Annotated in this window: 83 protein-coding genes and 5 tRNA genes (1 of these 88 only partly in view); 47 read left to right on the top strand and 41 right to left on the bottom strand. The window is 54.6% G+C overall.

Annotated elements, in window-relative coordinates; all coding sequences use genetic code 11:
• Window positions 1-826 carry the 5' portion of a 6-phospho-beta-glucosidase gene (locus tag FN082_RS27865; RefSeq protein ID WP_139539496.1) on the bottom strand. 599 nt of this gene lie to the left of the window's left edge, so the window shows 826 of its 1,425 coding nt (coding positions 1-826); it begins with the start codon at window positions 824-826; its stop codon lies off the left edge, out of view.
• Window positions 827-852: 26 nt separating this feature from the next.
• Window positions 853-2,295 (bottom strand): PTS cellobiose/arbutin/salicin transporter subunit IIBC, encoded by a 1,443-nt coding sequence (gene ascF, locus FN082_RS27870; RefSeq protein ID WP_142466557.1) that lies wholly within the window; start codon window positions 2,293-2,295, stop codon window positions 853-855.
• 254 nt (window positions 2,296-2,549) lie between these two features.
• Between ascF and FN082_RS27875 the strand changes: the two genes are divergently transcribed.
• The 4 genes from FN082_RS27875 to FN082_RS27890 all read left to right on the top strand — a co-directional run bounded on the left by FN082_RS27875 (window position 2,550) and on the right by FN082_RS27890 (window position 7,482).
• A complete protein-coding gene (locus FN082_RS27875) occupies window positions 2,550-3,563 on the top strand; it encodes a LacI family DNA-binding transcriptional regulator (protein WP_139539494.1) in 1,014 nt (337 codons plus the stop codon).
• Between the two features lie 134 nt (window positions 3,564-3,697).
• Window positions 3,698-4,225: an electron transport protein HydN gene (hydN, locus tag FN082_RS27880; protein WP_139539493.1), complete on the top strand. Its 528-nt coding sequence runs from the start codon at window positions 3,698-3,700 to the stop codon at window positions 4,223-4,225.
• 12 nt (window positions 4,226-4,237) lie between these two features.
• A complete protein-coding gene (gene hypF, locus FN082_RS27885; RefSeq protein WP_142982752.1) occupies window positions 4,238-6,457 on the top strand; it encodes a carbamoyltransferase HypF in 2,220 nt (739 codons plus the stop codon).
• Between the two features lie 11 nt (window positions 6,458-6,468).
• Window positions 6,469-7,482 carry a HoxN/HupN/NixA family nickel/cobalt transporter gene (locus tag FN082_RS27890; RefSeq protein WP_142982753.1) on the top strand — a complete coding sequence of 338 codons (1,014 nt, stop codon included), beginning with the start codon at window positions 6,469-6,471 and terminating at the stop codon, window positions 7,480-7,482.
• 121 nt (window positions 7,483-7,603) lie between these two features.
• Here FN082_RS27890 and norW read toward each other — a convergent pair whose 3' ends face one another.
• The gene (gene norW, locus FN082_RS27895) at window positions 7,604-8,737 is read right to left on the bottom strand and encodes an NADH:flavorubredoxin reductase NorW (RefSeq protein WP_142982754.1); all 1,134 of its coding nucleotides are present in this window, start codon (window positions 8,735-8,737) and stop codon (window positions 7,604-7,606) included.
• The gene (gene norV / locus FN082_RS27900) at window positions 8,734-10,182 is read right to left on the bottom strand and encodes an anaerobic nitric oxide reductase flavorubredoxin (RefSeq protein WP_142982755.1); all 1,449 of its coding nucleotides are present in this window, start codon (window positions 10,180-10,182) and stop codon (window positions 8,734-8,736) included. The genes norW and norV overlap by 4 nt, the downstream gene beginning before the upstream one ends.
• A gap of 187 nt (window positions 10,183-10,369) precedes the next feature.
• Here norV and norR point away from each other — a divergent pair, with 187 nt between their 5' ends.
• A complete protein-coding gene (gene norR / locus FN082_RS27910) occupies window positions 10,370-11,914 on the top strand; it encodes a nitric oxide reductase transcriptional regulator NorR (RefSeq protein ID WP_142982756.1) in 1,545 nt (514 codons plus the stop codon).
• On the opposite strand, the gene gutQ is transcribed toward norR, so the two are convergent.
• The 7 genes from gutQ to srlA form a co-directional block, all read right to left on the bottom strand.
• On the bottom strand, window positions 11,877-12,842 hold the full coding sequence (gene gutQ / locus FN082_RS27915) for an arabinose-5-phosphate isomerase GutQ (RefSeq protein ID WP_139539486.1): 966 nt from the start codon (window positions 12,840-12,842) through the stop codon (window positions 11,877-11,879). The genes norR and gutQ overlap by 38 nt on opposite strands.
• On the bottom strand, window positions 12,835-13,608 hold the full coding sequence (gene srlR / locus FN082_RS27920; RefSeq protein ID WP_139539485.1) for a glucitol operon DNA-binding transcriptional repressor SrlR: 774 nt from the start codon (window positions 13,606-13,608) through the stop codon (window positions 12,835-12,837). The genes gutQ and srlR overlap by 8 nt, the downstream gene beginning before the upstream one ends.
• Before the next feature lie 68 nt (window positions 13,609-13,676).
• Window positions 13,677-14,036, bottom strand: coding sequence for a transcriptional regulator GutM (gutM, locus tag FN082_RS27925; RefSeq protein WP_112213767.1), 360 nt, complete (start codon window positions 14,034-14,036; stop codon window positions 13,677-13,679).
• 134 nt (window positions 14,037-14,170) lie between these two features.
• The gene (srlD, locus tag FN082_RS27930) at window positions 14,171-14,950 is read right to left on the bottom strand and encodes a sorbitol-6-phosphate dehydrogenase (RefSeq protein WP_139539484.1); all 780 of its coding nucleotides are present in this window, start codon (window positions 14,948-14,950) and stop codon (window positions 14,171-14,173) included.
• 17 nt (window positions 14,951-14,967) lie between these two features.
• Window positions 14,968-15,330, bottom strand: a complete 363-nt coding sequence (gene srlB, locus FN082_RS27935) for a PTS glucitol/sorbitol transporter subunit IIA (RefSeq protein ID WP_139539483.1) — start codon at window positions 15,328-15,330, stop codon at window positions 14,968-14,970.
• Between the two features lie 13 nt (window positions 15,331-15,343).
• Entirely contained in the window at window positions 15,344-16,321 is a 978-nt protein-coding gene (gene srlE, locus FN082_RS27940; RefSeq protein WP_139539482.1) for a PTS glucitol/sorbitol transporter subunit IIB, read from the bottom strand.
• Window positions 16,318-16,881: a PTS glucitol/sorbitol transporter subunit IIC gene (srlA, locus tag FN082_RS27945; protein ID WP_004104818.1), complete on the bottom strand. Its 564-nt coding sequence runs from the start codon at window positions 16,879-16,881 to the stop codon at window positions 16,318-16,320. The genes srlE and srlA overlap by 4 nt, the downstream gene beginning before the upstream one ends.
• A gap of 263 nt (window positions 16,882-17,144) precedes the next feature.
• On the opposite strand from srlA, the gene mltB reads away from it, so the two are divergent.
• The 19 genes from mltB to luxS all read left to right on the top strand — a co-directional run bounded on the left by mltB (window position 17,145) and on the right by luxS (window position 31,527).
• Window positions 17,145-18,221, top strand: a complete 1,077-nt coding sequence (gene mltB, locus FN082_RS27950; RefSeq protein WP_139539481.1) for a lytic murein transglycosylase B — start codon at window positions 17,145-17,147, stop codon at window positions 18,219-18,221.
• A gap of 203 nt (window positions 18,222-18,424) precedes the next feature.
• Window positions 18,425-19,135: a metal ABC transporter ATP-binding protein gene (locus FN082_RS27955; protein ID WP_180349599.1), complete on the top strand. Its 711-nt coding sequence runs from the start codon at window positions 18,425-18,427 to the stop codon at window positions 19,133-19,135.
• Complete coding sequence (locus FN082_RS27960; RefSeq protein ID WP_142982757.1) at window positions 19,132-19,995, top strand: metal ABC transporter permease; 864 nt, start codon at window positions 19,132-19,134, stop codon at window positions 19,993-19,995. The genes FN082_RS27955 and FN082_RS27960 overlap by 4 nt, the downstream gene beginning before the upstream one ends.
• Window positions 19,996-20,003: 8 nt before the next feature.
• Window positions 20,004-20,882: a metal ABC transporter substrate-binding protein gene (locus FN082_RS27965; protein ID WP_142463484.1), complete on the top strand. Its 879-nt coding sequence runs from the start codon at window positions 20,004-20,006 to the stop codon at window positions 20,880-20,882.
• Between the two features lie 332 nt (window positions 20,883-21,214).
• Entirely contained in the window at window positions 21,215-21,712 is a 498-nt protein-coding gene (gene pncC, locus FN082_RS27970) for a nicotinamide-nucleotide amidase (protein ID WP_142982758.1), read from the top strand.
• 80 nt (window positions 21,713-21,792) lie between these two features.
• A complete protein-coding gene (gene recA, locus FN082_RS27975; protein WP_004104808.1) occupies window positions 21,793-22,851 on the top strand; it encodes a recombinase RecA in 1,059 nt (352 codons plus the stop codon).
• 71 nt (window positions 22,852-22,922) lie between these two features.
• The gene (recX, locus tag FN082_RS27980) at window positions 22,923-23,423 is read left to right on the top strand and encodes a recombination regulator RecX (protein WP_139539477.1); all 501 of its coding nucleotides are present in this window, start codon (window positions 22,923-22,925) and stop codon (window positions 23,421-23,423) included.
• Between the two features lie 130 nt (window positions 23,424-23,553).
• On the top strand, window positions 23,554-26,181 hold the full coding sequence (gene alaS / locus FN082_RS27985; protein ID WP_142463424.1) for an alanine--tRNA ligase: 2,628 nt from the start codon (window positions 23,554-23,556) through the stop codon (window positions 26,179-26,181).
• 238 nt (window positions 26,182-26,419) lie between these two features.
• Window positions 26,420-26,605, top strand: coding sequence for a carbon storage regulator CsrA (gene csrA / locus FN082_RS27990; RefSeq protein WP_000906486.1), 186 nt, complete (start codon window positions 26,420-26,422; stop codon window positions 26,603-26,605).
• 324 nt (window positions 26,606-26,929) lie between these two features.
• Window positions 26,930-27,022: transfer RNA gene (locus tag FN082_RS27995), tRNA-Ser, on the top strand.
• Window positions 27,023-27,026: 4 nt separating this feature from the next.
• Window positions 27,027-27,103, top strand: a tRNA-Arg gene (locus FN082_RS28000).
• Window positions 27,104-27,165: 62 nt separating this feature from the next.
• Window positions 27,166-27,242: transfer RNA gene (locus FN082_RS28005), tRNA-Arg, on the top strand.
• A 60-nt stretch (window positions 27,243-27,302) separates the two neighbouring features.
• A tRNA-Arg gene (locus tag FN082_RS28010) sits at window positions 27,303-27,379 on the top strand.
• 192 nt (window positions 27,380-27,571) lie between these two features.
• Window positions 27,572-27,648: transfer RNA gene (locus FN082_RS28015), tRNA-Arg, on the top strand.
• Window positions 27,649-27,789: 141 nt separating this feature from the next.
• The gene (locus FN082_RS28020; protein WP_139539475.1) at window positions 27,790-28,104 is read left to right on the top strand and encodes a BON domain-containing protein; all 315 of its coding nucleotides are present in this window, start codon (window positions 27,790-27,792) and stop codon (window positions 28,102-28,104) included.
• Window positions 28,105-28,231: 127 nt separating this feature from the next.
• Window positions 28,232-28,798, top strand: a complete 567-nt coding sequence (yqaB, locus tag FN082_RS28025) for a fructose-1-phosphate/6-phosphogluconate phosphatase (protein WP_139539474.1) — start codon at window positions 28,232-28,234, stop codon at window positions 28,796-28,798.
• Window positions 28,795-29,223, top strand: a complete 429-nt coding sequence (locus FN082_RS28030; RefSeq protein WP_139539473.1) for a YqaA family protein — start codon at window positions 28,795-28,797, stop codon at window positions 29,221-29,223. Before yqaB ends, FN082_RS28030 begins: the two co-directional genes overlap by 4 nt.
• 66 nt (window positions 29,224-29,289) lie before the next feature.
• Window positions 29,290-30,846 carry a glutamate--cysteine ligase gene (gshA, locus tag FN082_RS28035; RefSeq protein ID WP_142982759.1) on the top strand — a complete coding sequence of 519 codons (1,557 nt, stop codon included), beginning with the start codon at window positions 29,290-29,292 and terminating at the stop codon, window positions 30,844-30,846.
• A 165-nt stretch (window positions 30,847-31,011) separates the two neighbouring features.
• Window positions 31,012-31,527, top strand: coding sequence for an S-ribosylhomocysteine lyase (gene luxS / locus FN082_RS28040; RefSeq protein WP_139539471.1), 516 nt, complete (start codon window positions 31,012-31,014; stop codon window positions 31,525-31,527).
• Window positions 31,528-31,568: 41 nt separating this feature from the next.
• On the opposite strand, the gene FN082_RS28045 is transcribed toward luxS, so the two are convergent.
• The 15 genes from FN082_RS28045 to FN082_RS28115 all read right to left on the bottom strand — a co-directional run bounded on the left by FN082_RS28045 (window position 31,569) and on the right by FN082_RS28115 (window position 46,524).
• On the bottom strand, window positions 31,569-32,684 hold the full coding sequence (locus tag FN082_RS28045) for an AAA family ATPase (protein ID WP_142982760.1): 1,116 nt from the start codon (window positions 32,682-32,684) through the stop codon (window positions 31,569-31,571).
• Window positions 32,681-33,388: an RNA ligase family protein gene (locus FN082_RS28050; protein WP_139539469.1), complete on the bottom strand. Its 708-nt coding sequence runs from the start codon at window positions 33,386-33,388 to the stop codon at window positions 32,681-32,683. Before FN082_RS28050 ends, FN082_RS28045 begins: the two co-directional genes overlap by 4 nt.
• Window positions 33,389-33,657: 269 nt before the next feature.
• The gene (gene emrB / locus FN082_RS28055) at window positions 33,658-35,196 is read right to left on the bottom strand and encodes a multidrug efflux MFS transporter permease subunit EmrB (protein ID WP_142463428.1); all 1,539 of its coding nucleotides are present in this window, start codon (window positions 35,194-35,196) and stop codon (window positions 33,658-33,660) included.
• A gap of 15 nt (window positions 35,197-35,211) precedes the next feature.
• Window positions 35,212-36,384, bottom strand: coding sequence for a multidrug efflux MFS transporter periplasmic adaptor subunit EmrA (emrA, locus tag FN082_RS28060; protein ID WP_142982761.1), 1,173 nt, complete (start codon window positions 36,382-36,384; stop codon window positions 35,212-35,214).
• Window positions 36,385-36,516: 132 nt separating this feature from the next.
• Entirely contained in the window at window positions 36,517-37,047 is a 531-nt protein-coding gene (gene mprA / locus FN082_RS28065; protein ID WP_041146855.1) for a transcriptional repressor MprA, read from the bottom strand.
• A gap of 91 nt (window positions 37,048-37,138) precedes the next feature.
• On the bottom strand, window positions 37,139-37,474 hold the full coding sequence (ygaH, locus tag FN082_RS28070; protein ID WP_139539466.1) for an L-valine transporter subunit YgaH: 336 nt from the start codon (window positions 37,472-37,474) through the stop codon (window positions 37,139-37,141).
• Window positions 37,464-38,210, bottom strand: a complete 747-nt coding sequence (locus FN082_RS28075; protein WP_139539465.1) for an AzlC family ABC transporter permease — start codon at window positions 38,208-38,210, stop codon at window positions 37,464-37,466. Before FN082_RS28075 ends, ygaH begins: the two co-directional genes overlap by 11 nt.
• A gap of 287 nt (window positions 38,211-38,497) precedes the next feature.
• Window positions 38,498-39,493, bottom strand: a complete 996-nt coding sequence (gene proX / locus FN082_RS28080; RefSeq protein WP_139539464.1) for a glycine betaine/L-proline ABC transporter substrate-binding protein ProX — start codon at window positions 39,491-39,493, stop codon at window positions 38,498-38,500.
• A gap of 69 nt (window positions 39,494-39,562) precedes the next feature.
• Window positions 39,563-40,627: a glycine betaine/L-proline ABC transporter permease ProW gene (gene proW, locus FN082_RS28085; RefSeq protein WP_142982762.1), complete on the bottom strand. Its 1,065-nt coding sequence runs from the start codon at window positions 40,625-40,627 to the stop codon at window positions 39,563-39,565.
• Window positions 40,620-41,822 carry a glycine betaine/L-proline ABC transporter ATP-binding protein ProV gene (proV, locus tag FN082_RS28090; RefSeq protein ID WP_139539462.1) on the bottom strand — a complete coding sequence of 401 codons (1,203 nt, stop codon included), beginning with the start codon at window positions 41,820-41,822 and terminating at the stop codon, window positions 40,620-40,622. The genes proW and proV overlap by 8 nt, the downstream gene beginning before the upstream one ends.
• A gap of 345 nt (window positions 41,823-42,167) precedes the next feature.
• Window positions 42,168-43,130, bottom strand: coding sequence for a class 1b ribonucleoside-diphosphate reductase subunit beta (nrdF, locus tag FN082_RS28095; protein WP_139539461.1), 963 nt, complete (start codon window positions 43,128-43,130; stop codon window positions 42,168-42,170).
• Window positions 43,131-43,140: 10 nt separating this feature from the next.
• Window positions 43,141-45,285: a class 1b ribonucleoside-diphosphate reductase subunit alpha gene (gene nrdE / locus FN082_RS28100; protein ID WP_142982763.1), complete on the bottom strand. Its 2,145-nt coding sequence runs from the start codon at window positions 45,283-45,285 to the stop codon at window positions 43,141-43,143.
• Window positions 45,258-45,668, bottom strand: a complete 411-nt coding sequence (gene nrdI, locus FN082_RS28105) for a class Ib ribonucleoside-diphosphate reductase assembly flavoprotein NrdI (protein WP_112216439.1) — start codon at window positions 45,666-45,668, stop codon at window positions 45,258-45,260. Before nrdI ends, nrdE begins: the two co-directional genes overlap by 28 nt.
• Window positions 45,665-45,910: a glutaredoxin-like protein NrdH gene (nrdH, locus tag FN082_RS28110; RefSeq protein WP_110277042.1), complete on the bottom strand. Its 246-nt coding sequence runs from the start codon at window positions 45,908-45,910 to the stop codon at window positions 45,665-45,667. Before nrdH ends, nrdI begins: the two co-directional genes overlap by 4 nt.
• Window positions 45,911-46,092: 182 nt before the next feature.
• Window positions 46,093-46,524, bottom strand: a complete 432-nt coding sequence (locus FN082_RS28115) for a carboxymuconolactone decarboxylase family protein (protein ID WP_142982764.1) — start codon at window positions 46,522-46,524, stop codon at window positions 46,093-46,095.
• Window positions 46,525-46,611: 87 nt separating this feature from the next.
• Between FN082_RS28115 and pdxR the strand changes: the two genes are divergently transcribed.
• Both pdxR and FN082_RS28125 read left to right on the top strand, forming a co-directional pair.
• Entirely contained in the window at window positions 46,612-47,964 is a 1,353-nt protein-coding gene (gene pdxR, locus FN082_RS28120; RefSeq protein ID WP_142982765.1) for a MocR-like pyridoxine biosynthesis transcription factor PdxR, read from the top strand.
• A 110-nt stretch (window positions 47,965-48,074) separates the two neighbouring features.
• On the top strand, window positions 48,075-49,205 hold the full coding sequence (locus FN082_RS28125) for an RNA-guided endonuclease InsQ/TnpB family protein (protein WP_139539457.1): 1,131 nt from the start codon (window positions 48,075-48,077) through the stop codon (window positions 49,203-49,205).
• A 138-nt stretch (window positions 49,206-49,343) separates the two neighbouring features.
• On the opposite strand, the gene FN082_RS28130 is transcribed toward FN082_RS28125, so the two are convergent.
• A complete protein-coding gene (locus tag FN082_RS28130) occupies window positions 49,344-49,691 on the bottom strand; it encodes a DUF883 family protein (protein ID WP_110277045.1) in 348 nt (115 codons plus the stop codon).
• A 209-nt stretch (window positions 49,692-49,900) separates the two neighbouring features.
• Between FN082_RS28130 and FN082_RS28135 the strand changes: the two genes are divergently transcribed.
• Window positions 49,901-50,251, top strand: a complete 351-nt coding sequence (locus tag FN082_RS28135; protein WP_139539638.1) for a DUF2002 family protein — start codon at window positions 49,901-49,903, stop codon at window positions 50,249-50,251.
• A gap of 39 nt (window positions 50,252-50,290) precedes the next feature.
• Here FN082_RS28135 and alaE read toward each other — a convergent pair whose 3' ends face one another.
• Window positions 50,291-50,740 carry an L-alanine exporter AlaE gene (gene alaE, locus FN082_RS28140; RefSeq protein WP_004853442.1) on the bottom strand — a complete coding sequence of 150 codons (450 nt, stop codon included), beginning with the start codon at window positions 50,738-50,740 and terminating at the stop codon, window positions 50,291-50,293.
• 4 nt (window positions 50,741-50,744) lie between these two features.
• On the opposite strand from alaE, the gene FN082_RS30045 reads away from it, so the two are divergent.
• Both FN082_RS30045 and stpA read left to right on the top strand, forming a co-directional pair.
• The gene (locus tag FN082_RS30045) at window positions 50,745-50,972 is read left to right on the top strand and encodes a hypothetical protein (RefSeq protein ID WP_185932170.1); all 228 of its coding nucleotides are present in this window, start codon (window positions 50,745-50,747) and stop codon (window positions 50,970-50,972) included.
• Between the two features lie 473 nt (window positions 50,973-51,445).
• Window positions 51,446-51,847, top strand: coding sequence for a DNA-binding protein StpA (gene stpA, locus FN082_RS28145; RefSeq protein ID WP_142465667.1), 402 nt, complete (start codon window positions 51,446-51,448; stop codon window positions 51,845-51,847).
• A 107-nt stretch (window positions 51,848-51,954) separates the two neighbouring features.
• Here stpA and FN082_RS28150 read toward each other — a convergent pair whose 3' ends face one another.
• The 4 genes from FN082_RS28150 to FN082_RS28165 form a co-directional block, all read right to left on the bottom strand.
• Complete coding sequence (locus FN082_RS28150; RefSeq protein ID WP_139539454.1) at window positions 51,955-52,134, bottom strand: hypothetical protein; 180 nt, start codon at window positions 52,132-52,134, stop codon at window positions 51,955-51,957.
• Window positions 52,135-52,225: 91 nt separating this feature from the next.
• A complete protein-coding gene (locus FN082_RS28155) occupies window positions 52,226-52,747 on the bottom strand; it encodes a rhodanese family protein (RefSeq protein ID WP_139539453.1) in 522 nt (173 codons plus the stop codon).
• 9 nt (window positions 52,748-52,756) lie between these two features.
• Window positions 52,757-53,056, bottom strand: a complete 300-nt coding sequence (locus FN082_RS28160) for an ArsR/SmtB family transcription factor (RefSeq protein ID WP_142465668.1) — start codon at window positions 53,054-53,056, stop codon at window positions 52,757-52,759.
• An 85-nt stretch (window positions 53,057-53,141) separates the two neighbouring features.
• The gene (locus FN082_RS28165; RefSeq protein WP_139539451.1) at window positions 53,142-54,920 is read right to left on the bottom strand and encodes a sigma-54-dependent Fis family transcriptional regulator; all 1,779 of its coding nucleotides are present in this window, start codon (window positions 54,918-54,920) and stop codon (window positions 53,142-53,144) included.
• 250 nt (window positions 54,921-55,170) lie between these two features.
• Here FN082_RS28165 and exaC point away from each other — a divergent pair, with 250 nt between their 5' ends.
• The 6 genes from exaC (at window position 55,171) to FN082_RS28200 (ending at window position 63,446) form a co-directional block, all read left to right on the top strand.
• Window positions 55,171-56,691, top strand: a complete 1,521-nt coding sequence (gene exaC, locus FN082_RS28170; RefSeq protein WP_139539450.1) for an acetaldehyde dehydrogenase ExaC — start codon at window positions 55,171-55,173, stop codon at window positions 56,689-56,691.
• Window positions 56,692-57,367: 676 nt separating this feature from the next.
• Complete coding sequence (locus FN082_RS28180) at window positions 57,368-57,964, top strand: fimbrial protein (protein ID WP_142982766.1); 597 nt, start codon at window positions 57,368-57,370, stop codon at window positions 57,962-57,964.
• 257 nt (window positions 57,965-58,221) lie between these two features.
• On the top strand, window positions 58,222-58,881 hold the full coding sequence (locus FN082_RS28185) for a fimbrial biogenesis chaperone (protein ID WP_142982767.1): 660 nt from the start codon (window positions 58,222-58,224) through the stop codon (window positions 58,879-58,881).
• Between the two features lie 27 nt (window positions 58,882-58,908).
• Window positions 58,909-61,452, top strand: coding sequence for a fimbria/pilus outer membrane usher protein (locus FN082_RS28190; protein WP_142982768.1), 2,544 nt, complete (start codon window positions 58,909-58,911; stop codon window positions 61,450-61,452).
• An 18-nt stretch (window positions 61,453-61,470) separates the two neighbouring features.
• The gene (locus tag FN082_RS28195) at window positions 61,471-62,565 is read left to right on the top strand and encodes a fimbrial protein (protein ID WP_142982769.1); all 1,095 of its coding nucleotides are present in this window, start codon (window positions 61,471-61,473) and stop codon (window positions 62,563-62,565) included.
• A 107-nt stretch (window positions 62,566-62,672) separates the two neighbouring features.
• Window positions 62,673-63,446 (top strand): transporter substrate-binding domain-containing protein, encoded by a 774-nt coding sequence (locus tag FN082_RS28200; RefSeq protein WP_139539446.1) that lies wholly within the window; start codon window positions 62,673-62,675, stop codon window positions 63,444-63,446.
• 39 nt (window positions 63,447-63,485) lie between these two features.
• Here the strand turns inward: FN082_RS28200 and FN082_RS28205 are convergent, their stop codons facing one another.
• Window positions 63,486-64,406 carry a LysR substrate-binding domain-containing protein gene (locus FN082_RS28205; RefSeq protein WP_139539445.1) on the bottom strand — a complete coding sequence of 307 codons (921 nt, stop codon included), beginning with the start codon at window positions 64,404-64,406 and terminating at the stop codon, window positions 63,486-63,488.
• A gap of 144 nt (window positions 64,407-64,550) precedes the next feature.
• Here FN082_RS28205 and FN082_RS28210 point away from each other — a divergent pair, with 144 nt between their 5' ends.
• On the top strand, window positions 64,551-65,327 hold the full coding sequence (locus FN082_RS28210) for an SDR family NAD(P)-dependent oxidoreductase (RefSeq protein WP_142982776.1): 777 nt from the start codon (window positions 64,551-64,553) through the stop codon (window positions 65,325-65,327).
• Between the two features lie 65 nt (window positions 65,328-65,392).
• The gene (locus tag FN082_RS28215; RefSeq protein WP_142982770.1) at window positions 65,393-66,586 is read left to right on the top strand and encodes an MFS transporter; all 1,194 of its coding nucleotides are present in this window, start codon (window positions 65,393-65,395) and stop codon (window positions 66,584-66,586) included.
• Here the strand turns inward: FN082_RS28215 and FN082_RS28220 are convergent.
• Entirely contained in the window at window positions 66,583-67,485 is a 903-nt protein-coding gene (locus tag FN082_RS28220) for a LysR family transcriptional regulator (RefSeq protein WP_142982771.1), read from the bottom strand. The genes FN082_RS28215 and FN082_RS28220 overlap by 4 nt on opposite strands.
• Before the next feature lie 134 nt (window positions 67,486-67,619).
• On the opposite strand from FN082_RS28220, the gene speB (FN082_RS28225) reads away from it, so the two are divergent.
• From speB (FN082_RS28225) to FN082_RS28250, 6 genes are all read left to right on the top strand, one after another.
• Window positions 67,620-68,591, top strand: a complete 972-nt coding sequence (gene speB, locus FN082_RS28225; protein WP_142463444.1) for an agmatinase — start codon at window positions 67,620-67,622, stop codon at window positions 68,589-68,591.
• Window positions 68,592-68,606: 15 nt separating this feature from the next.
• Complete coding sequence (locus FN082_RS28230; protein WP_142982777.1) at window positions 68,607-69,422, top strand: ABC transporter substrate-binding protein; 816 nt, start codon at window positions 68,607-68,609, stop codon at window positions 69,420-69,422.
• A 226-nt stretch (window positions 69,423-69,648) separates the two neighbouring features.
• Window positions 69,649-69,930, top strand: coding sequence for a PTS sugar transporter subunit IIB (locus FN082_RS28235; RefSeq protein WP_009652557.1), 282 nt, complete (start codon window positions 69,649-69,651; stop codon window positions 69,928-69,930).
• Between the two features lie 3 nt (window positions 69,931-69,933).
• Complete coding sequence (locus tag FN082_RS28240; protein WP_110277064.1) at window positions 69,934-71,301, top strand: PTS galactitol transporter subunit IIC; 1,368 nt, start codon at window positions 69,934-69,936, stop codon at window positions 71,299-71,301.
• Window positions 71,298-71,753: a PTS sugar transporter subunit IIA gene (locus FN082_RS28245; RefSeq protein WP_142982772.1), complete on the top strand. Its 456-nt coding sequence runs from the start codon at window positions 71,298-71,300 to the stop codon at window positions 71,751-71,753. The genes FN082_RS28240 and FN082_RS28245 overlap by 4 nt, the downstream gene beginning before the upstream one ends.
• A 50-nt stretch (window positions 71,754-71,803) precedes the next feature.
• The gene (locus FN082_RS28250) at window positions 71,804-72,130 is read left to right on the top strand and encodes a MerR family transcriptional regulator (RefSeq protein WP_110277066.1); all 327 of its coding nucleotides are present in this window, start codon (window positions 71,804-71,806) and stop codon (window positions 72,128-72,130) included.
• A gap of 86 nt (window positions 72,131-72,216) precedes the next feature.
• Here FN082_RS28250 and FN082_RS28255 read toward each other — a convergent pair whose 3' ends face one another.
• The 7 genes from FN082_RS28255 to speB (FN082_RS28285) are packed head-to-tail and all read right to left on the bottom strand — an operon-like array spanning window position 72,217 to window position 79,139.
• Window positions 72,217-73,149 (bottom strand): 2-hydroxyacid dehydrogenase, encoded by a 933-nt coding sequence (locus tag FN082_RS28255; protein ID WP_142465678.1) that lies wholly within the window; start codon window positions 73,147-73,149, stop codon window positions 72,217-72,219.
• Between the two features lie 5 nt (window positions 73,150-73,154).
• Window positions 73,155-73,883, bottom strand: a complete 729-nt coding sequence (locus FN082_RS28260; protein ID WP_139539438.1) for a class II aldolase/adducin family protein — start codon at window positions 73,881-73,883, stop codon at window positions 73,155-73,157.
• Window positions 73,884-75,404, bottom strand: a complete 1,521-nt coding sequence (locus FN082_RS28265; RefSeq protein ID WP_142982773.1) for an amino acid ABC transporter permease/ATP-binding protein — start codon at window positions 75,402-75,404, stop codon at window positions 73,884-73,886.
• A 24-nt stretch (window positions 75,405-75,428) separates the two neighbouring features.
• A complete protein-coding gene (locus FN082_RS28270) occupies window positions 75,429-76,232 on the bottom strand; it encodes an ABC transporter substrate-binding protein (RefSeq protein WP_139539437.1) in 804 nt (267 codons plus the stop codon).
• Between the two features lie 9 nt (window positions 76,233-76,241).
• Window positions 76,242-77,318, bottom strand: coding sequence for an isopenicillin N synthase family dioxygenase (locus tag FN082_RS28275; protein ID WP_142463449.1), 1,077 nt, complete (start codon window positions 77,316-77,318; stop codon window positions 76,242-76,244).
• 2 nt (window positions 77,319-77,320) lie between these two features.
• Window positions 77,321-78,178: a sugar phosphate isomerase/epimerase family protein gene (locus FN082_RS28280; RefSeq protein ID WP_142463450.1), complete on the bottom strand. Its 858-nt coding sequence runs from the start codon at window positions 78,176-78,178 to the stop codon at window positions 77,321-77,323.
• A gap of 10 nt (window positions 78,179-78,188) precedes the next feature.
• A complete protein-coding gene (gene speB, locus FN082_RS28285; protein WP_112216463.1) occupies window positions 78,189-79,139 on the bottom strand; it encodes an agmatinase in 951 nt (316 codons plus the stop codon).
• A 115-nt stretch (window positions 79,140-79,254) separates the two neighbouring features.
• Here speB (FN082_RS28285) and FN082_RS28290 point away from each other — a divergent pair, with 115 nt between their 5' ends.
• From FN082_RS28290 to FN082_RS28305, 4 genes are all read left to right on the top strand, one after another.
• Entirely contained in the window at window positions 79,255-80,166 is a 912-nt protein-coding gene (locus FN082_RS28290) for a LysR family transcriptional regulator (protein WP_139539634.1), read from the top strand.
• Between the two features lie 298 nt (window positions 80,167-80,464).
• Window positions 80,465-80,869: a hypothetical protein gene (locus FN082_RS28295; RefSeq protein ID WP_139539433.1), complete on the top strand. Its 405-nt coding sequence runs from the start codon at window positions 80,465-80,467 to the stop codon at window positions 80,867-80,869.
• A complete protein-coding gene (locus tag FN082_RS28300) occupies window positions 80,866-82,524 on the top strand; it encodes a coiled-coil domain-containing protein (protein WP_142982774.1) in 1,659 nt (552 codons plus the stop codon). Before FN082_RS28295 ends, FN082_RS28300 begins: the two co-directional genes overlap by 4 nt.
• 211 nt (window positions 82,525-82,735) lie before the next feature.
• Window positions 82,736-82,857 (top strand): transposase (locus FN082_RS28305; RefSeq protein ID WP_142981504.1); only part of this gene is annotated, 122 nt, incomplete at its 3' end.

Genomic DNA, 82,857 nt, shown 5'->3' on the forward strand with positions numbered 1-82,857 from the left:
CCGGGTATGCGCCGCGCGCCTGGACGTCGATAAAGAACAGATTTTCGCGATCTTTCTCCAGCGCCATCCACACGTCTTCTGGCTTACAGGAATAAGGGTAGAAATTGCCGCCCGCCAGCATACAGCCGACCTGATTTTGCGGGTTTACCTCATGGGCGATTTTGGTGGCTAAGGCGCTGGCTATCAGTTCATGATGCGCGGCCTGGTATTTCACCTGATCCTGATTCTCTCCCTCTTCAAACACCAGCCCGGCTCCGGAGAACGGGCTATGCAGCATAATGTTGATTTCATTAAAGGTGAGCCAGTACTTCACTAAACCATCAAAAGCTTCAAAGCAGGTGCGGGCGTAGCGGGTGAAAAATTCCACCATTTTACGATTGCGCCAGGAGCCGTATTCCGTCACCAGATGCATCGGCACGTCGAAATGGCACAGCGTGACCAGCGGCTCGATATGGTGCTTTTTGCACTCTTCAAACAGCGAACGGTAGAAGGCGATCCCTTCCTGATTGGGTTCCAGCTCATCCCCATTCGGAAACAGGCGGCTCCAGGCGATAGAGGTGCGAAACACGCTAAAACCCATCTCCGCCATCAGAGCGATATCTTCTTTATAACGATGATAAAAATCGATGGCCTCGTGGCTCGGGTAGAACTCATCGTCGCGCAGTTCGAAGCGCTTCTCCAGCCCCAGCTTGACCGGCAGGCGGTGAGCGCCGTGGGGAATGGTATCGACGGTGGTCAGCCCTTTGCCGCCCTCCAGATATGCTCCTTCAGACTGGTTGGCGGCCAGTGCGCCGCCCCATAAAAATCCCTGTGGAAAAGTCGCCATGCGTTACCTCGTTAGCAAAATTGTGTTCAGGCGTGTGAAGCCTGCGCGCTGGCCTGGCGCTGTCTGGCGTCAGCAGCGGCCTCTTCAACCGGAATATCTTCAAAGCCGAGCAACAGCGTCAGGATAAACGACAGTACGACCGCCAGCGCCATGACGCCAAAGACCCAGACGATAGTCATCGGATTGGCCGGGTCGAAAAACTGCACGCTGGTAAAGAGTCCCGGCGCCGCCATCGAGTGGCTGGCGAGCCCGGCAATTCCGGCCACCGCGCCGCAGATAAAGCCGCTGATCAGGCTGGCGATTAACGGGCGCTTCAGGCGCACCGCCACGCCGTACAGCGCGGGTTCGGAAATCCCCGCCAGAATGGCGGAAGCCGCGGCCGCCAGCGCCGTCTGGCGCAATTCCGGGTTTTTGGTTTTCCACGCTACAGCCAGCGATGATCCGCCCAGCGACAGGTTGGCGCCGATTTCAGACGGCATGACCATGCCCTCTTTGCCGGTTTCGGCAATGGTCTGAATGATCGTTGGGGTAAAGACGCGGTGCATCCCGGTCATCACCAGTAGCGGCCACAGGGCGCCCATAATCGCCACCGACAGCCAGCCCAGATAGCTATGAATGGTATAAACCAGCGCGGAAATGGCGCTACCGATCCAGATACCGAGCGGGCCAATCAGCAGAATCGACAGCGGGGCGGCAATCAGCACGATCAGCATGGGTTTAAGGAAGTTTTTGGTGACCGCCGGGGTAATACGGTCGACCCAGCGTTCGATATAAGAGAGGCACCAGGTCATCACCAGCGCCGGGATCACGGTGTAGGTGTATTTCACCGCCGTCACCGGAATAAAGGCGAACTCAACGTGCTCGCCCTGGGCGGCTTTCGCCATCAGCTCGATAAAGCTCGGATGCACCAGCACCCCGGCAATGGCAATCGCCAGCGACATATTGGTTTTGAATTTCACCGCCGCGGAAGCTGCTACCATCAGCGGCAGGAAGAAGAACGCGCCATCGCCGATCACCGTCAGAATGGTCAGCGTTGGCGCGCCTTTGGGCAGCACGCCTGTCATCTCCAGGATCATCGCCAGCAGCTTAACCATCGATCCGCCGATAATCGCCGGGATCAGCGGCGACATGGTGCCGATCAGCGCATCAAGGATCCCGGCACCGATGCGTTTTAAGGTGACAGGCGGTTTCCCCTGCGGTTCGGCAGGGCGCAGATCCCCCGGCAGCAGGGCGACGACTTCGCGATACGCCTGGGAGACGGTATTACCGATGATCACCTGACACTGGTTGTCGCTACGCACCACGCCGAGTACGCCTTTCAGCCCTTTCAAGATGGTGCTATCAACCTGCTCGCTGTCTTTGACCACGAAACGCAGGCGCGTCATACAGTGAGTAACGGCGGCGACGTTATCTACGCCACCTATCGCTGTGATGATCTGCTGCGCCAGGGCTGCATAATTTTTAGACATCGGATTTTATCCTGTTTATCAATGGGGTACTGGCTTGTCATCGCGCCGTAAACGGAGCGGTATCATGCATGCATAGGAAACCGGTTCCACATAATCATCAATAGTTTCACTTATAGTTACAAGGATTAAAAAATTAATATCCAAATTTTGTGATTTTGATCGCTTTGTAAGCGAGGGGCGGGATGCGCGCAAATGCTGAAAAACCGTCGCGCGTGCAGTACACTGCGGGCAACATTGGCAACAGGAATAACCACATGGCAACAATGCTGGAGGTCGCGAAGCGCGCGGGGGTATCGAAAGCCACCGTTTCGCGGGTGCTGTCGGGGAACGGCTATGTCAGTCAGGAGACCAAAGACCGCGTGTTCCAGGCGGTGGCTGAAAGCGGCTATCGGCCGAATCTGCTGGCGCGCAACCTGGCGACCAAAAAGACGCAGACCCTCGGGCTGGTGGTGACCAACACCCTTTATCACGGCGTCTACTTCAGCGAGTTGCTCTATCACGTGGCGCGGATGACCGAAGATAAAGGGCGGCAACTGATCCTCGCCGACGGCAAGCACAGCGCGGAGGAAGAGCGCGAGGCGATTCAGTATCTGCTCGACCTGCGTTGCGACGCGATTATCATCTATCCGCGCTTCCTTAGCGTTGATGAGATGGATGAGATTATCGAGAGCCATGAGCAGCCGATTATGGTGCTTAACCGTCGCCTGCGCCGCAACGCCAGCCACTGCGTCTGGTCCGATCAAAAGGCCTCGGCGATGATGGCTGTGGAAAAGCTCATCGCGCTGGGCCATCGCGATATCGCCTTTATTACCGGCTCGCTGGATTCGCCAACCGGCGTTGAGCGTCTCTCTGGCTATAAAGATGCGTTGTCTCGCCACGGCATCGGCCTGAATAACGATTTGATTGTTGAAGGAAGGTGGACACCGGAAACCGGTGCCGCCGGGGTGGAGACGCTGCGCCAGCGTAACGCCCGCTACAGCGCGCTGGTGGCGAGTAACGACGATATGGCGATCGGTGCGATGAAGCAGCTGCATCAGCTTGGCGTAAAAGTGCCAGAGCAGGTATCGGTAGTCGGTTTTGACGATATCGTGCTGGCGCCCTATATGGTTCCGGCGCTCTCCAGCGTCAAAGTGCCGGTCACGGAGATGATTAAAGAGAGTATCAACCGGCTGATTTTTATGCTCGACGGCGGTGATTTAAAATATCAGCAAACCTTCCCCGGCGAGCTGATTGAACGCGACTCAATGGTTCCCGGTCCGCATGCCTGACGTCGTCATCTGTCATCGTCAGTTGTGACGATGACAGTGTTCCGGTTATTTATTCCCTTTATTATCAATGTAATAAAAATTGGAACGTATTATGCATACTCCGGCGCATCACCTTCTTACAGCTGGAGAAATGGATGAACCGTTTCATTATCGCCGACGCGAGCAAATGCATCGGCTGCCGCACCTGTGAAGTGGCCTGCGTGGTCTCTCATCAGGAGAATCAGGACTGCGCCGCGCTGACGCCAAAAAACTTTTTACCGCGCATTCACGTGATTAAAGGCGTCAATGTGTCGACGGCCACGGCCTGTCGTCAGTGTGAAGACGCGCCGTGCGCCAACGTCTGCCCGAACGGCGCCATCAGCCGTGACAAAGGTTTTGTTCACGTGATGCAGGAGCGCTGCATCGGCTGCAAAACCTGCGTAGTGGCCTGCCCATATGGCGCGATGGAAGTGGTGGTGCGCCCGGTTATCCGCCACAGCGGAGCGGGCCTGAACGTGATGGCGGAAAAAGCGGAAGCCAACAAGTGCGACCTCTGCCACCATCGCGAAGCGGGGCCGGCCTGTATGGATGCCTGCCCGACCCACGCGCTGGTGTGCGTCGATCGTAACAAGCTCGAACAGATGAATATCGAAAAACGCCGCCGTACGGCGCTGGCCTGGTAATCTGGTCACGCAATGAACGGGGTGCAAATTCGCATTCGCGGTAAAGTGCAGGGGGTGGGATTCCGCCCCTTTGTCTGGCAGCTGGCGCAGGAGCTTGGGTTGCGCGGCGACGTATGCAACGACGGCGATGGCGTACTGGTGCGGCTTGGTGGCGGTGATGCGGTATTCCTCGCCGCTTTAACCCAGCGTTGCCCGCCGCTGGCGCGGGTCGACAGCACGCAAGCTCAGCCGTTTGCCTGGGCCATCGCGCCGTCGGGTTTCACCATCCGACAAAGCGGAGCCGGGAGTATGCGTACGCAGATTGTGCCTGATGCCGCCACCTGTCCGGCATGTCTTGCGGAGATGAATGACCCGCAGGAGCGCCGCTATCGCTACCCGTTTATCAATTGCACCCACTGCGGGCCGCGTTTTACCATTATTCGCGCCATGCCTTATGACCGCCCGCTGACTTCCATGTCTCCGTTTCCTCTTTGTCCGTCCTGTGCGGCGGAGTATCGCAATCCTGCCGATCGCCGCTTTCATGCTCAGCCGGTGGCCTGCGCTGAGTGCGGGCCGCAGCTGGAATGGCGTGGGGAGGCGACTAATCTGTTTGGCGAAGCGGCGTTACAGGCGGCGATTGCCCGGCTGCTGGCGGGTGATATTGTGGCGGTGAAGGGGCTGGGCGGTTTCCATCTGGTATGCGATGCCGGGAACCGCGAGGCCGTGGCGACGCTACGGGAGCGCAAGCATCGCCCGGCAAAACCGCTGGCGGTAATGCTGCCGACGGCAACAGGACTGCCCGAACAGGCGCTTAAGCTTCTGACCTCTCCCGCCGCGCCGATCGTGCTGCTGGACAAAACGCTGGTTGCTGGCCTGTGCGACCAAATTGCGCCAGGGCTTGCGGAAGTAGGGGGGATGCTGCCGTCTAATCCATTGCAGCATTTACTTGCGCAGGCGCTGGCGCGCCCCTTAGTGATGACCTCCGGCAATCTTAGCGGCCGCCCGCCTGCGCTTACTAACGATCAGGCGCTGGCAGATCTTGCCGGGATTGCCGACGGTTTTCTGCTGCATAACCGCGAGATTGTGCAGCGGATGGATGATTCCGTGGTGCGGCAAAGCGGCGAGATGCTGCGCCGTGCTCGCGGCTATGTGCCGGACGCGCTGCCGCTGCCGCCGGGATTCCACGACGTACCGCCGCTGCTGGCCCTCGGCGCGGATATGAAAAATACCTTCTGCCTGCTGCGCGGCGATGAAGCGGTGCTCAGTCAGCATTTTGGCGACCTCGGTGAGGAAGGCGTAGAAGGGCAGTGGCGACAGGCGCTGCATTTGATGCAGGAAATCTACGCTTTTATGCCGCAGCAGGTGGTGGTTGATGCCCATCCCGGCTATCGCGCCTCGCAGTGGGCGGCGTCGCTGGCGCTACCGGTGGCGCGCGTTTTGCACCATCATGCCCACGCAGCCGCCTGCCTGGCTGAACATCGCTGGCCGCTGGACGGCGGCGACGTCATCGCCCTGACGCTCGACGGCATTGGAATGGGGGAAAATGGCGAGCTATGGGGCGGCGAATGCCTGCGGGTCAACTATCGCGAATGTGAACGGCTTGGCGGCTTGCCCGCGGTGGCGCTGCCCGGCGGTGACCTCGCCGCCCGTCAGCCGTGGCGCAATCTGCTCGCTCAGTGCCTGGCGTTTGTGCCTGACTGGCAGAGCTATGCCGAAACCGCCGCGCTGCGTCAGCAAAACTGGCCGCTGCTGGCGCGGGCCATTGATCGCGGTATTAACGCGCCTAAAGCGTCGTCGTGCGGACGTCTGTTTGACGCCGTCGCCTGCGCATTAGGCTGTGCGCCGCGGACCCTGAGCTATGAGGGTGAGGCGGCCTGTCGACTGGAGGCGCTGGCGGCAACCTGCGAAAGCGTTGATCATCCGGTGACGTTACCGTGGCGCGATGGCGAGCTGGACCTGGCGACGTTCTGGCGACTGTGGCTCGGCTGGCAGGCCAATCCGGCGCAAAAATCTTGGGCTTTTCACGATGCGCTGGCCTGCGGGCTGGCGGCGATGATGCGTGATTGCGCGAGCGCGCGGGATATTCATACCCTGACTTTTGGCGGCGGGGTGCTGCATAACCGGCTGCTGGCGGCGCGATTGACCTTTTATCTGGCCGATTTTACTCTGCTCTTTCCGCAGCAACTGCCCGCTGGCGATGGCGCGATAGCCCTCGGCCAGGCGGTTATCGCTGCGGCCCGCCTTCAGGCTTAAAGGACACCAACATGATAATGATGATTTTGCGCCAGCAGCCGCGCGCAGCGGCGCTGGTGGTGGCATTAATTGCGGCCAATTTGCTGGCCTGGGGCTGGGCGTTTGCTGCATTCGGCGGCAGCGGCGCGCTAATGGCCGCCAGCCTGCTGGCCTGGGGCTACGGCCTGCGCCATGCGGTGGATGCCGATCATATTGCAGCAATTGATAACGTGACCCGCAAAATGATGCAGCAGGGGCGGCGGCCTTTCGGCGTTGGCGCGTGGTTTTCGCTGGGCCACTCGTCAATTGTGGTGCTGGCTTCGGCGGCGATTGCCGCGACCGCCACCGCGTTTGGTCAACAGATGAGCTGGTTTCACGATACCGGCAGCGTGATCGGCACCGCCGTGTCGGCGTTATTTTTGCTGGCGATGGCGTTTATCAACCTGGTGATTTTGCGCAGCGTCTGGCGCAGCTTTCAGGCGTGGAAGCAGGGCGAAAAGGTGAGTGATGAGATAATGAGCGGCGGCGGCATGATGAGCTGGCTGTTTGGTAAGACCTTCCGCCTGATTAGCCGTAGCTGGCAGATGTATCTGGTGGGCTTTCTGTTTGGCCTCGGCTTTGATACGGCAACGGAAATCGGCGTGCTGGGCATTTCCGCCGCCAGCGCCTCGAGCGGGATGTCAATCTGGTCGATTATGGTTTTCCCGGCGCTGTTCGCCAGCGGCATGGCGCTGGTGGATACGCTTGATAATGTGCTGATGGTGGGTGCTTACGGTTGGGCGTTCAGCAAGCCGCAGCGCAAGCTCTATTACAATATGACCATTACCGGGACGTCGGTGGTGGTGGCGCTGTTCATTGGCGGGCTGGAAGCACTGGGGCTGTTGATGGATAAGTTTTCCCTGAGCGGCGGGGTCTGGCGCTGGGTTGGCGCATTGAACGACAATCTTGGCAACGCTGGTTTTGTGGTGGTAGGGCTGTTTGTTGCCTGCTGGGTGCTGTCGGTGCTTAACTACCGCTGGCGCGGATACGATAATCTGGCGCGGTAAGTTGGGGAGATCATCCCGGAGGCGATGCTGCGCATCTGTCCGGGCTACAGATTATGTGGCTGTCTGGTAGCCCGGACAGGCGCAACGCGCCGCCTCCGGGGATAACGTCAGTCCATACAGGCTAACTCACCAACTGCTTGAGCAGCGCAAAGGCGTCTTTCATTCGATCCTCGCTAACCACAAAGGCGCGCAGCTGGTTTTCGGCATCCACGCCTTTCGCCACCAGGCCGTCTTTGGCGGCAACGATATTCCACGTCAGATCCTCGCGTCGGGTATCGCCCGCCAGATGCAGCGGTAAATCCGGTGTTTTGACCTTCACCAGCATCGGCGGCAGCTTCAGCTCGCCCTGCTGGGTCAGCAGATTTTTACCCAGGCACATGGCGCTCAGCAGAATCGGTTGCAGGAACGGCAATACTATGCCGTTGATTTCTGCGCAGTCGCCGAGGGCGTAAATCGCCGGATGGCTGGTTTGCAGCTGGCTGTTTACCACCACGCCGCGATTAATCTCCAGACCCGCATGCCGCGCCAGCGCCGTTTCCGGGCGCAGGCCGGCGGCAGCGACCACCGCATCAACGGTCACCGTGCGCTGACGGTCAAGGGTGACGCGAATGCCGTCGGCGCTTTGCTCCAGGCTTTCCAGTTGAGATTTCAGCATCAGGTGCACGCCCATATCGGTCAGACGATGCTGCAGGCGGCTGCTGGCCTCCGGCGGCATCAGCGCCGACAGCACGCTGGCGGAGTTATCCACCACCGTCACCGCTTTCCCGGCGCGGCAGAAATCCATTGCCAGCTCGCAGCCAATCAGCCCGCCGCCAACGATCAGTACGCGTCTGGCGTCGTGCAGCTGACTCTGCGCTGCGCCGTACTCACGCTGGCTGTTGAGGGTTAGCATCAGCTCGCGTCCCGGCACCGGCGGAATAAACGGCGTCGCGCCGGTAGCCAGCACCAGTTTGTCATAGCGCCATTCGCGGTCCTGGCTTTTCACTACCTGATTCCTGGTGTCGATATCGCTCACCCAGGTATGCGGGAACAGGCGCAGATTGTACTGCTCGGCAAACTCTCCCGCCGTTTGCAGAGTCAGGTCGTCGGCCTTCTGACCACGGCTGACCACATGGCTGAGGTCCGGTTTGTTGTACTCATCCATACTGTCGGCGGCGATCAGGGTCAGCGGGATTTGCGGGTCCTGCTTGCGGATATTTTTCACCAGCTGACGGGCCGCGAAGCCCGAACCGATGATGACGATGCCATCACTCATTTTGCCTCCGATGCCAGAACATCAAACACGTCTTTACCCAGCGAACACTCAGGGCAGAGGAAGTTATCCGGGACTTCGCTCCACGGCGTACCCGGCTGGATGTCCTGGTTCGGCTCGCCTGTTTCTGGATCGTAAATCCACTGGCAAACGCTGCACTGCATTTTAGGGCCGAGGTCGACTGCGGTGGCCGCTGCTGCACATGGCGTTGCTTCCGGCGCGGCTTTTTTCTCCTGGCGCACCGGCAGCGGATTCAGCGCCCACTGACGAGCAATTTCGCGACCGTGCTGACGACAAATTTCCAGCGCGTCGAGGTCTGGACGCCATTTGGCCTTCAGACTCAGGGACATTTCAAAACCGGCATCCTGTAAACGGGTAGAGAGACGATCAACCGCGCCGCCGCTCCAGCCGTGGGAGCCAAAGGCGCTGGCGTGCTTGTTGCGAAAACGCAGGCCGGTCATCTCTTCCACCAGCCCGGCGATTTTCGGCATCATCACGTTGTTCATGGTGGAGGTGCCGACCAGCACGCCTTTGGAGCGGAACACGTTGGTCAGGATTTCGTTTTTATCGCTGCGGGCGACGTTAAAGATTTTCACCGCCACGTTCGGGTCAACTTCGTTGATGCCCTGGGCGATGGCGTCGGCCATCATGCGGGTGTTATTGGACATGGTGTCGTAGAAAATGGTGATACGGTCTTCCTGATAGTCCGCCGCCCATTTCAGGTACAGCTCAACGATCTGGGTTGGATTTTCACGCCATACCACGCCGTGGGAGGTGGCAATCATGTCGACCGGCAGATTGAAGCCGAGGATCTCGGTGATTTTCGGCGTCACCAGGCGACTGAACGGGGTCAGGATGTTGGCGTAGTAGCGCTGGCACTGCTCGAACAGTTCGGTCTGGTCAACTTCGTCGTTGAACAGACGTTCATCGCAGTAGTGCTGGCCAAAGGCATCGTTACTGAACAGCACCGCATCGCCGGTCATGTAGGTCATCATGCTGTCCGGCCAGTGCAGCATCGGGGTTTCCACAAAAATCAGCTGTTTGCCGTTACCGATATCCAGGCTGTCGCCGGTTTTCACTACGTTAAAGTTCCACTCCGGGTGATGGTGGTGGCCGGTGATGGAGTCGATGGCGTTGGCGGTGCAGTAGATCGGGGTGTCCGGGATCTGCGCCATCAGTTCGGTCAGCGCGCCAGCATGATCCTCTTCGGCGTGGTTAATAATGATGTAGTCGATATCGGCGAGGTCGATTTCGCCGCGCAGATTTTGCACGAATTCACGACTGAATTTATGATCGACGGTATCGATCAGCACGTTTTTTTCTTCCCGGATAAGATAGCTGTTGTAGCTGCTGCCGCGCAGCGTTTTATATTCTGTTCCATGGAAATCACGCACTTCCCAGTCACGTTGGCCAACCCAATGAATGTTATTTTTAACCAGAATAGACATAGCAACCTCAATTAATTCAGCATTGTTCAAATAAGATGTTTTGCTTATATCAAGTTGCGTGCCAACTTTTTAATTAATTGAATTTAAAGGTTTTAATATTTCTGGCTAAATTTGTTGATGTCAAAATGACAATGGTTAAAATAGTCGTTATGACTATCTTTATTGTCAGAATGACTATGAGGCGACAATGAGTTTCTCCGTCGAGGCCCTGGCGAAAATTGCCATTGATTTACAAAGCGATCTCGGTCATGCCGACCGTTTCTCGCGCCTGATTACCACCCTGCGGCAGATTCTCGGCTGCGATGCTTCGGCGCTGCTGCGCTACGAAGCGCATCAGTTTGTGCCGCTGGCGATTGATGGCCTGGCCCAGGATGTACTTGGGCGGCGCTTCGCCCTTGAGGGGCATCCACGGCTGGAGGCGATTGCTCGTGCCGGGGACGTGGTGCGGTTCCCGGCAGACAGCGACCTGCCGGACCCTTACAACGGATTAATTCCCGGACAGGAGAGCCTGAAGGTACATGCCTGCGTCGGGCTGCCGCTATTTGCCGGGCAAACCCTGATTGGCGCGCTCACCCTCGACGGCATGGATGCGGACCGTTTCGACAGCTTTAGCGATGAGGAGCTGCGCCTGATTGCCGCTCTGGTGGCCGGGGCGCTGAATAACGCGCTGCTGATTGCCCGGCTGGAGAATCAAAACGTGCTACCGGAGCAGGCTATCGCTTACCCGGCGTCCGAGCGTCAGGAGATAATCGGCCTGTCGGCACCGATTTTACAGCTGAAAAAAGAGATCGATATCGTCGCGGCTTCCGATCTGAACGTCCTGATTAGCGGTGAAACCGGCACCGGCAAGGAGCTGGTGGCGAAGGCGGTGCATCAGGGGTCGCCGCGTGCAGCCAACCCGCTGGTGTATCTCAACTGCGCAGCGCTACCGGAGAGCGTGGCGGAAAGCGAGCTGTTTGGTCACGTTAAAGGGGCATTTACCGGGGCGATAAGTAACCGTAGCGGCAAGTTTGAAATGGCGGATAACGGGACGCTGTTCCTCGATGAAATTGGCGAGCTGTCGCTGGCGCTACAGGCCAAGCTACTGCGGGTGCTGCAATATGGCGATATTCAGCGCGTCGGCGATGACCGCAGCCTGCGGGTCGATGTACGGGTGCTGGCAGCGACCAACCGCGACCTGCGTCAGGAGGTGGTGGAAGGGCGTTTTCGTGCCGATCTTTATCATCGTCTGAGCGTGTTCCCGCTGTCGGTTCCGGCGCTGCGCGAGCGGGAAAATGACGTCGTGCTGCTGGCGGGCTATTTTTGTGAGCAGTGTCGTTTACGTATGGGGCTGTCGCAGGTGATTTTAAGCGACGCGACGTGCGCCAGGCTGCTGGCGTGGTCATGGCCGGGTAACGTGCGCGAGCTGGAGCATGCTATTCATCGGGCGGTGGTGCTGGCGCGGGCAACTCAGGCGGGTAACGAAGTCGTACTGGAGCCGCCGCATTTTCAGTTTGCCGCGCAAGCGCCGGGTCTGCCTGACGTAAGCCCGCAGCCGGTGGCGGAGGTGGTGAATTTACGCGAGGCGACGGAAGCCTTCCAGCGCGAAGCGATTGCCAGAGCGCTGGCGGATAACAATCGCAACTGGGCCGCTGCCGCCCGCGCGCTGGATCTCGACGTCGCCAACCTGCACCGGCTGGCGAAGCGTCTCGGGCTTAAAGGATCCCGGCCTGATAAAAGTTCTGCAGGTTAATCGCGCCGACCAGTTGACCGTTGTCATCCACCACCGGCGCGGCGCTGATTTTGTGCTTCATCAGGCGCTCTTTGGCTTCTACCGCGCGGCTTTCTGCTTGCAGGGTTACGCCGTTGCGGGTCATCGCCTGGCTGACGACATCTTGCAAACTGCCGCCGCCTACCAGCCAGCGGCGCAGGTCGCCGTCGGTGAACACGCCCTGGACGTGATTGTGCTCATCGCAGACCGCCACCAGCCCCAGGCCGGTGCGGCTGAGTTCGAGCATCGCGTCCATCACGCTGGTATCAACATCCACGCGCGGCACGTCGCCATCGCGGCGCATGAGATGGTGAACTTTGTTCAGCAGTCGTGCGCCCAGCGCGCCAGCCGGGTGCGAGCGGGCAAAATCTTCTTCATTAAAGCCGCGAGCCTGCATCACCGCCATCGCCAGCGCGTCGCCGAGCATCAGGGTGTTAACGGTGCTGGAGGTCGGCGCGAGATGCATCGGGCAGGCTTCGCGTTCTACGGCGATATCAAGCACCGCTTTAGCCGCCAATGCCAACGGAGATTTGGATTTTCCGGTCATTGCCAACAGCGGAATGGATTTTTCTTCCAGGCGCGGGACAATGAGATCCAGCTCTTTAGCGCTGCCGGAGTAGGAGATAAACAGCATCACGTCGCGGCTATCGAGCATCCCGAGGTCGCCGTGCAGCGCCTCCGCCGGATGAACGAAAAATGCCGGAGTGCCGGTGCTGGCGAAGGTGGCGGCCAGCTTTTTGCCAATATGACCTGATTTGCCGATACCGGAGACCACCAGTTTTCCCTCGCAGTGAATGATGATTTCCGCCGCGCGGATGAAGTCGTCGCCCAGGCGTTCAGGCAGGCGACTCGCCTCCTGAAGCTCCAGCATCAGGGTCTGACGTCCGGCTTCTAACAGAAAGTTACTCATGATGTTCTCCAGTAATAATGACCTCGATGCCTTTTTCTTCCAGCGCTTGCTTGAATTCCGGGCTGATATCGGCATCGGTAATCAGTTTGTCCACGCTCTCCAGACCGCAGACGATATTGGGACTTTTGCGGCCAAACTTCGATGAGTCGGCCATCAGGATAACTTCGCGGGCGGCATTGCACATCGCTTTGCTGACCGTATAAACCTCATTAAAGGTGGTGACGCCGGCGATTAAATCAATCCCGTCGGTTCCCATAAACAGTTTATCGAAGCTGAAGTGCTCGAAGGCGTTTTCCGCCAGCTGGCCATGAAAGGAGGCCGATTTTTTACGGAAGGTACCGCCCGGCATCAGGATAGTTTGTTCATTATCCAGCTCGGAGAGGGCGTTGACGATATGCAGGCTGTTGGTCATCACGGTGATGTTATTGAAGCGGCTGAGCATTGGCACCATTTGCAGCACCGTACTGCCGGCGTCAAGAATGATCGAGTCGCCATCGTGAATAAAGCCCACCGCAACTTCGGCAATTCGCTCTTTTTTATGGGTGTTGATCAGCGTCTTGTGGTCGATGGGTGGGTCGGCCTCGTCTTTATTTAACACCACGCCGCCGTAGGTGCGGATAACGGTACCGGCATTCTCAAGGATGACCAGATCCTTGCGGATGGTGGTACCGGTGGTGTCGAAGTGTTGCGCCAGCTCTTCGACCGAACATTTACCCTGCGATTGCAGGTGCTCGAGAATGGCTGCCTGGCGCTGACGTGGTTTCATAGGCGTTGTATCCTGCGTTTAAAGTTTCGAAATGATAATTTCGCAAGATATTAACTTTCACAACGAAATTATCCATGTTTCGGATTAAGCGCTAATAATAGTGCATTCTGACAGAGCGGATCATTGGGAAAGATCACATCAGGTTGCAATTCCTCGAGATGTTTGCCGTTGAGAGCGGGAATTTTTTGTGGTCTGGCGAAGACGGTGAGGCCTTTCATTAACAGCGTATCGCGAATGCGATCGTGCTCGTCGACGGCGATGGCGACGACGGCGCGCGGTTTGAAGCGGCCCGAGGAGCGACCCACGCCAACCCGGCCCTGCTGGCATAGCTGGTCGAAGGCGCGGTTGAACTGGCGGATTTGCCAGCCGCCAAAGGCGAGCTGGGTTATCCAGGCGATGGCGGCGACGGTGATGAGTGCGGTAACCATAAAATCTCCTTAAGGTGCGTGCGATATTCCCCCGGAGGCGGCGCGTTGCGCCTGTCCGGGCTACCAGACAGCTGCATAATCGGTAGCCCGGACAGATGCGCAGCATCGCCTCCGGGAAAACAGCGCGCAACGTTTTAAAACATCACCTGCCCGCCGGTGACGTTGATGGACTGCCCGGTGCAGTACGAAGCCTGCGGGCTGGCGTAAAACATCAGCACATTGAGCACATCCTGATAATCGCAACCGCGCTTGAGCGGAACTTTATCGACGTAATACTGTTCAACTTCGTTCTCGGCAATCCCCAATTTGGTGGCGTACTGCGGCAGTAGCGACTGGAACATCGGCGACTTCAGCAGGTTGCCCAGCATCAGCGAATGGACGGTGATACCGTACTCCGCGAGATCTAATGCCAGAGACTGCGTCAGCCCCACGCCGCCAAACTTCGCCGCGCTATAGCCGGAGTTGTGCTTGCTGCCCACTTTGCCGGATTTCGAGTTGATCTGGATGATGCGTCCTTTAATACCGTCGCGGATCATCAGGCGGGAAAACTCGCGGGCGCAGAGGAAGTAGCCCACCAGATTAACCTGCAGCGAGCGGTCGAAATCGCCCAAGGCAAAGTCGCTGATAAAGGCCGCTTTGGCGATCCCGGCGCTGTAGACCAGCAGGTCTGCGCGGGAAAATATTTCGTCAACGCCGCGGGCAAGGGCGACAACGCTGGCTTCGCTGGTGGCGTCTGCGCCGAAGCCGTAGGCCGTTCCTTCGCCGTATTCAGCATTAATGGCCTGTGCGACGCGAGTCGCTTTATCGCTCTGGATGTCGACAACCGCTACTCGATAGCCCTCTGCGGCAAGGCCACGACACAGAAACTCCCCTAAGGTTTGTCCCCCACCGATGACAACAGCAACCTGATTCATAATTTTCTCCTTACAACTTAAGCAACAAATTTCAGTACGCAGCCGGTGGTGATGGCTTCCGGCACCGGGCCCGCTACGTGGACGGTTCCGGGGAATTCCGCTTCGCGGTGGCCATCAAAACGCAGCGTGATATGGCCCAGCTCGCGCAGATTTTGCTCGGCGACCTCGCCGACGGCAGTCACCGGATAGCGCTGCTCGCCAAGCTGCAGCTCAGCGCCCGGTACCAGCTGGCCGGACAGCTCGCCGTGGTTGTGAATAAAGCAATACTCTTCGATATCGGCCGGGGCGCCTTCGCGGAAAGTGATCAGCATCTGGTCTTCCAGCGCCATCGTCGCGCTGGCGCCGATGTGCGTAATGGTGGTCTGGTAAATCACGGTCATCTTCAGGAACCTCTTATTGGTAAATAAATCCGGAAACGAACCAGGCGATTAGCACCGTTGGCGCGCCGGTCAGGAAGCGGCTCACCAGCACCGACGGGACGCCGACGCGCACGGTGTCCTGGCGCGCTTCGGCCAAAGACAGACCAACCGGAATAAAGTCGCAGGCGGCCTGGGCGTTAATGGCAAACAGTGCGGGCAGGGCGAGGTGCGGCGGAATATTGCCAAGGCCAATCTGTACGCCAATCAGTACGCCGATAACCTGGGCGATGACCGCGCCTGGGCCGAGGAACGGCGACAGCAGCGGGAAGGAGCAGATCAGCGCCAGGGTAACGAGGCCCAGCGGATGGCTGGCAAGCGGCGCCAGGCCGTGGGCAATCCAGTCGCCGACGCCAGAGGCCATGATGATGCCGATCAGCGCCGAGACGAAGGCCATAAACGGCAGAATGGTTTTCAGCACCGTATCGATGGTGTCACGACCGGCCTGGAACAGCACCGCTACGACGGACCCCATTCCCATACCGACCTTCGCCAGCAGGCCGTCGCTCTGCTCGGTTATCTTCTTGCTGGTGTCATAGTCGCGGGCAGCTGGTTGGGCAGGCGCGGCCTGTGGGGCCGGAGAGTGGCTACCTTCCAAAGCGAAAATGTTCTCTTCTTTGACGCCGGATACGTAAATATCCTCGACGATGTACTGCGCCAGCGGGCCGGATTTACCGGTGGCGTGGATATTAATGGTCGGGATGCGGCGTTTCGGATAGATGCCGCAGCGCAGAGTGCCGCCGCAGTCGATAATCGCCACGCCGATTTCCGCTTCCGGCGGTTCGCCCTCTTTGAAGCCATCGACCGCCTGCCAGCCGGTGAGGCTCGCGATTTTATCGACGATAGCCGGGCGGGTACCTGCGGTGATATAGACAATCTTTTTACCGGCAACGGCGTCCAGTTCAAGCGGGCCGCCCCAGCCGCCGGTGCCTCTTTCAATACGAATACGCGTCATGATGTTGCTCCTGACAGATGAACTTTCTGCTCAAGCTGGATGGCCATTTTTTTCTCAAAAATCGAGGTGGTCAGGTCGGTTACCCAGCCGCGGAAGAAGTTAGTTACCAGACCCACCAGCAGATAGCTCACCGCCAGCGGTCCCAGAGGCAGACCGAGGGTGGTCAGCCCGTTGGCTATCCCGAGATAGACGAACAGTTCACCGGGGTTAATGTGCGGAAACAGACCGTTCATTGAGTGGCAGCTGTAGGAGGCCGCCGCGTAATAGCTTGGTTTGTATTTTTCGGGCATAAAGCGCCCAAGGCTCAGGGTCATCGGGTTGCAAAAAACGAAGGTACCGATGCAGGGCAGCAGCAGGTAGCGGGAGATCGGATTACCGGCGCAGCGTTGCGCCAGTTTTTCGATCCGCTGCTGACCAATAAAGTTGATCAGCGCGTTCATGATCACCAGCAGACTGATCAGCAAAGGCAGGATCCCGGTGACCATACCGGTAAACACCTCACCTCCCTTCTGAAACAGGCCGATAAACCATTCGGCACCATGGGTAACGACTTCAATCATTGTTCTCTCCTTCAGCATGTTATTTTTCTTGCTAACTGGCGGCTAATTTTAATCACTTTGAAAGATTTAAAAGTGTTAATTTGATCGCAAAATGAAAGATAAATATTTTATTTTGAAAGTTTGCGGCTAAAATGAAAGATGAGAGAGGCGGTGAATGAGCGAAAAATGACAATAAAAAAGAATTTACATCGCCGTCGCTTCCTTGTGAGCGGGCGCATGCTTTACCATAATTACCCCTTGCCGATTTGTTAAATGGATGTCCCATGTTGAAGCGTCGTTATCTGGCTTTACTCCCCCTGTGTGTCCTTCTCGCTGCCTGCAGCAGCAAACCTCAAACCCCTGCGGAAACGGAAATGGCGGGCGGCACGGGCGGTTTTTTGCTGGAGCCGCAGCATAACGTGATGCAGATGAGCGGTGATTTCGCCAATAACCCGGCGGCGGAGCAGTTCATCGATAAAATGGTGAGCAAGCACGGCTTCGACCGCCAGCAGCTGCATGAAATCCTCTCGCAGGCCAAACGTCTGGACTATGTTTTGCGTCTGATGGACCGTCAGGCGCCGACCGGGCTGCCGCCGTCAGGGCCAAACGGCGCCTGGCTGCGCTACAAAAAACAGTTTATTACCCCGGATAACGTGCAGAACGGCGTCGCATTCTGGAATCAGTATCAGGACGCGCTCAACCGTGCGTATCAGGTCTACGGCGTGCCGCCGGAAATTATCGTCGGGATTATTGGCGTCGAGACCCGCTGGGGCCGGGTGATGGGCAAAACCCGCATCCTTGATGCGCTGGCGACGCTGTCGTTCAACTACCCGCGCCGCGCCGAATACTTCTCCGGCGAGCTGGAAACGTTCCTGCTGATGGCGCGCAGTGAACAGGATGACCCGCTCGATCTGAAAGGCTCCTTCGCCGGGGCAATGGGCTACGGTCAGTTTATGCCGTCTTCCTATAAGCAGTATGCCGTGGACTTTAACGGCGACGGGCATATCAACCTGTGGGATCCGGTCGATGCCATCGGCAGCGTGGCTAATTACTTTAAGCAGCATGGTTGGGTGAGCGGCGATGTGGTTGCGGTGCAGGCGATGGGCCAGGCACCAGGTCTGGATAACGGTTTCAAAACCAAATACAGCGTCTCGCAGCTGGCTGCGGCGGGATTAACCCCGACTCAGTCGCTGGGTAACCATCAGCAGGCGAGCCTGCTGCGGCTGGATATAGGCACCGGATACCAGTACTGGTACGGCCTGCCGAACTTCTACACCATTACTCGCTACAACCACAGCACCCATTACGCGATGGCCGTCTGGCAACTGGGGCTGGCGGTTTCTCAGGCTCGTATGCAGTAATCTTGCCCTTTGTGCACCTCTCCGTTCGGGGAGGTGCCTGTTACATTTTGCAGCATTTCCTTTCGTTGACACCAATTTACATTCTACGCATCTTTCAATATTGTTATGTTATAACGTTTTATTGAGGTGTGAGAATTGACTTCCATATTGATGGCTTCCGGCGTTACGCGGCTGATTATCGCCTGTTTTCTGCTGGCCGTGTTGTGGCTGGCAACCTGGTGGGCGGTGTCGTTGCCATGATAGAGCTCGATCATCTGGTGGCTGGCTATGAAGGCCTTGCCATTACGCCATCGCTTAGCGGCACGATCGAAACGGGCAGCATGACGGCTATCGTCGGCCTGAACGGCTGCGGTAAATCGACGCTGCTAAAGACGCTGGCCGGGTTTATTCCACCGGTGAGCGGTTACCTGAACTGGCGCGGTAGACGACCCGTTATCGGTTGGCTGGCGCAGCGGCATGCGTTGGAGTCGCAGTTTCCGCTTACGGTGCAGGACGTGGTTAGCCAGGGATCCTGGCCGCGCGTGTCGTTACTGCGCGGGCTAAAGGGAGAAGTTCTTCAGCGCATTGTTGCGTCTCTGGAGCGGGTGGGTCTGTTAGCGATGGCGAAAACGCCGATTGAGGAACTTTCGGGCGGACAGTTTCAACGCATGTTGTTCGCCCGGGTAATGGTACAACGTGCGCCGCTGGTGATGCTCGACGAGCCCTTTACCGGCATCGATGAAGCGACCTGTCGCGAGCTGATGACGCTGATCCTGGAAATGCATCAGCAGGGGCAAACGATTCTGGCGGTGCTGCACGATAACCAACGGGTCGCCGACTATTTCCCGGAAACGTTGCTGTTGACGTCGCAGCGTGCTCGTTGGGGGAACACGGCCGACGTGCTACCCGCCTTTCACTCTGCGAGGCTGGCATGATCTGGCACACCTTCATTCAGCCCTTTATTGAATTTGGTTTTATGCGCCGCGCGCTGGTGGTGTGTCTGGCGCTATCCCTCAGCACCACCATGCTCGGCGTCTTCTTACTGTTACGGCGTATGAGCCTGATGGGCGATGCGCTCTCGCATGCGATTTTGCCCGGCGTGGCGGCAGGTTATCTGTTTAACGGAATGTCGCTACTGGCGATGACCGTTGGTGGTTTTATCGCCGGGATAGCGGTTGCGCTGGTAGCGGGGTGGGTCAGTCGGCGAACGCCTTTAAAAGAGGACGCCAGCTTTGCTGGATTTTATCTTGGCTCCCTGGCGCTGGGCGTCACGCTGGTATCGCTACGCGGTTCTAACGTCGACCTGCTGCATCTGCTGTTTGGTTCGATTCTGGCGGTAGACAGCGATTCTGCGTTGTTCGTTGCGGGCGTCGCCAGCCTGACGTTGGTTTGCATTGCTCTTTTTTATCGCGGCCTGGTCAGCGAAGCCTTCGACAGCGTGTGGCTACAGGTGAATTCGCGAAGATTGCCTGCTCTGCTGCACGGCCTGTTTCTCGCGCTGCTGGTGCTCAATCTGGTCGCTGGATTTCAGGTACTTGGCACGCTGATGGCGGTGGGCGTCATGATGCTGCCTGCGGTAGCGGCTCGCTGCTGGGCGCGGACGCTGCCGGGGATTTTGCTATTGGCTGCGCTGATTGGTGGCGTCTGCGCATGGATGGGGCTGAGCTTGTCGTGGGCGGCGAATTTGCCTGCCGGGCCCGCCATTGTGCTGACCGCCAGCGGCATCTTTTTTATTTCCGTGTTTTTTGGCACGCGCAGTCGGCTGGTTGTCGGCTGGCGTAAATTAATGGGGTAAGGAACATGATGAAACGTACCGGGATACTGCTGGCGCTGGCGTTGAGCATGGCGTCACAAGGGGTGATGGCAAAAACGCTGAACGTGGTGAGTAGTTTTTCTGTTTTAGGCGACATGGTGCAGCAGGTTGGCGGCGAACATGTGCATGTGGATACGCTGGTGGGGCCTGACGGAGACCCGCATACTTTTGAACCGTCACCGAAAGATAGCGCGCTACTTAGCAAAGCCGATGTGGTGGTGGTTAACGGCCTTGGACTGGAAGGCTGGCTGGACAGATTGATTAAAGCCTCCGGGTTTAAAGGTGAACTGGTTGTTGCTTCCACTGGGGTGAAAACCCATACGCTTGAAGAAGATGGTGAGACGGTCACCGATCCGCACGCCTGGAACAGCGCCGCAAACGGCGCCCTGTATGCGCAAAATATCCTTAACGGTCTGGTAAAAGCAGACCCGGAAGATAAGGCGGCGCTGGAGGCCTCTGGTAAGCGTTATATCAGCCAGCTCAACGAAATTGATCGCTGGGCAAAAGGTCAGTTCAGCACTATTCCACAGGCCAAACGCAAGGTGCTGACCAGCCATGATGCTTTCGGCTATTTTGGCCGTGCATACGGCGTGACGTTCCTCGCGCCGCAAGGATTGTCTTCGGAAAGTGAAGCCAGCGCGGCGCAGGTAGCGGCATTAATCAAACAAATTAAAGCCGATGACGTGCATACCTGGTTTATGGAAAACCAGCTTGATCCAAGGCTGGTCAAGCAGATTGCCAGCGCAACGGGCGCGCAGCCGGGTGGTGAACTCTATCCTGAAGCGCTCTCTAAACCGGGCGGCGTAGCGGACAGCTACGTGAAAATGCTGCGTCACAACGTAGAGCTGATTGCGGCGAGTATGAAATAACTAAACCCGGCCTTCTATAGGCCGGTTATTCTGTTTCATTGTTCTTCTTGTATCTGACTGATTTTTTTAGTCAATGTGAACCCGTAAATAATGCAACCTACGCCCAGCAAGATTTGCACACCTTCATACAGTAGATTAAATGGGCGGGTGAAAATATGCAGCAGTACGGTAAATTGTGGCACTGGTGACACCTGGCAGCTATCCGAAAATTCTGCGCCAGTACAGGTAATGTTTTTCGGAAGCCTCCTCGTAAATTCGCCAGTCCATCCCCATATCTCTGCTGAAAGTGCTATCTTTGATGGCCTCTTTATACGGCTTACGTGGGGCGACGAATGACAGATTCGGAATTAATGCAGCTGAGCGAGCAGGTGGGGTTGGCGCTGAAAGCGCGCGGCGCGACGGTAACCACGGCGGAATCCTGCACTGGCGGCTGGGTCGCCAAAATGCTTACCGATATCGCGGGCAGCTCGGCATGGTTTGAACGCGGTTTCGTGACCTACAGCAATGAAGCGAAATCGCAAATGATTGGCGTCAGCGAGGTGACCCTGCTTGACCATGGCGCGGTGAGTGAACCGGTGGTGGTGGAGATGGCGATTGGCGCGCTTCGTGCGGCCCGTGCGGATTATGCGATATCGGTCAGCGGCATTGCCGGGCCGGATGGCGGCAGCGCGGAAAAGCCGGTTGGTACCGTTTGGTTTGGCGTGGCCAGCGCCAGCGGACAGGGCGTAACCCGACGCGAATGTTTTGCCGGAGACCGGGAGTCTGTGCGCCGCCAGGCAACGGCCTATGCGCTAAATCTCCTCTGGCAACAATTTCTACAAAACACTTGATACTGTATGACTATACAGTATAATTGCTTCAACAGAACAGAATTCACCACCCGGTTACACCCGGCATGAGAGGAGTAATAATGGCTATCGACGAAAACAAACAGAAAGCGTTGGCGGCAGCACTGGGCCAGATCGAAAAACAATTCGGTAAAGGCTCCATCATGCGCCTGGGTGAAGACCGTTCCATGGATGTGGAAACTATCTCTACCGGCTCGCTTTCCCTGGATATCGCCCTGGGCGCAGGCGGTCTGCCGATGGGCCGTATCGTCGAGATCTACGGACCTGAATCTTCTGGTAAAACGACGCTGACCCTGCAGGTTATCGCCGCGGCACAGCGCGAAGGCAAAACCTGTGCGTTTATCGATGCAGAACACGCGCTGGACCCGGTTTATGCTCGCAAGCTCGGCGTCGATATCGACAACCTGCTGTGCTCCCAGCCGGATACCGGCGAACAGGCTCTGGAAATCTGTGACGCTCTGGCGCGTTCTGGTGCGGTAGACGTTATCGTCGTTGACTCCGTGGCGGCACTGACGCCGAAAGCGGAAATCGAAGGCGAAATCGGCGACTCCCACATGGGCCTCGCGGCGCGTATGATGAGCCAGGCAATGCGTAAGCTGGCGGGGAACCTGAAGCAGTCCAACACCCTGCTGATCTTCATCAACCAGATTCGTATGAAAATTGGCGTGATGTTCGGTAACCCGGAAACCACCACCGGCGGTAATGCACTGAAATTCTACGCCTCCGTTCGTCTGGATATCCGCCGTATTGGCGCGGTGAAAGAAGGGGATAACGTTGTCGGCAGCGAAACCCGCGTTAAAGTAGTGAAAAACAAAATTGCTGCGCCGTTTAAGCAGGCTGAATTCCAGATCCTCTACGGAGAAGGTATTAACTTCTTCGGTGAGCTGGTTGATCTTGGCGTGAAAGAGAAGCTGATCGAGAAAGCCGGTGCCTGGTACAGCTATAACGGCGACAAAATTGGTCAGGGTAAAGCGAACGCCATCTCCTGGCTGAAGGAGAACCCGGCAGCCGCAAAAGAGATCGAGAAGAAAGTTCGTGAACTGCTGCTGAGCAATCAGGATTCTACGCCGGACTTCGCGGTTGATGGCAACAGCGAAGCAGAAACTGAACAAGATTTCTGATATCGTCTGAACAGACTAACAAGGGGCCGCTTATGCGGCCCTTTTGCTTTTTTTGATGAGCGAGGTTGCCCGTGACTGAAACTTCATCCCGCCGCTCTGGCTACGCCCGGCTGCTGGATCGCGCTATTCGCATTCTGGCCATGCGCGACCACAGCGAGCAGGAGCTAAGACGCAAACTGGCTGCTCCGGTAATGAGTAAAAACGGTCCGGAAACGCTTGATGTTACGCCGGAAGAGGTCGATAAAGTTGTTGAGTGGTGCATTGATAACCGCTACCTGGACGATGCCCGCTTTGTTAGCCAATTTATTGCCAGCCGCAGCCGCAAGGGATACGGCCCGGCGCGCGTCCGTCAGGAGCTAAACCAGAAGGGGATATCCCGCGAGACGATAGAGTCCTCTATGCGTGAGTGCGAAATCGACTGGGCGCTGCTTGCCAAAGAGCAGGCGCAACGAAAATATGGCGAACCCTTACCCACTGCGTTTGCAGAAAAAGTCAAAATTCAGCGCTTTTTGCTCTATCGTGGCTATCTGATGGAAGATATCCAGGAAATCTGGCGAAATTTTGCAGATTGACCCATCCGGGATTTTACTTCCCCGTAAAGAAAACTTATCTTATTCCCACTTTATTTTCGTGAGTAGCCTGCCGGTCGATACTGGGTAGTGGCTGCCAGCGACATTTCGTTAGCTTGATTTCAGGATAATTATGAGCAAGAGCACCGCTGAGATCCGTCAGGCGTTTCTCGACTTTTTCCATAGTAAAGGACATCAGGTAGTTGCGAGCAGCTCCCTGGTGCCGCATAACGACCCGACCCTGCTGTTTACCAACGCCGGGATGAACCAGTTCAAGGATGTTTTCCTTGGTCTCGACAAACGTAATTATTCGCGTGCGACCACTGCACAGCGTTGCGTTCGTGCGGGTGGTAAGCACAACGATCTGGAAAACGTCGGTTACACCGCGCGTCACCACACCTTCTTTGAAATGCTGGGCAACTTCAGCTTTGGCGATTACTTCAAGCAGGATGCCATCAAATACGCATGGGAACTGTTGACCGGTGAAAACTGGTTTGCGCTGCCGAAAGAAAAACTGTGGGTGACTGTCTACGAAACCGATGATGAAGCGTTCGATATCTGGGCGAATGAAGTCGGCGTACCGCGCGAGCGTATTATTCGCATTGGTGACAACAAGGGTGCGCCTTTTGCTTCCGATAACTTCTGGCAGATGGGCGATACCGGTCCATGTGGTCCATGCACAGAAATCTTCTTCGATCACGGCGACCATATCTGGGGTGGTCCTCCGGGAACGCCAGAAGAAGACGGCGATCGCTATATTGAGATCTGGAACATCGTCTTTATGCAGTTTAACCGTCAGGCTGACGGGACGATGGAGCCACTGCCGAAGCCGTCCGTTGATACCGGTATGGGCCTGGAGCGTATCGCTGCCGTTCTGCAGCACGTGAACTCTAACTACGATATCGATCTGTTCCGCGATCTGATTAAGAGCGTGGCCGATGTGACCGGCGCGACCGACCTGTCTAACAAGTCTCTGCGCGTTATTGCTGACCACATTCGCTCTTGTGCGTTCCTGATTGCCGATGGCGTTATCCCGTCGAATGAAAACCGTGGCTACGTGCTTCGCCGCATCATTCGTCGCGCTATTCGTCATGGCAACATGCTTGGCGCGAAGGATACCTTCTTCTGGAAACTGGTTGCCCCACTGATTGACGTGATGGGTTCTGCCGGTGAAGAGCTGAAACAGCAGCAGGCTCAGGTTGAGCAGGTGCTGAAAACCGAAGAAGAGCAGTTTGCCCGTACTCTGGAGCGTGGACTGGCGCTGCTGGATGAAGAGCTGGCAAAACTGAAAGGTGACACGCTGGACGGCGAAACCGCTTTCCGTCTGTATGATACCTATGGCTTCCCGGTTGACCTTACCGCAGATGTTTGTCGCGAGCGTAACATCAAAGTTGATGAAGCTGGCTTTGAAGCGGCGATGGAAGAGCAGCGCCGTCGCGCTCGCGAATCCAGCGGCTTTGGCGCGGACTACAACGCGATGATCCGCGTTGATAGCGCCTCAGAGTTTAAAGGCTATGACAGCCTGGAGCTGAATGGCAAAGTGACCGCGCTGTTTATCGACGGTAAAGCGGTTGATGCCGTGAACGCGGGCCAGGACGCTGTTGTTATTCTGGATCAGACGCCGTTCTACGCGGAATCTGGCGGTCAGGTGGGTGATAAAGGTGAACTGAAGGGCGCCGGTTTCACCTTCCAGGTTAACGACGCACAGAAATACGGTCAGGCAATTGGTCATATTGGTAAACTGACCAGCGGTTCACTGAAAGTGGGTGACGCCGTACAGGCTGATGTTGATCAGGCTCGCCGTCAGCGTATCCGTTTGAATCACTCCGCAACGCACCTGATGCATGCGGCGCTGCGTCAGGTTCTCGGTACGCACGTTGCGCAGAAAGGTTCTCTGGTCAACGATAAAGCATTACGCTTTGACTTCTCGCATTTTGAAGCGATGAAGCCGGAGGAGATCCGTGCGGTAGAAGATCTGGTGAATGCGCAAATTCGTCGCAACCTGCCAATCGAAACCAATATCATGGATATTGACGCTGCTCGAGAATCCGGCGCGATGGCGCTGTTTGGCGAGAAGTATGACGATCGCGTTCGCGTGCTGAGCATGGGGGATTTCTCCACCGAGCTATGCGGCGGTACTCACGCCTCGCGTACTGGTGATATCGGCCTGTTCCGTATTACGTCTGAATCCGGCACCGCAGCAGGCGTGCGCCGTATTGAGGCTGTCACTGGTGAAGGTGCGATTGCGCTGCTGCATGCACAAAGCGATCTGCTGGGCGATATCGCTCAGTTGCTGAAGGGTGATACTCATAGCCTCGGCGAAAAAGTGCGCGCCGCGTTAGAGCGCAGCCGCCAGCTGGAAAAAGAGCTGCAGCAGCTGAAAGAGCAGGCAGCAGTGCAGGAGAGTGCAAACCTTTCCAGCAAAGCGGAAGAGATTAACGGCGTTAAACTACTGGTCAGCGAGCTGGCCGGCGTTGAGCCGAAAATGCTGCGTACTATGGTTGACGATCTGAAGAACCAACTGGGTTCAACGGTTGTCGTATTAGCCACGGTCGCAGAAGGTAAGGTTTCTCTGATTGCAGGTGTGTCTAAGGATGTGACAGACCGCGTGAAAGCAGGGGAGCTGGTTGGTATGGTCGCCCAGCAGGTGGGCGGTAAAGGGGGCGGTCGTCCGGATATGGCGCAAGCTGGTGGTACCGATGCGTCTGCTCTCCCTGCTGCGTTGGCCAGTGTGAAAGGCTGGGTAAGCGCGAAATTGTAATAACTATAATCGCATAGATGCTGTGATTCTCGGATTACAGCATCTTGCGCGAGAAGCACTGATAACGATAAAGTCGGGTTGAAGTTGTGTATATCGGCTAAACTTAGGTTTAACAGAATGTGATGCCGTGACTGCTTACACCGTAGGGTGTTTGTCATCGCTTACTTTTTGGCGTTATATGATGGATAATGCCGGGATACGAGAGACCCGACTCTTTTAATCTTTCAAGGAGCAAAGAATGCTGATTCTGACTCGTCGAGTTGGTGAGACCCTCATGATTGGAGATGAGGTCACTGTGACAGTTTTAGGGGTTAAGGGTAACCAGGTACGTATTGGCGTAAACGCCCCTAAAGAAGTCTCAGTGCATCGTGAAGAGATCTACCAGCGTATCCAGGCTGAAAAATCCCAGCAGTCCAGTTACTAAGGTTTTCGCGCCTCGCTATTTTGTGAGGCGCATCCCTCCACATGGCGTTTTTCCTTACTTTTCTTCTCTGACAGCCTCTCTTTTTTATCTAAAGCCCAGCATCCGCTACAGTTATCTTTTGCGTTAGCAACGACGTAATCACCAATTTCTTGTTGATAAAATACTCTTTTTGCCGTTTTCACAGGCTAATTGCGCGGGAAGTGTGCAAACGAAAAAAAGGTCTCGAAAAAAGGTTTGACTTATAAGTACCAGAAAGTAATATGTGCGCCATCGCAGCGACGAAGAGCAGAAACAAGTTCTTTGAAGCACTCGAAAGAGGCGTGTGGTGAGGTGGCCGAGAGGCTGAAGGCGCTCCCCTGCTAAGGGAGTATGCGGTCAAAAGCTGCATCCGGGGTTCGAATCCCCGCCTCACCGCCATTTTGCATCCGTAGCTCAGCTGGATAGAGTACTCGGCTACGAACCGAGCGGTCGGAGGTTCGAATCCTCCCGGATGCACCATCTTACTCAGTGTGGCAAGTGTTAGGTGTGACACTGATGCGTAGTAAAGTAAGTTTCCCGATGCATCCGTAGCTCAGCTGGATAGAGTACTCGGCTACGAACCGAGCGGTCGGAGGTTCGAATCCTCCCGGATGCACCATCTTACTTGATACAGCTTTAGCAGCAGTATCAACATCGGCAGTAAAGCAAGTTTCCCGATGCATCCGTAGCTCAGCTGGATAGAGTACTCGGCTACGAACCGAGCGGTCGGAGGTTCGAATCCTCCCGGATGCACCATATTCTCCTCAGTAACAGCGGTGTCGTTGTTGCATGGTCTGCGAGATAATCGCCAGCACCAGGGAGGATAACGTTGCTTCAGCAACGGCCCGAAGGGTGAGGCGCAGCCGAGTCATCCTCCCGGATGCACCATCTTACTTGATACGGCTTTAGCAGCAGCATCAATGTCGGCAGTAAAGCAAGTTTCCCAATGCATCCGTAGCTCAGCTGGATAGAGTACTCGGCTACGAACCGAGCGGTCGGAGGTTCGAATCCTCCCGGATGCACCATATTCTCCTCAAGTCATCTCCAGCGCAATAATTCACAATCTTCTTCAGCACTTTTTTCATTGGCAAGTCGCTCTTTCCACTATAATTTATCCCTGTATACCAGCCTGATTTTGGGTGATATAAGTGCAAGGAGAGAAATCCATGAAATGGTTCAAAGCAATATCTGCGTTTTGCGCGTCGCTTCTGGTAGCCGCCACGCTTGCGGGCTGTGCAGGTTCATCCACGAAGGAAAGTACCGGCGGGTATATTGACGACACCGTCGTGACGACTAAAGTAAAAACCGCGCTCTTCAATGATAAAGAGATTAAGTCTTCGGAAATTAGCGTCCAGACTTTTAAAGGTCGTGTACAGCTGAGCGGCTTTGTCTCATCTGCCGATAGCGCTAAACGCGCGGTAGAAGTGACGCGCAAAGTGCAGGGCGTTCGTGTGGTTGAGAATGATTTAAGAGTCAAATAAACCCATCAAACTGCATCCACATAGATAAAGGCGCCATCGGGCGCCTTTATTGCATCTGCCGCTGGCAGCGACAAAACTTGCCTTTTGCGTTACAGTAACTCCTCCTTAACCGGTTGGTGAGAAGACGATGTACGAACGTTACGCAGGACTGATTTTTGATATGGATGGCACGATCCTCGATACCGAGCCGACGCATCGTAAGGCATGGAACGAGGTTCTCGGACGTTACGGTATGCGTTTCGATATGCAGGCTATGGTCGCGCTTAATGGTTCTCCAACCTGGCGGATTGCCCAGGCTATTATCGAATTAAACCAGGCTGATTTAGATCCTCACCATCTGGCACGAGAAAAAACGGACGCCGTGAAAGCGATGCTTCTTGATAGCGTCCGCCCTTTGCCGCTGATTGAGGTGGTTAAGGCATGGCACGGGCGTCGCCCGATGTCCGTCGGTACCGGTAGCGAAAGCGCCGTTGCTGAAGCGCTGCTGGCTCATTTGGGCCTGCGTCACTACTTCTCGGCGGTTGTTGCCGCCGATCATGTCGCAAACCATAAACCCGCGCCCGATACTTTCTTACTTTGCGCCGAGCGCATGGGCGTTGCGGCAGAGAAATGCGTTGTCTTTGAAGATGCGGACTTTGGGCTGCAGGCGGCGAAGCGCGCCGGTATGGATGCCGTGGACGTGCGATTGTTGTGAGCGACGCGCTGTCGCTGATATCGCTGTTTGCCAGCAGCTTCTTGAGCGCAACGCTGCTTCCCGGTAATTCGGAAGTCGTGTTGATTGCTATGCTACTGGCAGGGGTTAGCCAGCCGTGGTTACTGGTTTTAATAGCAATAATCGGTAATAGCCTTGGAGGGGTAACTAACGTTATTCTGGGGCGCCTGTTTCCGCTGCGTAAAACATCGCGCTGGCAGGATAAGGCGTCCGGTTGGCTGAAGCGCTACGGCGCGGCCACGCTATTATTAAGCTGGGCGCCTGTTATAGGCGATTTGCTGTGTTTACTGGCGGGATGGATGCGCATTTCCTGGGGACCAGTGCTCTTTTTCTTATGCCTTGGCAAAGCATTACGCTATATCGTCGTTGCGGCGATAACGCTTCAGGGCATGACGTGGTGGCACTAATTGGACTGATTGTTCAACCATTACAATTATGCTAATTCAAACGATTTCGACAGGCGGGAGGTCAAATTGATCCCGGACGTATCACAGGCGCTGGCCTGGCTGGAAAAAAATCCGCAGGCGCTGCAGGGTATTCAACGTGGTCTTGAGCGCGAAACGCTGCGCGTCAACGCTGACGGCACGCTGGCCACTACCGGTCATCCGGAAACATTGGGGTCAGCGCTGACTCACAAATGGATTACCACCGATTTTGCCGAAGCTTTGCTGGAATTTATTACGCCGGTTGATGGCGATATTCAGCATATGCTCACCTTTATGCGCGATGTTCATCGCTATACCGCGCGCCATATTGGTGATGAACGGATGTGGCCGCTGAGCATGCCTTGCTATATCGCGCCCGGTCAGGATATTGAACTGGCGCAGTACGGCACCTCTAATATTGGTCGTCTGAAAACGCTTTATCGCGAAGGGCTGAAGAACCGCTATGGCGCGCTAATGCAAACCATCTCCGGTGTGCACTATAACTTCTCTCTGCCGATGGCTTTCTGGAAAGCCAAGTGTGGCGTTGAGGATGTTGAAAGCGGCAAAGAGGCCATTTCAGCAGGTTATTTCCGTTCCATTCGCAACTATTACCGTTTTGGTTGGGTGATTCCGTACCTGTTCGGCGCATCTCCGGCAATTTGCTCTTCGTTCCTGCAGGGGAAACCGACGACGCTGCCGTTTGAGGAAGCCAGCAACGGCATGTATTACCTGCCTTACGCGACTTCACTGCGTCTGAGTGATCTGGGCTATACCAATAAGTCGCAAAGCAATCTCGGAATTACGTTTAACGATCTGTATGAGTATGTGGCAGGATTGAAGCGGGCGATTAAAACGCCTTCTGAAGAGTACGAAAACATCGGGCTTGAGAAAGACGGTAAGCGTCTGCAAATCAACAGCAATGTACTGCAAATCGAAAACGAACTGTATGCGCCAATCCGTCCTAAACGCGTAACGCGTAGCGGAGAATCCCCTTCCGACGCGCTGCTGCGTGGCGGCATCGAATACATTGAAGTCCGTTCACTGGATATCAACCCGTTCTCGCCAATTGGCGTTGACGAGCAGCAGGTCCGCTTCCTCGATCTGTTTATGGTCTGGTGCGTGCTGGCCGATGCGCCGGAGATGAGCAGCGATGAACTGCTGTGTACGCGTACCAACTGGAATCGGGTGATTCTCGAAGGCCGTAAGCCGGGTCTGACGCTAGGCATCGGCTGCGAAACCGCCCAGTTCCCGCTGGCTCAGGTAGGGAAAGATCTGTTCCGTGATTTACGCCGCGTGGCGCAAACGCTGGATAGCATCCACGGATGCCAGGCCTATCAGCAGGCCTGCGATGAGCTTGTCGCCTGTTTCGATAATCCGGAGTTAACCTTCTCGGCGCGCATTCTGCGTTCTATGCTTGAAGAGGGGATTGGCGGTACCGGCAGAGGACTGGCCGATCAATATCGTACGATGCTGCGTGAAGAGCCGCTGGAAATTTTACGCGAAGAGGATTTTGTTACCGAGCGCGAAGCGTCAATAGAGCGTCAGAAGAAGGTGGAAGCGGCAGATAGCGAGCCGTTTGAAGCGCTGCTGGCAAGGCACGCGTAGCTTTACAAGCCGTAAAAAAGAAAACGGCCACATCACTGTGGCCAAACCTTCATCTCTGATTCAGGGATGATGATGATAATAAATGCGCGTCTTTCATATACTCAGACTCGCTGCCTTAAAAAGAGTTCATTTTATTTTTAAAAAAATCACTATCGGAGGTGAAGAATGCCGTTGTTAGATAGTTTCACAGTCGACCATACCCGAATGGAAGCGCCTGCGGTGCGTGTCGCGAAGAAAATGAACACGCCTCATGGCGATGAAATCACCGTTTTCGATCTGCGATTCTGCGTGCCAAACCAGGAAGTGATGCCGGAAAGAGGCATTCACACTCTTGAGCATCTGTTTGCCGGTTTCATGCGCGATCACCTGAACGGCAATGGTGTGGAAATTATCGATATATCTCCGATGGGTTGCCGCACCGGGTTCTATATGAGCCTTATCGGTACGCCGGACGAGCAGCGCGTAGCGGATGCCTGGAAAGCGGCGATGGCCGACGTGCTGAAGGTGAAAGATCAGAACCAGATCCCGGAGCTGAACGTTTACCAGTGCGGAACCTATACCATGCACTCGCTGGAAGAAGCCCAGGAAATTGCTCGCCATATCATTGATCGTGATGTTCGCGTCAATAGCAACGACGAGCTGGCGCTGCCGAAAGAAAAACTGCAAGAACTGCACATTTAGTTAGTGCTGTAGCCGGACAGAGGAGGCTCTGCCCGGCTTGTTCACTCATCTCTTACCTGATATTCCACGCAGTGCGCTTCATCAGGCTGAGGCACTTCCAGCTTTGACGCCATTCGCATTATTACCGCGTCCGGAACCGCATATTGGCGGTTTGCATTTTGCTGCTTCCATTGCGCCCATGGAACTTCAATGTAGACAATTTTTACCCGCGCACCGTAGGCAGTAAAAAGGTCGATGAGCTGGCTTCGTAGCTGTCGGGTAATATTGGTCGCATTCCAGACAAAAGCCGTTTTTTGTCGCAGTAAAACCCGTGCATCTTCTTTTGCCTGCTGGACGACGCGCCCGGTTGCCGCCCTGTCTTCCGGGCTGATGCCAAGCCGACGGCGGATATCATCAAGACTCACTATCGGCATGCCGGGACTGTGTTCGCTGATATAGCGATCCTTACCCATTCCAGGCAGCGCGCTCATTATAATCACTTCAAATCTTTCTGTTTCCCAGGGGATGAAATCGGCTGAACTGTTCAAATGCGTCAGATAATGCCAGCGAGCCGCATCGGAAGCGAAGTGACGGGCATGTCCCCAGCACTGTTGTTCCTGACAGAAAAGCTCAAATAGGGCGATTCGGTCGAGCATTTCCTGTTTATCCTGACAGCGGCGACCTTCTATATCGGCACGGGCAAGCAATGTAAGCAGACGCGTATCAATCCGCATCGCCGCGCTGAGCAGCAGGCGCTCAGGGGCGGGACGTTCGAGTAGCCACAACGGCAGTCCGTGCAGGCGAACCAGTGCCGCGATTTGCTCACGCAGAATAAAGGGTGTCGGAATATCTCGCCACAGGATCTGCCGCGCTGTGAGTTCACCTTTGCGCGCATGGCCCGGTGACTGGATGCGACCGTGTTCATCACGCTGCGTGGTGCTGCGCTTTTCCACATCGTGCAGCAGCGCCGCAGCCCACAGCAGCTCTTGCTGTTGCGGTGAGCATCGCTGAAAGTCGGGTATAGTTGATAGCGCGTTGAGCACCATTTCGGTATGAATGCCAACGTCGCCTTCGGCATGATGGACGGGATCCTGTGGTACATCGTGCATCTCTTCTACCCAGCGGAATTGTTGCCGCAGCGCCGACCAGCCTTTGTCACCAGTAAGCTGCCAGATCATGAGCGCTCTCCAAAGGCAAATTCATGGGCCAGATGAGCCCGTCGCCAGTTGCGTTTCCAGTGTTCCGTTGTTTTGACATGATTCTTACGGACAAACTTAAGCACTTGGTGGGCGAAATCATCCACAGGGAATTCGTTGCGATTGCGGCTCACGATGCCTTCGAGGGTGCAGGGCTGAGCGGTCTGGACATCCCATGGGTCGAACGCGCCTCGTCCGTTGGTTAGCGCAAGAAATTCTCGCTGCCACGCTTTTTCATCCTGACCAGGCTGCGGCCCTGGGATTTCCGGGACGCAGGGAAAATCAAACAGTGCGGCGTAGAACAGCACTTCTTCCCAGCTTAGCCACATATCCTGGCAGCGGATGGCAAACAGGAAAAAATCCTGCTCCAGCGCGTGATATTCAATCGAGTGGACGGCATAGAGGTTTTCGCCGAAAAGCTCTAAATCGCCAAGATCGTTTTTTAGCAATTGCCAGCGCTGGCGAATTTTATGCGTCCAGGCGGATTGCGTTGGGGCTGCATGAGAGCGGGCAAAAACCCCGTGGCGATTCAGGCAGTTATTTTCACCGTCCAGCTTTTCGGTGTGCACCAGTTGAGGAATAACCTGCAAATCTCGCCAATAGTCGGCGTTGATACGGTCATCGCTGGTGGTGCCGGGGGAGAAAGGATAGTGCCAGGTTCTCCCGTATTTTCGTTGCGTATTCATGATAATCCATTATTTATGTTGTTATAAAGTTACGCCCGCGGGGATGCGAGTTGTGAGGTTAATGGGTTTCAAGGGATAGTGTGGATTTCACCCAGCAAGGCGAGGGTGTAGATAAAGAGGATTGACAACCTGAGCGAAGCGCTCAGAACCGGCTAGTTGTGAATGGAAGTATTTGGGGCGGCGTAAAGATACACCTCTTATGATGATAAAACAACCACCTGCATTTTCAGGCAATAAAAAGGGATCCGCGGATCCCTTTACATCAAACCTTAGTGTGCACCGCCACCGCCGCCTCCGGCGCTGAACGGCGGTCTGGCAAACCACACCAGCCCGAGCAGAAGGATAAATATCGCCGCCGAGAACCAGAAAATTTCGTTGGCGGAGATAATCAGTCCCTGATTGGTTATCTGCTGCGCTATCCAGCCGGATGCCTGCTGCTGGGTCATTCCCAGGCCCTGCAGCTGATCGTACATCTGCTGGGCGTTGGGATTATACGGCGTCACCGACTCGGTAAGCTGCGCATGGTGCAGCGCCTCACGGTTGGTCCACATAGTGGTGGTAATTGAGGTCCCTATTGACCCCGCCAGGGTACGCGTGAAGTTCGACAGGCTCGATGCCGCCGCCAGCCGTTCCGGCGGCAGGCCGGAAAGCGTTATGGTGGTCAGCGGCATAAAGAAGCAGGCCACCGCGAAGCCTTGAATAAACTGCGGCCACGCCGAGGCGCCGAAGTCCATACCCGGTTCGAATGTCCACGCGCGCCAGTAGAAGCAGACCGCATACATAATAAAGCTGAAGGTGACCAGCCGGCGCATATCAAGCTTATGCGCGAAGCGTCCGATAATCGGCGACAGGATAACCGGGATCACCCCAACCGGCGCTGAGGCCAGGCCGGCCCAGGTCGCGGTGTAGCCGTAGACCTCCTGCAATAGCTGCGGCAACAGCACGATAGCGCCGAAGTAAAGCATATAGGCGAGGCTTATACACAGGCAGCCGATGGTGAAGTTTCGCGACTTAAACAGCGACAGGTCGACTATCGGGTTGTCGTCGGTCAGCTCCCAGACAATCAGGAAGCTTATCGCTACCACGGCGACGATCGTCAGAATGATTATCTCGTTAGAGGCAAACCAGTCGAGCTCTTTACCCCGGTCGAGCATCACCTGCAGGCTGCCGATACCGATAACCAGCAGCGCCAGACCCACGCCGTCAATTCGCCGCTGCTCGGTGCGGGTTTCACGGTTGCGCAGGGTTTGCAGCGTCATGACTACGACGGCGATGCCAATCGGCACGTTGATAAAAAAGATCCAGCCCCAGTGGTAGTTGTCGCTGATATAGCCACCAAGAATCGGGCCGCAGATTGGCGCGACGATCACCGTCATCGACCACAGCGCCAGCGCAATAGAGCGCTTGGCGGGTGGGTAGTTGCTGAGCAGCAGACTTTGCGACAGCGGGATCAGCGGACCGGCGACGATCCCCTGAATCACGCGGAAGAAAATCAGCATCGTCAGGCTGTTTGACATGCCGCAGGCCCAGGAGGCGATAGCGAACGCCACCGTCGACCAGAGGAACAGCTTCACTTCGCCAACGCGCTTTGCCAGCCAGCCGGTTATCGGAATGGAGATAGCGTTCGCTACCCCAAACGAGGTAATAACCCAGGTTCCCTGACTCAATGATGAACCAAGGTTACCGGCGATGGTGGGGATGGCCACGTTGGCGATAGTGGAGTCCAGCACCTGCATGAAGGTCGCGAGCGACAGCGCAATGGTCATAATGACCAGCTGCGCGCCTTCCAGCGGTTTTTGCTGTTGCATTACGCTCACCCCGAATTATCCGGCGTTAGCCTGGATGATGTCGTTTATCAGCTTGTTGACCGGCTCAAGACCGATTTCGCGGGCATTGCTTTCGTAAACCGGGGAACTACGTACCTGGCTTGCCAGCATTTCGCCGCCGCGGTCGGTGGTGTTCACCTCAACCAACGTTGAAAGGCCGATGCGCAGCGGGTGCTCCGCCAGCTGTTTTTCATCCAGCTCAATACGTACTGGTAGACGCTGAACCACTTTGATCCAGTTACCGGTGGCGTTCTGCGCAGGCAGCAGCGAGAAGGCGCTACCTGTGCCCATATCGAGGCCGACGACTTTACCGCTGTATTTCACATCATCGCCGTAAATATCGCTGATGACGGTCGCCGGTTGACCGATACGCATATGCGCTAGCTGAGTCTCTTTAAAGTTGGCGTCAATCCACAGATTGGTGGCCGGAACCACGGCCATCAGCGGAGTCGTCGTGCTGATTTGCGCGCCAGGCTGTACGGAACGGCGTGAAACGTAGCCGCTAATCGGGCTGACGATTTTCGTCCGCTGCAGGGCCAGCCAGGCGTTACGGACTTCGGTCGCCGCTTGCAGCACCGCAGGCTGTTGTTCCAGCTTCGTTCCCAGAACGATCGCCTGGTTTGCGTTATATTGCTGAATAGCCACGTCCAGTTCAGCTTGCGCGCTGGCAACCGTGTCGCGAGCGTGCTGCAGCTCTTCACGGCCAATCAGGTTGGCGGCCCCTAGCGGAATTCGGCGGTTGAGGTCGGTTTGCGCCTGGGAAAGGGCGGTTTTTTTGACGTCGATACTGGCCTGCAGTTGTTTGCTGTTGATCATCTGCTGGCGAGTTTGGCGTACGCTGGAGGCGAGCTGGGTTTGTGCTTTTTCAAACGCCTGCTGAGCATCGGTCTGGTCGAGGGTGACCAGCGGATCGCCTTTTTGCACGTAGTCGGTGTTGTCAGCCCAGACTTTCGTCACGCTGCCGGACACCTGAGCCATAATTTGTACCTGGTTCCCCGCCACGTATGCGTCGTCCGTCTCTTCGAAGTGACGCAGTACCAAAAACCAATAAATCCCGTATGCCACGGCAACAATAATAAAGAGCAAGGTCAGCAGCAAAAGGGCGCCTTTACGCTTACCTTTCTTGCTGCCCGGTTGCTGCGGGGTTTGGCTCTCCGCATTTGCGCTCATGTTATTCTCCACGATCTTATTATTTCACATCGGCTGAGCCGACCTGTTTATCAGAAAGGCCAGCAGAAGATCTGCTGGCCTGTCCGTTTTCCTTGTCAATCCAGAAAAATTGTTGAGCGGTTGATTCCGCGCTTAGCGCAGAGACTCCGCAAGCACGCCATCCTCTTCCATTTGGTCAAGGCGACCAAGTAGCTTACGGGTGATGTGCTCGAGCTGATCTTTTTCGCTGGTGCTTAAAGAAGACCAGAGCTGATGCAGGCAGTTGTGCTGCGGCGGTAACACTTCGCGCAGGAACTGATGACCTTTGTCGGTAAGTTGTAAATGCAGGCAGCGACGATCGTTATCGCTTTCGCGGCGCTCAATCCAGCCGCGCTTTTCCAGTTCATCGGCAATGCGCGTAGCGTTGGTACGTGAAGAGCCCAGCGCACAGCTCAATTCAGAAGGCTGAATGCTGTGGTTTTCCTGAGACTCAAGCGTGATCAGCGCCATAAATAATGTCTCGTTAATCCCTTGCGCTTTCAGCATCTTGTTACGGTTTTCCAGCAGTTTCCCCTGCATATGCATGCAAAGACGAGTAAGCAGAATTTCCTGAAAAGGGAAGTCTTCGTGACGGCTGGCGCGGAACTTGAGCATTTGCTCAATGGGAGTAAACGAACTATCCATTTTGGTTATGACCTCATTAATTACAGCCGATATAATAACTATTGTGACAAATAAATCAAATGAATTATTGACTAAAATTGATACTTTAAGCTTATAGCCATGTGCCGATTTTCCAGACAACACCATAGGTTAGCGCGCTTAAAAGCGTAGGAATAATAATGCTGCGCGTTTTCCAAAAGACCAGACCCAGCACCGCGAAGCCAGCCAGTGTCGGCAGAAAACGGCGGGTATCGTGGAGAATTTCCGGCACGCTGGAGACAACCAGCAGCGCGCAGATAGAGGCGATGCCGATGGTATCGAGCAGGACGCTGACCGGGCCGCGACGAGTGGGACGGGAGTTCCCGGCGCGCAGGCGCAGCGGCAGATAGCGGAACAGATAATTTACGCAACCGACCACGGCTCCGATAATAAGGACATCACTGTTCATCGGGCATCCCCTGAATACTGGCTTGTACCAGAGCGGTCAGACAGCCGCAGACAATTCCGGCAAGGATCGCGGCGGGTATGGAAAACAGGATAATTCCTCCCAGAGCGCCTGCCAGCGCAGCGGTAACGCTAAGCGACTGTTTGCGTTGGAACGATGCCAGTAAAAAACTCATAAACAGCGCCGGAAGCATAAAGCTAAGCGCAGCCTCTACTGCCGGAAAACCGGTCAACAGGCCACTGCCTGAGTAAGCGCCTACCAACGTACCGAAGACCCACGAAGCCCAGGACATAAAAGCGATGCCGATCATCCAGTTCTCGCTCCAGCGGCGGTTATCGCGTACCAGTTTAGCGGTGGCGGCGGCAAAAACTTCGTCGGTCAGGCCGAACGCCCAGACGGCGGTTTTTTTCTTGCTCAGCAAGCGCTGAATACGGCTGCGCAGGGAAGGGCCGTACAGCACGTGGCGAACGTCCATTGCCATGACGGTAAGCGCCGCGACCCACAGCGAGCTGCCTGCGGCCAGCATCGCGGTGATCACGAACTGGCTGGCACCCGCGTAAATAATGCAGGAGAAGAACAGGCTTTCCAGCGGAGAGAAGCCGAGCTTTGTGGCATTCAGGCCAAAGGCGAAGGCGACGGGAATATAGCTAATGACAATGGGTAGGCTGTCTTTGATGCCTTCAGCCAGCGTGGCTTCGTCAGCAGCAGAAGTGTGCGTCAATGCGCCAGGGTTTTCCATAGGAATTGCTTATTAATAACTCACGTGAAAATCACATGATTAAACAGGTGGATTTACCTTAGCAGAGAGCGGCGTAGCTTAACAGTATCTAGCAGGCTGATGGCTAAAGTTATGCAATTTATTTGCATATCAACCCATCATTTAGGACAAAAAATGTCGTGTTGTGCAGGATGCAGCTTTCCCCGGGGGCGGCGCAGAGCACCTTCCTCGGGCTACGGGTCGTGCGGTTTTGTAGCCCGAACAGATGCGCAGCATCGCCTCCGGGAATGTCCTAAAAAAGCGGGGGATTATTTCTGCGCGGCCAGCGCTTCATTCACCCAGCCGTCAAACTGCTGCTGGTGGGCTTTGATCCAGCCATCGACGTGACCCTGAATATCCGCTTCTGAACCATGGCCTGCGTGCATCATTGCATTCTCGGCGTTGATGTCGGCAATCGGCAGCTTCATGATGCTAAACAGTTTTGCCGCCGCCGGGTTTTTCTCGGCCCAGGCTTTGTTGGCGACAATATGCATCGTGTTTACCGGGAAGCCATAGTTCACACCGTTCGGCAGTTTAGTGTCGATATTTTTCTGTTCACCCGGCAGGGAGGAGAACGGAACCTGCAGCCACACGACATCTTTACCCGGCTTCAGCACATCGCTGACCCAGTAAGGCGTCCAGGTGTAATAAAGCACCGGTTTGCCTTCTTTATAACGCGCAATAGTATCGGCCATCATCGCGGCGTAGTTGCCCTGGTTATGCACGACCGTATTGCTCAGACCGTAAGCATCAATCTGGTGATTAATGACCGCTTCGCAGCCCCAGCCTGGCGTACAGCCGGTCATATCGGCTTTGCCATCGCCGTTGGTATCAAACAGTTTGGCGATTTTCGGATCTTTTAGCTGATCGATCGATTTAATGTGGTACTGCTCGGCGGTTTTCTTATCGATCAGGTAGCCCTGAGCGGCACCGGTAACGAAAACGCCTTCACGGTAGAATTTCTTATCACCACCGGCGGCGGCGTACATATCATCATGCAGCGGCTTCCAGTTGGTGGCGATGTAGGTGGTATCACCTGCGGCGATAGAGGTGTAGGCGACGTTATAGTCGACTTCACTGGGTTTCTCGACGGTATAGCCTAGCTTTTCCAGCGCGCGGCTGACCAGCAGGGTCTGGAAGGTTTCTTCAGAAATGGTGCTCTGCGCCGGCTTCACGGTAATGCCTTTGCCGGGCAGGTCCGCCGCGAAGGCGGTAGTGGAAATGAGGGCGGTAAACGCTGTGGCAAGAATCGCTGTATGTCGCATCGTTGTTCCTTTTATTAATCAGAAGGGAAGTCCATCCCCCGACAGCGCGGCTGCCGGGGAGATGTGCTTTTATTTACAGAAAGGGCGAGTGATAAGCCCCAGTGGGCCGGTTGCATACCAGCGGCGGTTGCCGCGGCTGCGCGAGTCACGTCCTACGGCCTGTGTCAGACGGTCGAGAATAATGGCGAGGATAACAATCCCGACGCCGCCGACGGTGGCCAGACCCATATCCAGGCGACCAATGCCGCGCAGTACCATCTGGCCAAGACCGCCAACGGCAATCATCGAAGCAATAACCACCATTGACAGCGCCAGCATCAGCGTCTGGTTAACCCCGGCCATAATGGTCGGCATCGCCAGCGGTAGCTGAACCTTAAACAGCAACTGACGCGGGCTGGCGCCGAAGGAGCGTGAAGCCTCAATCAGATCCGCAGGCACCTGGTTAATCCCCAGGATCGTCAGACGAACAATCGGCGGTAGGGCGAAGATAATGGTTACCACTACCCCCGGTACGTTGCCAATACCGAAGAGCATCACGATCGGCACCAGATAGACAAACGCCGGAGTGGTTTGCATCGCATCGAGCAATGGACGGATAATTTTCGCCGCCCGCGGGCTACGGGCCAGCCATATTCCGAGCGGCAGGCCGATCAGCATACAAAACAGCAGCGCGGTCAGCACCAGCGCCAGAGTTACCATCGCCTGCGACCAGGCCCCGATAGCGCCGATGGCGATAAGCGAGATCAGCGTCGCCGCGCCCATGCCGACGCTGGAAATCTGCCAGGCAATCAGCGAGAAAATGATAATCGCCACCGGCGCAGGCATTCCCAGCAGCAACTGCTGGAAAGCGCTCAGGATATAATCCACCGGTACGCGGATCCCCTGAAATACCGGGCGAAAGTGCATCACTATCCAGTCAATGGCTTGGGTGACCCAGCTATCAAGCGGAATAAGCGTTTTATGGAACGGGTCCATAATGTTGAAGTGCTCTGGCTGGGGCGCGGGTGCGCTGCTTAGCCAGTCTGCACCGCCGCCATCGGACGGTGCGGGCGTGGATGTACCCCAGGCATCAGCGGATTGCGACACGCTATCCGCCGCCGGTGCGGTGTCCCACGGGTTAGATTGATCAGCCATTGTTTACCCCCTCGCGATCTAAAGCCTGTAGCAGCATGCGTTTTGAAATGATGCCGATGTACTGGTGCCCTTCATCGACAACCGGCACCGCGCACGGTGCATGGCCGACGTGAGAAAGCAGTTCGCTGAGCGGCGTTTGCGCATCCACCGCGAGCGGGGAGTCAATTAACGCCGCATCGATTCCCTGGCCTTCGCTCAGCGCGACCTTCAGTGAATCAATGGAGACAATGCCAACAAACTTATTACCGCGTTCAATGACGTAGCCATATTCGCGGTCTTCATCCTGTAATAATTTCAGCGCAGAACGCGGGCCGAATCCCGGCGTTTTACGAATCAAACCAACCGGGCTACGGCGGGCAATATCTTTAGCGCTGAAGACCTGGCTAATATCGACACCGCGGAAGAATGTGCGGACATAATCATTGGCCGGGTTATTCAGTATTTCATCCGGTGTACCGACCTGAACCACTTCTCCGTTTTGCATGATGGCAATACGATCGCCAATGCGCATTGCTTCGTCGAGGTCGTGGGAAATAAATACGACGGTGCGCTGATGCCTGGCCTGTAATTTTGTCAGCTCATCCTGCATTTCGGTACGAATTAAGGGATCGAGCGCCGAGAAGGCTTCATCCATTAACAGGATATCGGGGTTAATAGCCAGCGCGCGGGCCAGGCCTACGCGTTGACGCATTCCGCCGGAGAGTTCGTCCGGGTAAGCGTGAGCATAGTTTTCCAGGCCAACCTGACGCAGCGCCTCCAGCGCTTTCTCCTGACGTTCCTGAGTGGGTACGCCAGCCAGCTCCATACCGAAGGCGGCATTGTCGAGCACGGTCATATGCGGCATCAGTGCAAATGATTGAAAAACCATTGCAATCTTTTTTCTGCGCACCTCGCGAAGCTCGGCCTCTGAGATTTTGGCGATATCGACGCCATCGATCAGCACTTGGCCGCGGGTGGGTTCAATCAGGCGATTGAGAAGGCGAACCATGGTAGATTTCCCCGAGCCGGAGAGCCCCATGATGACGAATATCTCGCCTTCTTCAATGGTCAGACTGGCGTTTTTTACGCCAAGCGAAAGTCCCGTTTTTTCCAGTATTTGCTCTTTCGATAGTCCTTTTTCGATATATTTGAAAGCCCGCTGTGGGTGCTCGCCAAATATTTTATAGAGATTCTTGATTTCTAATTTAATTGCCATGCAATAGAAAGTTTCCTGTAATTTATTTATATCGATATAGTACCTGGTGGAGATAATTGCTTTTTTACACCCTAACATACTGAGAATCTGAGACAACCCTTTATGTTGATTTACGGCGGAAATTCGAACGAGAGAATGTCAGCGCATCCCCCGTGATATAAGGGCTGAGCGTGAGTTGCTGACAACTAATATTTTTTGGTTATGTTGCGATAATTTCGCCTGAAATCGACAAAATTCTGTTGAATATGACGCGGTGATGAAGGAAAGATATTGAGTGAGATGAAAGTGAATAATGTGAAATAAATCACCAGGAAATATGTTGATATATTCCTGGTGAAAGTAAGGTCAAAAGTCCCAATCGTCGTCGACGGTTTCTTCTGCTTTTCCCATCACATACGACGATCCTGAACCGGAGAAAAAGTCGTGATTTTCGTCGGCATTCGGCGAGAGCGCGGCGAGGATGGCCGGGTTGACGGCGGCCATTTCCGCCGGAAACAGCGCTTCATAGCCGAGGTTCATCAGCGCTTTATTGGCGTTGTAGCACAGGAAGGCGTTGACCTCCTCAATCCAGTCGCTGTCGGCATACAGTTCACGAGTGTAGGCCAGCTCGTTGTCATACAGATCCATCAGCAGGTCGAGGGCGAAGTTTTTTAGCTCTTCGCGCTTTTCGGTACTGACAATCTCCAGCCCTTTCTGGAATTTGTAGCCGATATAGTAACCATGTACCGCTTCATCGCGGATAATCAGGCGAATAAGATCGGCGGTGTTGGTCATTTTTCCCCGGCTGGAGAAATACATCGGTAGCCAGAAGCCAGAATAGAAGAGGAAGGATTCAAGAAATACGCTGGCGATTTTCTTCTTCAGAGGTTCATTGTCCTGATAGAACTCCAGCATCAACTGCGCTTTGCGCTGCAACGGCGCGTTTTGTTCGCTCCACGCGTAAGCGGCATCCACGTCTTTGGTCTGGCAAAGGGTGGAAAAAATCGAACTGTAGGAGCGGGCGTGCACCGCCTCCATAAAGCTAACGTTCGACAGCACCGCTTCTTCGTGCGGGGTGAGGGCATCGGCCATCAGTGCCGGAGCGCCGACGGTGTTTTGAATGGTATCCAGCAGCGTTAGTCCGGTGAATACGCGAATCGTCAGCTGTTGCTCTGCCGGAGTAAGCGTTTGCCAGGCCGGGATATCGTTGGACAGCGGCACCTTCTCCGGCAGCCAGAAGTTGCTGGTCAATCGGTTCCAGACCTCCAGATCCTTATCGTCCTCAATTTTGTTCCAGTTGATAGCGCTGATACGCGATAAATGGGTCATCCTGTTCTCCTTACAGCGCGCAGGACACGCAGCCTTCGATTTCGGTACCTTCCAGCGCCAACTGGCGCAGACGGATGTAATACAGCGTTTTGATACCCTTCTTCCACGCATAAATTTGCGCTTTGTTGATATCGCGAGTGGTGGCGGTATCGGGGAAGAACAGGGTCAGCGACAGCCCCTGATCGACATGGCGCGTCGCCTCGGCGTAGGTATCGATGATTTTCTGCGGCCCAATTTCATAGGCATCCTGGTACAGCGCCAGATTGTCGTTGGTCATAAACGGCGCGGGATAGTAAACGCGTCCGGTTTTCCCCTCTTTGCGGATCTCTATTTTCGACACGATTGGGTGGATGCTGGAGGTCGCGTGGTTAATGTATGAAATGGACCCCGTCGGCGGCACCGCCTGCAGGTTGCGATTGTAGATACCGTATCGCATCACGTCATCGCGCAGCTGCCGCCACATATCGCGGTCGGGCAGGCTAATACCCGAACGGACGAACAGCTCGCGAATTTTTGCCGTTTTCGGCTGCCAGTCACCCTCAAGATATTGCTGGAAATAGTCGCCGCTGGCGTAACGCGACTGCTCGAACCCGGCAAAATGCTCACCCCGTTCGCGGGCCATCAGCATCGAGGTGCGCAGCGCGTGCCAGGTGATGGTATAGAAATAGAGGTTGGTAAAATCCAATCCCTCTTCGCTGCCGTAGGCAATGCCTTCCCGCGCCAGATAACCGTGCAGATTCATCTGCCCCAGACCGATGGCATGAGACGCGGCATTGCCATCCGCTACCGACGGCACAGAGCGGATATCGCTCATGTCGGACACCGCCGTCAGACCGCGCACCGCCACCTCTACCGTGCGGGCGAAGTCAGGGGAGTCCATGGTGTGGGCGATATTCAGCGAACCGAGGTTGCAGGAGATATCCCGGCCGATGCTGGCGTAATCCAGATTTTCATCAAACGTAGAGGGGGTATTGACCTGCAATATCTCCGAGCACAGGTTGCTCATATTGATGCGCCCGGCAATTGGGTTCGCGCGATTGACCGTATCTTCAAACATGATGTACGGATAGCCGGATTCAAACTGAATTTCCGCCAGCCGCTGGAACAGCTCGCGGGCACGGATCCAGCGTTTGCTTACCCGCTCATCGGCAACCAGTTCAGCATACATTTCGCTCACCGCGATATCACCGAACGGTTTACCGTACAGACGCTCGACGTCGTAGGGCGAGAACAGCGCCATCTGCGCATCTTCTTTCGCGAGCTGGAAGGTGATATCCGCGATGACCACCCCGAGGGAGAGCGTTTTAATGCGGATTTTCTCATCGGCATTTTCGCGTTTGGTATCAAGAAAACGCAGGATATCCGGATGATGGGCATGCAGATAGACCGCTCCGGCCCCCTGGCGCGCGCCAAGCTGGTTAGCGTAGGAGAAGGCATCTTCCAGCATTTTCATCACCGGCACCACACCGGAGGACTGGTTCTCGATACGCTTGATCGGCGCACCAGCTTCGCGCAGGTTAGAGAGCAGAAACGCTACGCCGCCGCCGCGTTTTGACAACTGTAGCGCCGAGTTGACCGCGCGCCCGATAGATTCCATGTTGTCTTCAATGCGTAGCAGGAAACAGGAGACCAGCTCGCCGCGCTGCTGTTTACCAGCGTTAAGAAACGTTGGCGTGGCGGGCTGAAAGCGCCCGGAGAGGATCTCATCGGTCAACTGATGCGCCAGCACCTCGTTGCCCTGCGCCAGACTCAGGGCCACCATGCAGGTACGGTCGGCAAAGTCTTCAAGATAGCGCTTGCCATCGAAAGTTTTCAGCGTGTAGCTGGTGTAGAACTTCCATGCGCCGAGAAACGTCTGGAAGCGAAAACCGTAGCTCTGCGCATGGGCGAACAGCTCAAGAATAAACTGCCTGTCGTAGCGGGCCAGCACTTTTGCATCGTAATAGCCTTCGGCGACCAGCCACGTCAGCTTGTCGTCCTGGCTGGCGAAAGGCACGGTATTCGGCTCAACGTGGCTGGCCATAAACGCCTCTACCGCCTGATGGTCCTTTTCAAACGGGATGCGACCGTTGCTGTCGTATAAATTCAGCATCGCGTTGAGGGCGTGAAAATCAGGCACCTCGGTGGCTATACGTTCTGCGGTTGTCGTTGCCAAAATTCGCTTACTCCTTTACGCACGTTGTCGACGTCTTGTGGGGTGCCCATCAGCTCAAAGCGATAGAGATACGGTACGCCGCATTTTTGCTTGATAACGTCGCCAGCGCGGCCATAGGCGTCGCCGAAGTTACGGTTACCCGCGGCAATCACGCCGCGAATCAACTGGCGATTATGCGGATCGTTAAGAAAACGGATCGCCTGTCGCGGAACCGCGCCCGCCGTGCCGCCGCCACCGTAGCTGGGGACGATGAGAATGTAGGGTTCGTCTACCTGGATGCGCTCCCGTTCGTTAAGCGGAATACGCACCGCGGGCAGCCCCAGACGCTGGACGAACCGGTGCGTGTTTTCGGAACTGCTGGAAAAGTAGACGATCAGGCTCATACGCTGGCCGCTGAGGTTGCCGGGCGCAGGCGGTTAATCATGTCCGGGCGGAAACCGGACCAGCGGGTTTCCCCGGCAATCACTACCGGCAGCTGGCGGAAGCCCTGCTCGCGCAGCATATCGACGGCTTCAGGATGGTGGTCGATGTTGACCATGTCGAATTCAAACCCGCGGGTTTCCATGGCCCGTTTAGTGGCATGGCATTGCACGCAGTCGTTTTTAGTGTAAATAGTAATGCGCATGATTCGTATTTCCATTTAAGATAACAGCACGGCGCAAAAAATGACGTCGGGCGTTATGGGTTATCGTTGAGGGAAATACTAGATGTAGTTATTTAAAAGTTCAACAACTCAATATATATGGTTTTTGCAAAAAATAACCCCCGCTAACGGAATCGGCGGGGGCAGGTTTCTTTGTCGTGGAATTACAGGCGCATGCTTACTGCAAGGCGGTTAAAGGCGTTCATCAGGCTGATGGCGAAAGTCAAATCGCTAATCTGTCGGGCGCTAAAATGCGCCAGCAGCGGCAGATAAACATCATCTTCAGCATGGCTTTCGGCGATATGGGTGACCGATTCGGCCCACGCCAGCGCCGCGCGCTCGGCATCGCTGAAATGCGCGCTGACTCGCCAGCCTGCCAGGGCGTCTAATTTGTTCTGTGCCACGCCGGACTTGCGCAGCGCTTTGCTATGCATCTCCAGGCAGAAGGCGCAGCCGTTGATTTGCGACACCCGCAAATAAACCAGCTCTATCAACGTGTTGCCCAGTTCGCTTTTTTCCAGCGCAATGCTCGCCTGCACCAGGGCATTATAGACTTCCGGGCTCAGTTCATTGTACGGCTGACGTAGTGTGGTCATTTTACTCTCCTCATTAAGACGTCAGCAAAATAGCACTATAATGGACTGCATAAGATAGCCATATTGTGATGAAAAAAGCAGACCATAATGCATGCCAAAGAACTCCCGCACTATCAGCGTATTGCCCGACAGCTTAAGTCGGCCATTGAGAGTGGCGAACTGATGCCAGGCAGCAGGCTGCCGGCGAGTCGGGTGTATGCGCAAGAACTTGGTGTGTCGCGGGCGACGATAGAAAACGCCTGGGGTGAGCTGGTGGCGCAGGGCTGGCTGGAGCGGCGCGGGCAGGCCGGGACCTTTGTCAGCGAACGCCTCAGCCCGCAGCAAAGCGCCCCTGTGCAGCCTATGGCGGGAGACGAACCAGTGGCGCCGCTACCGTTTCAACTGGGTCTGCCTGCGCTGGATCTGTTCCCGCGCGGCCTGTGGGCGCGGGTGATGGGGCGGCGGTTGCGCACGCAAACGCGTTTTGACCTCGCTCCTGGCGATCCTTGTGGTGAATTGATTCTTCGGCGGGCGATCGTCGACTATATGCGCCTGTCGCGCAGCATTGAGTGTCGGCCTGAACAAGTAATGGTAACCGGTAGCTATGCCGCGTCAATGAGCCTGATACTGCGCACCCTGGCAAGGCCGGGTCAGCAAATGTGGATGGAAGATCCGGGATTTCCACTGATCCGGCCCATCGTAAGCGGCGAAGGGGTAGTGATAAACCCTGTTCCGGTTGACGGAGACGGAATGGATGTTACATGGGCGCAGCAGCATTTCCCGGATGCGCATTTTGCGCTGCTGACGCCAGCTCATCAAAGCCCGCTAGGCGTTGCGCTATCGCTGGCCAGGCGCAGACAACTGCTGCTATGGGCGGCGCAAAAGGACGCATGGATTATTGAGGATGACTACGATAGTGAGTTTCGCTATCACGGTAAGCCGCTACCGCCGTTAAAAAGCCTTGATGCTCCACAGCGGGTCATTTACGCCGGGGCATTCAGTAAATCTTTCTTCCCGGCATTACGCGTCGCCTGGCTGGTGGTGCCGGAGCCGTTGGTGGCGCTGTTTCGTGAAAAGAGCGCGCTGATGAGCTGTAGCGTACCAACGCTGTGGCAGCAGACGCTGGCTGATTTTATCCGCGAGGGCCATTTCTGGCGTCATCTGAAGAAAATGCGCGCCAGCTACGCGCAGCGCCGTCAATGGTTGGAATCAGCGCTGTGGGAGCAGGGTTTTACGGTGGTGCCTCAAGCGGGCGGCATTCAGATGGTGGTCAGGGTGAAAGATGACGATCGCCAGTTGGCCCTGCGTGGCAGGCAAGCCGGTCTGGCGGTGCAGGCGCTGAGCGACTGGCGAATCAATAGCCGTGGAGAAGGGGGGCTGTTGATGAGTTTCACTAATTTGACCTCAGCAGAAATGGCCCGCGAAGTGGTACGTAAGCTTCGTTTAGCGCTTTACCGTTGATGCGCGTAAAGCCTCGCCCAGTCGGGCGGGGATATAAGCGCGGTATTTGCGTAACATTCGTTGACCTTCGTCAATATGGATTACAAATTTCAACGTATTTTGTAATCCATATGAAACGCGCCTATAAATTTCGATTCTATCCAACACCCGATCAGGTTGAGCTTCTGGCTCAAACGTTCGGGTGCGTGCGTTTTGTCTATAACTCAATCCTTCGCTGGCGCACTGATGCGTACTACGAACGTCAGGAAAAAATTGGGTATCCTCAAGCCGATAAGCAACTGACAGCCCTGAAAGCCATGCCGGAATATGCTTTCCTGCGTGATGTGTCCGCCGTGCCACTACAGCAAGCCATACGTCACCAGCAAGAGGCGTTTAAAAACTTCTTTGCCGGACGTGCCGGGTATCCGGCATTCAAGAGCAAACGCCATAAACAGGCTGCTACCTTCATGAATACGGCGTTCAAATACCGCGACGGCGCATTATATATGGCAAAGAGTACCACTCCGCTGAATGTGCGCTGGAGCCGCCCGCTGCCGTCTTCGCCATCCTCCATAAACATCACCCGCGATGCCGTAGGGCGGTATTTTGTTTCGTGCCTTTGCGAGTTTGAGCCTGTATCACTGCCGATCACTGCTTCCACGGTCGGCATTGATGTAGGTTTAAAAGATTTGTTCGTCACCGATACCGGATTCAAGTCCGGCAATCCCCGCCATACAGCTAAATATGCGGCCCGCCAGGCGCTACTCCAGCGCCGATTAAGCAAAAAGGTCAAAGGCTCGAAGAACCGCGCCAAAGCCCGCTTAAAGGTGGCCCGACTCCACGCGAAAATTGCCGATTGCCGCACGGATGCCTTGCATAAGGCCACCCGCAAACTCATTAACGAGAACCAAGTTGTTTGCGTCGAATCCCTCAAGGTGAAGAACATGATCCGCAACCCGTCGCTGTCCAGAGCGATAGCAGACGCAGGCTGGGGTGAGTTCGCGCGCCAGCTCCAGTACAAAGGCGAATGGGCAGGGCGGTCAGTGGTCGCCATTGACCAGTTTTTTCCGTCCTCAAAACGCTGTAGCTGTTGCGGATATATCATGCAAAAAATGCCTCTTGATGTTCGTAAATGGCACTGCCCGGAATGTGGGGTAGACCATGATCGTGACGTTAATGCGGCCCGTAATATCAAAGCTGCCGGGCTGGCAGTGTTAGCCCACGGAGAGCCTGTAAATCCTGAATCGCATAAAGCGGCTTAGGTTCGGCTCCGTGAAGTGGGAATCCTCGCCCGACAGGGCGGGGAGCAGTCAATATCAGACATAACAAAAACCCCCTGTATACCGGGGTATGCAGGGGGAGACGCGTATTTGTTATCTTCGTTGGTCTGGCGATTTTTATTATCGACGTAAATTCAGCAAGACGCCAATAAATACCCCAACGGCAGCAGCGGCACCGACGCTTTGCCACGGTTTATCGCGCACGTAGCTGTCCGCGCTACCGGCGACATCACGGGCGCAGCCCACGGCATCACGCGCCGCCTGCTGAACGCGATTATTTCCGTTAAGCCGGGCGCGGGTCTCTTTCAGCAGCGCCTGCGCTTTTTTACGCGCGGTCTCCGCTTCATCTTTTGCGTCGCTGCCCCATGATTTCAGCACCTCTTCCAGCGTATCCGCTAATTGGCTGACATCGTTATGGATATCTTCAGCGCTGTCTTCTACGTTGTTGCGGTTTGCTCGGTTGGCCATTGGTTTCTCCCTTAATTCCATTGATACCCGTCATACTTCAGGAGGTATGCAAGTTTGGCTTCCGCCCCTGAATTACCCGGTAGAGTCATTAAGTGTAGGACAAGATTTTGAATTATGCTGCGCATCGTCGTTTATGGAATATTCCGAAAGCGTTGTCTTTAATGAATAAGGTAAGGTTAACGTGCGGTAAAAGATAATGAGGAATGAGTATGTATTTAAGACCCGATGAGGTGGCGCGAGTTCTTGAAAAAGCCGGCTTCACCATGGATGTTGTGACGCAAAAAGCGTATGGCTATCGCCGTGGCGATAATTATGTTTATGTGAACCGTGAAGCTCGTATGGGGCGTACCGCGTTAATTATTCATCCGGCTTTAAAAGAACGCAGCACGACGCTTGCGGAGCCCGCGTCGGATATCAAAACCTGCGATCATTACGAGCAGTTTCCGCTGTATTTAGCGGGCGATGCTCAGCAGCATTATGGTATTCCACACGGGTTCAGTTCGCGCATGGCCCTTGAGCGTTTTCTGAGTGGTTTGTTTGGCGAGGTGCAATATAGTTGAAAAAAGCGGCTGGTGTAACCAGTCGCTTTTTTGAATGGCTCAGGCTTTAGCCTGCTGATAGGGACTGACGCGGAACAGTCGACGGCAGTAGTCGAGGAAATAACCGTATGCTGCGCCCATCATCATTGATACCACGATGTTTGAGCTTACCGCAGCAGCGATCTGATGCCAGTCAGCGCCGACAACCAGGAGAATCGCTACGTATACGGGTGACTGGAACGTAACATAAGCAACCACATCCGCAATATTCTTCATCCAGCCTGATGCGCTGATGCGGCGCGCCTGGCGCATAGCGAAGTCGCGGTAAAAACCGTAAGGTACGGCAATAATAATGTTCACCGGGATGGCCACCAGTCTTGAAGATAACGACTGCTGGAAGGTCATTCCGGAGAGAAAGATTTCGATCATCATGTTCACAACGGTGCAGTAAACCACCATCGCAAAGGTGTCTGCTACCGCATGACGCAAGCGGGACTGCGCAGAGAACATCAGTATGCTCCTCGAAAATGAAGTCGATAATGCCAAAGTATTCGCCGATGATCAGCGTTTTGGGTTGCCTGTTTTGATGTGCGTAGATTATATCGCTGCATTGAAAGTGGCAACTAGCTATAAATTTTTATTTAAAGGCTTTTTGTCGATAAAACACTCTGCCGCAGCTTGTTTTTTGTTCGTTACGCTACTTTTGTTCTTAATGTTTATTTTTGTTTTATTTATCAAATAGATGCCTTGATTCTACGTAGTATAGATGAGGCCAGCATCTTTTAGTGATGGTATGATTTTGCGATAAGATCGCGGTCTGATGTGAGTTGTGTCACCTTTAGGGTTTTTAATAACTATTATGCTAATTTATCAGCATGAAATTCTGTATTAGTGGTTGGGTGAATATTCATATTTTATGCATTACTATTCTCCTTATGTGTATTTATTTTTTGATTCTCTGCCAGCGATATGCCGATAACCTCTTGAGCACACAGGTAATAGCACGATAGATTTCGCTTAATCATATTTAATCGGCATTATTTAATTTATTCAACCAAGGGATCTTGACGTTATTGGTTTGTTTTTGGCGTTTTTCGTAGAGCGCCGTTGACGATATATTTGGGATTGTCTAAAGGCTGGAAATAAATAACATCATCAATTAAACTATCGCCGCAATCTTTGTTTTATTTGCTATTTGGGAATTTTTTGAATTATATGTCATTAGTATTAGAGAAACTGAATAATATCCGAACACTTCGCGCAATGTCCCGCGAATTCTCCATTGACGTGCTTGAAGATATGCTGGAAAAGCTAAGGACCGTCACTGAAGAAAAACGTGCTGAAGAGCAGGCAGCTCAGGCGCAGCGGGCGGAGTATCAGGAAAAAATAAACACCTGGCTGGAATTGATGATGGCCGATGGTATTACGCCTGAACAATTAGTCACACAAACTACCGTCACTTCTAAAGGTGCGAAAAAGCGCCAGCCGCGTCCGGCTAAATATCGTTTTACCGATCATACCGGCGCAGAGAAAACCTGGACCGGGCAGGGACGCATGCCGAAGCCGCTGGCTCAAGCCGTCGCCGAGGGCAAACCCCTTGAAAGTTTCTTGATCTAAGGTTTAAAACGGTGGGGAAACCCACCGTTATCTTTACCTGGCTTAGAGCCTATCCCATTCGGACTATTTTACTTGCCATTTTGGACCTGGGCAGTGCAGGCTCTTAATCAGCACACGCCAAAATCACCGTCTTCTTTATAAGCCGTCACGTCGGCCGCCATCAGCGTATATTTCTCACCCTGTTCGTTACTTGCCTGAACGGCAATAATCCGATCGTCATGGACTTCAACAATTTTTAGCTTTGGTCCGCCCGTACGCGGCTGTACCAGATCGCCAACTGAATACATGCTTCTTCTCCTTTGTGCTGATAAACGGATTGCTGCTAATAACCATAGCTTAGCAAAAGCGCGTTAAACAACTGGCCGAAAGAGGTAGTCGTTAACGATGATTCCACGGCATCACCGCCAGCAAACGTGCCATACCGCAAAAACCGGTCATTCCAGCGAAGGTTAATCCGGCGCCGACGAATGCGCTAAGCAGGAAAAAGCCGCTACTGAACGCGTAACCTAAAGCGACGCCGAGCAAAATCAGCACGCCAGCGGCGATTTGTACCTGGCGCATCAGCGGTAGCGGCTGAGACTTGTCCTCTTTCACCGGCAGTCCAGCCGCTTTCCAGGCCTGAATCCCGCCAGCCAGCAGCATGACCTTCGCCGGTGCGGCAGCCTCGGCCAGGCGGGCGGCATTATTCTGGGTACGTGAACCCGCCTGACAGTGAAAAACGATCGTCTCCTCAGGACCCGCGTGCAGCGTTACGCCATTCTTCAGCGTGTCCAACGGGATCAGTTCAGCGCCAGGAATGTGTTCGCGGGCGTACTCATCCGCATCGCGGATATCCACCAGCCGGGCACCACGAGCAATGAGCGCCTGAGCTTCAGCGGGAGAAAGAGTGGCGATAGTCATAGGCGCTCCTTAAGGGCAATAGATTGACTTCAGCGTGGCGACGATTTGCCGAACCGCGGGTTGGGTGATGAAGTAGTGGATTCGCTGCGCCTGACGTTCGCAGCCGATCAGCCCTTCATCGCGCATGCGCGCCAGATGCTGCGATGTTGCAGAGGGGCTGAGTCCGGTGAGCCGCGCCAGTTCGCCAGCGCTGGTGCCCGGTGAGTCGCACAGCATGCACAGAATTAATAGCCTGCTGGGATGACTCATGGCTTTCAGTAGCGCGGTGGCTTCTCCGGCGCTGGTCTGTAGCTGTTTTGGTGTATTCATTTATTTTAGTTTTTTCTAAATTTAGAATATTCTAAAATAAAAATAAACCATGCACCAGTCCCATAATGGGGAAAGTCTCGAAAGGTTAATTGCTACGACGGGCGGCGCGCCGATATAGCGTGCTGCGCGCAACGCCTAAAGCCTGCGCGGCTTTGCTGATATTGCCGTTATAGCTTGCCAGCGTATCGGCAATCAGCTGCGCATCGTGCTGCTCAAGTCCACGCGGTACGTGGGCGACAGGCTGGGTACGATACTCATGGGGCAGGTCATCCACCCCTAGCGTTTCGCCATCCTCGGCGAGCGCCAGCAGTACCCTCATCAGGCTTTGCAGCTGGCGGACGTTGCCTGGCCAGGATTGCGCTGCCAGGTGTTGCAGAAGCTCTGGGGCCAGCGTGACCCCCCGTTTATTCCCGCCCAGTTCCTGCCATAACCGCTGTATAAACGCGGGTAGTTCAGGCCACTCGCGCAGCGGCGGCAGCGCCAAAGCAAATTCACGCAGACGGTAGAGTAGATCCTCACGAAAGGTCCCTTCGGCGACGCGCTGCGCCAGATTGCGGTGGGTGGCGCAAATCACCGCGAAGTTAACTGGCGCGCTCTGGCTGGCGCCAAGCGGCGTGACCTCTTTCTCCTGTAAAATCCTGAGTAGCCGGGTTTGTAAGGCTAGCGGCATATCGCCAATCTCATCAAGAAAGAGCACCCCGCCGTCCGCCTCACGGATCTTGCCGATATAGCCGTTTTTGTTGGCACCGGTAAAAGCGCCGGGTTGGTAACCAAACAGCTCTGATTCAATCAGCGATTCCGGAATGGCGGCGCAGTTGATGGCGACGAATTTACCGCGACTCCAGCGGCTATGTCGGTACAGCGTGCGGCTGACGTACTCTTTACCGCAGCCTGTCTCCCCTTCGATACACAAACCGATCCCGGCGTTTAGCAGGCGGAGCAGCTTTTCCCCTTCGCGCTGGCTGGAGAAAGGCAGGGAGAGAGTTGATCGTACGGTGGTCGCCACGCTACCGGGAGCGGGGGCACGCAGGCAGTAATAGTAGTTTCGGTTTCCGGTGGCGAGCGGTAGCGGTACGCTGACGGCGGTTTGCCGCAGCTGGGGAAAAAGCTGCTGGAAAGTGAGATGGCCAAACTGGTCGGCGCTGAGGGCGAACTCGCGCATCGCCAGCCGGTTGCCTGCCGTCAGAACGTTATCTGTGAAGACCAGCAGCAGTTCGTCGACGCTGTCGAGCTTTTCCGGCTGAGAATGCAGACTCATCAGCCACTGCTGCGGGTGCAGACTCTGTTTAACCCACAGGTACTCTATCTGTTTTGCGGCTCCCTTTACCCATGCCAGCGTCCGGGCGTGCGGGTATTGCGCCGGGCCGGAAATATCCAGCACTCCGGCTATTTTTCCATCGGGGCTTTGCAGCGGTACAGCAGCGCAATAAAGGCCCTGATTGCTGGTCAGGAAATGCTGTCGGCCATCAATTTCGCAACTATCGTCAATCGCCAGCGCGGTGCCAATGGCGTTGGTCCCGCGCCCGCTCTCGCTCCACAGATTTCCCGGTGCTAAAGCGAAACGCTGCGCCTTCTGCATAGCATGCGTATTACCGAAGGTTTGCAGTACCAGACCGCTGGCATCGGAGAGAATCACCACGGACTGCAGGCTGTTCACTTTATCGGATAGCGCATTAACGACCGGCTGGGTCAGTTCCCGCAGACGGCTATGGCTGGCAAGCCTGTCGGCCAGTTCGCTGGCGTGCAGGCGAGGGAAGTCATCCGTGGTAGGGTCGAGGCCATAGCGCTGGCTGCGGCACCAGGAATCGCTCAGTAGCGGATTCGCTTTGACCTCTGGCGTCAGGGCAAACGGATTTCCTGGCACGGGACACCTCATTGTTTTATTTGTGTTGCAATATTGTAGCTACATAGTTTGGTGTGTGTTGCGATTTGCAACACATAAGAAAAAATCGGCGCAACAGAAAAATGGAGTGAGTATTTAATTTATTGAATATAAATAAGTTTTAAGAAAAAGGAAAAGTGGCATAACCCCTGCAATAGCGTTCAGGTGCAGCGAGCGATCGTACAAAACTAATACGCCGCTGCGCCTCAACCCTACATGAAGGAGATTCGCGATGCGTTATGCACATCCTGGCACGCCGGGCGCTTTGGTTTCACTGAAGTCCGCCTACGGTAACTTTATTGACGGTAAATTTATTGAACCGATCGGCGGTGAATATTTTATGAACACCTCCCCGGTCGATGGGAGCAATATTGGGCAGTTTCCGCGTTCAGATGCCAAAGATATCGACTTCGCCCTTGATGCGGCACATCGGGCCGCCGATGCCTGGGGCAAAACTTCAGCCCAGCATCGCGCGAACCTGCTGTTGCAGGTTGCCGACCGTATTGAGGCCAATCTGGAATATCTGGCGGTAGCGGAGAGCTGGGATAACGGCAAACCGATCCGCGAAACCCTTAATGCCGATCTGCCGCTGGCGGTTGATCACTTCCGCTATTTTGCCGGCTGCCTGCGCGCGCAGGAAGGGAGTACGGCGGAGATTGATGAGACGACGGTGGCCTACCACTTCCATGAACCGCTAGGCGTGGTCGGGCAAATTATCCCGTGGAACTTCCCGCTGCTGATGGCCGCCTGGAAGCTGGCTCCGGCGCTGGCGGCAGGCAACTGCGTAGTGCTGAAACCGGCAGAGCAGACGCCGCTTAGCATCACCCTGCTGCTGGAGATTATTGGCGATCTGTTCCCGGCAGGCGTGCTTAACGTTGTGCAGGGTTTTGGTAAAGAGGCGGGTGAAGCGCTGGCTACCAGCAAACGCATTGCCAAGATAGCCTTTACCGGCTCAACGCCAGTTGGACGTCATATCATGGCCTGCGCGGCGGAAAATATTATTCCTTGTACCGTCGAGCTGGGCGGTAAATCACCAAATATCTACTTTGCCGACGTGATGGAAGGCGAAGAGGAGTTTATCGAGAAAGCGGTTGAAGGCCTGGTGCTCGGCTTCTTTAATCAGGGCGAGGTTTGCACCTGTCCGTCCCGCGCGCTGATTCAGGAGTCTATTTACGAACCCTTTATGGCGCGGGTTATGGCTAAGGTGGCGCAGATTCGCCGCGGCGATCCCTTTGATACCGACACCATGATCGGCGCGCAGGCGTCGCGCCAGCAGTTCGATAAGATCCTTTCTTATATTAAGATCGCTCGCGATGAAGGCGGCAAAATCCTGACCGGCGGCGACCGCGCCAGTATCTCCGCTGAGCTGGATAACGGTTTCTATATTCAGCCGACGTTGATTCAGGGCCGTAACGACATGCGCAGCTTCCAGGAGGAGATCTTCGGCCCGGTTATCGGTGTCACTACCTTTAAAGATGAGGCGGAAGCGTTGTCTATTGCTAACCAGACTCAGTTTGGTCTCGGGGCTGGCGTATGGACGCGGGATACCAATCTGGCCTATCGCATGGGGCGTGGCATCAAGGCCGGACGGGTGTGGACTAACTGCTATCATATCTACCCGGCGCACGCGGCCTTTGGCGGTTATAAGCAGTCTGGCGTAGGACGCGAAACGCACAAGATGGCGCTCAATGCCTATCAGCAGACAAAAAACCTGCTGGTGAGCTACGGCACTGCGCCGCTGGGTCTGTTCTGACGGAAAGCGGTTAATCAGCCATGAATTAATGCGACCCGCAATCTTTGAGTAAGATTGCGGGTTTATTATTCCATGCGGGAATTGTGGTTTATTGATTATAATTCCGTTGGGTGGCTTCATTCGAAATATTCTTTACCTCCATACCTAATCTGATTATTCCTTAGCGTGATTATCGTTTTTTTGGTGATTAAAATAAGATGATAATTCACCCTAAGAATTATCCTAATAATTTATGCACTCATTATCAGAACGCACAAATAATGACGAAAAATCATCGTGGAAATGATTGTCTTTGTTAATTTACGTGGCTTGTTGTTGGTTTTTTATGTTTTCATATCGGGATTTTTGGTTGCATTAATTAACAATCACTTGGTTATTTTTAAGATTATTTTTATATGTAAAATAAAACATCATTTCATTAACATAACAAAATATTGCGATTTGTTATTTTGAGGAATAGTATTAATTTGTACTCTGAATGTATGTTTTATCAATTTCGCTGAAAAATCTTGCTGATTATTAAAGCAGTAAATAAGCGGGACAGGCTTCTGCGCCTGATATCCTGCGGACGGAACGCGAATATTATTAACAAGGAGGATCGGAATGCAGATTACCTCAGGCCTTATTGGCGATGGGCTTAATCTGTCTAAAATATAAGTTAGAGATGAGATAAATAATGAAAACGCAATTTCGTATTATGGCAATGTTTGTCGGTGCTCTGGTGTCCGGTACTGCATTATCAAGTATTTCACAACCAGCAAGGGCCGCAGTGACTATTAATCCCGGTTCTAATGCGGGAACCCAGGGGACGGGTGGTCAGGTAGAATTTACCGGCTCCATTACCGACTCCTCCTGTAATGTTGATAGTACCAGCGCAAATCAAAGCGTCGATCTGGGGAAATGGGCGAGCAGCTATTTTACCGGCGCAGGTTCTGAAACCACCAAAACTTCCTTCCATATCAAGGTTAAAGATTGCCCTTCTACCGTCACCACCGTCTCCGTGCTGTTTGATGGTACGCGTGATACCAACAAAACCAACCTGTTGGCGATTAACGGTACTGCAAAAGGGGTGGCGATTAAGCTGTATGAAGATGACAAATCGACCCCGATTGACCTGGGTTCCGTCTCGCGTGGACAGAGTGTAACCGCGGGTGCCACCGGCACCACGACCGGTACCGCCGATCTGGAGTTCTTCGCTGACTACGTCTCAACCAGCGCGGTTTCCGCCGGTTCTGCCGATGGCACAGCCAACTTCAATATGATTTACAACTAATAAGAAAGAGCAGGTCAGACGGCTGAAAAAGCGGGGCTCTTATCGCCTGTTGGTATTGAAGATTTTGTAGATACTGTGGATGTCTGCCTTCCCGGTGGCGCTGCGCTGACCGGGCTACGGGTTCAGTAGCCCGGACAGATGCGCAGCATCGCCTCCGGGAAACAGGGCGCAACACAGTTCTGCTTGATTTAATAGCGGTTTGTTACCTGTCTCAGGTATTCATCCCTGCTCTTTATTATTTCCTGATGGTAGTGATTATGAAACGAACGATCGCCGCGATAACCTTATTACTGTTATCCACTGCGGCACAGGCCGGTATTGTCATGGGTGGGACCCGTGTTGTTTATCTGGAAGGGAAACGCGAAGCTGCGCTGTCGGTGACCAATGCGGATACCCATGCTCCTTATCTGGTGCAGTCGTGGGTAGAGAATTATGAGGAAAATAATAAAAGTCGGGTGCCTTTTATCGTTACGCCGCCATTATTCCGTCTTGATCCTGAACAGCAAAACGTATTGCGTATTAATTACATCGGCGGAACGCTGCCGACGGATCGTGAATCTATATTTTGGCTGAATGTGAAAAGCATTGCGCCAACGCAAAAAGATGAAACAAATAAACTTCAGGTTAATATTAAATCGAAATTTAAGATTTTTTATCGTCCGAATGGTCTACCGGGCGACGCCACCGACGCATGGCGTAAGCTCACATTTAAACTCGAAGGCTCCAGGCTGATTGCGCAAAACCCAACGCCTTATTTTGTCTCCTTTTTTACTATTACAGTAGGCGGTAAAACAATTACCGAACCCGGCATGATCGGGCCTTTAACCCATAAAGAGTGGTCGGTTAATAGCTCCGGAGTGGTTAAGTGGCGCGCTATTAATGATTTCGGTGGTATTACGGATTACGCGCAACAGTAATTTTTTGCTTCGCCTGGGCAGAACATTGTGAAAAATAACACTCCTAGTATTACATCCGGTTATTCGGCGATCGTTGCGCCAAACGGTGGAATATTTTTATTGGCAACGGTGCCGACAGTGCTTTTTCTTCTGTGCCAAAGCACGATGGTATGGGCTGATGAGTACTTTGATCCAGCGGCATTGGAGTTTGCCAATCCGCAGCAAAAGACCGCTGATTTACACTATTTCGCCAAATCAGGCGGCCAACAACCGGGGACGTATCCGGTCAGCATTTGGGTGAATAACCAGGAGATAGCCCAAAGTGAAGTGACTTTTGTTGACAGCAACGGCGCGCTGCAGCCGCAATTAACCCCGGCGCAGCTGGCGGAATATGGCGTTAACGTCAGCGCTTTCCCGGCCTTTAATACGCTGCACGAGGGGGACGCGTTTACCCACATTGAGCGCTATATTCCTGACGCCAGTAGCCGTTTTGATTTCGCCACCCAGCGCCTTAATTTGAGTATTCCTCAGGCGGCAATGAACGTTCAGAGCCGCGGATACGTTGATCCGGCGCGCTGGGATGACGGTATCCCAGCGGCGTTTGTTAACTATAACCTGACCGGGTCACAGACCCGACAGTCGGAAGACAACAGCCGTTCCAGCTACCTGAATTTACGCAGCGGGGTTAACCTCGGCGCCTGGCGTCTACGTAACGTTTCGTCGATGGAATATGACCGGACCCGACGCTGGAATTCGCAGAGCACCTGGCTACAGCGTGATGTGAAATCACTGAAAAGCCTGCTGCGAATGGGCGATACCTTTACCTCCGGTGAAGTCTTCGACAGCGTGCAGTTTCGCGGCGTACAGCTGATGTCCGATGATGAAATGCTGCCGGATAGCCAGCGCGGCTTTGCGCCAACGATCCGTGGAATGGCGCACAGCAACGCCAAAGTCACTATCTCCCAGCATGGTTACGTTATCTATGAAACCTTTGTTTCGCCGGGGGCGTTTGCGATTAACGATCTTTACCCAACGGCGCAAAGCGGCGACCTCGAAGTGCAGGTCAAAGAGAGCGATGGCTCGGTTCGCACCTTTACGCAGCCCTTTTCGGCGGTGCCTTTTATGCTGCGCGAAGGGCGAGTTAAATTCAGCCTGAGCGCCGGACGCTACCATTCCGGGCAAAGCGAAACCCGAGCGCCGACGTTTTTGCAGGGGACGCTGTTTTATGGGTTACCCGCGGAGTTCACACTCTACGGCGGCAGCCAGCTGGCGCAGGATTATCAGTCATGGGCGCTCGGCGTCGGGCGCGGTTTTGGCGAACTGGGTTCGCTTGGGGGGGACGCGACCTGGGCCAGCACGACGACGCCTTCTGGAAAGCGCTCGGCGGGGCACTCCCTTCGCGTGCAGTATCAGAAGGATTTCGCCGGAACCGGTACTTCATTTAGCCTTGCCAGCTACCGCTACTCCTCCAGCGGTTACTATGACTTCAGCGAGGCGAATGCGCTCGAAAGCCGCAACGGGCTGCTGGATAACAAGCGTAGCCGCGAAGAGGTGTCCATTTCTCAGGCGTTCGGCGGCATGAGCAGCCTGGCGATTTCCGCTTATTCACAAGAGTACTGGCACCGCCAAAGCCGCGATGAAACGCTCCATCTCGGTTTTTACAGCGCCTGGCGGGGCGTCTCGTGGGGCGTCGGCTATTACTACACTCAGTCCTCGGATCGCGATAAAGCCGATCGCTCGTGGTCCTTTAACCTGAGTATTCCGCTTGGCGGCCCGTTCTCCGGGAGCGCGGTGAGCTACAGCGCCACTTCCGACAATAACGGACGCACCTCGCAGCAGGCGTCGCTGTACGGTTCAGTTCCGCACAATCCTAATCTCTATTATTCCCTTCAGCAGGGCTACGTTAACGGTGGACAGGGTAGCAACAGTAGCGCATCGCTGGATTACCACGGCGGCTACGGCAGTGCACAGCTCGGCTATCGCCACGATAGCGCAAGCAATCAGCTGACATGGGGAGCGTCGGGGTCAATCGTTGCTCATCCTCACGGCGTGACGCTTGGACAGACCGTCGGCGAGAGTTTTGCCATCGTGCGTGCGCCGGGGGCTGCCGATGTGGCGATTCAGAACGGCAGCAACGTGCATACCGACTGGCGGGGCTACGCGGTGGTGCCATCGCTGACGGCGTATCGCAAAAATACCATTACCCTCGATACCGAATCACTGGCCGATGATGCCGATGTGGACCTCGAAGGACAGACGGTGATCCCCGGCGGCGGGGCGGTGGTGCAGGCTAATTATCAGACGCATATCGGCAGCCGCGTGCTGTTTACGCTCAGCGATAGCCACGGATCGCTGCCGTTTGGCGCCAGCGTCAGCCTTCGTAAGAGTGAGGACGATGACGGAACGACATCGAGCGGTATGGTGGCGGACCAGGGGCAGGTCTATCTGAGCGGCGTGCCGCAAGAGGGAACTCTGGATGTGGCGTGGAACGCCGACAATATTTCGCGGAAATGCACCCTGCATTTCCATCTCACCGATAACGAACCGCAGGGCCAGAATCCGGTAAAAGCCGTATCTGGCATCTGCCAGTAGTTTTGCTCAGAGGTTATTTTGCGCATAGTCACGTTTTTATTGCTGCTGGTGGTGGGGGTCTATAGCCACAGTGGGTGGGCGGAAACCTGCAAGGGGGATATCGGACAGATGACTATCAACGTCCAGAATATCAAATACCTGCCCACGCTACCGCTGAATACGCAGATGACCAGCATGATGGCGGATAACGGCGGCGGGATTCACTTCTCCTGCGATCTTCAGGTGCCGAAAGCCGTGGCTAAGCACCTGGTTTATCGGCAGCTAAAAACGGCCTCATCACCGCTGTCGATTAACGGTCAGCATGTGTTTCCCTCTGCTCTGGACGGAATGGGCTACTCGTTGGGCTTCCAGTGCAACGGCGGCGCGATCCGCTTTATTGATGGCAGTCACGCTGCGGGAGCTGCAGAATCAGTGACGGTTTGCGACAGCAATGAAATATCTAACCTGCTGGCGCAACAGCAGATTGTGGTGAAAGTGTTTGTCACGTTTTACAAGACCGGGGAAGTGGCGCTGGTCAGCGGTAACCACGCTAACGTACCGGCACAGCCGCAGATAGGCGAACTGACCATTCAGCAGCAGGCCGACAGTAGCGCCGGGTTTGTCGCCAGCTCGCCGGTCACGCTTGATATGGCCGCGCTGAACGTCGATATCGGCAGCAGCGGCAGCTGCCAGGTCTCGACCTCAAATATTCACGTTAGCCTTGGCACGGTCAATAAAGCAGAGTTCAAAGGTAAAAATACCACTGGCGGTAGCGCAAAGCGCTTCTCGATCCCGGTGTTTTGCACAACGCCCACCGATATCCGCATTGGCTTTTTTGGCGTGACAACGCAAAGCGGGGCAACGGATACCCTGGCGCTAAGCAAAGGAAGCGCCTCCGCCAGCGGGGTGGGCGTTAAGTTGACCTATGGCAATAATAGCGCCCCGGCGCCCGCGGAAGGGACGAGCATAAAAATCAATGAGGCCAGCAACTTACCGATATTAAAACGAGTCAACGGCAATAGCGCCGGCAGTGCTGAAAATATCAACTTCAGCGCCCAGTATGTGCAGACCGATGACGCGGTAACCGCCGGAACGGCAAACAGCATGGTGACTTTCGCACTGGAATATAACTAACGATGCGATTGGCGATAGAAATGGTTTTATTAGACTCATGAATAAAACACGGGCCAGGTGAAATGTGCTATAGGTGAGGGCTACCCTACGTATAAAAGGATAACTCCATGAAGTTAAAGGCCAGCCTGGTGTTCATTTTAGCGGCGATAACATGTTCCGCTCAGGCGCGCGATATGAACAGCATTCAACAAAGCGGCGAGCTGAAAGTTGGTGTGCCGGGAGACTACGCGCCGCTGGCGTTTCACAATAAAGCAGGGGAGCTACTGGGCTACGACGTAGATATGGCAAAGGATCTCGGCAAGCGGCTGGGTCTAAAGGTGAGCTTCGTGCAGACCAGTTGGCCGACGTTGTCCGCTGACCTGAAGGCCGATAAGTTTGATATCGCTATGGGTGGGGTGACACAAACCCCGGCGCGGGCAAAAGAGTTTGCCCTAAGCCAGCCGGTGGTGCCGAATGGCAAAATTGCGCTGGCTAACTGCGCGGCGGCCCCTGCGCTCGGCAGCCTGGAGAAAATTGACCAGCCGAATGTGAAGGTGATTGTGAATCCGGGCGGCACCAACCAAAGCTTTGTTGATGAACATATCAAGCATGCGCAGATTATTCGGGTGAAAAACAATATCGATAACCTCGAAGCGCTGCGGCAGAAAACGGCGGATATGATGGTGACTGACCTGATTGAAGGGGTCTATTACCAAAGCAATGAGCCGGGCGTTTTTTGCGTGGCCAACGAGACGCCGTTCGCCGGAACCGCCAGTTTCAAAGTCTATATGATGAATAAAGATAACCCGCAGCTGCTGGAGAAAGTTAACCAGTGGCTGGAGAGCCAGGACAAAAACGTGCTCAAACAGAAGTGGCGGATTCATGACCAGCTAAAACCCTGAGGCACTAAAGGTTTTCTATGTGGTGCCCGAGGCAGAAAATCAGCGGCTCTGATTTTCTGCCCGTACGTCGGCGAGCAGCCATTCATAAAATACCTTCACTTCCGGGCGCATCACCGCGTGCTGCGGCGTGACGATATAATAAGACCACGTTAGCGGCCAGCGGTTATCAGGATGTAGTTGAACCAGCTGGCCGGTGGCGAGCAGTTGCTTAACCAGCGCATGGCGCACAATAGCAACGCCGCGCCCGCTAAGGGCGGCGAGAATGACTGCCGAGGTTGAATTAATATGTAGACCGCTATCGCGAGGGGCCGGGGCCTGAGCTGCCGTCAGCACATCCTCCCACGAAGGGAAGCTGGCGCCGGGATGCGGCGTATCATCATGAATCAGCTTTTGCTCCGCCAGCCAGTCGCCGCAGGCGATTTTCCCCGGCGGAACAATTAGCGGGCTGCACACCAGCACCGCCTCTTCATCCATCAGCCAGGTTTTATCAACGCCGGACCAGTCTCCGCGCCCGCAGCGAACCCCCAGATCTGCTTCGCCGTGGGAGACATCCATCAGCTTTTCCGTGACGTTGAGGCGCAGGTCGATATTTTCATAAGCCTCAGAGAAGCGGTTCAAGCGCTCCATCAGCCAGTTCATCATCAGAACCTGTGAGGCGGTGATCACCACCACGGAGCGCGCCCGGCGGCCGCGGAGCTTATTCAGCCCGCTCTCGAGCTTATCCAGCCCCAGGGTAATATCCTGCAGCGCTTCCTGCGCCTCGCTCACCAGGGTAAGGCGTTCTTTACCCGCGCGCGTACGGTGCAGCAGCGGATGGCCGACCCAATCCTCCAGCGCCCTGACTAACTGTCCGACGGCGGCGGGCGTCACGCCCAGCTCGCGCGCCGCACCGGTAAAGCTGCCGTGACGGGCAGCGGCTTCAAAAGCGTGCAGCCATTTCAGTCGGTTAAGCGAGCGCATAGCGGTATCCCTCAGTCATTTTTCGCCTCAGTATACCCCATCAAGATAGATTTTCTTTGTTGTGCCGCTATTTCTTCTCATTCGTCAGCCTGGCTTAAGACAGGCATGCTTAGGCCACACAAATCAAGCGTGAAGAGGTTAATGATGAACACCGTATTTACTGGGAAAAAACTGTTAGTGGTCGGTGGGACCAGCGGCATGGGGCTGGCGACGGCCAAACGGGTGATTGAGAACGGCGGCAGCGTGGTGCTGGTGGGCAATCGTCAGGAGAAAGCGGAGCAGGCGCGTCAGGCGCTGGCGGCCTACGGCAAGGTGGATATTATCGTTGCCGATCTGATGACCGAAGCGGGTATGCAGCAGGTCATGACGGCTATCAATGCCGAGCATCGGGATATCAGCCTGCTGGTTAACGCCGCTGGCGTCTTCTTCCCGAAACCGTTTATTGAACATGAAGTGACGGATTATGATTTGTATATGAATCTCAATCGGGCGACCTTTTTTATCACTCGCGAGGTGGTGCGTAATATGCTGGCCGCCGGTATCAAAGGCGCGATTGTGAATATTGGCTCAATGTGGGCGCAGCAGGCTATCGGCGCGACGCCGTCATCGGCCTACTCAATGGCGAAGGCCGGGCTGCATGCGCTAACCAAAAATCTGGCGATTGAGCTGGGTAGCAGCGGTATTCGCGTAAACGCGGTATCCCCGGCGGTGGTACATACGCCGATTTATGAAGGCTTTATCGCGAAAGAGGAGGTGACGGCGGTGATGAACAGCTTTGACAGCTTCCATCCGATTGGCCGCGTTGGCACGCCTGAGGATATCGCGCAAACCGTGGCGTTCCTGCTCAGCGATAGTACCGGTTGGGTGACCGGTGCGGTATGGGATATTGATGGTGGCGTGATGGCTGGTCGGAATGCCTGATTACGTTCATTATGTCATCAAGACTGTTGGCATAAATAAAAACGAATTCAGGGTAACGAAAATCAATGAGTGCTGAGACAACGCTGCCCGTCAGGCAGCAAAACCAGAATATTGTTCGTCTGGCCACGGCGCAGGCGCTGGCGGGGGCAAACTCGGTGGTATTTTACGCCACCGGGGCAATTGTGGGTAACGGCATTGCGCCGAATCCCACGCTGGCGACGCTACCCATCACCATTTTTGTGCTGGGCATGGCGGCCTGTATTTTGCCGTTTGGTGCGCTGGCCAGAAGGCGCGGGCGCAAAACCGTCTTTATGACCGGCACCGGGGCCGGTGTTTTGACCGGGCTACTGGCGGCGCTGGCGGTGGTTATCAGCTCATTCTGGCTATTCTGTATCGCGGCCTTTTTCGGCGGAGCCTACGCCGCAGTGGCGGTGTCGTTCCGCTTTGCTGCGACAGATGGCGTCAGCGGCGAGCGCCGCGCGCGCGCGCTCTCCCTGGTGATGGGGGGCGGGGTAGCCGCCGGGGTCATCGGGCCGATGTTGGTCACCGGCACCATGAATCTGTGGCCGCCGCACACCTTTGCGATGACCTTTATCGCGCAGGGGCTGGTGGCTGCAGTATCGGCGCTGGTATTGCTGGGGGTAAAAACCGCCGAGCCGGTGGCGCAGGCAAAATCCGGTGGCCGTCTGCTGGGCGAAATTGTGCGCCAGCCGGGCTTTGGCCGCACGGTGTTCAGCGGCGCAATCTCCTATATGGTGATGAACTTTCTGATGACCGCCGCGCCGCTTTCCATGCATATGCACGGCATCTCGCAGCAGGCGTCGAATCTGGGGATCCAGTGGCACGTTATCGCCATGTATGGCCCCGGTTTTTTCACCGGTAAATTAATCAATCGATTCGGAGCCCGGCGTATTAACGCGGCTGGGTTAATTCTGCTGGTGCTTTCGGTGATGGTCGGCCTGGCGGGTATCGACGTGATGCACTATTGGCTGTCGCTTATCCTGCTGGGCTTAGGCTGGAACTTCGGCTTTACCGGCGCGTCGGCGCAGATTATGGATTTCCATCGTCCGGAAGAGAAAACCCAGGTGCAGTCGCTGAATGATTTTATTGTTTTCGGCGTCATGATGATTGGCTCATTTTCCTCGGGTGCGTTAATGAACCTCTTTGGCTGGAATGCCGTACTGTGGGGCTCGCTGGTGCCGATTGTGGTCGCACTGGCGGCGCTATTGGTTGGTGGAAGGTCTGCGCAAAGGGCCTAACTTTTGCGTGATTTAACACCAGTTCGCACGGCGTCTCGCATTGAGCGAATTAAGGTTTCTTTGCTGCGACCCCGGCGGAAAATCAGCGAGAAGGGGGCCTGATAGCCATATTCCGTCGGCAGCAGGGCGCGCAGCTTTTGCGATTGTACCCAAGGCAAAGCGTAGTGTTCCGGCAGATAGCCGACGTATTTGCCGGACAAAATCAGCATCAGCTGTGCTTCCATACTTTCTGCGCTCGCTACGCTTTGCTTAAAGCCTTTGCGCCCTAAATCGCTGCTGCTCCAGTAGCTGCGGGTGACCATTCGCATCTCGGAAATAAGCGCTTCCGTCGGGTGCTTAACGGTAAATAGAGCGTGTTTGTCACCGCAATAGAGCCAGTTTTGTTCGCGATAAAGTGGGTGAGACACCACGCTATTGGCTTGTAAAGAGAAGGTGCCCACGGCGAGATCCAGTTCATTATTCAGTACGCCCTGCAAAAGCGCGTTCGGGCTTCTGACCTGTAAATTAATATGCACCAGCGGGAAGCGCTCGCTAAACGTGGCGATGATTTCGCTCATCGGCAGCATCGGGTCGGTAATCGTCGAGTCAATTACGCCAAGATTAAAAATCCCGGTCTGCTCGCCGCGCAGCGTCGCCGTATTGCGCTCAAAATCCTCCATCGAATTCAGCAGGTCGATGCTTTGCTGGAGCACGGTTTCCCCTTTTTCGGTCAGAGAAAAACCGCCTCTACCGCGACGACATAGGGTGATGCCGAGCTTCTCTTCCAGTTCACTCATATAGTTGCTGATAGCCGAAACCGTCAGGTTAAGTTCCTGCTGCGCATTGGCAAAGCCCTGATATTTCGCCACGGTAATAAAAACGTGTAACAGCCGCAGATTCGGAAATTTTCCAACTGACATAAAGGGGATGCTCCGCTGTAAGCCCCGGGGTTTGTTTATATTTTTCTAAACTAATTTTTTGCTTTTGACTATTTTTTCTCTATCTCTCGTTCAGCAGTATGTCTTCATCGCCCGATAAGCCCTGGAGACACGCAATGACTACCGCAACAGAAAATAACTACCCGCAGCCGCAGGATGGCGAAATTCCACGTTTTAGTGGATTACCGACCTTTTTCCGTCTCCCTTTTGCGCCACAGGCCGCCGACCTGGATATCGGCGTGGTAGGGGTGCCGTGGGATGGTGGAACCACCAACCGCGCGGGGACTCGCCACGGGCCACGCGAGCTACGCAATGCTTCAAGCCTGGTGCGTCGAGTCCACCAGACCACCCGCCGTTCTCCCTATGATTACGCCCGCGTTGGCGATCTGGGGGATGTGCGTATCAATCCGGTAGATATGCAGGATAGCCTGGCGCGCATTGAAGCATGGTATCGCGCCCTTGATGAGCAGCAGGTGATGCCTCTAACCGCGGGTGGCGACCATCTCACTACGCTGCCGATTTTGCGGGCGCTCGGGCGTGATAAACCGCTGGGAATGATCCATTTCGATGCCCACTCGGATACTAACGACAGCTATTTCGGCGGCGAGCGCTTTACTCACGGCACCCCGTTTCGTCGTGCGGTAGAAGAGGGCGTTCTCGATCCACGGCGTACGGTGCAAATTGGTATTCGCGGCGCGCTGTTTTCCGCCGATGAGCACCGCTGGGCGGAGGAGAACGGTATCACCATCATCCGTATGGAGCAGGTGGACGAGCTGGGTATCGACAAGGTGATGCAGAGGGCGCGTGAGATTGTTGGTGAGCAGCCTACCTATATCAGCTTCGATATCGATGTGCTGGATCCGGTCTATGCGCCCGGTACCGGAACGCCGGAAATTGGCGGTATGACTACGTTGCAGGCTCAGCGCTGCGTTCGTCAGCTTGCTGGATTGAATCTGATTGGTGCCGACGTGGTGGAAGTCTCGCCGCCCTTTGACCAGGGCAATCTCACCAGCCTGACCGGCGCGACCATGATGTTTGAACTCCTGTGCCAGCTTGCCGATGCCCATCATCGGCGTATTTCTCAATAACAGCGGAGAATTATGATGAAAAGAAATCTCTCATTGCGCTATCTCGCCACCGCGTTGGTTCTGGCATCAGGCCTTGTTACGGCGGCCAATGCGGCGGACGCCACCCTGACGCCGGGAAAGCTGAAGATAGCGATGGAAGTGGCCTATCCGCCTTTTGAATCCTGGCAGGATGACAAAATCGTCGGTTTTGATGCTGAACTGGCGGCGTTATTAAGCCAAAAAGCGGGCCTGACGCTACAGCTGGTGGATACAAAATTTAGCAGCTTGATCCTCGGCCTGAGCGGGGGACGCCAGGATGCGGTGATCTCCGCGCTCTATATCACTGCGGAGCGTACCCAGCAGGCGGATGCGATCCCTTATGCTAAAACGGGGGCCTATATCATGGTGCGCAGCGATAGCAAAGTTGCGCCGCAAACGGAAAACGAGCTTTGTGGTTTAACCATTGGGCTACAGCAGGGTACATCGTGGGTGAAAAAGCTGCATGAGCTTTCGGCGAGCTATTGCCAGGCGCAGGGTAAAGGGGCGATTGAGATTAAAGAGTTCCCGACCGCGCCGGAGACGCTACAGGCACTGCTCTCCGGCAATATTCAGGCTCAGGTAGATATTGCGGGTGTGGTAAGCCTGTTCACCCAGCGCAGCAAAGGCCGTCTGAAGGTCAGTTCTCCGCAGACGATATATCCGCAAACGCTGGGTATTTACATCAAGAAGGGCAACCAGGCGCTGGCGCAACAGTTGGCCTCTGCACTGAAAACCCTGCGTGAAAATGGTGAGTACAGCGCCTTGCTGAAAAAGTATGCGGCATACGGCATCACCGATGACACGGTGCAGTAGTGTGTAAAAAATCTAAAATATACAGATGAAGAGACACTGTAATGGGATGCATATCACATTTTTAGCGTGATTACACAGTCAGGTATGATTTAAAAACATTATTTATCAATATCTTATTTCTAATCCTACAATTCATTGTGATCAGTGTGTAAAATTACACACTGATCACAATTCATATTTTTCCTGCATGCTTTAATTCCTCTCACCAAAACAGAGAGGATTGCTCATGAAACACATGATGATTTGCTGCGGCGCCGGTGTAGCGACCAGCACCGTTGCTTTAAATAAACTGCAGGATTTCCTGAAGAAAGAGAATATTCTCGATAAAGTCCGTATTTCCCAGGGAACCGTGGCTGAAGCCAAAACCCGCGACGATGTAGATTTTATTGTTTCTACTTCGCCGGTTGCGCTTTCTATTCCCGTTGTTAACGCTCTACCGCTATTAACCGGTATGGGTACTGATAAAGTTTTCAGCAGCGTCAAAGAATTAATTCTCGCCGAGGGTTAAGCCATGTTTATTGTTGATTACATTGTAGGTTTAGGGGCATCGGTCATGATGCCGCTAATATTTATGCTCCTCGGTTTGATATTACGCCTGTCGCTGAGCAAAGCATTAAAAGCCGGTTTAATGGTCGGTATTGGTTTTATCGGCTTAAGCATTACCGTTAATCTGATGATCGATTCCCTGACCCCGGTGAGCCATGCGCTGGTGGAGCGTTTTGGTCTGAATCTCAACGTACTGGACGTGGGCTGGCCTGCCGCTGCAGCGGTAGCGATGGGGACCCGGGTCGGCGCGCTGGTGATTCCGGTGTGCGTCGCGATTAACGTTCTGATGCTGTACACCAAAACCACGCGGGTACTGAACGTCGATATCTGGAACCTGTGGCATCATGCCTTTACCGGTTCCCTGGTGACGATTATTACCGACAGCCTGTGGCTGGGGATATTTGCTGCCGGGATCAACTGTATTATTACGATGGTGATCGCTGACCGTACCAGTGGTGATGTCGAGAAATACCTGAACCTACCGTCTATTTCGGTACCGCACGGTTTTTCCGCGTCGTTTGTACCGGCCGCGTGGTTGGTGAATGCCATTGTTGACCGCATCCCGGTTATTCGCGATATCAAAATTGATACCGAAGTTATCCAGAAACGGTTATCTATTCTCGGCGATCCGGCCTCTCTGGGGGCAATTATCGGCGCGCTGTTGGGTATAATCGCGGGTATCGAAGTGAAAGCTATTCTGCAAACCGCAATTACCATGGCGGCGGTGATGACCATTATTCCGCGGATGGCGAAAATGCTGATGGAAGGGGTTTATCCGATTAGCGAACGTATTCAGGAGATAGCTCAGTCGCGTGCCGGCTCATTCGGCAAAATCGCTATCGGCCTGGATTCAGCCGTGAGCGTTGGGCACCCGGTGACGTTGTCCGTGTCGATGCTGATGATCCCGGTGATGCTGGTACTGGCGGCGATTATTCCCGGCAACCAATTCCTGCCGTTCGCTTCCTTGACCGGCCTACCGTTCGCCTTCGTGCTGGTGACGGCGGTTTGTCGCGGTGATATGTTCCGTACGCTGCTGACCGGACTGTTAACCTTAAGTCTGGCGCTGTTAATTGGTACCAGCCTGGCGCCAATTGTCACCAGTACCGCAGTCAGTACCGGCTTCTCGCTGCCGCAGGGGACCACCAGTATTAGCAGCGTGGATTACGCCGGGGCGATGCTGCCGTGGGCGATTATCCAGAGTTTCCATCTGAAAGAGATTGGCGTAGGTATCCTGACGCTGTGCACCATCGTGCTGGTGCTGTGGAACCGCCGTAAGCTGGCGCAGGAGAATGAGCAAGCCGCAGCAGAAGTGAGCGTGGAGGCCGGAAAATGATGTTTAGCGCACAGCGGATGGTGAAGTTTACCGGGAACGTGAGTCGGACGATTTTGTTAACCCGACTGGCCGATAGCCTGCAGGCCGACGGGCTGGTTAAGCCAGGTTTTGCCGATGGAGTTCTTGAACGGGAAAAAGTTTATCCAACCGGGATATTTATGGAGACCCATAGCGTCGCCATTCCGCATACCGAGTTTGAGCATGTTAACCAGACCGGTTTTGCTATCGGCATTAACCTGGCGGGGGTTGAATTTCAGCGTACCGACGAGCCTGAAGAAAGCGTTGTGCCGCAGATAGTCGTGATGATGGCGATTGATAAAACTTGCGAAAAAGTGGCAATTATTCAATCCTTGTTCGCATTATTGGCCGATCGCGATCGAGTTAACGATATCGTGAAAATGACGCCGGAGGAGATTGCAAAAGTGTTCACCGATGCCGTCGTCACGCAGTAAGATAAAATGATGAGCTCAATACGGTGAAGCCGCAACCGACGAGGGACAAGATGTTACGAATCAGCGACGTCATAGAGTTAGCGATGGTCAGTCGTAAAACTATCTATAACGCAATCAACAGTGGCCGGCTGAAATATCAGTTGGTGAATGTGGATAATCGTCAGGTTCGTATGTTCCTCGAAGAGGATGTCTTCGAAGCTTTTCCGAAAACCAACCGTGCGGTGACTCAGGAGCAAGAAGTGCAGGCGCTACGTGAAGAGGTCGCTTCGCTTAAGTTTGCTCTGGCGGAGCTGCAAAAAGCGGTGAACGCCATGGATCCGGAAGGCAAGTACGAAATGACCAGCGTAAAAGAGCCAGCTAAAACGCCCGACCGCTAACCTGCGGCGGGCGCGACTTTTCACGATACCCTTCACCGCGCTGCCACTAACGCGCAGCGGACATAAGTCTATTGACGTTTTCGGGCTTAATAACCGTTCTGTTTGTTAACAAGATTTTTCAGCGGCAGCGCCTGGTGCAGCCGTTGGATGTTGTCCAGTAGCTGGCGAGCAATCACGTCCGTTTGCGCGATAGAGGCCATATGCGGCGTGATAACCACCTGCGGATGCTGCCACAGCGGGTCGTCCTGCGGCAGGGGTTCTACAGGGAACACGTCCAGCACCGCACCGGACAACTTGCCGTTCTCCAGTGCTTCAAGCACGTCCTGATTCACCATATGCTCGCCGCGTCCGCAGTTAATCAGCGCTGCACCGTCAGGTAACTGCTCCAGTAAAGGGCGGGCGAGGATGCCCCGCGTCTGCTCCGTTAACGGCAGGATGTTGATCAGCGCATCCAGTTGGCCGAGAAATTCGCCAGCCTGAGCATCTCCGTGATAACAACGCACGCCAGCAAGGGATTTTTCGCTCCGCGCCCAACCGGAAACCTTATATCCCAATCCGGCAAGCTGCGCGGCGATATAGCCGCCAATTTCCCCGAGACCCATGACGCCAACGTGATAATCGGCCGCCGCTCGCTGCGGATACATCTTCCAGATGCGTTCGCGCTGATGGGCCAGCGCCCGGTCAAAACCGCGCTGAAACCAAAGTACGCCCCACAAGGCGTATTCAAACATGCCGTGGCGAAAATCTTCGTCAACCACCCGGCAGAGCGGAACGTCGCTGGCAAAAACGCTGGCGGGTAAATGGTCGACGCCAGCAGACGCGGCCTGGATCAGTTTCAGCTCAGGCGAGCGGATCAGCAGCTGCGGGTCAGGAAACCAGCAGCTGGCATATTGCGCCTCGCGGGCGGCGGGGTCCTCTGGCAGAACCACTTTTACTTCCGGAAACAGCGCGAACGCGGCGCAAATTTCCTGGGTGTACTGAGGATCATTACAATCCACGACGATGGTTAACTGAGTCATAGGCATTAGCTTTTATAAGAAGTATCAAGACGATCGAGGCGGCGTAGCCACGCCTGCCACACCAGCTGGCGTTCATGTTCAACCCCCATCAGCTGCTCACAGGCGTGCTGGCTTAAATGCTCAGGGATCGTATGAATGGGGCTGAGTGGCGCCAGCTGCGCGGTGGCCATCTGGATCTCGCAGGCGCGGTTGAGGTAATACATGATGTAAAACGCATCGGCGACGGTCCGACCGACCGACAACAGGCCGTGACTTTGCAGGATCATGGCGATGTTATTGCCGAGCGACTGCTGGATCCGTACACGTTCATCGAGATCGAACGCTACGCCTTCATAAGGGTGGTAGCCGACGCGCCGATAAAACTCGGTGCTGATCTGGTTAAGTTGCAGCAGCCCATCTTCACAGGCGGCGACCGCCATTCCCGGCAGGGTGTGGGTGTGGATCACGCAGTGGGCATCTTCGCGCGCCATATGAACCGCACTGTGAATGGTAAAGCCTGCCGAGTTTGCCGGGGCGCTGCCCTCGACAACTTTGCCCTGCATATCGACCACGATTAAGTTGCTGGCGGTCACTTCATCGAACATCATCCCGAAGGGGTTAATCAAAAAACGCGGCTCGCCGTCGCCGGGCAGGCGGACGGAGAAGTGGGTATACAGCGTGTCTTCCCAGCCGAATAGCGCCGCCAGACGATAGGCGGCGGCCAGCTGCTGGCGTAGCTCCAGTTCAGTTGCCATTTATTGCACTCCCATAAATTCACGAATGCGGGTCAGGGACGGATCGGCGACATCGTTGCGAATGCGCTGCGGCGGCATATCGCTCTGCACCACGCCGTTTTCCATCATCACTACCCGGTCAGAAATCGATAAGGCAAAGTCCATCTCGTGGGTCACGATAATCATCGTCATCCCTTCACGGGCCAGGGACTGAATGACTTTCAGCACTTCGCCAACCAGTTCAGGATCCAGCGCTGATGTGGGTTCATCAAACAGCATGATATCCGGTTTAAGCGCCAGGGCGCGGGCGATGGCCACGCGCTGCTGCTGGCCGCCGGAGAGCTGGTACGGGTATTTTTCGGCGTGAGCCAGCAGACCGACGCGGTCCAGCAGCCACAGCGCCTGTTCCCGGGCGACGGGGCGGTCGAGCAGCTTGTGATAGAGCGGGGCAAGCATCACGTTATCGAGCACCGTACGATGGGGAAACAGGTTGAAGCCCTGGAACACCATGCCGATGCGGCGCACGCCCGCGCGCATTTGCTGTTTATCAACAATGGATGCGCCTTTCAGATAATCCTCGCCGTAAAGAATGATTTCTCCGGCATCGATGCTTTCAAGGGCATTAATGGTGCGAATGAGAGTGGTTTTACCGGATCCGGATGGGCCGATGATGCTGATCACCTCGCCGTTTTCGACCTTCAGATCGATGCCTTTTAGCACGTGGTGCTGGCCCCAGGATTTTTCGATGGCGCGTAAATCCAGTGCCGGCGGGTTGCCGCTGGTGGGCTGCGATTTTTGCGCCTGCACCGGGTGTGTCAGATTCTGGCGCAGGGTTTCGCATTCGTTTTCATTGAGCGTTTGCGGGCGCTTGCGCTGAATATCCAGCAGGTTTTCCAGCGCCCGGAACAGCCAGGTAAAGACCGTGACCACCATGACGTAATAGACGGCGACCGCCAGCAGCGTCTCCATGACGAGGAAGTTCTGCGCGTACAGGCGCTGGCCAGTCAACAGCAGTTCCGGCAGTGAAATAACCGACAGAATCGAGCTAAGTTTAATGATGGTGATATATTCGTTTATTAGCGTAGGCAGCGAAATGCGAAATGCTTGCGGGATAATAATTAAGCGCTGAATACCAATAAAGCTAAAGCTTAATGCGTGCCCGGCTTCGCTTTGCCCTTTGGCGACGGAAAGCAGGCCGCCGCGATGGATCTCCGCCATATAAGCCGCTTCGGTTACCGTCATCGACACCAGTCCGGCAATAAACGGAATGCCGAGCAGCGGTTGGGTAGCCGGAAATAGCTGCGGTAAGTTATAAACAAAGACCAGTAATACCATCAGCGGTACGCTGCGGAAAAACCAAATATAGAGTTCGACGGGAACCTTTAGCCAGCGCGGGCCGGAGAGCTTGGCGCAGGCTAAAAGAAAACCTAATATCAGGCCAATAAACCAGGACAATGAACTGACGACAACAACGGTGACACATGCTTGCCAGAATGCCCCAACGCTAAATAATGAGAAAAAGTATCCCCAATCGAACTCCATACCGACTCCCGTTTCTTTATTGTATTAATTGATGCTTTCTAAGTTGTATTTCTTGATGATGGCGTCATATTTGCCGTTGGCTTTAAGGGTGGCTAACGTTGATTTAATGGCCTCGGCCAGTTCGGTGTTGCCTTTGGCGACGTAAATCCCCAGCGGTAACGGATAAACCAGACGGCTGGAGCTGATTGCCAGGCGACCGCGGCTTTTCTCAACGATAATTTGCGCCGCCGGGGCGATTTCTAACTGGGCATTGATGTTTTTCGACATCAGTGCCTGTGAGGCTTCTGGCGCCGTCGGGAATTCCTGAATGCTAATCGCCGGTTTGCCGTTTTTCAGACAATACTCGTCGGAGTGGGTTTTCAGACTGGAAACCCAGGCGGTACCCGCCTGCAGACCAACCTTCACGCCGCATAATTCATCTTCTGTTTTTGGCTGAATAGGGCTGTTTTTCAGCGCAATAATTGACGCGCCGGATAATGCGTAAGGGATGGCATCCGCCTGTTTCTGCCGCTCAGGGGTCACGTACATGCCGGAAATCACCGCATCGTATTTTTTACCAATGCCTAAAATCAGGCTGGTGAACTTCGTGTCGATAAGCTGCGGTTTGGCTTTCAGCTGTTCGGCGATCAGCGCCGCAAATTCCGGGTCGATCCCCACGATATTGTTATTACTGTCGTAAGACTCAAAAGGTGGATAGGTCACCTCCATCCCGACTTTAAATACGCCATCGGTCAGCAGCTCTGCGGCCTGAGTTAGCGGTGAAAAACAAGCGGTGACGGCGATGGATAAAGCCACACGGCGCGAGAGTTTTTTTAGCGTTTTTTTCATCATTTATCCTCACGGGTTGTTAACGGTTTTTTGCTGTGCTTGTTTTTTCAGATGACCAAAGGTGTTGGTACCGCGGGCGCGTTCAGGGAGCTGGAGCTCGCCTCGGGTGACTTTTTCGCGCAGGTAGCGATAGGTCTGCAACGCCTGGCTCCACATATGCTCACCAATGCTCAGTTCCTGGTACTCGCTGGCTTCACCTGCCTCAAGGAAACCCGGCAGCGGGCGGATCAGCGTGTGATAATCGCAGGCGAAAAACAGCGGGAACGAGTAGCGTTCCTGCGGTACCTTGCGTACGCGGTGTGCTGTTGCAACAAATGTGCCAGCGCTCAGGACTTCCAGCATGTCGCCGATATTAATCACGAAAGCCTCTTCCCCGGTCGCGTTCTTCAGCGGTGGAGCGTCGATCCAGTCGCTATCTTCATTCAGCACTTCAAGGCCCGGCTGGTCGGCGAGCAGCAGGGTGAAGCACTCGTAGTCGGTATGTGCACCAATACCGGGAACATCTTCGGCGCTGGCGTCAAAGGGGTAGTGGATCAGGCGCAGCTTCGAGGGCGGGCAGGTGACCATCGACTGGAAATAGCCTTCCGGCAGGCCAAGGGCGAGGGCAAAGGCGTCAAACAGGCGATGTCCGAGGGCGAAAACCGCTTCATAGTAGGCCAGTACTCGGGATTTAAACTCCGGGATATCCGGCCATTCGTTGGCGCCAATCAACGGCGTTTTGGCGATAACGAAAGGGTGATCGTCAGCGGCCTGAAAGCCGATATCGAATGCTTCTTTATGATCGGGCTTGCCGGATCCGTAGATCTCTTCCCCCTCGGGGACGTAGCCTTTATGACTTTTCGACTGACCGATGTAGTACGCCATTTTGCGTTCCATCGGCAGGGCGAAAATCTGTTTTGCCGCGTCACGGATCCCGGCGATCAGTTCGGGCGCAATGCCGTGGCCGGTAATGTAGAAAAAACCGACCTCGCGGGCGGCCTGGCCGATGATGTCGGCCACCGCCTGGCGCTTAGCGAGATCGTCGCAGGTCAGGTCGCTGATATCGATAGTCGGTAATTCAGTGAAAGAACTTTTTGCGGCGGTCATTTCTACCGTTCCTTATTGAGTGAGGAAGTGAATTCAACAAAATGCTGCTGTTCATGCTGCGCCATCCACGCGTTCAGCGACCACAAGTCAGCTACCGGAACGTTGGTAAACGGCAGATGGTGCAGGTAGCCATCAGGGCCAAATTCCGGTGTGAGCGTGGTGTGCTGGTAGCCGCGCTGGCGCTGCGACTGCCAGATTTGCTGCCAGAAACGCTGTTGGAACTGCAGGGCCGCCTGATATTCCGGCGCTGCCGGATGCGGTACCTGCGGGCCCTGGTCATATCCGGCGCGAGCCTGAATATGGTGTACCCGGTCGATAAACGTGCTGAAGTCATCGCAGGGGTCATCCAGCAGGCGTTCGCTCACCACAATCCAGTGGCTGATATCGGCGGTAAAGCGCAGCTGCGGCAGCTGCTGAATGATCTCCAGCGTTAGCCACGGGCTATACAGCGACGTGGCCCGATGGGTTTCGAAACTGCAGGTCAGCTCATAATCGGCAGCCAGCTCATGAGCTTTACCGAGAAAATCGACCTGCTGCGCCAGCGGCCAGCGATCGTTACCGGCCAGCAGGTTGACGAAGCGCGGATTGAGCGCTTTTGCAGCTGTAAAGCGTTCTTTTAACCGTTCCAGATGCTGGGCTGGCGTTTCGGCCTGGGCCGGAATGACGCCGCCGCCGCTAAATACGATGGCGATATACTGCAGCGCTGACTCTTCGAGGCGCCGGGCCAGCGTCTGCTGATCTTCTACTGTGAGCGGCACCCGCGCTTCAATGCCGCAGCAGCCGACGCTTTTGAGTTCGCTAACCGTTTGCTGCCACGGGGAGGTGACGCCCCATAGCGTGCGAAAGACGTTGAGCTGCATGGTTTATCCTCTATTCGTATTTCACGCCGGGGAGAACGCAGAGCATCTCGTACAGCAGGTTGGCAGCCAGCTGCGAGGTGTTACCGCTGACGTCATAAGGTGGGGAGACCTCGACCAGGTCACAGCCAATCAGGTTCAGGCCACGGCAACCGCGGACAATCTCCAGCGCCTGAATTGACGTCAGGCCGCCCACTTCCGGGGTCCCGGTTCCAGGGGCCCAGATCGGGTCGAGGCTATCGATATCAAAGCTGAGATAAACCGGGCCATCGCCCATTTGCTGACGAACTTCGGCCATCAACGGAGCCAGAGACTTGTGCCAGCATTGCTCCGCCTGAACCAGACGAAAGCCCTGATCGACGCCCCACTGGAAGTCACCGGCGGCGTAGCCCTGAGCGCGCTGGCCAATCTGTACTACGCGCTTGAGGTCCAGCAGTCCCTCTTCGACGGCGCGACGAAAGGTGGTGCCATGGGCGATTTTCTCGCCGAACATTTCATCGTTGGTATCGGTATGGGCATCGACATGAATCAGCCCCACCGGACCATGCTTTTTGGTCAGGGCGCGCAGAATTGGCAGCGTAATGGTGTGGTCTCCCCCCAGGGTCAGGGGAATCAGCGGGAAACTATTTAAACCGGTGTAGTAATCTTCGATGATCTGCACTGATTTAAGCAGGCTATAGGTGTTAATCGGTACATCGCCGATATCTGCCACCGATAGCGACTCAAAAGGTGCCGCGCCGGTAGCCATGTTGTACGGACGAATCATGACCGACTCGGTACGAATATAGCGCGGCCCGTAGCGCGTCCCGGAGCGTTGGGAAGTGCCTATATCCAATGGGATGCCGACAAATGCTGCATCAAGTCCCTGTAAATCTTCGATAAATGGCAGACGCATCATTGTTGCGCGGCCGCCGAAACGCGGCATCTCGTTGCCACCCTGCGGTTGATGAAAGACGTTATCCATTTCAGCTCCTGAATCTGACAAACAAAACTCAACAGGAGGGATAGTGCGAAAGATGTGCTGGACTTTAAATCGTCTACCGCAAATACTTAGTTCATTTATTCGTGAACTAAATACAATGCCTAACGACACCACGCTTAATATTCGTCAGCTACAGGTTTTTGAGGCGGTGGCCCGTCTTGAGAGCTATAACCACGCCCAGCAGGAGTTGGGGATTTCCGTCTCTGCAATCAGCAATTCGATGTCGCAGCTTGAAGGCCAGCTTGGCTTTAGCTTGTGCCAGCGTGGGCGTGGCGGCTTTGCTCTGACTGAGAAAGGGCAGCATTTTTTACAGCAAGCGATCCGCGTATTGAGCGAACTGAACGAGCTTGAGCGCCAGTCGGCCCTGCTGAAGGGTGAACATAGTGGGACGATTTGCATCTCAACGCTCGACTCCATCGAAACTGAAACCGCGCTGTCGCTACCGGTGGTGCTGCGCAGCTTTAGTGATAAGTTCCCTAATGTGCATATCAAGCTGATTATCCGTACCCCCGCAGAACAGCTTAACGGGGTACTGAATAACCATATCGATCTCGCTATCGGCAGCTACAACTCGCGGGTACATAACATCATCAGCGAACCGCTTTACCGGGAGCAGCACTGGCTCTACTGCAGCGATCTGCATCCGATGTTCTTCAGCCGGCAATTGGACAAAGACCAGATTAGCCAGTGTCCACTGGTGACGCGTAGCTACTGGAACACCAGCGACCTGCGGCGGCGCGGGTTTAGCAAGGGGAGCGCCACGGTTGAGACCGTTGATGCGCAGCTGCTGCTGATTTTGTCCGGAAAATATATCGGCTATCTTCCTGAGCACTACGCCTGGCCATGGATTAAAGAGAACCGTCTGCGAGTACTGTTGCCCAATGAATTTGGCTTTCAATCCCCTTTCTCGGCGATATGCAAACGTGGGCGCAGCAACGAACTCTGGCTGAAAGAGTTCCGTAATCTCCTGAAGAAGAATACGGTGGCCAGACCGAAGTGGAGTGAGTGAGATTTTGGTTTTGCTTAGGAAAGAGCTTATGCCTGATTTTATTTACAATAAAGGCCGATTTGTACCAGGTGTAAGAATGAAGATTAACCCTATCAAATAGGTACTTAAGAAAAACATTAGATAAAAATGTCGCCTTTTGCCAGGATAATTCCCATTAATAATCTGGTTAAAAAATGACCTTTTTGTGTGTTTTTTCCGAATTAATGTTAAATCCAACTGATAACGTTGTTTGTTAAAATTTTTTCTGCTGGAATCGATAGATATAATTTTTGAACTATTTTTTCTAATGGATGGGAAAATGATAAGAAATAGCTTATTGGCATTAGTTTGCGTTTCTGTTGGTTTTTTACAGGGGTGTACTAATATAAAAAGAACAGATAGTGCATTAATCAAAAAGGAAGTGAGTCAAAACGAACAGCCCGCTCAGGTCCCTGCTTTACAGCAGTGTATCCAGGATGCTGATGCTTTGGTTAAGCTTGATAAGAAGTTTCAGAAGGACTCAAGCGAGCTGTATGGTTTAATCAACGACGCTAAGTTCTATGCTTCCGTTTCGGGCCAAACGTCGGCAAGCGTAAAGTCAACGATTACTCCACTTTTTGAATATAAGATCAATGATAAGTGTAATAGTATTTCTCAGAAATTAATTAAAGAATTTGAAACTCGGGCAAGAAAAGCCGATCTCAGTGATGGGTTAGCCAGATGATGTGCCGTAAGGGGAAACTGAATATATACGATCTTAGAGGCCTTGCGATTGTATTTGCTCTCTCTACCCTTTTTGTTACGCTCCCTGCTCGTTCTGAGGGGGGAGATTTCCTTGATAGTATATCGAAACTCGAAATAAATAATCCGGTATCCTCAGAGGCAGGATCCGGAGAGTCGACGTCGGTTAATCAAGAAAAAGATAGCAACAGTAAAAAAGCACCTCAGAAGCAAGACGCCGTCAGGAAGAAAGTAAGCCAGAATAATAAAACTGAAAGTACCATTAATACTCTTCGCAAACAGAATGCTGAACTGAGCGCTGCGGTCAAAGCGGCAGAGAAAAAGCTGGATGATACCACCCGCACGCTGTTGGCGCAGATTGCCGCGCTGAAGGCGCAGAGCGGACAGAAAGAGAGCGGCGATCCTGCCGATGTTAGCGCGCTGACGAAAAAGAATGCGGAGCTGACGGCGGCAGTGGAGGCCGCGCAGAAAAAACTGGATGACACCACCCGCACGCTGTCAGTGCAAATTGCCGCGCTCAAAACGCAGAAGGGGCAGAGTGAAGACGTCCAGAAAGCCACGATCGAGACCCTGACGAGAAAGAACCTTGAGTTGAGTGTCGCGGCTAAAGCCGCTGAGAAAAAACTGGATGAAACGACACGTGTGCTGTCGGCGCTGAAAACGCAGGGCAGGCCACAAGACGGCGGAGAGAAGGCCGCCGTCACCTCGCTGACGAAAAAGAATGCGGAGCTGACGACCGCCGCTGCGGCCGCGCAGAAAAAGCTGGATGAGACTACCCGCACGCTGTCGGCGCAAATCGCTGAACTGAAAACGCAGAACGCTCAGGGTGAAAGCCAGCATAAAACGACTCTTGACGCACTGACGAAAAAGAACGCGGAGCTGACCGTCGCCGCTGCGGCTGCGCAGAAAACGCTGGATGATACCACCCGGATGCTGTCGGCGCAGATTACTGCTGCAGAAATGGCACAGAAAAAATATGATGCCTCAGTGCTCGTATTAAATGATAGAAATAAAAAACTCCAGTCAACGCTCGATAGCCTGAACATAAAAAAAGATGATTTAAATCTTGTAGATAAGAGTAATAAAAATGCCTATGCACTAGGCGTGTTCTACCTTACCCAGGCGCTATCAGATGTCAATAAAATGGCTGATAATGATGTCAAGTTGACACCTTCGGCATTGGTTTCAGGGTTTAATGATGCCTACAATAAAAAGCTTAAAATTAAAGAGGGGGAAATAGAGAGTATCGTCAATACTCTTAACGCTCAGTTGTCGTCAAAGTATGTTAATATCGAAAAAAGAATTATGGCAAAAATCAAAAACAAAAAATATGAAGTTTTGCCTAATGGTGTCTATTTTGTTGTTGATAAAAAAGGGAAGGAAAAATACAAGCTGAATGAATCTTTATCTATGAATATACTGGAGAAGAAATTTGATGGTACGCCTATATTGAATACCATGAATTCAAAGATGGTGTACGATAAACAAATTGACCCTCTTATGGAAAAAGTGTTGTCGTCAGGTTTTAAAGGGGGGATGGTCACACTGTATGGTCAGGCCGGTTCGCTGTACAGCAATACACCGGCAGAGATTAACCCCGATACGCTGATCTCAATTACTTTTGAGTTATTGCCTTAGGTTATTAATAACAGATTCGTGAAGTGAAGGGGCCGTTTTACCGGGATGTTTACATCTGTGCCGGCATAACTACTCATTCACGAGGTTTGGTATGCATTTGTCTCAGAACTTAGCGGGGAGCTTATTCAGGCTTGTAAGTATCCCGGCAAAACGAACCATTCACTTTTAGAGATCTTCCGACATACTGATAATGTCCCCTGAGGAGATCGCTATGCGTAAGATCCGATTCACTGAACACCAGATCATCGCCGTTCTGAAGTCCGTCGAAGCCGGACGTACCGTCAAGGATGTGTGCCGTGAGGCCGCTATTTCGGAAGCCAGCTATTACAACTG

The organism is Klebsiella spallanzanii, from assembly GCF_902158555.1.
Classification (GTDB): domain Bacteria; phylum Pseudomonadota; class Gammaproteobacteria; order Enterobacterales; family Enterobacteriaceae; genus Klebsiella; species Klebsiella spallanzanii.

What these genes read in the sequence shown, in the direction of transcription:
- ascF (WP_142466557.1), bottom strand. Translation starts at nt 2,295, where the DNA reads ATGTCTAAAAATTATGCAGCCCTGGCGCAGCAGATCATCACAGCGATA.
- FN082_RS27875 (WP_139539494.1), top strand. Translation starts at nt 2,550, where the DNA reads ATGGCAACAATGCTGGAGGTCGCGAAGCGCGCGGGGGTATCGAAAGCC.
- hydN (WP_139539493.1), top strand. Translation starts at nt 3,698, where the DNA reads ATGAACCGTTTCATTATCGCCGACGCGAGCAAATGCATCGGCTGCCGC.
- hypF (WP_142982752.1), top strand. Translation starts at nt 4,238, where the DNA reads ATGAACGGGGTGCAAATTCGCATTCGCGGTAAAGTGCAGGGGGTGGGA.
- FN082_RS27890 (WP_142982753.1), top strand. Translation starts at nt 6,469, where the DNA reads ATGATAATGATGATTTTGCGCCAGCAGCCGCGCGCAGCGGCGCTGGTG.
- norW (WP_142982754.1), bottom strand. Translation starts at nt 8,737, where the DNA reads ATGAGTGATGGCATCGTCATCATCGGTTCGGGCTTCGCGGCCCGTCAG.
- norV (WP_142982755.1), bottom strand. Translation starts at nt 10,182, where the DNA reads ATGTCTATTCTGGTTAAAAATAACATTCATTGGGTTGGCCAACGTGAC.
- norR (WP_142982756.1), top strand. Translation starts at nt 10,370, where the DNA reads ATGAGTTTCTCCGTCGAGGCCCTGGCGAAAATTGCCATTGATTTACAA.
- gutQ (WP_139539486.1), bottom strand. Translation starts at nt 12,842, where the DNA reads ATGAGTAACTTTCTGTTAGAAGCCGGACGTCAGACCCTGATGCTGGAG.
- srlR (WP_139539485.1), bottom strand. Translation starts at nt 13,608, where the DNA reads ATGAAACCACGTCAGCGCCAGGCAGCCATTCTCGAGCACCTGCAATCG.
- gutM (WP_112213767.1), bottom strand. Translation starts at nt 14,036, where the DNA reads ATGGTTACCGCACTCATCACCGTCGCCGCCATCGCCTGGATAACCCAG.
- srlD (WP_139539484.1), bottom strand. Translation starts at nt 14,950, where the DNA reads ATGAATCAGGTTGCTGTTGTCATCGGTGGGGGACAAACCTTAGGGGAG.
- srlB (WP_139539483.1), bottom strand. Translation starts at nt 15,330, where the DNA reads ATGACCGTGATTTACCAGACCACCATTACGCACATCGGCGCCAGCGCG.
- srlE (WP_139539482.1), bottom strand. Translation starts at nt 16,321, where the DNA reads ATGACGCGTATTCGTATTGAAAGAGGCACCGGCGGCTGGGGCGGCCCG.
- srlA (WP_004104818.1), bottom strand. Translation starts at nt 16,881, where the DNA reads ATGATTGAAGTCGTTACCCATGGTGCCGAATGGTTTATCGGCCTGTTT.
- mltB (WP_139539481.1), top strand. Translation starts at nt 17,145, where the DNA reads ATGTTGAAGCGTCGTTATCTGGCTTTACTCCCCCTGTGTGTCCTTCTC.
- FN082_RS27960 (WP_142982757.1), top strand. Translation starts at nt 19,132, where the DNA reads ATGATCTGGCACACCTTCATTCAGCCCTTTATTGAATTTGGTTTTATG.
- FN082_RS27965 (WP_142463484.1), top strand. Translation starts at nt 20,004, where the DNA reads ATGAAACGTACCGGGATACTGCTGGCGCTGGCGTTGAGCATGGCGTCA.
- pncC (WP_142982758.1), top strand. Translation starts at nt 21,215, where the DNA reads ATGACAGATTCGGAATTAATGCAGCTGAGCGAGCAGGTGGGGTTGGCG.
- recA (WP_004104808.1), top strand. Translation starts at nt 21,793, where the DNA reads ATGGCTATCGACGAAAACAAACAGAAAGCGTTGGCGGCAGCACTGGGC.
- alaS (WP_142463424.1), top strand. Translation starts at nt 23,554, where the DNA reads ATGAGCAAGAGCACCGCTGAGATCCGTCAGGCGTTTCTCGACTTTTTC.
- csrA (WP_000906486.1), top strand. Translation starts at nt 26,420, where the DNA reads ATGCTGATTCTGACTCGTCGAGTTGGTGAGACCCTCATGATTGGAGAT.
- FN082_RS28020 (WP_139539475.1), top strand. Translation starts at nt 27,790, where the DNA reads ATGAAATGGTTCAAAGCAATATCTGCGTTTTGCGCGTCGCTTCTGGTA.
- yqaB (WP_139539474.1), top strand. Translation starts at nt 28,232, where the DNA reads ATGTACGAACGTTACGCAGGACTGATTTTTGATATGGATGGCACGATC.
- luxS (WP_139539471.1), top strand. Translation starts at nt 31,012, where the DNA reads ATGCCGTTGTTAGATAGTTTCACAGTCGACCATACCCGAATGGAAGCG.
- FN082_RS28045 (WP_142982760.1), bottom strand. Translation starts at nt 32,684, where the DNA reads ATGATCTGGCAGCTTACTGGTGACAAAGGCTGGTCGGCGCTGCGGCAA.
- FN082_RS28050 (WP_139539469.1), bottom strand. Translation starts at nt 33,388, where the DNA reads ATGAATACGCAACGAAAATACGGGAGAACCTGGCACTATCCTTTCTCC.
- emrB (WP_142463428.1), bottom strand. Translation starts at nt 35,196, where the DNA reads ATGCAACAGCAAAAACCGCTGGAAGGCGCGCAGCTGGTCATTATGACC.
- emrA (WP_142982761.1), bottom strand. Translation starts at nt 36,384, where the DNA reads ATGAGCGCAAATGCGGAGAGCCAAACCCCGCAGCAACCGGGCAGCAAG.
- mprA (WP_041146855.1), bottom strand. Translation starts at nt 37,047, where the DNA reads ATGGATAGTTCGTTTACTCCCATTGAGCAAATGCTCAAGTTCCGCGCC.
- ygaH (WP_139539466.1), bottom strand. Translation starts at nt 37,474, where the DNA reads ATGAACAGTGATGTCCTTATTATCGGAGCCGTGGTCGGTTGCGTAAAT.
- FN082_RS28075 (WP_139539465.1), bottom strand. Translation starts at nt 38,210, where the DNA reads ATGGAAAACCCTGGCGCATTGACGCACACTTCTGCTGCTGACGAAGCC.
- proX (WP_139539464.1), bottom strand. Translation starts at nt 39,493, where the DNA reads ATGCGACATACAGCGATTCTTGCCACAGCGTTTACCGCCCTCATTTCC.
- proW (WP_142982762.1), bottom strand. Translation starts at nt 40,627, where the DNA reads ATGGCTGATCAATCTAACCCGTGGGACACCGCACCGGCGGCGGATAGC.
- proV (WP_139539462.1), bottom strand. Translation starts at nt 41,822, where the DNA reads ATGGCAATTAAATTAGAAATCAAGAATCTCTATAAAATATTTGGCGAG.
- nrdF (WP_139539461.1), bottom strand. Translation starts at nt 43,130, where the DNA reads ATGACCCATTTATCGCGTATCAGCGCTATCAACTGGAACAAAATTGAG.
- nrdI (WP_112216439.1), bottom strand. Translation starts at nt 45,668, where the DNA reads ATGAGCCTGATCGTCTACTTTTCCAGCAGTTCCGAAAACACGCACCGG.
- nrdH (WP_110277042.1), bottom strand. Translation starts at nt 45,910, where the DNA reads ATGCGCATTACTATTTACACTAAAAACGACTGCGTGCAATGCCATGCC.
- FN082_RS28115 (WP_142982764.1), bottom strand. Translation starts at nt 46,524, where the DNA reads ATGACCACACTACGTCAGCCGTACAATGAACTGAGCCCGGAAGTCTAT.
- pdxR (WP_142982765.1), top strand. Translation starts at nt 46,612, where the DNA reads ATGCATGCCAAAGAACTCCCGCACTATCAGCGTATTGCCCGACAGCTT.
- FN082_RS28125 (WP_139539457.1), top strand. Translation starts at nt 48,075, where the DNA reads ATGAAACGCGCCTATAAATTTCGATTCTATCCAACACCCGATCAGGTT.
- FN082_RS28130 (WP_110277045.1), bottom strand. Translation starts at nt 49,691, where the DNA reads ATGGCCAACCGAGCAAACCGCAACAACGTAGAAGACAGCGCTGAAGAT.
- FN082_RS28135 (WP_139539638.1), top strand. Translation starts at nt 49,901, where the DNA reads ATGTATTTAAGACCCGATGAGGTGGCGCGAGTTCTTGAAAAAGCCGGC.
- alaE (WP_004853442.1), bottom strand. Translation starts at nt 50,740, where the DNA reads ATGTTCTCTGCGCAGTCCCGCTTGCGTCATGCGGTAGCAGACACCTTT.
- FN082_RS30045 (WP_185932170.1), top strand. Translation starts at nt 50,745, where the DNA reads ATGCTCCTCGAAAATGAAGTCGATAATGCCAAAGTATTCGCCGATGAT.
- stpA (WP_142465667.1), top strand. Translation starts at nt 51,446, where the DNA reads ATGTCATTAGTATTAGAGAAACTGAATAATATCCGAACACTTCGCGCA.
- FN082_RS28150 (WP_139539454.1), bottom strand. Translation starts at nt 52,134, where the DNA reads ATGTATTCAGTTGGCGATCTGGTACAGCCGCGTACGGGCGGACCAAAG.
- FN082_RS28155 (WP_139539453.1), bottom strand. Translation starts at nt 52,747, where the DNA reads ATGACTATCGCCACTCTTTCTCCCGCTGAAGCTCAGGCGCTCATTGCT.
- FN082_RS28160 (WP_142465668.1), bottom strand. Translation starts at nt 53,056, where the DNA reads ATGAATACACCAAAACAGCTACAGACCAGCGCCGGAGAAGCCACCGCG.
- exaC (WP_139539450.1), top strand. Translation starts at nt 55,171, where the DNA reads ATGCGTTATGCACATCCTGGCACGCCGGGCGCTTTGGTTTCACTGAAG.
- FN082_RS28180 (WP_142982766.1), top strand. Translation starts at nt 57,368, where the DNA reads ATGAAAACGCAATTTCGTATTATGGCAATGTTTGTCGGTGCTCTGGTG.
- FN082_RS28185 (WP_142982767.1), top strand. Translation starts at nt 58,222, where the DNA reads ATGAAACGAACGATCGCCGCGATAACCTTATTACTGTTATCCACTGCG.
- FN082_RS28200 (WP_139539446.1), top strand. Translation starts at nt 62,673, where the DNA reads ATGAAGTTAAAGGCCAGCCTGGTGTTCATTTTAGCGGCGATAACATGT.
- FN082_RS28205 (WP_139539445.1), bottom strand. Translation starts at nt 64,406, where the DNA reads ATGCGCTCGCTTAACCGACTGAAATGGCTGCACGCTTTTGAAGCCGCT.
- FN082_RS28210 (WP_142982776.1), top strand. Translation starts at nt 64,551, where the DNA reads ATGAACACCGTATTTACTGGGAAAAAACTGTTAGTGGTCGGTGGGACC.
- FN082_RS28215 (WP_142982770.1), top strand. Translation starts at nt 65,393, where the DNA reads ATGAGTGCTGAGACAACGCTGCCCGTCAGGCAGCAAAACCAGAATATT.
- FN082_RS28220 (WP_142982771.1), bottom strand. Translation starts at nt 67,485, where the DNA reads ATGTCAGTTGGAAAATTTCCGAATCTGCGGCTGTTACACGTTTTTATT.
- speB (WP_142463444.1), top strand. Translation starts at nt 67,620, where the DNA reads ATGACTACCGCAACAGAAAATAACTACCCGCAGCCGCAGGATGGCGAA.
- FN082_RS28230 (WP_142982777.1), top strand. Translation starts at nt 68,607, where the DNA reads ATGAAAAGAAATCTCTCATTGCGCTATCTCGCCACCGCGTTGGTTCTG.
- FN082_RS28235 (WP_009652557.1), top strand. Translation starts at nt 69,649, where the DNA reads ATGAAACACATGATGATTTGCTGCGGCGCCGGTGTAGCGACCAGCACC.
- FN082_RS28240 (WP_110277064.1), top strand. Translation starts at nt 69,934, where the DNA reads ATGTTTATTGTTGATTACATTGTAGGTTTAGGGGCATCGGTCATGATG.
- FN082_RS28245 (WP_142982772.1), top strand. Translation starts at nt 71,298, where the DNA reads ATGATGTTTAGCGCACAGCGGATGGTGAAGTTTACCGGGAACGTGAGT.
- FN082_RS28250 (WP_110277066.1), top strand. Translation starts at nt 71,804, where the DNA reads ATGTTACGAATCAGCGACGTCATAGAGTTAGCGATGGTCAGTCGTAAA.
- FN082_RS28255 (WP_142465678.1), bottom strand. Translation starts at nt 73,149, where the DNA reads ATGACTCAGTTAACCATCGTCGTGGATTGTAATGATCCTCAGTACACC.
- FN082_RS28260 (WP_139539438.1), bottom strand. Translation starts at nt 73,883, where the DNA reads ATGGCAACTGAACTGGAGCTACGCCAGCAGCTGGCCGCCGCCTATCGT.
- FN082_RS28265 (WP_142982773.1), bottom strand. Translation starts at nt 75,404, where the DNA reads ATGGAGTTCGATTGGGGATACTTTTTCTCATTATTTAGCGTTGGGGCA.
- FN082_RS28270 (WP_139539437.1), bottom strand. Translation starts at nt 76,232, where the DNA reads ATGAAAAAAACGCTAAAAAAACTCTCGCGCCGTGTGGCTTTATCCATC.
- FN082_RS28275 (WP_142463449.1), bottom strand. Translation starts at nt 77,318, where the DNA reads ATGACCGCCGCAAAAAGTTCTTTCACTGAATTACCGACTATCGATATC.
- FN082_RS28280 (WP_142463450.1), bottom strand. Translation starts at nt 78,178, where the DNA reads ATGCAGCTCAACGTCTTTCGCACGCTATGGGGCGTCACCTCCCCGTGG.
- speB (WP_112216463.1), bottom strand. Translation starts at nt 79,139, where the DNA reads ATGGATAACGTCTTTCATCAACCGCAGGGTGGCAACGAGATGCCGCGT.
- FN082_RS28290 (WP_139539634.1), top strand. Translation starts at nt 79,255, where the DNA reads ATGCCTAACGACACCACGCTTAATATTCGTCAGCTACAGGTTTTTGAG.
- FN082_RS28295 (WP_139539433.1), top strand. Translation starts at nt 80,465, where the DNA reads ATGATAAGAAATAGCTTATTGGCATTAGTTTGCGTTTCTGTTGGTTTT.
- FN082_RS28300 (WP_142982774.1), top strand. Translation starts at nt 80,866, where the DNA reads ATGATGTGCCGTAAGGGGAAACTGAATATATACGATCTTAGAGGCCTT.